Origin of the sequence: Lactobacillus kitasatonis DSM 16761 = JCM 1039, assembly GCF_000615285.1 — a bacterium.
GTDB classification, from domain to species: Bacteria; Bacillota; Bacilli; order Lactobacillales; family Lactobacillaceae; genus Lactobacillus; species Lactobacillus kitasatonis.
Map to the genome: position 1 here is coordinate 1 of NZ_BALU01000003.1, position 115,343 is coordinate 115,343.

The following is a 115,343-nucleotide window of genomic DNA, read 5'->3' on the forward strand; positions in this document are numbered from 1 at the left end:
AGAAATTATTTTTTGACGTTCTCGGGGTTACTTTATCCCAAATCGCATCGACAATGCCGATCCACATTGCACCAAGTACAACTGAGCCGCAAACGTCTGATGGGAAGTGAGCGTAAAGATAAACTCTTGAGATCATTACTAAAATTAGCCAAACAACTAGAAGTACGTCTAACCAAATTCTAGCAGTTCTGTTTTTGACTAATGCTGGAATCAAAATAAGCATTAACCAAAAGACGATGATTGACATTCCCAAAGTGTGACCGCTTGGGAAACTGAAGCCATCGTCGACTGCCATGTGGGCAGCAGGACGAGCACGTTGAACAACATGCTTAACGATCCAGCCAAACGCATCAGCAGTAATTAATGAAACTACGATACTGAGCGAGAGGGGACGTTGCTTTTTAATCCATAGAATAACTGCAATTAATAGCATCCAAACCAGATCAACTTTGGTATCGGCTAAGAACGTAATCTTAAGCATCAAGCCCTTTAATCCAGGGATAGTATGCACGATTTGTTCAAAGAAATTGTCGAATCCATTGATCCAGCTTGCATGCATCATGATTGAGATTGCCAAAATTAAAAAGATTGGCAAACCAATACAAATAGCTGTAATATTTTTCTTTCGCATATTTTCCTCGATGTAAAATAATTTTTAAACAACAGTACGAGTTTATCATATAAAATGTAGATAAAGAAAATTTAATTGTAAGAAAAATAAAAATGAAAGTTTAGAGGACTACTCAATGGAAGAAAATACTAAGAAAATGCTTGCAGGTGAGCCTTACCGTCCTGATACAGAAGAATTAGGTAAATTTTCAAGTTTAGCTCACCGTTTATCTCGTGATTACAACATGACTGCTGATGAAGAAAAACTTGAAAGAAGTGCCATTATTGATAAACTTTTCCCAGATCATGGTGAAAGTGTTTATTTGCAAGGACCTATTGAAGTCGATTATGGCCGTTTTACCAAATTAGGCGATAATTTCTATGCCAACTTTAATTTAACTATTCTTGATACCTGTCCAATCACTATTGGTAAAAACGTCATGTGTGGTCCTAACGTTACTTTAGCTACACCACTTCATCCTTTGCTTGCTGAACAACGCAATCCTAGAATGCAAGAAGATGGCAAAGTGGCTGATATCGAATACGGTGCTCCAATTACTATTGGCGATAATTGCTGGTTAGCAAGCAACGTTACTGTTTGTGCCGGTGTAAAAATTGGCAATAATTGTGTAATTGGTGCAGGAGCTGTAGTTACCAAGGATATTCCTGATAACTCATTAGCTGTTGGCGTACCTGCTAAAGTAATTAGAACTCTTTCAGAGAAGGATCATTTGAATAATTATCCTTATTAATAAGTAAAAATTTATATAATCTGTAACTCCAATGAAAAAAATAAATGCTAATATTAGGCTATGAAGAAGTAACATTTCTGGAGGGTTCTAAAACGAGACATTTTAATCTAAAAAGACTATTAACAAAAACAGCAATCTCGTTCACTGCTGTTTCTGCATTGCCAATTGCTGCAATTACGTCATCTAAGGATGCAAATGCGGCAGATGATCAAACTGAAATGCGTAGTTTTGTCAGAAGAACAATTGCCAATGACTATGCAAGAGGCACTACTGTAGTTGTCAAAAATGGACAACCACAACAAATTAGTTACGGTTATGGCTATTATGGTAAACGTCTTGGTGCCGGTAACAGCAAGGTAGTTTACCCAGTGTGCTCTTTGCAAAAAGTAATCACTGCAGCAATTATTACGCAATTGATTTATGCAGGAAAATTTACGCAAGATACTAAGATTTCAAACTGGTATCCTAACTTGAAGGGTGCATCAAACATTACTGTAGGTAATTTGATGACGCACACGTCAGGTCTAAAGGCTACTGATACTGAAGTCAACCGTGGTCGTATCTATTCTGAAAATGATGCGATCAACTGGGTCGTTAATAGACTGAATTCTACTAGCCAAAATAATCCAGGTAAATTTTCTTATAATAATACTAACTACATCTTGCTTGCGGGCATTATTCGCCAAGTAACAGGTAAGTCTTACAAGCAGAATGTCCAAGAACGTGTTATTAACCCATTAGGCTTAAAGAGAACATACTTCTTAGAAGATATTCCTTCAGGTATGACAGATGGTATTTCTTATACTTGGAATTACAAGAACTATCAATGGGCACAATATGTTAAAAAGCAACAAGCTTCCCAACTTGTTGGTGCCGGCAACTTGTTTTCAACTCCAATGGATTACTACAAGATTCAAGTTGGTTTGACTAACGGTAAGATTTTGGATCAAGCTGAGTACAACTACATGACTAACTTGGATACTAAACCTTCAAACGGTTATTCAGGTGGTATGTACATTAAAGGTAACCTTAAGTCAGCATATGGTAACTTGTACAACACTCACTTTGGTAATTGGGTTCAATTAACTAGAGATAATCAAAATGGTTTAATTATGTTCTTGAATCAAACTCAAAACGACGAAGCAAGAAATAAGAATATTGGTTACCAAATTTTGAACCACATTCAACCTGGTACTTTTAGTGCAAAGTAAAATATATTTTAGTCCTGCTACTAACTTATGATAAGCTAGTAGCAGGATTTTTACTTTGAGGGAGTGAGAAAATGAAAAATGGAGGAGTTTTAATTAGTCAAGACTTGTCATGTGCCGGGCAAGTATCATCTTCAGTTGCTTTGCCTATTCTTGGTGCTTGTGGCATGCGGCCAACGCTTTTGCCTACCGCAATTTTATCAACGCATACCGGATTTCAAGGCAATACTTGTCTTGATTTAGGTAGTGAGATGCCTAAAATTATTGTCCATTGGCAAAAAATAAATTTAAATTTTGATGCTTTATATTTAGGTTACTTAGGTAAAAATGCACTAGATTTTTGGATTGATAATATTGATCAAGTAAAACGCAATGATCAGGTGGTTTTAATTGATCCAGGAATGGCAGACCATGGCAAAATGTATCGTGGTTTGGATGAAGAATATGTAGAAAACATGCGTAAATTGATCTCTAAGGCTACGATTCTAACACCAAATATTACTGAAGCAGCGTTTTTATTAGGAAAAGATCTAACCGAAGTTTCATTAGAAAAAACACAAGAATTTGCCGAGGAATTAGTACAAAAATTCTTGATTCCTAATGTGGTGATTACTGGGATTTCAATTACCAAAGAAAAAATCGGTGAGGTTGGCGTGACTGAAGGTAAAACTTGGTCACTGATTCAAGAAAAATTGCCAGGTAGTTTCTTTGGTACCGGCGATATGTTTGCTAGCGCATTTTTAGCAGCGTTTTTGCATGGAAATGACTTAGAAAAGAGTTGTTCAATCGCAGCAGACTTTATTAGATTGGCAATAATGAATACAAAGCAAGACACATTATTTGGCCCTGACTATGCGGCCGGATTGCCTTGGCTATTACAAGAAATAAAAAAGTAGGTGTAAAAAGTGAGAAAAAATATTAATTCATTACAATCATTGATGTTTACCGGTTTATTTGCGGCGATTATTTATATTGGTATTTGGGTGTTACGTATTCCCGTACCAGCAATGGTTGGACGCCCGTTTATCCATTTCGGTAATACATTGACTGCCGTTGCTATTCTGTATCTAGGTTATCGTAATGGGATGATTGCCGGCATTATTGGTTTAGGCGGCTTCGATTTGCTTAATGGCTATGCGGCAACTTCATGGTTGACTATGTTAGAAGTGGTAGTTGTGGCTTCAGTGCTAACTGCTGTTTATAAAGGGATGAACTATAAAGATACTAAGAAGAATATCATTATTCTTGGTATCATTGCCGGTGTCACAAAAATTTTTACCACTTATTGTGTGTCGATCGTTGAAGCATTGATGGTAGGAACAAGTTTGCAAGTTGCATATATTGGAGCTTTCGTCAGTTTGCCAGCAACTGTCATTAACTCTATTTCTACCGCAATTTGTACTCCAATTTTGTATTTTGCTCTAAAAGATGCCATCAAGGCAATTATGAAAAAGACAAACTAATGAAACAATAGATTTTACACACGTATTGATGGGTGCTATATTAAATTTATTGATTAATAAAAAGGGTAGAAATTCATGAACGAAGATCTAAGAAAAAGAAATAAGCGAAATAATCTGATCATCTTAGTGGTCGGAATTGTCATTATCATCAGTATTATTGCCGGTTTTAGCATTCATAATCATCGTGTTGCTACACAAAATGCAGCTGAAAAATTTGCACGTACTCACTTTAACCCTAATGTAAAAATTGATGGGGTTAAGGTTGGCAAATTAACTGTTAAGAAGGCTACGGATAAGGTTAATAAGAATGCTAAAAACGTAGTTAGATTGAAAAACAATAAGTTAGTTTACAGCTACAGCACTACTGGTCAACCAATTGATGAACAAGAAACTAGTAGTTTGTTTAAGAAACAACAAACTAAGACGCCATCAAACAAGAGTTACAGCTATACAACTAAAGATTTAGCAACTGCTAAGAATAAGTTGAATAGTCTTAAAAAGCTAGTTGTTAATTACAAGATTAATGGCAAGACCTATAAGTTAAAGGCTAGCGAGCTTTTAAACGATGTTTCTTACCAAAATGGTAAATATCAGTTTGGTGATACTTCTAAGTTGACTGATAAGTTAAACCAAATTGATAAGGAAGTTTCAACTTTGCATAGAAGTTACAAGTTTACTGTTCCTACTGGTAATAAGGTAAAGGGTAAGACCATTACAGTTAAGAACAAGACTTGGGGCTGGGGCGTTTATGTTCAAAAGACACGTCGTCTTTTGTTAGATGCTATTGCTAAAGGTAAGACTAGCTTTGATGGTGCAGATGCTATTTATGGTTTGGGTTACAGTACTTATGCTCATGGTTACGGTTATTCAAATCATGAAATTGGTAATACCTATGCTGTAGTTTCATTAAAGAAACAAGAAGTATGGCTTGTCAGAAAAGGTAAGCTTAAGGTTCACTTGAGAGACGTCGTTACCGGTACTATGGAAGGTAGCAAGAGTGATCAAACTCCTCGTGGTGTTTGGTACATTCACTACAAGCAAAGAAATGCAACTTTACGTGGTAGCAATGATGATGGTTCAAGTTATGCTTCACCAGTTAACTACTGGATGCCATTTACTTTGAGTGGTTGTGGTTTCCACGATGCTAGTTGGAGAACTGACTGGAGCAAGACAGCTTACTTAAAGGGTGGTTCACACGGTTGTGTTAACGTTAAGCCAAGTGAAATTAGAAGCGTTTGGAACAACATTTCTAAAAACGAACCAGTAATTATTTATGAATAGATTTAACAAATGAAAGAAATAGGACTACCATAACAGTTGGCCGGATAAAAATCCTTCCTCCTGAAGTGATTATTACATAACCTATTTTCTTCATTATAAGTCTCGCTAAAGTCGCAGCAATGTTATGTACATTGCTGCGGCTTTTTTATAAATTAATGTTAATAACTATAAAAAGAATGTTATAGTAGGCAATGTAGGAAAAGAGGATTTTGAAAGATGATCGATATTTATAATGAAAAACTTGCAAAATATGCAGATGGTGAACGCCGTATTTTTACTGCAACTTTTTTGCGTCCTGATGATCGTAAGGGAATTTTTCAAAATTTAACTGTTAATAATGAAGATAATGTTGTAGTTAAGCAAATTGCTTTGCGTATGAACAAAGCCTTTAAGGAATTAAATCTTGGAAAAGGCGACGTCGTTCAATTTGAAGCAATCGTTAAGCAAAACAGTCGTGGCGAATATACTGTTGAGCGTCCTACTGGAGTAGAAAAGATTAGCTCTGGCGAAGACGAAGAAGATAGCGGCGTTCATACTGTTGGCGACGATTGGGATTGGTTTGAAAAGTAATTAAAGATAGAAGATTTTAAAAAAGAAAAATGTTGATATATGTGCTTTTAGCATTGATATATCAACATTTTTTTGTGTTAAAATAAAATGATTTAAGTAATAGGGAGGACAATTATGATCAAGAAACTTGCTGTATATCTTGGTGCATCTTCAAATGCCAAGTCACAATACAAGAAAAATGCCGTTCAGGTTGGCCAATGGATGGTAGATAACAACCTTGAACTAGTATATGGTGGTTCTGAAGTAGGATTGATGAAAGTTTTGTCGGATACAATCCTAAATAATGGCGGTAAAGTTTACGGTATAATTACTAATCAATTAAATGATCGCGGTGTAACTAACAACCATCTTACGGATTTGAAGATAGTTGATACGATGGATGAGCGCAAGCTTGAAATGATGAATGAAGCAGATAGTATGATGGCTATTCCTGGTGGGATTGGAACTTTGGAAGAAATCAGCCAAGCCATTTCCTGGATCACTTTAGGTGACAACCCCAAGCCTGTTGCTTTTTATAATTACGATGGCTTTTATGATAGTTTGCATGATCAAATTTTGCATATGCACCATGAGGGATTCTTAGAACAAAGATACGTTGACGCTATCTGCTTCAGCGAAAATCTTGATGAAATTTTAGATTTCATGAATTCATACAAGGCACCAGTTCGCCGTGATTTCTAAAGAAAAATTTTCTTTTCTAAATCCTTTCTTTTTGTATTGAAAGCGAATACAATATAGGCGGAAAAGAGGTATAGATTATGACAGAAAACATGATGAAGCACTTAATTATGGAAGACAAAGTTAGCAAGATTGTTGGACCAATTGTTTGCATCTATCTGTTGTGGCTAGCATTGATGGCAATGTTCAACTTTAAAGTAATGATGATTGCAATTGGTGTTCAATTTGTTGTTTTGCTAGCTTATATGCTAGTTGAGCCTTTGATTTTTAGAAAAGGAAGAGCGGAAAAATAAATTGGTATCTCTATTAAAGTGAAAGATCTACTAATCGTTTGACTAGTAGATCTTTTTTATTGTTATTTTTAATACTCTATACCCGATAAGCAATATAAGTGGCATACTAAAAATAATAAAACATATATAGTATACGAGAGGAATATTATGTTAAATATCGGTAGAGCATTGAGGAATGAAAGATTAGCTCAAAATAAAACACAACGAGAGTGGATAAAAGATGTACCTATTTCTGTATCTCGATATTCGGAGATAGAAAATAATACTATAAAAAATGGTAAAAAAGCTGATATAGATAGTGAAAAATTGATTTTACTTTTAGAAAGTAACAATGTAGATGTAAAAGAGTTTTTCTCTAATTTACAATACAAATCAACTTCAATTGAAAAATTATCTTTGGAGATATCGCAAGCTTTTAATAATGGAAATTATAAAAAAGCAAGTGAAGTAAAAAGAAAAATATTTGCAAGTTCAAATGCTCCATTAAGCTTAAAGTATAGAGCTATCTTAATTGTGTCAGAATTAAAGGATCATATGGCATCATTAGATCGAAAAACAATAGATGAAATCAGTAGCTATTTGTATAAATCAAGTGATTGGGTTAAAAATAAGGAGGCATTAATATTATTCGGAAACTCTATGCCAAGAATGAATTCGAATATCTTGAAGAGGCGAATGAAACAAATTATTAATGAATATTCAGCTATTAATAAATTTCCTGATAGAGTTCAGCGCCGAATCTCAACTATTTGTATAAATTACATATTTAACGCAATTTTTATCTATAAAATAGATGCATATGTTCAAGAATCTCTAGATTTAATAAAAAAACTACCAGCTAATGACGTTTATGGATTAAAGAAGTTGGTTGGACAGTATTATTTAGATTATCTAAAAAGTGATCAAAAACATATGACAGAATTAAAAGAATTACTTAGAAGATGTGGATATAATTCTTTAGCTAGCAGATTAGATTTCGATATAGCGAAGTAATTTTATGAATTAAAAAATGCCATGTAGAATACTTTTAGATTAGTTCATGAAAGGAGTAGTTGCGATGATTTTTGAAACATTACCAGTTCTACCTTTATGTATGTCTGAAAAAAATAAAAATAAATTTTTAAAGTTAACTTCGTTTATAGAATCTGAAAAATTAGAGCAGACTTTATTAATAATGTTAACTAAAGAAACGGATATAAATGAGTATGTTAAAGGACTAGCAGTATGAAATACGTTATAAAACAATATTCCAAACATATTCTAATTTTTGCGATCTTATCGCTATTACTTGCGATTATTACTGTATCAGACGCCTTAGTTTTGCAATTTATTATTAGTAATGTAAGAGATGCTAATAGAATTCCATACTATGTAATAGTATTATCAGTAATATTTTTTATATTAATTCAGGGTATCGTATATTATTTTCAACAGTTTAATTCTGAGTATTTAGCCAAAAAGGCCGTTAATTTGTATAGAGGGATTGTCTTTAAAAGAATTACTAATCAACGAATATCAGTATTTGATAAGCAAAATCCAAGCAACTATGTTTCATTAATGACTGCACAAATGGATAATCTGGATGAAAATTATTTTTATGCAATATTTTGGGCTTTCTATTTAGTAATTCAATTTATTGTTGCGTGTGTTGTTGCACTTGTTATAAATCCAACTATGGCAGCTATCGCAATCGTATTATGCATTCCTAATGTATTATTGCCGTTAATTTTTAGAAGGTCTCTTGAGAATACTAAGCTTAAGACAATTAAGCAAACAGATGCTTATGTCACTAAAATATCAGATTACTTATTTGGATTTGCAGACTGGAAAATTAATGGTGGTAGCAAGTTAATTAATAAGCAAGAAAGTACCGAAAATAATCAGCTTTTACAATCACAAAAGAGGGAATTAAAAGCACAAAATATTTCAACAGCATTTAATCACGCTTTTTCCAATGTTTTATATTTAGGTACATGGTTAATTGGAGCTTTTTTCATTTTAAATAAGCAAATGAGCATTGCTTCAGTTGTAGCATTTTCTCAACTAGTAATTAATATCTCATTTCCAATTTATAGTTGTGCAGATATGTTTTCACAGATAGTTGGTGGAAAAAAACTATTTGAGAAAATTGAAAAGCAAGTATCAGTAGAAGAATCAGAAGATAATATAATTAAATTAGGTACATTCGAAAAAATCAGTTTTAAGAATGTATCTTTAAAAAACGAGCAAAAAATAATTCTTAGTTCATTAAATCTTGATATCTTTGCAAATAAAAAATATTTAATAAAAGGACCAAGTGGCAGTGGCAAAACTACCTTTTTAAAGATTTTAACTAAGCAGATAATAAATTATGAAGGAAAAATCACATTTAATAAAATTGATTTTTTAAACATTGCTGATCAAAAATTATATTCTAAAATTGGATATTTACCTCAACAAGGACATATATTTGAAACAACTCTGGCAAATAATTTAACTTTATATCAAAATAGAACAAAAAATCAGTTGATTGAAGTTTTGAAATTTGTAGAACTAGAGAAGTGGGCAAATGAAGAATCTTTAAATAAGAATATTAATTCAGAATCTGTCTCAGGTGGAGAAGCTAAGAGAATTGAACTTGCACGGCTTCTTTTGCAAAAGAAAGAAATTATTATTTTAGATGAATTTTCATCTGGATTAGATAAAGAAACTTTAGAAAAGAGTGAAGATAAAATATTCTCGTTATCAAATAAAACAATACTTTATGTAACGCATGTATATAATTCGAATCTGATCAATAAAGCTGATGAAGTTATACAATTTTAAAACGATTATTTAATTAATACATAGGAACCTAATTTTGCTATTAACTTAGCAGGGAAGGTTCCTTTTTTTATTTTATTTTTGAAAAATCATATTTGCGATATTTAAGTGCAGCTTGTTTATCTTTGAAAGCAACACCGTTAATGGCTTTAGGATTAGTTCCATAGCTCATTAACAGGCAATCTTCTCCTTTGAACTTGCCTAATTTGTAAACCATATCAACAGTATCTAAGAATCCACGCTCCTTTAAAAAATTATTATCGGTTGTGATCATGACAGCATTACCAGCGTATTCTTTATTTTGCTTTTCAGAATTATGATCCAGTTTTAAATTATGATCAATTTTTTGATAGGTGACACTACCATTAAATGTGTGTGTAGTAATGACTAACTTAGTAGCTTTTTTACTGTAAGGATCGCCGCGATACCAGGTGCCACGGTACTGCTCTGGTATGGTTGTTAATTTGAAGCCTTTGTATTTTTTATGCAGGTCAATCTTTGGTGTGATATTTTGGGATTGCTTTTTAGAGGGATGCTTCTCTATTTTAGTACTCGTCTTGGACACTTGATGATGTGTAGGTGCACATCCTGATAAAAACAATCCGGTTAATAAAATAGTCGAAGTAAAAAATAGTTTTTTCATGATGAGATTATTCTAATTAGTTTAAATACGATTTTCAATGAAATTTCTTATCAGATCCTGTATAATTTGAAAAAATGTATTTACAGGGGATGATATGATGAACGAAAAACGAGAAGAGTATAATGCTATTTTATTTATTAGTATAATTTTGCTAGCAGTTGGCTTTGTTGCAGCCGTATATTTTCTATTTAAAAAGGAAAATAAATTAGCTTTAGAATATTTCCTGGCAGGTTTATTGGGGGTAGCAATTGAGGTTGTAATGGGCTTAATTTCCCATTGCTCGTTACTAACGAGTTTTGTCCCAAAAGGTAATGTCTTGTTCACCACATTAGGAGCATTTCTTGTATTTGGTTTCCTTGATCGCTTTAATTGGAAGTGGGTAGGGCTAGTCACACTTATTTTTAGTGTAATGCTTGTTCTTCTGCCATTAGTGCACTTGAAGAATATGACTGATACATTCTTCGTTATCCCGCAACTTCTTATGACATGTTAATTGATATGCTTATTGCTGATAAAATGAATCGGTGGGTTGCATTAACAATAGCCATAATAGGTGGCCTTATTTGGGGGATTGCTATTGATAGCACTAATTGGACTAATATATTAAAAAAGGCAGATATCATGCTATTTGCATGTATCTACCTTTTTTGTTGAAAATTATTTGTTACTTAGTACCTGGGCGTTGCTTTTTTTCAACTTTCTTACCCATAGTCATATTGTCGTTGTAGCCCCATACCCAAGTTACGATAAAGGCGACCACGATTGAAACAGCACTAGCGATTAAGAATGTGTAGAAACTGTTTAATTGAGTTGGGTGAGCTGGGTTGAAGAAACTTGAGAATCCGATCAAACCACCGGTGAAGCCGTACATAGTACCGTGCATTAAACCAGTAACAAGACCACCGAATGCTGAACCGATACAACCTGAAGCAAATACTTTCTTGTATCTTAAGTTAATACCGTAGATAGCTGGTTCAGTAACACCGCAGAATGCTGAAATAGCAGCAGCGATACCTAATTCCTTCATGTCAGCTTTCTTTGACTTAACGGCAACCGCCAATACAGCAGCACCTTGAGCAACCATAGTTGAACAAATAATAGCGTTTAATGAACTTGGGCCAGTTGAGGCAATGGGTAAGAACTTCGGTTTAGGTAAATTCTTCTTGTATCTGTTCATTGTGACGCAGGCACTTTACATGATCGCTCAGCTGGCAATGCTAGTTGATGGTATGTCACGTGAATTCCTGTCAGATACTGCTAAGAAGTACTTGCCTAATGGTTTAACTAAGAAGGATAAAAATGGTTTGCCAATTCATGGTTATTGGTTGACCACACTTCTTTGTTCCTTCATCATGTTCTCTTCAGCAACTTTGCCAAACATTAATTCAATCTTTAACCAGTTGTTGAACTTGAACGGTATTATCGACCCATTCACCACTTCATTCATTTTCTGGGCCTTCATCAAGATTCGTGAAGATGAAAAGAAGTATCATGCCGAATACGTTTATATCAAGAATAGACGTATGCTTTAATCATGGGGTGGTGGTGCTTCCTCTTGACCTTGGTTGCCGCATTTGGTTCAATCTTCCAAGTCGATGCACCTACAGGCTCAGCTGAATACTGCCAGACAATCTTCTTGAATGTCTTTGAATCATTTGTTTTGTTGGGCTTAGGTTTGATTTTGCCTTTGATTGCTAAATGGCAAAGAAATCACGCAAAAGCTTAATAAATAGAATTGAATAGAAATGAAAATGTGCTTTAATGGTTGTATTAAGGTACATTTTTTATTTATGTGAGGGACAGTTATGAAAAAGAAATTTTTGCTTAAAGCTATGGCAGCTGTACTGCTGATGACACCAGTAACTGGAAATTTAGTTGCAAGAAATGCAAATGTTGTTTTTGCCCAAACTAAGAGCTTAAAGGTGAAGAATATTAAGAAGCCGGTTAGAACCGTTTATCTTAAAATGAAACCTAAGAGCTTTTTGTATAAAACAATGAAACAGGCGATGAAAGCTTGGAACAATACTGGCGCTTTCACTTTTGAACAAGTTAAGCAACAGAGAGATGCCAATGTCGTTGTGACTGATCTTAAGAGAAAAGATATTCCAATGCCTGGGATCACATTTGTTAAAGACGATGCTTTGCATATTGGTCGTAAGGCCAGCAAATTGAATCCAGTGATTAATCTGAATCCTGCATTTTTGAATAAGACATATGTGAGAAAAATGCTGCAGAATAGTAATATTCCAGAAAATCAAACTGATCTTGCTTTAAATAGATGGACGTTGGCAATTTGTGAGCATGAATTAGGCCATGCAATGGGTCTTAAGCATTATAAAGGCAAGAGAGCTTCTGTAATGAGAGAAAATCCTGGCGTACCAATTCAACCGGTTGATGTGCAAAATGCGCGTCGTCTGTATCATCTTGGTCACTAGCTCATATTTTTGTATAATGGACTTATCTTGTAAAGAAAGCAGATTTGATAATGTTAAAAGATGAAAAGAAGTTTGATGAGTTAGGTCAAAAGTTGTTCATGAAGGGTGTTTTACAACACTTTGAACAAAAGCACGGTCCAATCAAAGGCAGAATGATGGTGACTGAAGGCAAGATTCCACCAGAAATGCTTGTTAAGCTGCAACCTGAATTGATGAAAAACCCTAAGTGGGTTGTCGTTGAGGGTAGCTTTGACTTTTGTAATTATACAATTGGTATGGTTGTTGGTCTTAATCCAATTAGACCAATATCTGAAGGCTGGTTAACACCCCAATTGAATCATCCAGGTGTTAAGCCAACGAAGAACTGGCAAGAATTCTTTATGGAAAAGGTTATGGAGAATATCGACGACAACGGCAAGATTGATTTGCCATTGTACAGTTGGATCTCTGATAAGAGTGATTTGACGTTGACTGATAAGGAACGAGAAAAATAATTGAGACGTGAAAAAGGCTTGGTTAGCGTGTGTGCTAATCAAGCTTTTTTGATTTTATTTCAAGACTAAACCTTCTAAATTACCTAATTCAATCTTAGCTGATCTTTTAACACTCAATGTCTTGCCGTAATCACGGTATTTTTAACGCATCTCTTTTAATTCTAAGGGATGCTCGAACCAGTACAACGTGGCAAGCCCAGTAGGTCCAGCCTGCGTAGTAGGCCCATTTAACACCCATGGTTTCATTAACCCAGGATGAAACACCACCTTCGGAGTCTTTAAAGGTGGCACCAAGTTCACCTACCATTAATGCATAAGGTATAAAGTAAAGCAGGAACATTAAGATCCAACTAAAGATTATCTTGGTACCATCGAAGTAGACATAACCATTAACAACGTAACCAAATCTTCAGACAGTGGAGAAGGCCATCATTGCCAATGTAATCCAAAGCATTTTCTTAGCTTGTTTCTTTTGTTGCTGTTCAATCATCATGATCATCTCCTTACATATGAGATGGCTAAATATAAATAAGTCAAAGCTAATTATATTATTATATCCGCTTTCATTATAATATTAATTATTGTAAAAATAACAATTTCTATTAATTAATGTGGAATATATAAATACTAGATCATACAAATAAAGCACCACTAGCTATACAAAAAATAACTAATAGTGCTTTTAAATCATATTTTGTTAGAATTATTTAACCTTTAAAATATCTTCCTTAGCATGGATCAAACATGTAATGAAAGCACAGTATGGAGTGGCAACACTATGCTTCAAGCCCTTGCGCCAAACGGCACCGTCAATATAGTCGATCTCAGTTGGACGATTGTTTTGAACCAAATCCTGATGCATTGAAGGATAGTGTGGCGTATCAAACAAACTTTCAACGTGTTCAATAACTTCTTTGCGATCCAAGTTGACGCCCTCGTATTGAGCAACATCCGCAAATTCTTGTACGATATTTCTAGTCAACTCGTCAGCTTCCTTAGTGTGACCAAATTGCTTGCAGTCAGCATCAAGCAAAGCACAAAGAGCATTAACCACGCCGTTAACACAAGCTTTACGCCAGATAGAGTACATGACGTTTTCACTGTAACTAGCATTCAAACCAGCATCAGTCAAAATCTTAACGATCTTTTGCGTCTCGTCTTTACCTTTTAGATCAAGGCATTGGATTTCGACGTTACCATTGTCATTGGCGAAAGTAATGTGGCCAGGAGCCGTCATCATTGATGCCCACATTGTGACACCCATAATGATGTGATCGCGAGTGACAAATCTCTCTAGCACATCTTCGTGACCTAAGCCATTAAGCAAGCAGAGCACATAAGTATCTTTGCTAATGATTGGCTTCAGACTGTTTAACATATTTTCTAACTGCATTGACTTGGTAAAGACGATTAACAAATCAACACTTTCGTGTTGCTCATCGATTTCTTTAGGACTGTAAATTGGCATCTTTTCTGCAATTTCTTCGTCCTTAACTCTAGCGACCACGCCATTTTCACGGATGGCGACAATGTTTCTGTCCCAAGTATCGATTAAAGTAACGTCATTTCCAGCTTTCTTTAAATGCCAGCCGAATTTTGAACCCATTGCGCCGGCTCCAGCAATTGCAATTTTCATAATTCTAAGCCTCCTGTATAATTAGTAATCGCTTTCAGCATAGGCTAAAACTGAAGATTTGGCAATTAAAATGAGTCAATAACGTTCTTTTTAAATATCAATATTTGACTTGTTCTCACATCATAAAAACCATAAAATGGCATATGAAAGCGCATTTATGGAGAGAAGGATCAAAATGAAGAACTATTTAAGTATTGATATCGGTGGAACTAATGTAAAATATGCTGAACTTGATAATGCCGGTCAAATTATTAAAAAAGAAAAGGTAAATACGATTCATGATAAAGAACAATTTTTATCTGAAATTGATAAGATTGTTGCAGAGTATGTAGATAAAGGTGTTAAGGGTATTGCCTTTTGTGCACCTGGTAAGATTGTTAAAACTGAGATTCACTTCGGTGGAGCATTGCCATTCTTGGACGGAATTGATTTTGCAAAAAGATATAAGAAATATAATTTGCCTGTAGCCGTAATTAACGATGGTAAGGCTAGCGTTTTAGCTGAAAACTGGTTCGGCAGTCTTAAAGATATGAAGAACTGTGCGTCAATCACTCTAGGAACTGGCCTTGGTGGCGGTATTATTGTTAATGGTAAAATATTAAACGGTGCACACTATCAAGCTGGTGAAGTAAGTTTTCTTAACTTGGATGTAAATGCTAAAGGTTTTGACGGCTTCTCTGGCTCACTTGGTTCAGCCGTAGGTATGATTAGTAAAATTAATAAAGCTTTAGGCAATAAAGATGAAACCGATGGCTTGGCTGCCTTTAAGGCAATCAACGATGGGGATGAAACTGCACTAAAGATTTTCAATGAATTCTGTCATATAGTAGCGGTCGTAATTCTAAACATGCAAGCAGTTGTAGATCTTGATGTGATTGCGATCGGTGGCGGCATTTCAGCTCAACCAATCGTGGTTAAAGGAATCAATGAAGCATATGATAAATTGCTTGATGATAATCCATTGGTCAAGAATACTTTCACTAGACCAGAAATTGTAGATACTAAGTTCAAGAACAACGCCAACCTTTATGGTGCTTTGTACAACTTATTAATTCATGTTAATGGTGAAAAATTATAATGGCTGAAAATAAACAGATAAAGCTGCATGAAATAGTAGTACCAACTAGTCCGTTACCAGTTTGGTACTTTATTTTTAATACAGATAATGGTGTGCCAAAATACGTTGCACCTCACTGGCATAGAGGAATCGAGCTAAGTTTTACTTTAAATGGTGCAATTACAGATTTCATCATTGCAGGTAAGCATTTTAGCACAAAAGCAGGGCAGATTTTAGTAGTAAATACACAGGTGATTCATAGTGTCAATTCAACGCTAAATAAGAATGGAAAAACACTATCAATTATTTTCCCATTTGATTATGTAGCCAATTTATATCCTGAAATAAACTATCAAGAAATTGATATTAATTATCCCGAAAAGCTAAATAATGATCAAAAATTGGCATATTCCAATTTGCAGGGCTTACTGACACAATTCTACTGGTTAGCCTCATCAACCCAGCCACTAAAGAATCTTAAAATGCAACAGATTGTTGATGAAGTACTTTTGCTACTACTTGAAAGATTCACCAAGGAGAAACCACCTGAAAGTGAGATGGGGCAACGCAAGGTCTACGTGATTAATCGATTGCAGTTTATCACGCAGTATGTAAATAACCACTATCAAGAAAAACTCACGCTTGATTCAATTGCTAAGAAATGCAACGTCTCCAAGGAATATCTGTCGCGCTTTTTCAAAAAGCAGATGGAAATCACGGTTGACACCTATATCAATAATGTTAGAGCGCAACGTGCTTATTTTGAACTGAAGAATACTAGTCATAATTTGACCCAGATTGCGATGAATAATGGCTTCTCTGGTGTTCGTACAATGAATCGAGCTTTTGATAAGCTTTATGGTAAAACTGCATCCCAAATTAAACGAAATTTCAAAAATTAGCACAAAAAGAGATCAATCAACGCCATTTTAAGGCTAAGATTGATCTTTTTTTATTATAAAATCGCAGTTATGATGTAAGCGTATTCATTTAGGAGGGCAAAAATTATGGTTGATCAAAAAGTTTTAGATGCAGTCAATGAAATGAGAACTAGTTGGAAGGCTAGCGATGATAAGCGTGATAGCGGCTTGCCACATGACATTCCAGAAGTGAAGAGAATTGATGATCTTCAATATGGTGAAGATCCTAAGTGGAACTTGCTTGACCTTTATCTACCTAAGAATGTAGAAGGAAAAATTCCAGTAATCATCAACATCCATGGTGGTGGCTGGGTTTACGGTACAAAAGAAACTTATCAATTTTATGGCTTAGGAATGGCTAAGCGCGGCTTTGCTTTTGTTAACCCTAACTACAAGCTTGGACCTGAAGTAAGCTTCCCTAAGGAGCTTGATCAAGTAAACGAATATATTTACTGGGTTGCTGATCATGCTGATGAGTATAACCTTGATAAGAACAATGTTTTCTTAATTGGGGACTCAGCTGGTGGCCAAATGGCAGAACAATATACCGCTATTTTAACTAACCCAGAATATCGTGAAAAATTTGGTTATAAGTTAACTGACTTAAAGTTCAGAGCTGTTGCCTTGAATAGTCCAGCCACCTTTATGTTAGACAAAGGCATGATAGCTGGTGGTACATTAGCTTACTTCAAGCCAGATGTAATGGATGAAAAGAATCGTGATTTGCTTAATGTTGAAAAATACATTACTGAAGATTTCTTACCAACCTTTATAAGTACCGCAAATCAAGACTTCATTCATGATTGTGCTGTTCGTTTAGACGGATTTTTAAGAGCAAAAGGAATCGAAGTAATTCAAAAGTCCTGGGGTGATGAAAAGCATCCAGAACCACATGTCTTCTTGATTAATCAAAAAGATGAGTTAGCTAAAGACGCTAATGATGAAGAGGCAGCATTCTTCAAGAAGCACATCAACAAATAGTCATTTTTCGATAGGAGGAAAGAAAAATGAAAAAAGCTAAAAGAACGCAAGATCATTTGATTTTCAAAATTTCATTACTATCAATATCCATCTTCTTGATGATGGCACCGGCAATTTCACCAGCTTTACCACTTATGTATCATGCCTTTCCAGGCGTGGATCAAGCTGGTGTTGAAACTTTAGCCACTATTCCTAATATTGGTATCGTAATCGGGTTGCTAATCAGTCCATTTCTGATTCGCTTCATTGGTGCAAAAGCTACGATTTTAACTGGTTTGGTTGTTACCTTGCTTAGTGGTACTTTTCCAATGTACGCTACTGCCTATACACCAATCTTAATTTCACGTTTCTTGATTGGTGCTGGTATCGGTTTGTTCAACTCATTAGCCGTAAGCTTGATTCCACAATTTTATGGCGATGATGAAGAAGAATTGGCTACGATGGTCGGTTACCAAAACGTAATGGGTGGCTTAGGTGCCGCAATTGCTTCATTTTTGATTAGTTACTTGATCACCATTTCCTGGCATGCAGCCTTTGCCATTTACTTCTTAGTAATTCCCGTATTAATTCTCTTCACCATCTTTGTGCCACTTCCTCGTGAAAAAGTAGATGAAAATAATCAAAAGAAGGCTAGACCAAAGCAAACAGTTAATAAGAAAGTAATCATGATTGCCATCTTTATGTTCTTCATCTTCTTATTCTGCATGCCAATGAGTTTTAAGATTCCAGCATTTGTAGTTGAAGAAAAATTAGGTACAGTTAGTGAACTTTCATTATTAACAGGTATTTTGAACCTGGTAAGTATTCCTGTTGGTGCTTCATTTGGTTTCTTCTTTAAGAGATTGCACGATAAAATTTTCCCGATTGGCTTTTTAATTGTAGCTATTGGCTTCTTAGTTATCGCAATGTCAGTCAACTTTGTCATGCTTACAATAGGAAGTTTAATTTTAAATATTGGTTTCGGTCTTTCAGTTCCATATATGTACAACTGGCTTGATTGGAGTGCACCAAAGAACTCAGTCAACTTGGCTACAACTATCGTGTTAGTTTTGGTAAACGTAGGGTGTGCTATCTCACCAATGGTTTTAAATGCAATTACTTCAAGTGCTAGGATGTGTTTGCTTGTTTCGGCCATCTTCTTTGGTTGCTTTACAATTTACGCATTTATTCACTATTTAAGAGTTCACAAGAATTAATAGTTAGAAGGCTGGATTATGGAATATACGCAAGAAATGAAAGACTTAATTACCCAGTTTAGAGCTGAATGGAAAAAGCACGATGACGAAAGAGATGAAGGCCTGCCAACTGAGATTCCAGAAGTGATCCGTCATAATGACATTAGCTATGGTCCTTACGGTAAATACAATTTGCTTGATTTGAATTTGCCAAAAAATTATTCAGGAAAATTGCCAGTAATCATTAATATTCACGGTGGTGGTTTCTTCTATGGCAGCAAAGAAACGTATCAATTCTACTGTATGTTTTTGGCTAAACAAGGTTTTGCCGTAGTAAACTTCAATTATCGTTTGGCACCTGACTATCAATTTCCAGCAAATGTTGAAGACATTGATCACGTATACAATTGGCTCTCTACTAATGCGGAAAAGTATAATTTGGATTTGAACAACGTCTTCTTAGTGGGTGACTCAGCTGGTGGTCAAATGGTAACGCAAATGAGTGCTATCTATACTAACCCTGAATATCGTCATATGTTTGGTTTGAGAAATCCCGACTTTACGATCAGAGCAGGGGCTACTAACTGTGGTGGCTTTATTACTGAGAATTATCATAAGATTCCTAAAGAGCAAAAGATCATGTATGCGGCAGGTTTATACTTTGCCACTCACCAAGACACGGCAACTGTTGATTTAACCAAGCTTGAAGATTACATTCCTAAACAAATGCTTCCATTATATGTAATGACTGCTAACAAGGATTTTGTCCGTGAGCAATCAATTATGTTAGATAAATTCTTGACAGAGCACAAGATTGCGCATGAATTCCATGAGTATGGGGATGCAGATCACGAGCGTCAACATGTTTTTCATATTAATCAGAAAGATGAATTAGCTAAAAAATGCAATCTTGATGAAATCAGATTTTTCAAGGAACATATGGCTTAAAATAATTTCCATAAAAACCATCCTAGACTAACTAAGATGGTTTTTGTATGCAATGAAATAGTTTATAATTATAGATGAAAAACTAATAATAGGAGGGACTTGTTATGAGAAAGAGATATTTGTTCCTAATGTCATTAGTTGCATTCTTTAGCATTTTCTTTGTAGGGATGCAAAGTCAAAATGTTTATGCAGATACTCAATATGGCATTGCTCGTAAATATACAACACCTAAGGCAACTCGGGGAACTTGGTACTATCGTGAAACTGACAAGTTCAGCAGTGATAAAAAGACCATTCATACTTTGAAAATTACTGCTCACACTGCTAATAAAGATAAGTTGTATGTACCTTCACAAAAATTCTTTAAGAAGAATGTATATAATGTTTCTTCAAAGAAGCGTAATGCTTTTATCAAGAAGGTTATGAAGAAGAATATTTATGCAGCTTATAACTTTAAGAAGGGCTTTAACGTTAATAATTGGGTTAACTTGGCTGGTGATGGTGTTTACTACATCCCTGTAACCAGAACTGTTAAAGGTAAAAAGGTGAAGGCTTTGAAGATTGCTACTGGTGCAGATCAACATGCCAGCGCCTATGCATTCAAGACCAAGGCTTTAGCTAAGGCTACTAAGTAATAGAAATCTTATTTTAATGAATATTTTAAAAAGACATAGTTAGAGTAATATCATCTAACTATGTCTTTTTGAGTACACGATAAGTGGTAAAATATCGTTGAATTGGAAAGTTGAGGATGAAATGAAAAAGATTGGGAAAATATCAGTAATTTTGTTAGCAGGTTTAGCTTTAGCTGGCTGCAGTCAAAAGCCTAAGCAAAAGACTTCATCTAAAGGCAGTGCGACTATCAAAGTAACTGAGAATAAGAAACAGCCTAAAAAGATGGGGCACTTATCAGATCAAGATCTAAGTCCGCAGAAAGCGGTAGCAGTTGTAGTTGCATATGCTGGTAATCGTTATTCTGGTAGTTGGAACAAGGCGTTGCTTGATGGTAAGCAAAACGGTATTGAAGTCGATTTAAAGAATCAGTCAAATTATTCATATATGAATGAGGGTAGCGGCGTAGCTTATATGGTATCGGCAGATGCTGGATATACTCTTAAGCAAGTGAATGGAGAGAATATTTATTATCTCTTTTCAAATGGTAAAAAATTAGGATCTGTGACCATGAAGCAAATGGTTGATTATTTGAATGAACGTGGCTCAGATAGTTTGGTAAATAGTTTAGCTCAAAATGCCAAGGTGAACGATGAGCGTTCGGATTCAAGCGATGATTCTTCAGATTCTGCTGGTAAAAAATCAAACTTACCAGGAGACGACGGATTGTTTAATGTGCCAACTGAATTTCAAGGTACTTGGTATACTTATAATGATGATAAAATGTCTATTATTAAAATAAGTCAAAACAAAATCAACGTTGATAATTACGTACAAGAATTGCATAAAGTAAAAGCTGGTTTTCTTGATAAATATACTTATGGTGATATGTCTGCATCATATCATGAAGCAACCAAAAATTGGGGAATGGCTGGTATGGGAAGTCAACGTGTTCATGGAATAAATTATATGAATGTCCGTGGTTGGATGCAGGAAGCAGGGGATGGAGACTTCTATGGTCTACATACTGAGAACGGTCAATCTGTTTTAGTACTTGCTCAAGGAGCCGGTCCATGGGTAAGTGGCGTTGCCTGGAAGACGCCACAACTTGCTCAACAATATAAGCATAAGAAATTTAAGGATTTGTATTACCAAGATGACCAATAATATGAAAAGGATACCGTTAATCTTAATGTTGGGGCCACAAGCTTCAGGTAAATCTAGTTTCATTAAGATGAACGATTTACAAAACTATACTATCTCAGCTGATGAGATAAGAATTCGTTTAAATGGAATTAATTTAAATAATGGGCATCCCCAAATCAACTTTGTGAATCAAACTGAGAAAATCGTGTGGCAAATTTTTAATCAAATACTGCAAACACGGTTACAAAATGGCCTACCAACTATTGTCGATAATACAAATTTAGGCGGGCATGGATTTAATCCAATTAATGATATCTTGAAAAGAGTACCGGATAATTATCAAGTGTATGTGATCGATTGTTTTAAACCACTACTGGATGCCAATGATCCACTAAGTGAGGAATCATTAACTCATGCTTTAAAAATTCTCGACCAACGCAATCGTGATCGAGAATATTCAGTGAATATGGATATTATTCAACGTTTTGTTGATTATTATGCTCACTTCGAAATACCAAATAAGGTAAAAGTGATTAGCTCTGCTGATCTGCAGAAAGTACAGGATTTGATTGATCTAATTCTAAATTTTAATAGGTAAAAAATCTAACTTAAATTAAAGAGTCAGCATACTATGGAATGCTATAGTGTGCTGGCTTTTTGTTATAATAAATATAAGAAATACGTTAACAAGGAAGATAAAATGAAAACATTAACTTTACAGTATACAATTAGTCAAAAAGGTTGGACGGATTTAAGACAGAACGGCAAGATCAGTATTGATGAGCAATCATATTTACTTAATGCGATTCGTACACAAGATCAATATTTCAAGAATATCTATCTTGAACAATATCTGTTGCAAAAGATTATTAAAGATACGTTGCCAGAAGCAAAGAAGCCAATTTTGGCTAAAAAGATACCGATCTCTTGTACACCATTTCCAGAGCATGTAACCGAAATGCCGGATGCCGGTGAGATTTTGTTGGAACTTGTAGTTCCAGAGAATGAGGTTGTATCAGTTGATTATCGTACTTGGCTTTATTTAGCTAGCGAAGTAAATAAGACAGTTGAAAAGTACAATAGCATGAAAGATATGAATACAATCTTGAAATTGCCTGAAAAGGAATTAAAGATTGATAAGATGATGCGAGTTCAATTGCTTGATGTGTTAAATCCAGCTAAGACAATGAACTTTATCCCTGAACTCAAGTTAGATCAAGTCAAAATGGCTTATCAGACGGCTGATGGTCAACTTGAAGAACTTGAGGATTATTAAGCAGAAGAAGGTTAAAACTATGAAGAGGAGAGGCTATTTAATTGGTGCAGTAGTTGCCGGTGCATTGCTTTTTAGTTTAAACACTAACGTTCAAGCTGCAACAGTACCAATTTCTGGTAATGCAAACCAGCTATGTCAGAAAGGGTAATCAGTACCGTTTCTATTTCAAGGCACCAACTAGATTAACTGTTACCACCAAGGCAAAGTATAAGATCCTTAATACTTCAAATTGGGAATGCATCCCTTATAAAGGTAAAAACAAGAATACCAAGGTCTTCTATTTGCGTTCTGGTCATTACAATTTGACTACTAAATCTGGTAAAAATGTAAAGATCAAGACTAGCGCTACACGAATTACCAAGATCAGAAATAAGCTGGAGACTTTCTCTCATAAAACTTATCCGTTAGAAACGCATTTTACCTCAGCTATCCCAATAAAAATAGGACAGACGGTTACTGGTATGACTGATATGTATCATACTGAAAAGCTGAATACGATGAATAGATATAAATTTACGCTGGATAAAGATCAAAAGGTAACGATGAATATGTCTGTTCAACCTGTGTATGAGAACAGTTGGTCTAATATTTTTAACAATAATGACATTCAAATTGTGCAGGACACAGATTATGGTTATGCGTTAAATCCATGGAAAACCAAAGGAACCTTAAAAAATGGAAAATATTCCTGGAATTTAGAGAAAGGGACTTATTATCTAGAAAAAGGTTCTGCTCGTGGTCGTTTCAGCTTTAAGTTGACTAGCGAAGATACGAATGCTATTCCGAGTACGCCTAAGTTGACTAAGGTTAGCTCAACTGAAGATAGAATCAAGGTTGATTATACTAAAGCTGATAATGCGATTGGTTATGGAATTTATGGTTCTTCTCTAAGACGGTATAGATCAAATGATCCTTTGCTTGATACCGCATCAATGATTGGACATAGTAATTTCACCCCTGACGGCAATTATCCTGATGTTTTAACTCAGACAATTTCAAAGAATAGACTGATTAACGGTGAAACTTACGATATTGCTGTTCGTGCGATGAATGATGAAGAAGGTAGAAGCTTTAGCCCAGTTTCAGCAAATCAAAAGTTTACTTACTATATTCCTTTGAAGGGAAGTCATGAGAAACCAAAGACACCAACGCTTAAAGTTAGTTATTATGACGACCATGGTTCTGATGAACCATATATCGACATTGAAAGGGACGTTAACCCAGAAACTGACAGCTATGAGATTCAATATAGTTTGAAAGGCAGCAATAAGTGGGCAACCTTCTTTAGTAAAGCTAGGAGTGGCGATATAGTAGACGATCCAACAAATAATTTTGGACAAGACTTTAAGAAGGGGCAAGTTTACGAAGTTCGTGTTCGTGCATTTCACAGTAATTTGATCAGTGACTGGTCCGAGGTTAAAACAGCACGCGTTGATGTTACGCCGAATAGGTAGGAGATAGTTAAAAACGTCTTTTGATTAGGTTGTTTTTCAAGCATGTTCTTTGCCTCCTTAAGTTTATGAGCTAAGAATAGCCGAAAAATGGAAGCTAAGAAAGATACTTCAGTTTTTTACGCTTACGAGCATTCCAGAGAGGGATGCTTTTTATTTTTTAGTAATCGTAATTACAGTAATTATAATTATCGTAAGTACGATTACTGTGATTTAAATTACTGAAAAAGAGGACTCCTCGTGATGATTGGAAAGAGTGTTAGCAAAAGATATATAATAATAAGATAAAGTAAAATAGGAGTATTTAAATTGAAGGCAGATAGTATTAACTTATTTGATTTTTTAGGAAATGGAAAAACTATTTTTAAAATTCCAGTCTTTCAACGGAATTATGAATGGGGCAAGCCCCAATGCGAACAACTTTTTAATGACTTGTTAACAGCAGAAAAGGAAGATCAAGATCATTTTATTGGTGCAGTAGTTTACGTTACTGACTCAGGTAAAAAAATGAGTCATATTTATCGAATTATTGATGGGCAACAAAGACTAATGAGTTTGACTCTATTGCTTAAGGCTATTTCTGATATTGATGCAGAAAATAAGGATGAAATTGAAGAACAGTACTTAACCAATAAATATTTGGATGCAAATAATCATCTTAAGTTGAAGCCCGTTGATCATGATGCTGATGCCTTCTTTGCTGTAATGAATGGTAAAGAATATAATAACCCATCTAAAGTAGTAGAAAATTATAATTATTTTAAAAAGAGAATAACTGATTCTGGAATTAATACTCCTCAGCTTTATGAAGCTATGAATCATTTTGCAATGGTATATATTGAATTAACAAATGATCCTGGGGATGAAAATCCACAAATTATTTTTGCAAGTCTTAATTCAACTGGCGTGGCTCTTTCAGCTTCTGATTTAGTAAGAAACTTTTTATTAATGAGCTTAAATTTAGAAAATCAAGCATATCTTTATAAGGAATATTGGATTAAAATAGAACAATTCTTTACTACAAATGCATTTACTGAATTTTTACGTCATTATTTAATCGTAAATTGCAATAATAAATTGAACACTTATTAGATAATGCAAAGAAGCTTAGGGCTGACCATAATTTTGATTTTACAATCGGCGGTCTGTATTTTATTAAATAGGAGTGAAGATTATTGAAAACACCATTAAAAAGTCCAGTTATTTTCCCAGTTAAATACGATATGGCTACAGCTAGCGAACTTAATAATCAAATCCGTAAAAAATATGATAATGATGCCAAGAAACAAGCACTCCTTATTGAATATCCAACAGTTTATATAATTAATAATACATCTGTTAAAAATAAGGATTATACAGTCTATGTTGGTGAAACTAATGATATTCAACGCCGGACTTTACAACATCTCGATTCAGATCCTAAAGAACGAGAAGATTTTTTTGATCTAAAAAACTCTAAGAATGTTCAAATGTATGTAATTGGACATGAGCATTTTAATAAATCAATGACATTAGATATTGAAAATAGATTAATGCAATATCTAAGTAGTGTGCCAGCGGTGAAACATTTAAATAATCGCCGACACAATGATCAAAATAAATATTACGATTCTGATGAATTTGATGATTTATTCAATAAGGTTTGGAAAAAGTTAGGAAAATATGATCATACGCTTTTCCCAGCACAAAGTATTTTGGAATCATCCGCTTTGTTTAAAGCGTCTCCTTTTAATAAATTGACAAATGAACAACTTGAAGCAAAAGCAGAGATAATTGAGAAAATAAATTTAGCTTTATATGAACAAAAAAATAAAGAGCAAGAAGACGGTCAATTAATCCTGGTAGAAGGGGATGCAGGTTCTGGTAAAACTGTATTAATGAGTAATATTTTTTATGATGTAGTTCATGAAAATCAACTAACATCTAAAGAAGAGAATACAAAGTCTGATAGTCAACGATTAACAGTTTCAATGCTGGTTAATCAAAAAGAACAGCTTAAAGTTTACGAAGAAATTTCTAAGAAGTTATTTGGTAAAGATGATAACGTCAATGTTGAAAAGCCAGTAACTTTCATAAAGAAAACAGATCCTAAGCAGAAAGTAGATATTGTTTTAGTAGATGAAGCACATTTATTACTAACTCAACGAAGTCAGTCTTATTCCAATGATAAGCGACATCCCGAAATTCAAGTTGGTACTAATATGCTGAAGGATATTTTGAAAAGAGCCAAAGTGGTAATGGCTGTTTTTGATCCTAAGCAATTTCTATCAACAAATACTATATGGACAAAGTCACAATTTGAACAATTAGAAGATAAAACTGGAAAAGAAAATATAATTCACTTGCATAACCAGATGAGAATAGATGCTTCTATGGCAACCATTACATGGATTCGCAATCTGATTGATAAAGGTATTGTTGGAAAAATTCCTAGGGATGAAAAATATCAAATAAAAATCTTTAGTGATCCCGCAAAAATGCAAAAGGCTATCGAAAGTAAGAATCAAGATCAAGAAAATGGGATTAGTCGTATGGTTGCAACTTTTGATTGGGAGTATTCTGGAGGTAAAAGAAAGCTTCCAATGGGGCAAGATTATTGGGAAGTTTCAGAAGATAATTGGAGAATGCCATGGAATTATGAAATAAATAGACGTGATTCATATGAAAAATCGCATCGAACTCAAGGTCATGTAAAATACAGCGATCAGTCATGGGCGGAAAAAGATTATACTATTAATGAAATTGGCTCAACATATACTGTCCAAGGTTTTGATCTAAATTACGTTGGAGTTGAACTGGGACCGTCTGTTAAGTATCGTAATGGTAAAATAGTTCATGATGCCTCTTTAAGCAAAAATACTAATGCCACTCAAAAAAGAGATTCAAATAAAAGTTACGCAGATGAATTATTAAAAAATGAGTTTAATGTATTACTAACTAGAGGAGTGCATGGTTTATATATACATGCAGTTGATCCAGTACTTCAAAGGGCTTTAGAAAATGCTGCAAAATAGAGAATAGATTTCCTTTCAAATATCCAACTTATTATATCTATACTAAAAATGATCCCAACTCAACGGCGAGGATCATTTTTCTGGCTCTTTGTCAAATGGTGTTGATAAAAGTCAATTAAAAATTAAATAATAGGAAAAGGCATTAGGCTGCTAAATAGTAGTCTGATGCTTTTTCTTTAATAATGGCATCCTTTTTTTCTAGCTTGATTCTGGTTACTAGATGATTGAAGTTAGCGTAACCGTAGGCAGTACGTTCAATCTGTTTAATCTTACGGTTGGTTCCTTCATGGCAACCGTTTGATTCATCGAACTTAGCAGCGTTGAGAATATCATGTAGATTACGTTTGAAAGTATTTAAAGTGGTGTGCATCATATTGCCAACATGATCTTTGCTTTGAATTAGGCTTCGTAGCTTCTTGGTATCTCTATCTTTTTGCAAGTTTACTCCGCGATCGTCTTGACGGCGTTATCGATTGTTCGCCATTCGGCTGTCGGACTGGTTTTCACTTGATCGTTTGGGGCGAGCATTCAACTACTGAAGTTGCAAAAGCTCTTAAGTCCTCACTTGAAGAAATTCGCGATACCGTCACTTTGGAAGACGTTCCAGGAACCACGATTAAGACCTGTGGTAACTATCGCGATCACTCACTCTTTACTGCAAAAGAATGGTGTCGTGATATCCTTGAAGAAGGCATCAGTGACGATCCATTTGAACGTCATGTCATCTAAGTCGGTTAATTATTAAGATTAAGCTAGGTTTTTGCACCTAGCTTTTTTTAATGCTTTCATTTTGTTATACTGAAAACGTATTCAATTTAGAAAGATGTGAATTTTTTATGTATAAACTAATTGCCTGTGATCTTGATGAAACTTTGATTGATGATGATGCGCATGTCTGTCAGCGTAATGTCGATGCGATTAAAGCAGCGACAAAGCTGGGCGTGAAGTTTGTCCCAGCAACTGGACGCGGCTATCGAGCAATTGAGAAGACGCTGGCAGAGATCGGTCTGAAGGATAAGGCAAATGAGTATGTGATTTCTTTTAACGGGGGATGCATTACTGAGAATAAGGATAATCAAATTATGAAGTTTCAAGGCTTGGACTTTGCTAAAGCCGACGAACTTTATCGTCTTGGTTTAAAATTCAATGTCTGCATCCACGTATATACCAAGGATATGGTTTATGTCTATAACGCAGATGAAGATGAAATCAGGTATCTGAAACTACGTCACGTTTACAAGATTATTGATGAACCAAATCTTGACTTCTTAAAGGGACAAGACATCGCCAAAGTTTTATACGGTAGTACTGATGTGCCATATTTAGAAAAGATAGCTATTGAAATTAGCAATAGTACCAATGATCTCGACGTGTCATATTCTTCCAACCGTTATCTTGAGTTCAACCATCAAGGCGTCAACAAGGGTGAAGGCTTGCTTTGGCTTGCTGATAAGCTTGGCATCAAGCCTGAAGAGACGATGGCCTTAGGCGATAACTTTAACGATCTTTCTATGATTAAAGCAGCCGGATTGGGTGTTGGCGTGGCTAATGTTAACCCTAAGATGAAAGACGACTGTGACTATATTACCAAAGCCAATAACAATCAAGGCGGCGTTGGTGAGGCAATTGAAAAATTTGTTTTAGAAAAGTGATGAGGTAAAGATAGATGAAATTTAACAAGAAAATCCTAATGATTTCTGCTGCAACTTTGATGTTGGTTAGTCCTGTAGCAAGTTTGGCTAATGCAAATACTATTTCTGCAGCAAGCGTAAAGAAGGTTTCATACGCAAAGCAGACCACTGTGACGGTTAAGAAAAAGACGCCACAATTGTTCATGGCAACTGGCGGCCGTGCTTTAACCACTGGTAAGTACTACAAGAAAGGTCAAAAGTTGACTGTTGATCAATTAGGCGGCATGAATATTTTAGCTAATAGTTCTCCAGATGCTTACCACATTAAGGGCACCGATTATTATGTTTGGGCTAAGGACGTTAAAGCAAAGCATGCCTTACAAGATATCGATTATACAAGTCGTGGTTTGACTACAGTGCGGACCAATAAGTCTAAGGCGCCACTTTACTCATTTGACGCTGAAAAGTCTACTCCAGCTGGCTATGCCTTTATGAAGGGGACTGATTTTAAAGTTAATGGTGCAATGTACTTGTACAATGCTAAAACTGACAAGAGCGAATTGTACTACCATTTGACTAATCATTATCACACCATGGCTAATTTGAAGACATCACCGGATTTCCCTAACAGATTTAATACGGAGCTAGTTGATACTGGGGATGCTTTTGTGAAGGCTAGCGATGTTAATTTCTTTTCTGGCAAGAAGTTGAAGCCAATTAACACAGCTGCTTCCGCAAAAGATGGTAGCAAGATTGCTATTTTAGAAAACCAGGAAGCTGACTTGAAGGATTTACTTGGCAAAGTAGATAGTGTCAAGAATTCAGTTAAATACAAGTTGTCTAGTTCTCTCAAGCGTGACAATTACGATCTAGCTGTGAGGGATGCACAAACTCAGGTTAACTCAAGAAAGTTAATGTCAACTGCTGAAGCACAATACTTGATCTGGAGCCTTAAGACTTATGAAAGTGAGCTTGATGGTGCCAAGGTGAAGGTTGGCACCATGAATAAGTTGACTTCAAATGAGAAGCTCGCAATTGGTTTGTTGGTGATTTCTGTTTATGGTAAAAACACTGACAAGGAAAGCTTATATGGCTATGCCAAGTTTAATAAGGGCAATGACAAGACCTTTACTTTAACTATTGAAGATATGCATAATCAGAATAAGGTTGTTTCAACCAAGACAATGAAAACTAGTGATTTTGCACAAAAGAGATAAGACGATAAAAAGAGGGATGTATCGATTTGATGCATCCCTTTTAGTTTGTTTATTTTGTTTTTATTTAATCGTTATTGCTTAATTCTTTAAGGCCTGGCAAACTCATCATAACAATGAAACTAATGATGTAGAGGCTGAAAGAAAGCCCATGACAACCGTTAAATTGTAGTGATCCATCAAGATACCGATGACAACAGATGAGAAACCACCGATTGCACGGCCAATGTTAACGATGATGTTGTTAGCTGAAGAACGAATCTCAGTTGGGTAGAGGCGACTGATTACTGCACCGTAACCACCAAACATCCCATTTGAGAAGAAGCCCATGACTGCACCGATGATGAGTAAAGTAGCCATGTTTTGTGCAAGTGATAAAACATAAACCATGACAGCTGAACCGATCAAGAAGATGGCGAAGGCTCTACGTGGACCGAAGTGGTCGAAGATGTTACCGAAGGTCATCATACCGATGCTCATGCCGACGATAGTTGAGATCATCCAAATACTTGAGCTAGATACGTTTAAGTTCAATTGCTTTTGCACGATGGTCGGTAACCAGTTCATTAAGCCGAAGTAACCAGCGATTTGGACGGTCATCATGACCATCAAGCCTAAGCTTTGAAAAGCAAGACGTGGGGTTGAAAACATTTTTTTAATGACATCACGTAATAATGAACCTTTTTCATCTTTTTTAGCTTGGAGGAATTGATCGCTTTCATGCAAATGTCTTCTGATAAAGACTGTTAAAATTACTGGGACAATTCCGACCAAGAATAGTGCGTGCCAGCCAGCTATTGGAATAATCCAAGCCGCAATTAATGCCGCAAAGATCGCACCGATTTGACCACCGACTGCCGCAATTGAGGTCATCTTACCAATTCTGTCGCTTTCAAAGTTTTCTGCGATTAAGGCAATGCCTACGCCATATTCACCACCGGCACCAATACCAGCGAGAAAACGTAAGGCGTAGATCTCATAGATGTTGTTGGCAAAAGCCATTAAACCGGTAGCTAGGGCGAAGATTAAAACCGTGTGTGAGAAAGTTTTAACCCGGCCAATCTTGTCGCCCAAGATGCCGAAACAAATACCACCAACTAACATTCCTAAGTTAGTGATTGAGGAGATCAACCCAGCGGCTCCACCAGAGAGGTGCAAATCCGCAATTATTGAACTCATTGCAAACGATAAAAAAAGCACATCCATGTTTTCAAGCGCAAAACCTGATGAAGTAGAGGCGATGACCCACTTCTGGTTTTTACTTAGTCCATGACTGTGTTGCGTAATATATTCCATATTTAATTCCTCCAAAACGAATGCTCTCTGTCATCCAATTATTTCTTCGTCTGTATATGATACGCTTTTTGAATAAAGAAACAAGGGCTGCTATGAAAAAAGATCATCCTATCGTGCTGAAAGAATGATCTGAAAACTTTGTTTTAAATTTAATATACTAGCAATCCAACGCCTAATGCGACTAGACACAAGACAAATTCGATTACCAGTAATTTCCAACACCACTTGAACCATTTGTTAAAGTCGATGTTAACCATCATCAAACTCATCAAGATTAATCCGGTTGGGGCAACCAAGGAAATAAAGCCAAGGCCCCAGTTGTAGGCATCAATTACACTAGCACGGTCGATTCCAACCACATTGGCAAGTGGTGCCATGATTGGCATGGAAAGTACGGCCAAACCAGATGATGATTGAATGAAGAATCCCAGAATGATGTAGACGATAAACAGGAACCAAATGAAGATTAATGGACTCATGCCAGAAATCTGTTGGCTGAAGAAGTGCATGATGGTGTCACTGGTGTGACTGTCGTCCATAACAATGGAAACGGCTCTCGCCAACCCGATTGTTAAAGCAACACCAAGCAAATCGCTAGCACCATCAACGAAGGCTTGCACAACTTTGTGCTCGGAAAGTCCTGAGAAGATAGCCATCAAGTAGCCGGCAGTTAAGAAGACTACCGAAATTTCGGTGAAGTACCAGCCTTTTTGTTGTACACCCCAGATCATGACGATAAAGGCAATGCCGAAGATGATCAATGATAATTTTTGTTGCCAAGTAAAGTTGGCTGGTTTGTTAAAGTCGGCATCGTTTAAGTACTTTTCACGATCTTCTTCGGATTGGTCGTAAACAACAGATTTAGTAGGATCTTTACGTACCTTTTCAGCGTAGCGAATGACATATACCATACCAACTACCGTACAGATGACCCACATGGTAATTCTGAGTGGTAAAGCTCTGGCGAAGTTAACACCGGCAGTGTTAGAAGCGATGATCGTTGAGAATGGGTTAATGGTTGAAATCATGGTCCCAATACTCGTTCCCAGGAAGATCGTTCCTAGAACTGTCATCGTATCATACCCGGCTAGCAGGAAGACTGGAATTAGGATTGGGTACATAGCCATCGTTTCTTCGGCAAGACCAAAGGTTGTACCACCAAGAGAAATTAGCCCCATCACAAGGATGATCAACAGAACTTGCTTACCTTTGATTTTCTTAGATAAAGCCTGCATCCCCGAGTTGATCGCGCCGTTTGCGTGAACGACACCAATACATCCACCTAGGATCAAAACGAAGGCGATGATGTCGACACTTTGAGCGATACCTTGTACCTGTGAGGTGAAGAACTGATTGATCGCCTGCCACAGGTTAGGCTTCTTTAAATTGATTCTCTCGTAAGAATTTGGAATAGCAACTGGCTTGTAGATTGTGCCATCCTTAAATTTCTTGACTGCAATGTTGACCTTGTACTTCTTTAAAGTGGCCTGAGTAGCAGGTTCTTTGTACCTTTTACCACTTGGTCTGGTAACTACGAAATCTTTATTGCTGGTATCATAAACAATCGTCGCATAGTTACCGGCAGGAATAACAAAAGTCAATAGTTGAACAAGCAAAAGCACAATTATGATGACGGTATAGGCCGTCGGAAATTGGTGCTTTTTCTTCTTTTTAGTAGCCATAATAAAACCTCCTTACTTGTATAACTGTTGATTTATAGTTTTATTATACAGTTAAGGAGGTATCTTTTGATAGCGATTTCATATAAATATAATAAAAAAGCCGAGCTTAACTCGACCTTCTTGTTATTCAGCGTGTTTACCGCGATTTCTGTGCCAGAACTTGCGTGGAATACAGATTGCGGCGATTACTATAATCACCAATGGAGTAACCACGAATTTCAAGATGTTGCTGTTACGTTCAGCTTGTACATTAGCATGATTTTTGGCAGTAGCAGGTTTGTTCTTCTTACTTGTTGCCTTTTTCTTATTAGGCTTACTGCTGGTAGCTGCCTTACTTGGACTAGCATTTTGCTTTTTGTTTAAATTAGAAGTAGCAGAATTTGGCATCTTGTGTTGGTGACGCCATTTGTCTGTTTTCTTGATTGCTAAATGGTTGTTGTGATTATCCTTTGTTACATTCTGTGAATGTTGTTGATTATGGATAGTGGTTGTGCTATTACTATCCTTTTTATTTGGCAAATAGTAGGCACAATCGATGTAGGTGACACCACTTGGATTGTTAGGATCAACTTCAAGGGCACGTCCACCATAAGGGGGATTGCCAGCTATCTCAAAGTCACCAATTCTCTCTGGTAATTGCCCCATGTTAAAGAATTGCCGCTCAGGGACACCGTTAACCACTTTTACCGTATCGGCATACATGACTTGTAAGGTTTGACCAGTATATTGATTTATGCAACGCCAATATAATGATTGGTAGGTTACATTTTGTTTATTTGTTTCAGATGTTTGTGGTTGATTAGTTTGATCATTTTCATCAGCTAAAGCTGGAGTAGTCGTTAAAAGCAGGGCAGCTGGTAACACTGCACACAGTTTGATGAGGAATTTTCTTTTGTTTAACATTTGTCTCACCTCTAAATAATAACGCTTACTTTCTACTTAATTTTAGCGATAACTTTCGATGAATACAAGTTAAGAATAAGCAAAGATTATAGTAAAATAACTAATGAAAGCGATTTTACAAAGGAGAGACAAATTATGAGTTTGACTGTAAATCTTTATTACAATGGCAAAAATGGTGATGCCAGAAAGTTCGCACAAGAAATGGAAGACAAGGGTATTGCAGGTCGTATTCGTGCCGAAGAAGGTAATGAAAAATATGATTACTTTATCCCAATGGACGATCCTGAGACGGTTTTATTAATCGATAGTTGGCGTGATCAAAAGGCGCTTGATGCTCACCATGCTTCACCTATGATGAAGGAATTGGCTGACTTGCGTGAAAAGTATGACTTGCATATGCGCGTTGAACGCTATATCTCAGATGACAGCGGCGTGCCTGCAAGTGATCAAAAGTTTATTCGTAAATAAAGATGATTAGAAAATATCAAAAGAGTGATTTAGATGCGTTGATGCAGATTTGGCTTGAGGGCAACCTTGATGCACACGATTTTATTGATCCAAGTTATTGGCATGATAACTATGAATTGGTGAAAAAAGAGTTGCCGAATGCTCAGCTGTATGTAGATGAAGAAGATGGCGAGATAGCTGGTTTTGTAGGGATGCAAGGTGACTATATTGCCGGTATCTTTGTTAAAAGAGATTATCGGGGCCGCGGTATTGGCGGAAAGCTGATTGACTTTTTGAAGCTAAAGCATGATAAATTGCAGCTGTCGGTGTATGAAAAGAATGAGGCGGCTATTAGTTTTTATCAAAACCGTGGTTTTAAGTTAGTGAAAAAAGAGATTGATCAAGAGACTGGTGCAGCCGACTGTTTAATGGAGTGGGATGCATAAAAGTAATGCCTAGAAATTTATAATAAGTATTTTTTCATAATGGACTAGCGGTATTAAGCTTAAAGTAATGAAAGTCAGGAAAAGCATGGTGTTGAGATGTCAGAAATTGCTTTAGCTTTGGAATGGGCTAAGGGTATCACTGCTCCAATTGTTGGTTCAACGAAGATCAAACACCTTGAATCAGCTGTGAATTCGATGGACGTAGAGCTCACACTAGATGAAGTAAACTATTTTGATGAATTGTATGTGTCACACCCAATTATCGGTGCAATTAATCAAAATCCACCTGAGGGCACAGTGGTTTTAGATAGGAAATAGAGTAAAGAAACTATTAAGTGTAAAATCTTAATAGTTTTTTATTTACTCTCACTAAAACACGAACAATAATATATAAAAATTATGATTAATTAATAAATTAGCCAGCAATTTTAGTAAAATACTGTAAAACTAAAAAAATATATGTTAAAATCTTACCGTTAACTAATTTGAGAGGGAAATAATCAACATGAATAACGACATCGAAAAAGTATTATTTGATCAAGATCAACTTAACAAGCGCATGGATGAAATGGCAGCTCGCCTTAACAAGAAATATGAAGGGCAAGAACCAATCGTCATTCCAGTTTTGAATGGCGCAATGATCTTTGCCAGTGATATGATCAAAAGATTAACTTTCGAATTAACAATTGACCCAATTAGAGCCTCCAGTTATGAAGGTACCAGCTCTACTGGTAAGGTTAAGATTACCCAAGACGTGAAGTCAGACGTTAAGAACCGCCCAGTAATCTTCATGGAAGATATCATTGACACAGGTAGAACTTTAAAGGCACTTAGCGACTTGATGAAGGAACGCGGTGCCAAGAGTGTTGAAGTTATTTCTATGTTAGATAAACCTGAGACACGTGTAGTTGACTTCTACCCAGATGATTATGGTTTCAAGGCTCCTAATGAATTCTTAGTAGGTTACGGCTTGGACTACAACGGTCTTTACCGCAACTTGCCATATGTTGGTATTCTTAAGCAAAGAGTTTACGCTTAGATTTAATATAGATAATGTAAAAAAAGACATAGCTTATCTCATTTAAATAGGTTATGTCTTTTTTAATATTCATAAATACAATTGATAAGATTTTGCATATTTAAAGTTACAGAAAAAACGTATAGTATTTGATTTTCACTTGTCACCGCTAATCGATATCTTATTTTATAAAAAAGGAACTTATCTATTAGCTATAAAATATACTGAGAATGAACTTTTATCGCTAACTGTATTCTTGTATAGCTTAATTTAAATAACGAAAAATGGCTTTATAATGCGCTTTTTGCTTTGACTAAATTAAAAAATTTAATATCAAATAGTTAAGGGAGTATAAATGTTATTAGTTATAAGGATTTAAATGGTTTGTTAGTAAATTGAATACGAGGCGTACAATATGAGAGAAAAAGATATTTTAGACGTAACTATTGCCGATCTTTTCCCTGAAGGTAGAGGCCTAGCAAAGTACGGTAATAAATTAGTATTTGTTAGGGATGCCTTACCTGGTGAAGAAGTTAAAGCTGAAGTTGAAGAAGTTCATTAAAATACGAAAAAGTACTGAAATTATCAAGTTTAGTCCTGATCGAGTTCATGATGACTATTCAAAGTGGGCTCACAAGGGTTATGCACGTTGGGCTAACTTACAATATGACAAGCAATTAGCTTTTAAGAAGGAAAGGATTCAAAGATTGTTAACCAAGGAAGGCTTGAATGGCATTGAAGTTGAAAACGCTATTGCTAGTCCATTTCAAAAGCATTATCGCAATGAAGTAGTTTTCCCAGTTCGTAAGGTCAATGGATAAATCGAAATCGGCTTCTATGAACCACGAACAACCAACTTTATTCCTTTGAACAATTTCGTCACAACTAATAGCGATATTGAAAAGGTATTGTTTGGTGTACGTGACACCTTGAGTGAACTTGATGTTTCCGTTTATGATCCTGATACTAATACAGGTTTTGTTAGAGATATCGATGTTCGTCGTTCAGAAACTAACGATGGGATGATCATTACCTTGGTTACCCATAACAAGGATGACGTGAAGTTGTTGGAACTTTCAGGCTTAATCACCGAGAAGTTCCACAATGTTAACGGCATTGTATTGAACTTTAAACCACACAAGACTAACGAAATTTTTGGCAAAGAAAATATCCCTGTTTGGGGCAATGACTTTATTGAAGATGAAATCAATGGCGTTAGCTTCAAGATCTTACCTAAGAGTTTCTTCCAACCAAACGGCGGGCAATTGAAGACTATTGTCGAAAAGCTCTAGAGGCTGCAGATTTGCAAGCAGATGACGACTTAATTGATGCCTACTGTGGTGTGGGCAGCTTTGGCTTGATTGCAGCCGATAAAGTAAAATCAGTCCGCGACGTTGATAGTGAAAGAACCACGATTGAAGATGCTAGATTTAACACCAGGAAGAATAAGGTAGAGAATGCTAATTTCTACATCGGCAATGCTGATCAAGTAATGAATCGTTTAGCTAAAAACAATGAAAATACTAGCGTCATTATTGCAATTGCTCCTAAGAAAGGCTTGTTAAAAGGCTTTATTGAAGCTAGCGTAAAGATGCAGCCAAGAGAGTTTATCTATCTCTCATTTAACCCAGACACTTTGGTACGTGATCTTAAGTACTTTAAGCAAAATGCTTATGAAACTAAGGCAATCACACCGATTGATGTTGCACCTCAAACACTAGATATGATGTGCATTTGCAGACTAGATAAGGAAAATTAATTTAAAATAAGAAGCCTAACATAATTAGGTAAAAATGTTATAATGACTGTGTTGGAGTTTATTTATAAGAAAAGAGATAAAAGCGAATGAACACAATAGCATTTAACCAACAATTATCAGACAAATTGAATGAAACTCTAAATCCTGATTTGTACTCAACACCAGGTAAAGGTGAAATTACTGTCGTCGCAAATGAAAAGAAAGATTTGCGTGAATACCGCATCATCACCAAAGACAACAAGGTTGTTGATTTAGTTGATGCTTATGACTCTGAGCACGATGCCGACTACCAAAAGTTAGTCGACTTCCTCAAGGACTACCGTTAATTAAGAATACAATTAAGCCCCAGAGCTATATCAGCTCTGGGCTTTTTTATTTGCTTGGCTTAATAATTTTCTAATAAATAAAACAAACATAATAGAGGTAGATATAATGAAAACACAACTAAGATTTAAAGTGGGCCAAGATTATTCTGAACAACAAAATGGTTTGCCAAAGGCATTCTTCAATAACCTAAAATATAGCTATATGAGTGTCAATACTCGTTATCTTTACATGATTTTTACTCTACGGATGACAGAGTAACAAAATAAGGGTTGGATGGATGATGATGGCAACATGTACATCATTTATTAAGATGAAGATTTGATGAAAGAAATGCACTGCAAATCTTGTACAGTAGATAAATTGAAAAACGAACTAGTTGAATTTGACTTGCTATCAATGGAGGACATTTTAACCATTTGTATCCCTTACATGTAAGCAATTCGTATAGCCATTAGGGTGAAAAAGGTACATAAAATTGTGCCTTTTTTGTTATTAAATTTTTTCAAAATTAGGCCGTAAAATTTAGATCATCATCAAAAGTTAATATATAATTAATATAGAGTAAAAGTTTAACATTAAAGTAATTGCATTAATAGGTGAAAATAATAAATGAAGAAAACTTTATTTGGTTTAATTTATATGTCTTCCTATAAGATTCAACTTAACATAGTAGATCTAAAGGATCTAACTGTCATTGAAAAACTGGATTCGCCTTCGTTTTTACAAGCTGATAGTAAAAGCCAGGTTTTTGAACAAGATATGGACAAAATCTGTGATGCAATTGAAGGCTTTAAAGATAAGCTAGCAGAATATCAGATTAAGGATTTCAAGTTTTACGGTAATGAACAATTAATTGATGAAATGTCTGCCAGTTTTATTGCAGATCAGATCAAGGTTAGAACTGGTTGGAAGATCGAATGGCTTAATGGTGGTCAAATCGTCTACGCCAAGGTTTTAAGCGGGATGAAGAGTCAAGCAGAAGTAAATGACGATGGCGAGGACCACGCCACTTATTTGCTTAGTCTTGGTTCTGCAATGATCAACCTTTCTTTGTTTAAAAACAATAAGTTCGAATCAAGCTGGAGCCTGGCTTTAGGTCCACGAGAGATCCAAGAGATCAATGAAATCACTAATGAAACGCCTAATGATCCGATCTATGTTATCAATGATTACTTAGGTGCGAAGATCGGTCACTTGGCTCGTCAGATCAAGGATAATTCGCGTGCCGCTGTAATTATCCAACACGCTGATGCCTTGAATAATACTTATTTGAAGAAAGAGAACTCAGCTAACCAAATTACGCACGAAGAATTTCAACACTTCTATGATCAACTGATCCAAATGTCGCTTAACGATATCATGCAAAACTATGACTTGGAACCAGCTGTAGCTGACCACGCTATTCCTAATGCCATTTCAATCAAGCAATTCCTTTCTCTTTTAAATATTGGCACGATTTACATTACAGACATGTCTGTTGTCACCGGCCTTTTGATGCTAGAGAAGAGAGGCAAAGATACTGATATCATGATGACTTCAGCTCAAAATATGGCTCGACGCTATTTGGTTGATTTACACCATGCTACTGCAGTGCGCAAGTTTGCTTTGCATATCTTTGACCGTCTGCGCAAGGTACATCTTTTGCCTAAATCTGACAGAGAATTATTGAGTTGGGCTGCCATAGTTGATGATATTGGTAGTTTTGTTAACCAAGCAAGACGCTATGAGCAATCAGCCGAATTCTTGGATGATAATGAATTAATCGGCTTGTCTGATCGTGAAAACGAAATTGTTAGTGAAATTTGTCGTTATCAGACTATGAACGAAGATGGTTCTGCACCTGACATTGGTGGCCATCATTACCGTCACCTAGATCCAGAAATTCAGTTAACGGTTGCCAAGCTTTCCGCTATTTTACGAATAGCTACTGCGTTAGATGCTTCACACAAGCAAAAGATTAAGCAAATCGTTATTTCGCTGAAGAAAAATAATGAATTAATCGTCAGAGCCAAAACAAATGCGGATATTACATTGGAACGCTGGTCCTTTAATAAACGCGTGAAATTATTTGAAGACGTATTTGGCATCAAAGTTGTTTTAAAACAAGAGGGTATGAATAGACAATGAGTAGTACATTTTTAGGAAATGAAAAAGAAGAAACAAAACCGTTTTTGAAACCGGAATATTTCAATAATCGTGAATTAAGTTGGATGGACTTTAACGATCGAGTACTAGAAGAAGCTCGTAATAAGGACAATCCATTGCTTGAAAGAATCAACTTTTTAGGTATCACCCAAAGCAATGTTGATGAATTCTTCATGGTTCGTGTCGCTTCTTTGCACAAGTTGATTGCGGCCGGTATCAAGACTACTGATTCATCTGGTATGACTCCAGAAAAACAACTTGACGCGATTAACAAAAAGGAACACAAAGCAGTAGAAAAGAGATACTCAACTTACTGGCGTTCACTTTTGCCTCAACTTGAAAAGAAGAACATCTTTATTAAAGAAGTTAAAGATCTGAACGCACAACAATACGAATTTGTAAGACGTTACTTTAGTGATGAATTGTATCCAGTCATTACTCCAATGGCTGACGACACTAACCGTCCATTCCCATTTATTGCTAACGATTCTTTGAATATCGCTGTTCGTTTAAAGGACAAAGAAGATGGCAAGCATCACTATGCTACACTTAGAGTTCCTAATAACTTTAAACGTTTAGTTAAGTTACCAAAAGCGGACAACAGTTTTGTCTTACTAGAAGATATCATCAAAGAATTTGTCAGCAGCTTTTTCGACGGCTACGAAGTAAAAGAAGCCGCGATTTTCCGTGTTACTCGTGACATGGACTTGGACATGGCTGAACGTGATACTTCAGACTTTTTACGTAGTGTTCAAAAACAATTGAAGGACCGTGAACATGGTAAAGCTGTTCGCCTTGAAATCGAAAAGTCAATGGGTGACAAATTGCGTTCACGCTTGTTTGACAAGTTAAACGTTAAAAAGAGCGAAATCTATGAAATTTCAGGTCCAATTGATTTAACTTTCCTTAAGAAGTTAGCTGGCGCCGTTAAGGGACATGAAAAATTGCGCTATGCTCCAATTAAGGGTTACGTTGATCCAGACTTGGCTTTTTCTAGTGATATTTTTGCCAATATTAGAGAAAGAGATTATCTTGTACAACACCCATATGATTCATTTGATGCTGTATTGAACTTCATCCGTAAAGCTGCACATGATGACAAAGTTTTAGCCATTAAGATGACTCTTTACCGTGTTTCTGGTAATTCACCAATCATTAAATATTTGGGTCAAGCTGCCCAAGCAGGTAAGCAAGTTACTGTTTTGGTTGAAGTTAAAGCACGTTTTGACGAAGAGAACAACGTTCATTGGGCAAAGACCTTGGAACAAATGGGTTGTCACGTTATTTACGGTTTGAAAGGACTTAAGACTCACACCAAGATTACTTTGGTAATTCGTCGTGACGAAGATGGTATTCGCAGATACATTCACTTAGGTACTGGTAACTACAATGATGTAACTGCTCACTTCTACACTGATATGGGCTTGTTTACTTCACGTCGTGATCTTGGTGTTGACGCAACTAACTTGTTTAACATGCTATCTGGTTATTCACGTCCACCATACTTTAGACGATTGAGAATTTCACCAAAGCATATTCGTGAATTCATCAACCAAAAGATCGATAACGAAATTGAAATTGCTAAAACCGGCCGTAAAGCTGAAGTTCATATGAAGATGAACTCACTCTCTGACCCTGAAATCATTGGTAAACTATACGAAGCTTCACATGCTGGAGTTAAAATTCACTTAATTGTGCGGGGAATTTGTTGTTTAAGAACCGATATTCCTGGAATTAGTGATAATATTGAAGTACATTCGATTGTGGGTAGATTACTCGAACATAGTCGAATCTATTACTTCTATAATGATGGTAATCAGGATGTTTACCTTTCAAGTGCTGACATGATGAAGCGTAACTTGAACAGAAGAGTTGAAACACTGTTCCCAATTTTGCAGCCAGATTTGAAAGAACGTGTGCTTAATATCTACAACATTATGTGGAACGACAACGTTAAACCCCGTGTACTTCATGATAATGTATATTCAATGGTTGATAGACGTGGTAAAAAGGCCCTTAACTCTCAAGAGTACTTCATTCATCAATCACAAGAAAAAGAACGCGAATTAAAGCAAAAAGAAGATGAAGATAGAGATCCTGATGTCTTTGAAGTAATACGTAGAGAAGACAATGATTTAACCCTTGATGAAAAGAAGGATACGGATGAGTAAGGACTTTTTACTCAAAAGATTTAATACCGATAAGCTTCGATTAAATGCCAGTAAAGATGAATTAATCGAAGCAGGTAAGAAGCAAGCTAAAAAGGTGCCTGTTAGTGAGTTGGGTACTTTTAAGCCGGTTGAGCGGGATGCAGTTAAGATGATCAAAACACAGGAAGATACAATGATTCCTGAGCTTTTGCCATTGCGTCATCAGCGGATGACTGCCAATGCTTTTAGCTTCTTGCGTGGGACAGCCGGTGTCATGGAATATGATTTACTTCATAGCACGCAAAGTAAAATTTGGGTGATGACTTGTGGGGATGCCCACTTGAACAACTTTGGCTTTTTTGCCTCACCTGAAAGACAGTTGCTATTTGGTTTAAACGACTTTGATGAAACTAGAGTAGGCAACTGGGAGAGCGATTTGAAGCGTCTTATGGTTAGCGCCAAATTGATTGGTGAGATTAACGGTTACAATCCTGATAATCTTTATAAGATCTTGAAGAGCACAGCTAAGGCTTATGAAGATGGAATTGCTGATGCAGCAGGACAAAAACTGCTTGATCGTTTTTACACTTCATACAGTATCAATGACTTTTTCAATACTGTCAGTGACGACAAGCAATTGGTTAAAATTTTAAAGAAAATTGCGGATAAGGCACCAAAGAATAATTCAGATAAGGTAGTTAAGAAATTTACTACTGAAGAAGATGGCAAACTTGTTTTCAAAGAAAATCCACCTCGTGCTAGATGCATTTCTAATCAAACTTATCAAGAATTGGTCAGTGCCATGGATGAATATCAAAAGAAACTCTCACCAGATGTTAAACTTCTTTTGAATAATTTTAAACTAACCGATATCATTCGTTATAGTGTAGGTGTTGGTAGCTTTGGCACACGTTGCTACCTAGTTTTATTTACAGGTAGAGATGGCAGCCACTTGGTTTTGCAAATAAAAGAAGCTATGCCATCCAAATATGACTTGTCTAATCTATCTGTTGCGGAAGCTAAAGAGCAAGGGTATGAAGAAGGTCGTCGTGTTATTACCGGACAAAGTATCTTGCAAACCTTCTATGATCCATTCTTGGGCTATACTGAAGCAGGTGGCCGCAGCTATTATGTACGTCAATTCAGAGATATGAAAGACTCGATTGATACGATGAAGCTGGATGAAGAAAGCTTTGAAGCTTACGTTACACTATGTGCCTTCATTTTGGCTCATGCTCATTGTCAAAGTCCAACTGCTTCAATGGTTTATGGCTACTTGCAAGAAAGTAAGCAATTTGACAAATATATGGCTGATTGGGCCGTTGCTTATAGTAAGCAAGTAGAGCAAGACTATGAAGCCTTTGTGAAGTATCTGCGCGGAGAATAAAGAATAGACTGAGGAGGAAGGAAAATGACTAATTTAGTAGTAATTGACTTGGGTTCCAACTCGGTCAGAATGCAAATTTCCCAAATAGATGATTATGGTGGTTATACCATCATAGGCTACTTTAGAGAATACGTTCGTTTGTCCGAAAAGATGGGCAAAGAAATGATTCTTAAAGAAGAGCCGATGAAGAGAACTATTCAAGCCTTGAAAGATTTTAAGGCTAGATATACCCAATATGATCATGTAGTCGTCAAAGCTGTAGCAACAGCTGCAGTTCGCGGAGCAAAGAATCAAGCCGAATTTTTGAAACGAGTAAAAGATGAGGTTGGTCTTGATCTGCAGGTGATCTCAGGTAGTACAGAAGCCTATCTGGATTATGTTGGCGTAGTTAATACTTTGCCAATTAGAAACGGCATCATCATGGATTGTGGCGGTGCTTCAACTGAATTAGTTTGGGTACAAAACGGTGCTTGCAAAGAACGTATTAGTATTCCAATCGGTTCAGTTGTTTTGTCACAAAACTACAATTTAGCAGATTCAATCTCAGCAAGTGATCTTTATCGTGCCATGAATGCAGCAGGACAAAAAATCTCAACGGTTCGTTGGCTCGGACAAGTACATAATCTTCCGTTGATTGCGCTTGGCGGAAGCAATCGGACGATCGCTAAGATTCATCGTCGTAAAGTTACCGACGATGTTGATGAATTGCCTGATATTCATGGGATGCATTTACCACCACATTACATCTTTAACTTAGTCAGCAAATTGATTGCTATGAATAAAGATGAACGAATGAAGATTCCTGGTTTGGCTAAGAACCGGGCAGATGTAATCATCGGTGGTTTGATTCCTATTAGTCTAGTATTGCGTAATTTGCAGATTAGTGAAGTTATCTTTTCTAATTGCGGTTTGCGTGATGGTATCTTGTTTGAATACTTACGTCAAAGTAGAAAAGAATAATTATTAAAATCCAAGACTCTTGTCTTGGATTTTTTGTATTAAGGACTATAAGTATAAAGTATGGATTCTCATTTACAATAGATATTGGTAATGAATAAAGCGTAATGGCAAATTATAGTTAATCGAGTAATAGAAATGACCAATTATATGCCTTACGGATACATTACTAAATTAAGTGATAAATTAACGCGTGAACATGTTCGTTATAATAACAGATATGGAACTGCTATTGCGGCAGACATTTACTACGTAAAAGATATAGATAAAAATGCAAAATACCCTGCTTTGATCGTTGGTGTATCTTATGGTGGTACTAAGGAACAAGGTCCATGTGTTTATGCCAATGAATTGGCACAGCGCGGCTTTGTCGTTTTGACTTTTGACCAAGTACATATGGGTGAATCAGGCGGCGAGCCAAGACGTGTTTCATCTCCAGACTTATTTGCTGAAAGCTTCAGTGCCGCAGTTGATTATCTTGGTGTAAAAGTGCCATTTGTCGATCGTGAAAAGATTGGTGTTATTGGTATTTGTGGTTCAGGTGGCTTCGCGCTTTCTGCAGCTAGTGTTGATACTCGTATCAAGGCAATTGCGACTGCTTCAATGTACGATATTACCGATATTCGCGGGATGCAAAACTTATCTAAGAAGCAAATTGACGAAATGAAGGATAAGCTTACTCGTCAACGTTGGGCTGATTTTGAAAATGGTCAACCCCAAATACATTCCATTCTTCCCAGAAACTCCATATCCAAGTGTAGATGCTTTACCTAAGACTGATCCAATTACTAATGAATGGCAAAGATTCTACGCTGTACCACGTGGCTTCCATTCAAATGCACGTGGCGGCTTTACTACTACTTCAGACTTATCAATGCTTCAATTTGATGCCTTGGCTCATATCGATGAGATTACACCTCATCCAATTCTTTTTGTTTGTGGCGACAAGGCCCACTCAATAGCCTTCTCAGAAAGAGCCTACAAGCTTGCTAATGAACCAAAGGAAAAGTACATTGCTAAAGATGCAGAACACATCGATTTGTATGATCAAGTAGACAAGATTCCATTTGATAAGTTTGAAAGTTTCTTTAAGGAAAATTTTAAGTAAGAGGAATTTTAAATGACTAAACCCTATATTATTGTGCACATGATGACTTCAATTGACGGTCGTATCGATTGTGAATGACCGCTCAACTTGATGGTAATAGCGAATATTATTCAACTTTATCAGCACTTGAGGCACCAACTAGAGTAAGTGGTCGTGTTACTGCAGAAACAGAAATGGCCGATGGTGACTTTAAAGCTGATGATGGTGAAAAATTAGGTAAAGTTGCTTTTAAGAAAAATGCGACTGCTGATTCATAAATATTGTTACTGACTCAAAGGGTAGAACTGCATGGGGCAGAGAAAATGGCTCAGACTTCTCACATTTAATTTTGACCAGTGAAGATGTATCTAAGGAATATATCGATTACTTGAATGGTCATAATATTTCTTGGATTGCTGCAGGTAAGGAACACGTTGACTTAAAGCGTGCCATGGAGGTCTTAGCTGATGAATTTGGGATTAAGTGCTTGGCTCTCGTTGGTGGCGGTAAGATCAATGGTAGTTTTTTAAAGGCTGGTCTGGTTGATGAAATTAATCTTTTAATCGGACCAGGTGTTGATGGTCGAATTGGTCAACCAGCTGTCTTTGATGGTTTGACTAGTGGAGCATCTACACCATTAACATTGAAGAGTGTGAAGAGCTATCCAGATGGTGCTGTTTGGTTGAGATATTTGACTAAATAATACTATATCTTTATTAATTCCGTCCTGAATAGGTAGTTATGCTATAATGTTAAGTAAGCGATTAACTGCTTTAATTATTAATTGAAAGTTAAATTGGTAAAGATTGAGAATTATATTTGGATCGTTTCAGAAATCAATGTTGATGAGCTAATTCCTAAGATCAATTGTTTCAAATATAAGAATGATGGTGCTTACTTATTTGACGATCGAATTAAAGAATTGACCGAAGAGTATGATTTTACGCAAGAATTCCAAAAAGGCGAATCTTTTACTAGGATTTTTGGTAATAAGGAAAATGATGAGATTAAGATTGTTTTGCAATTGTTGAGAAAGCAATTGAGTACTGAAAAAAGTACTAGTGAAGAATAGCCATAATAAGCATGATATCAATATGGTTGATGTCATACTTTTCTTTTTGTCAAAAATGGAGGTGCAGTATGGAGCAGGATAATCAATTTTTGAAATGGGCAACGGATTTGCAAAGTATTGCGCAAGCAGGTCTTGAATATGGTAAAGATATCTTTGATAAGGAAAGATATGAAAAAGTTAGAGAAATTGCTGGTGAGATGATGCAAGCACAGACCGGCTTACCTAAGGAGAGAATTGATACGCTTTTCTTGGGGGATGAAGGATATCAGACGCCTAAGATTGATACGCGTGCTGCAATTTTTAAAGATGACAAGATTCTGCTTGTAAGAGAAAAATCTACGCAAACTTGGTCACTACCTGGTGGGTGGAATGATTATGACTGCACGACTGCTGAAAATTGTGCTAAAGAAGCAAGAGAAGAAGCTGGTAGAATTGTTAAACCGGTGAAGGTAATTGCAATTCAAGATCGTAACCATCATAATAAGCCGATTCGAGCAACTAATATTACGAAGATCTTTTATCTGTGTAAGGAGATCAGCGGACAATTTGAACCTAATGATGAAACTGATGCATGTGAGTATTTTGCTTTAGATAAATTGCCTAGGTTGTCCTTAGGACGCACCACTAAGGAGCAAATTTCCATGTGCTTTGAGGCTAATAAGGATCCTAATTGGAAAACTCGCTTTGAATAAAAATGAAGATTTTTTCATTTAATTTATATCCTTTCTTGGCTTTTAATAGCCAATTTTTTCGTAAACTAAATACATCAAGTTAAGTAATCAAGGAAGGAATTAACTATTATGAAAAAATCTACTATGAAAAAATTCTCTTTAGCTGCAGTTGTATTAGGATTAACTGTTGGAGGCGCAGGGGTTTTAATTAATCAGGCTAACGCATCAACTGGGGCGCAGATACTCAAACAGGGCAAAATAATAACCAGAAAACATCTAGCATCAATCTTTCACAAACTGACGCAATTAATAAATTTAATGAGAAATTTAATGAGAAATTTGGTTCAGTTTCAATTGAAGAAATTAACTTGAGGCCCAAAATGGTAAATACATTTATGAAATTGAAGGCTTTGACTCACAAAATGAGTACAAGGCAAAGATTAATGCAAGTAGTGGCAACATTATTAAATCAAAGACTGAGGAGTTAGATGCTGATGACAAAAAGGAAGCATTAGATATAGGCAATCTTATTGATCGTGATCAAGCTATGCAAATTGCACAGCAGTCAGCTCAAGGCCAGCCGGTTAAGTGGACTTTAGAAAAGGATAATGGTAAGGCTATTTGGGAGATCGAGTTCGAAAATGGTAATAAGGAAACTGAAGTTGAAGTCGATGCAAGTAGTCAGAAGGTTTTGAAGAGTGAAACTGACGATCATGATAAAAATATGAAGCACGATAAAGATGATGATCATAATAGGGATGAAAAACATGACAAGGATGACTATGATAGAGACGATCAACATGATCATGATCACGACGATGATGACTAATTGATATATAATATTTGAAAGTCATTCGAATTTATTCTGATTGTTTTTTAAGCTGGAATCAATTTTACATAGTTTAGCTATTTCGTTATACTATGTAACGTTCAAAAATAAATATTAAACTCCCACCGGGGCGGGCCAAGTAATGGTTACTTTCATTAGGTCTTTGAAGAAAGTAATCGATACTTGGCTTTTTTTATTTTGGAGGTAAAACTTATGTCATAGATTTATTTGTTAATTGCCGGAATTTTTGAAGTAGTATGGTCAACGGCTATGAAACTTAGTAATGGCTTTTCAGTACTGCTTTACTCCGTCATTACGGTAATAGGGATTATCATATCTTTTGGTAGCTTAGTGTTAGCAACTAAAAGCTTACCATTGAGTTTGGCTTATCCGATTTGGACAGGAATCGGAGCTGTCGGTTCGGTTATTGTGGGTGTGATATTATTTCATGATCAGTTATCAGGATTAACCTGGGTATTTGGCGTTTTACTTGTTGTCAGTATCATCGGAATTAAAATGACTTCAGGTAACTAGAAACAAAAAAACGGTTGAAGATCAATGCTTCATAGCAAAGATCCTCAATCGTTTTTCTTTTATTCATAATTTTGTTGCTTTTGTAAATACTCTTTTTCTTTTTGTTTAACTAAGATTGTGTCAATTACATCTGACAGCCTTGTGTCGTTAAGTTTAGCTTTAGCTGCAATCTCTGCTTGATTATAGTATTCTGACAAAGTTTCTTGAATATTGCCACCCACAATACACTGTGGATTGGTCTTATGATCGATTTCAAAGAGCGGCTTGTTCCTTTCAACTGCTAGGTAAACATCAAGCAGGGAAATTTTATCAGTTGGCTTAGCCAGTTTAGGATCAGGCGTACCGTGCTTTGTTTCAATTAAACCAGCCTTACGCAGCTCACCCATCAATTTACGTACCATTACTGGGGAAGTTTCGATACTGCTAGCAATGTTTTCACTAGTTAAAGGAATCTTACCTTTATAAATATGAATAAAAGCTAGTAAATGAATTGCATCGCTAAAGCGCGTTGATATCTTCATGTGATTTCTCCTTTCTTCAGTTGTAATTATACAAATTACAAATAAATTATGCAAATATGTTGACTATCAATATAAACGGATCTATATTATTAACTGCCGATTGAAATATGTAATTTAAAAAGTAACAAGTACTAAGGAGAATACTATGAATAATAAAAAAAAGTGGTCAATAATTGGTTTAATTGTAATTATTGTAGCTGTTGTGATTGCTGCCTGGCCTAAAGGCAACAATTCCAAACAAACTACTAAAGGAACAACTATTACTATTGGTTCTAAAAACTTTAGTGAAAGTAAGATCGTTATGCAAATCTGGACTGATGCTTTGAAGAAAGATGGTTACAGTGTAAAGACTAAACCAAACATTTCTAGTTCAGTCGTTTACCAAGCAATCAAATCAAAACAAATTGATCTTTATCCAGAATACACTGGTACAATTGCTATGACTTATCTTAAAGGTAAGATCGTTGGTAAAAGTGCAGATGCCATTGCTAATATTGCTCGTAAAGGAATGAAGAAGCAAGGCTTAACTACTTTGAATTATGCACCTGGTAACGATGCTCAAGGTATTGCTATTAGAACTTCAGTTGCTAAGAAATACGGTATCAAGACTATTTCTGATTTGCAAAAGAAAGCTAACAAGATTCGCTTTGCTTCTCAAGGTGAATTCGACAAGCGTGAAGACGGTATTCCAGGTCTTACTAAAGTTTATGGTAAGTTTAACTTCAAGAGCCATAAGGTTTATGATCCAAGCTTAAAGTACCAAATTTTGGCTAAAGGTGAAGGCGACATTACTCCTGCTTCAACTACTGAAGGTCAATTAGCTACCGGTAAGTACTTTGCTTTAACAGATAATAAGCACTTCTGGCCTGCATATAACTTGGTTCCACTTGTCAGAAATCAAACTTTGAAGGATAATCCTGGTATTAAGAAGGTTCTTAACAAGATCGACCGCAAGTTAACTACTACCGAATTGCAAAAGCTCAATAAGAAGGTCGATGTTGATGGTCAAAGCTATCAATCAGTAGCCAAGGATTGGGTAGATAAAAATTACTAAAAAATAAGAGGTTTTCATGCTCGCGCAAATCATTCGTTACTTTCAAACTTCATCAGCCGAATATTGGGGCTATGTTGGTCAACACCTTTTTCTTAGTTTGACTTCATTGATCATAGCTATGCTTATCGCCTTTCCGTTGGGCTATTTAGGCTCACGCAATAATGCAGTAGCGGCTTTTTGCCAGACCTTTAGTCAATTACTTAGAATTATTCCAAGTTTGGCATTGCTCTTTATCTTAATCCCAATAATGGGAGCAGGGGTTATCCCAGCACTAATTGCTTTAGTGGTCCTTGCACTTCCACCTTTAGTTGTAAATACAATTTTAGGATTTAATGAAGTTTCACCTGTATTAAAAGAAGTGGGCTTATCTCTTGGAATGGATCAAAGGCAACTATTAAAACAGATTTCACTTCCTTTGGCTTTGCCATATATTTTAAATGGTGTGAAGTTAGCCTTAGTAGAAATTATTTCAAGTGCAACTTTAGCAACTTATATCGGAGCAGGCGGCCTTGGTACGTTGATTTTCACTGGTCTTGGTCTTTACAAGATGCAATATGTAGTAATTGGTGCTGTAAGCGTAGCTCTTTTATCACTTTTATCCATGTTCTTAATGGATTGGGTAATTAGAAAGGTTAGAGAAGATGACCAAAGCAATTATTAAATTTGAACATGTAGCTAAAAAATATGGCAAGAATGAAATAATTTCAGATTTGAACTTTGAAATTAATCAAGGCGAATTTGTAACTGTTTTGGGTTCTTCCGGCTCAGGTAAAACCACTACCTTAAAGATGATCAATGGTCTGGAAAAGCCAACTAAAGGCAAGATTACTATCAATGGAAATGATTTAAACGATACGAATTTAGTTGATTTGTGTAGACATATTGGTTATGTAGTTCAATCAATTGGACTTTTCCCTCATATGACTATCGCACAAAATATAGCAGTTACTCCTAATTTACTTAATTGGGATAAAGAAAAAATCAATAAGACTGTTGATGATATGCTTAATCAAGTTGGACTTGATCCTAAGGAATACAGTGGTCGATATCCGGCACAGCTTTCTGGTGGTCAACAGCAGAGAGTTGGCGTTGCTAGAGCCTTATCGACCAATCCACCAATTATGCTTTTTGATGAGCCATTTTCGGCTCTGGATGCAATTATCAGACAAGACGTGCAACAAGAAGTAAAAGAATTACATCAAAATTTGAGTGATAAGACTTTCTTTTTTGTAACGCATGACATTAACGAAGCCTTATTCTTAGGCGATCGTGTAATGATCATGAACAAAGGCAAGATCGAGCAATTCGATACTCCTGAGAAGCTCGTTGCTCAACCTGCAACTGATTATGTAGCTCAACTTTTAGGAACTGTTAGACAGAATAGAGCATTATGGGAGCAATTTAAATGATCAAATATTGGCAAGATAATTCAGCACGCATGATGCAGTTAACTATTGAACACGCACGAATGGTTTTAATCGCGTTATTTATTGCTTTTTTGGTGGCAATCGTTTTGATCGCGGTCTTTCTACGCAAAAAAAACTGGATGAATAGTTTGATCTATTTCTTTTCATTGCTTTATTCAGTTCCAAGTTATGCGTTTTTCGCCTTGCTTATTCCGATAACAGGGCTAGGTGAAACAACGGCGATCATTGTTTTAGCCTTTTATAACGAATATGTTTTATTGCGAACCCTTATTACTGGTATACGAGAAGTTGATCCTAACTATATTGAAGTAGCACGTGGAATGGGTATGACACAGGAAGAGATTTTCACTAAAGTGCAGCTTCCATTATCGATGCCAGCAATTTTCTCCGGTTTACAAGTTGCCTTAGCTTCAACAATGGCGATTGCGACGATTGCTTCAACCATTAGTGCTGGTGGTCTCGGAGACTTGATGTTCGAAGGACTTCAAACGGGTAGAGTAGTGCCAATCTTATGGGGAACCATTTTAACGGTAGCTTTAACTTTGGTGTGCATTGTGATTCTGAAATTGATTGAAAACCTAGTGATTAGCGATGGTTTAGAAAAGAGTTGATAAAAACGAAAGCAGCAGTAATTAAAGAAGCTGGTGGACCAGAAAAATTTATTTACGAAGATGTAGCAACTCCTGAAGTAAAAGAAGGCTGGTCATTAGTCAAAGTTAAATGCTTTGGTATTAATCACTCAGAGATCTTTACTAGAAAAGGTTTGTCACCAAGTGTTAAATTTCCTAGAATTTTGGGAATTGAATGCGTCGGTGTGATTAACAAGACCACAGATTCTGATAGATTGCCAGTTGGACAAAAAGTAGTTTCAATCATGGGCGAAATGGGCCGTGCTTTTGACGGCTCATACGCAGAATACGCCTTACTTCCTAATAAGCAGCTATATCCAATTGAGACTGACCTTGATTGGGCAACCTTAGCTGCATTGCCTGAAACTTATTACACTGCTTTTGGCTCAATGCTTAACTTGAAGATTGCTAAGGATGATAAAGTATTGGTTCGCGCTGGTACAAGTGGCGTCGGTGTTGCTTTTGTTAAACTTTTAAAAGCAAAATATCCAGACATTTATGTAGCCGGAAGTTCTCGCAGTTTGAAGAAAGAAAAGCAAATGCTGGATGTTGGTTATGATGAAGCCATTATTGATCAAGATGGCGAATTACAAACTGATAAAAAGTTTGATAAGATTCTTGAATTGATTGGACCTAAGACTATTAAGAATAGTTTTAAACACTTAATTGAAGGTGGCATTGTTTGTTCAACCGGCCAATTGGGCAATCAATGGTACTTAGACAAATTTGATCCAATTATAGACATTGCTGCTAATAGTTATTTGACAAGTTTCTATTCAGGCAATGTTAATGAGGAGAAGATCAACCATATGCTTGATTATGTTAAAAAGTATGATGCAGATGCAAAACCAGAGCGTGTCTTTGATTTAAAGCATGTAGCAGACGCTCATCGCTATTTAGAGAATTCAAAGAGTTTTGGCAAAGTAGTTGTAGTGGAGGATTAGATTATGAAGATAGCAGTAACAGGTGCAACTGGTCATTTAGGTAGTCGTGTTGTAGCACATTTACAAAAGAAGACTGATACTAAAGATATCGTTGCTTTAGTGCACAATAAAAATCATGCGACTGCTTTGATTAATGAAGGTCTCGAAACTAGAGAAATCGATTTTCAAAAGCGTGAAAGTCTAGAAAAAGCTTTTGTAGGAATTGATACGTTAGTCTATGTAGCAAGTAAAACTTATTCTGTTTTTGATCGAGTAGGTGAACTTGAAAATGTTCTTGCGGCAATGAAGAAAAATGAAATTAAAAATCTGGTCGCAATGAGCTTTATTGCCGATCAAGAAGATAATCCATTTGTCATCTCACCATTTTATGGTTATTTACCAAGACGTCTTGCCGGAACTGATCTTAATTATGCCATTGCCAAGAACAGTTTGTATGCTGATCCATTGGTACCATATTTACCAGAATTGATTGAAAGAAAAGGTTTGATTTACCCAGTCGGCAAACAAGCGATGAGCTTCATTACTTTAGAAGATTCTGCAGAAGCTATGGCTACCATGGCACTTAATGAAGATGTTTTAAAGAGTAGAAGAACTTACTTGTTAACTCAAAGTCGTTCTTACACAATGCCGGAATTAGGTAAAATTATGACCAAGGTGACAGGTCATGAAATTGGTTATCACCCAGTTAGCGTTGAAGAATTTGGCAAGATTTATGCAGCTGAAGGTGATGGTGCTGAACTTGCTTCAATGTACAAGGGTGGCGCAATGGGTTACTTGCATGGCCTTAGCGATGACTTTGCTCATTTAACCGGTCATGAACCAGAAGCTATGGAACACTTCTTGACTAGAAGTTATCACGAATAAAGATAGAAGACGCTTTGTTAATACAGAGCGTCTTTTTATTTATAGAAAATATCTATTGAACTTTTAAAACAAATTTATTTCTTTAATCATAGATTATAGCTATAATGAATGCGATTTAATTAATGCGGCTAAAGGAGAAACAAAATGAGTAAAGAAACTATTAAGGCTAAAGCAGACGGCCGTAATGGACAAATAGATTTTGATATTGACCTTGATGGCAATCATATTGATGACGTCAAAGTAACTAAGAGTGCAGAAACCCCTGCAATCTTTAACCAAGTTTTTGATAAATTAAAGAATAGCGTAATTGATAATCAAAGCTTCGATGTTGATGCTGTATCTGGCGCTTCATTAATGACACAAGCAATGCTCGATTCAGGTAAAAAAGCATTAGAAGATAAAGATATTGAATTAGCTAAGCCTGAGCCTAAGGAACACAGGGAAATTAATTTAAACGTAGACGTAGCAGTTATTGGTTCCGGTATGGCAGGTCTGATGGCAGCATGTCGTGCTTTATCAATGGGCAAACGCGTAGTTGTTTTAGAAAAGAATGGTTACTTGGGCGGTGCTACTATTTTAAATGGTTCTAACGTAGTTGGCACAGGTTCAAAAGTTTCAGCTAAACTCTTTGGCAAAACTGCTAAGGAAGATTCACCAGTTTTGTTAGTTAAAGATATTACTAGAGAATGTAAGGGTACCAATTACCCAATGCTGTCTAACTTATTGGCTAATAATATTGGTCGTGCAGTTGACTTTATTACAGAATTTGCCAATTTGAAATACCAAAAAGCCGAAACTCAAACAGTTGAACACTCAGTAAATAGACAGATTGAAATGCCTTCAGAAAGTTCATATGAATTAATTACTAAAGTAGCCAAGGCTTTTGAAGAAAAAGGCGGCAAGATTATTCTTGATGCTCGCGTTGAGAAGTTAAACAAGAATGACACAGGCGTTCTCACTTCATTAGTAGCCGAAGGTAAGAATCAAACTGTTAACGTAAAATTCAAGTCTTTAGTTTTAGCTGCTGGTGGTTTTGGTGCCAAAGACTATAAGGAACATACCACTGATATTCCATACTATGGTCCAATGACATCAACTGGTGACTACTTCAATTTTGCTAAGAATATGAATCTGGTTTCTCGCAACCTCAACTGGTACAAGATCTATCCTCATGGTTTAGAAGTTGAACCAGGAATTGCTAAATTGACCACTTATTCAACTAAAGAAGTGGGTGATATGGGTGCGATTTTCGTTATTAAAGCGGGTAAGCGAATTGTTGATGAATCTGCACCATATACGCATTTTAGGGATGCAATTGCAGAGCAAAAAGATAAAGTTGCCTATGTGGTAATGGATCAAAAGATGTGGGATCGCTTCTATGAATTGATGCTTAAGTACGGCTTCAATAAAGATGAAGTTCAAGGCTACTTTGACTTAGATGGTAAAAAGAGTCCTGTCTTAGTTAAGGGTGATTTGAAGACTGCCGCTGAAAAAGCTGGTATCGATTATGCTACATTGAAGGAATCGCTTGATAACTATGAACAAGATGTAAAGGCAAAATATGATCCAGAGTTTGGCCGTGATCCTAAATTCTTGCATGCTTATGAAGGCGATACTTACTACATCGTTGAACAAAAACTCAGCTTCTGTACAACCTTAGGCGGCTATGAAACTAATGACCAAATGCAGCTACTTGATACAGCAATGGCACCTGTAGCTAACTTCTATGCATCTGGTGAAATTATTGGTGGAGCAAATGGTCGTGATTCAATGCCAAGTATGATGAATTCCTGGTCATACGCTTCAGGCTTTGTCGCAGGTACTTCAGCGGCAGATAATGCCAACTACAATCATAGCAGCGATGAAAAACCAATTGATGTAACTTCTGGTGCATCAGAATAAAAGTAAAAGAAAGTGTCTGGGAAAAAACTAGTTCCGGCAGATCAAAAAAGAACGATGATTTTCATTTCGAATCTCATCGTTCTTTTTCTGTACTTTAATAGTCTTCCTTGATATTATTGAATCACCACAAAACAAAAATGAAAGAAGGCTTATTAATGTATTCAAAATTATATCACAGGTCAAACAGCTTTAACACTCAATTTAGATTTTACTATTCCTAATAATCATCTGCCTACTGTTATTAGCTGGTTCGTGGATTCTATTCCAGAAGAAGTACTGCTAGATAATACCGCTCAAACTGGACGCCCAGCTTATCACCCAGCCATGATGCTTAAAATTCTGCTTTTTGCTTATTCTAGAAAGGTATTTTCAGGTAGAAAAATTGAATTAATGCTGGAAGAAAATTTGCCCATGATGGTGCTGGCAGAGTATCAGAAGATCTCCTACCATACCATCAATAACTTTAGATCTAGCGATCATGCCAATCAGCTTATCAAGAAAAGCTCCTTTACTTCACTAACCTATTAGAGCAAGAGGGACTTATCAATGAAGGGGCTATCTTTATCGATGGTACCAAGATTGAAGCTGATGCCAACCGCTATACATTTGTCTGGCGCAAAGCTGTTGAAAAGTTTTTGGTATGCGCCCAACACATTTAAGTGGTAAAAATAAAGTAGAAACAGATGTTGGAATAGCCTTTATGATGATGAACTTAAGCAAATATTGGGCCAGAAGATGGTCGAAGGACCAATATGCATTATTGACAAATAAAAACAGAAAGAAAAAGACGGTCAAGCAACTCAAATTAAGAGTTAGCTTGATCGTCTTTTTACATCTAAGAGGTAGTTTTTTCCCAGACACTTTTGTTAGATAAGCCTGTCTTTGCTAACATAATTTTGGTAGCAATATTTTTGTACGAATTCATTAAAGCGATTAACTGCTGGTGGCAAGAAGTGATCGCTCTTTGTGATGATGTAAATTGGGTGCATGCCAATTTTATCTTTCAAGTGAAGCAATTTTACTTCATTTGGATTTAGTTGAGGTAAATTTGTAACGACTGCAACACCATAATTCCAATGAACAAAACCGATAATGGTATGATCTTCTACTGCTCCAATTAAAATCTTTGGTTTGATATTAGCCTTGTTAAACATTTGATCCAGTTGCGGACGCAAGCCGCTTTTTTCAGAATAGTAAATAAAAGGATATTGGACGAGCTCTTTTAAAGAGACGTCCTTTTGTTTAGCCAAAGGATTTTCAAAAGGCACAGCGGCTAAGATTTCTTGATCAACTAAGTGGAAGGTATTAATTTTATCCTTAATGTCCTGTCTTTGCGACATTGAAGCTAAAACAATATCGAGTTCATCGTTTAAAAGGGCATCAATTAGATGAGCGGCGTTCTTGAGCTTGATGAAGAAGGCTACTTGAATTTACTTAACACCATCATCGTGAATAGATTAGGGGATGCCGTTGATATTAAACTATTCCACAATGAAGACCGTGTTAAGGAATTAGTTGCCGAAGCACATAATTATAATGTAGTCGTAATTATGAGTAATCATGACTTTGAAAAAGTACTTGCTAAAGATGTGATTGAATTTCGTTTGAAGAAGATGGCAGCTTTAGGTGCTGATGTACCTAAGCTTGCATGTATGCCTCATAACGCAAAAGACGTTTTGACCTTATTAAGTGCAACTAATGAGGTAAATGAAGCAATTGATAATCCATTAATCACTATGGCAATGGGAGATATTGGCAAGGTAACTAGAATTGCAGGACAAGTATTTGGTTCTAGCTTATCATTCGGTGCAGTGGGAAAGACATCGGCCCCAGGTCAATTATCAATTGACGATTTAAGAAATGCAGAAAATTATTTAGAAATTAAGTAAGAAAAATAATTTTTGGATCTCGACGAAGTCGGGATCTTTTTTTATAGTTAATGTTTCTAAAGCAAGTTGTTACTAAATATTTTTAATAAAAACTAACTATCTAGCATCACACCAAATCAAAAAACGCCAATCTACAAAAACAAAAGTAAGTAAACGTCTAAATCTATTAAATGCAAATTCTTGATGACTTACAAAAAATAAGCTGTATTATATTTGAATTGAAATTTGACGAATATATTGTATTAATTTGAGGAGGATAGATTATGCGAATTTTTGTAGCTGGTGGTTCAGGTCGTGTCGCAACTGAATTAATTAAAGACTTAATTGCCGACGGTAATACCGTTGTAGCTGGCGCACGCATGAAGACCATATTATTAAGCTAAATAATGTAAAGCCGGTTCACATGGATCTCCATGCTAGTGTGGATGATCTTGCTAAATTGATGAAAGGCAGCGATGCCGTTTACTTTACTGCAGGTTCTCGTGGTAAAGATTTACTTCAGACAGATGCATTCGGCGCTGTAAAGACAATGCAAGCAGCAAAGAAGCTTGGCATTGAAAGATACATTATGCTTAGTTCGATCTTTGCTCTTCAACCAGACATGTGGCATATTGATGGCTTGGATCAAATCTTAGATTATACTATTGCCAAGTACTTTGCAGATAACTACTTAGTAAACCAAAGTGATCTTAAATATACCATTTTGCAACCAACTAACTTAACTGAGGAAAAGGGTACAGGTAAGATAAGTCTAGATGTAACTGGGGTAACTTCTAACCCAATTCCTGATGTAGCAAAGACATTGGCTGAAATCCTCAAGCATGATAATACTATTGGTAAGGTTATCATGATGAATTCTGGTGATACACCAATTGATGAAGCTTTAGCTAGTGTTAAGTAAAATAACTAAAAAGCATCCCTAAATTTGGGATGCTTTTTTTGTACAATAATTTTTTAGTTCATCATTTTATTCAAAGAGATCATTTCTAATAAAGTTTGAGCAGTAGAACTACCTTCATTACCAGCCTTTAAGCCAGCTCTTTGCAAAGCTTGTTCAATATCATCAGTTGTCAAAATTCCAAATGTGACAGGTATCTTGGCTTCCAAATTAATCTGCATAATTGCACTTGTAACATTTTGAATAATCATACTGTAGTGATCAGTTTCACCCCTGATCACAGCACCTAAAGTCATGATGCCATCATATTTATCACTAAGCATAATCTTTTTAGCGGTAAAGCCGATTTCAAAAGCACCAGGTACCCAATAAACATCAATATTCTTTTCGTTTACTCCAAATTGCTTAAGGGTAGCCAATGCACCGTCAACTAAATGATGGGTAACAATCTCATTAAACTTTGAGGCTACAATAGCAATCTTTACATCATTATTTTTAAAAATACCTTGGATAAATTTTCTGATGAAGAAAAGCAAAAACTAGCTGATATGCAAGAGCAATTTAAAGCTGCTCAAAAAGAAGAGCCTGCAAATTTAAGGGAGCATTTGCCAGCTTTCAATGATGGGGTAATGGCCATCATCATTACGATCATTGTGTTGGAAATACAGCCAGCTATCAACGAGGTTCATTATAAAGGCTTCTTGAGTGATATAGCTGTCCTTTCTTCATAGTTGCTGATTTTTGCTATGATCTGCATTTATCGTTTTTATATTATATTGTTAGACCAACAAAAACTGTAACAATTATGGATTTTATGCTATTAGCGGATTTATCTCTTTTTCCAGTGATGAACAAATGGATCATGGCTGAAACATCGACTTTTGCAGTAGTGAACTTTGGTGTTGTCTTTTTAATTGCAAAAGTAGTTGAAATTCTGACTCAATATTTTGGGGCAAAAGAGACGGTGAAGGATTCACAAATAATGCGAATTGTTATGAATAAATCATTTGTAATACGAAGCGTATTTGATCTAGTTATTAATATTATTTTGATAATCATGTCTCTTTATATTCCAAGAGTAGCAATGATTTTGTATCTGATTATTCCAGTGATTTCATTTATTTTCCCTAATCGAATTAGATTAACAAATAAAGATTAATATTCAAGACACTTTTTAAGAAGTGTCTTTTTGTTTTAGGTCGAATTATTAGTACTTTTAAGAAAAAGATGCTACAATTAAAGAAATCGGTTTAAAGGAGGCTTTATATGAAATATACCAAAACAAAAGAAATTTTAAATCAAGCAGTTGCTGATTTAACTCAACTTATCATGATTACTCGTCAACAGCATTGGTACATGAGAGGTTCAAACTTTTTGAAACTTCACCCATACCTCGACGATGTTATGGACGAGCTTGATGAACAAAGAGATTTAATTTCGGAAAGATTAATTACCATTGATGGGTCACCTTATTCAAGTTTATCTGAAGTATTGAAACATACTAAACTAGAAGACAAGCCTGGGGAATGGGGCATTTCGACTAAAGATAGATTCAAGACCATTATTGCTGGCTACCGCTATTTAGATAAGCTTTATGAAGAAGGAATTAAAGCTAGTGATGAAGAAGGAGACTACGGTAGCAACGATATTTTGACTAGCTGTCATACGGATATCGAAAAGAGAATCTGGATGATGCAAGCTGAGATTAATGAAGCTCCTGAAATCGATAAGTAACTAATGAAACTTTGTAGGTCGCTTTTTAGCGCTTACAAAGCTTTTTAGTTTATACTTAATGTAATTACTTATAAATATATAATTTAGGAGAAAACATGAAATTTAATTCTTTACAAGATACTTATACGTTGAACAACGGTGTTAAGATTCCAATCGTTGGTTTTGGTACTTGGCAAACACCAGATGGTGAAGTTGCTGAAAAATCTGTTTTGGCAGCTTTGAATGCTGGCTATCGTCATATCGATACTGCTAAGGCATATGGTAACGAAGATAGTGTTGGAGCAGCTATTCAAAAGAGTGGTATTAACCGTCATGAATTGTTTGTTACTACCAAGTTATGGAACTCAGATCATGGCTATGAAAAGACTAGGAAGGCCATCGATCAAAGTTTGCTTGATTTGAAGCTTGACTACCTGGACATGTATTTGATTCACTGGCCAAATCCAGCTAACATGCGCGACAACTGGGCTGAATTGAATGCTGAAAGTTGGAGAGCTATGGAAGAAGCTGTTCAAGCAGGTAAGATTCGTGCAATTGGTGTATCTAACTTTAGAAAGCGTCACCTTGATGCATTAATGGAAAATGCAGAAATCAAGCCTGTAGTAAACCAAATTTTCTTGAATCCAAGTGACTTACAACCTGAGGTTGTTGCTGAAAATAAGAAATACGATATGCTTAACGAAGCCTACAGTCCACTTGGTACAGGTGGGTTGTTAGGTAACGATGTAGTTAAAGAAGTTGCCGCAAATTATGGCAAGTCTCCAGCACAAGTTTTGATTCGTTGGTCATTACAACATGGTTTCTTACCACTTCCTAAGTCAGTTCATCCAGAATACATCAAGGCAAATGCAGAAGTATTTGATTTTGAAATTAGTCCTGAAGATATGGTTAAGCTTGATGGATTACATGGTGTAGCTGGTTTGGCTAATGATCCAGATAAAGTTAACTTCTAATAGATAAAATAATAAACGCTCGATTTCTGTCAAAATGCAGAAGTTGAGCGTTTTTTGTAGTTAAAGTCTCTTTTGTAAATAAATCATATCTACAAGTTGTTTTCCAGCTTCGAAGATTGGATGGTCGTAATTATCAACGAAAAAATTTCGTTTGCGACCACTGACTTTAAAACCAATTTTTTCATAAAAAGGCAAGGTGAGAGGACTATCGCCAGTGCCAACTTGAAGAATATCGAACTGACCACGATATTTTTGTTCAATGAATTCAACGAGTTTTTGTGCATAGCCTGATGTTGGAAGTCTGGATTAGTGGCTAAATTCTTTATTTCTAAAATTTTGTTACCTTCATCAGTGACAACACATTCTGAGATAGCTGTATCATCTTGAAACAAGACATACATCTTACCCCGGTCAAGGTATTTATCTACCATGCTTTCTTGCTCATCAGCCAGAAGGAGTAGAGAAAGATATTGTTTTTTGTTAGTTGTAATTTTTTTGATCTTCATAGCTACTAAGATACCACCATAATAAAAAATCTCATAATTATTAGACATTAATCTAGTAATTGTGAGATCTTTTGGTTTAAGCTTTTACAATTTTACCTGCAGCAATAGGTAAAGTAGTGTGAGCATCGTAACTCATTACATCGCCTTTAACAGAATCAGGCAACTTTAAATCGGCTGGCACACCGTGGACATAAACAACACGTTTATCTAATTGAAGGTCAGTTGAACCAAAGGCTTCTTTAAACTTAGCTTGAAGCTTATCTAAAGGAACATCAACTTCATATTCGTAGTGGCCATTTTCATCAGCAACTGGATAACCATCGTGAGGGATGTTCATGTCTTCTGGAGCACTATCTAATGGCACCATTGTTGTACCTGAAACTGGCTCTGTTTCTGGTAAGTCAATATAACCATCATGGTTAACATCTTGCGCCATGGTTGGAACTTGTGCATCCCTGCCATCAGGGAAACCATGGAAGTGTTCCCAGTGTTCGATGTTTTTAGGAGTATCGAACATCTCAACCTTGATATGAAGCTTATCGCCATTTTCGGTAAATTCGGCAGTTCCATGTGGCTAACTCCAATCTTGTCAGCATTTAAAGCAGTAATCTTAGCAATGTATTTAGTCATAATGATTCTTCCTTTCGTTTAGTTTTCTCACTTGTTGACTACAGTATAGGAGCGATAATTTAAATAAAAATTGATCTAAATCAAGAAAACCTAAAATGATAAAAAATATTCCCATAGCTTTAGCTATCGAAAAGCAATCTAAATAGGTATTTCACATTATGAGTTCTTTTAAGTAAGATTTATTTATAAATAAATCTTAGAAAGAGGATTTGAATGAAGAAAAAAGCATATTGGATAAGTGCGATTATCGTCATCATTTTGATAATCGCCGGTGTTTTTGCATTTAATAAGCATCAACAACAAGAAAATGATGTGCAGTCTATTAGAAAAACCAAAGTCACTAGTAAAAATATCCCTACATTCTTCTTCCATGGCTGGGGAAGCAGCTATCATGCTGAAGAAGATATGACAGCCGCCATTAAAAAAGCTGGTGTATCTAACACAATAGTTCGAGTAAACGTCAATAAAAATGGTCAAGCAAAGATAATTGGAAAAATTACTAAAAATGCGAAGAACCCACTTGTAGAAGTTAACTTTGCCGACAATAAGTTGACTAATGCTCATGGTTCATATACTAAGTACCAAGGCATATTATTCAATAGGTGCAAGATATGTCAAATGTAGTTAATGATTGATACGGTTACCACCAGATTAACGTTGTATCTCACTCAATGGGTAATCTAGAATTTGCTAACTACATTCGTCGTTACCACGCGCAAAAAGATTTTCCGGGTGTTGAACACTGGGTATCCATGGCTAGACATTATGATGGTATCGTCGGCATCAACGACGAACCTACTAAAACGAAGATTGATGCTAAAACGGGTAAGCCTAGCCGAATGGAACCGGAATATCGCGCACTATTAAGTCTTAGAAATATTTTTCCTCGTGAAACCAATGTGTTAAACATTTTTGGTAATCTAGAAAATGGCACAAATATGGTCGTGTCAAATCATATCAAGAATTAATGATTCGCGGTCGAGGCGGTCAACATAGTGCACTGCACAATAACAGCCAAGTTAACAAAGCATTGATTAGATTCATTTGGTAAAAAATGAAGATTATTAATAAAAGCATCCCTAGTAATGGGGATGCTTTTGTAGTGTATACTTAAAGAAAAAATAAGGGAGGCTTATATGTCACAAATCGTTATTCGTAAAATTGATGCAGCTCATAATAAAGATGCTAGAATTCCTAACCAACCATTTGAAATTTGGGGACGCATGATTCCTAGCATAGATCATGGAAAATGGAGCTATGAAGTTGAAAAAAATGAAAAGCCGACGCAAGATTGTTTTCCTGATGAACGATATAATGTCACAAAAGATGACGCAACATTTTTAGGTGCGTATGATGGTGATACTTGTGTAGGTCTTGCCGTTTTACGTAAAGATATGTTCAGATATCTCTATCTAGATGATTTGAAAGTAAATCGTGACTATCGTGGTCAAGGCGTAGGCGGCAAATTAATTGAGGCTTGCATGCATAAGGCGGAAAAGCTAGGGATGCAAGGTGTTTATACGATTGGCCAAGATACTAATGCCTCAGCTTGCTTGTTTTACTTAAAGCACAGTTTTGACATTGGCGGCTTTGATAATCGTAGCTACCGTGGCACGGCTCAAGAAGATTCTGCCAACATTTTCTTCTATAGGGATTTGAAAAATGATTAGTATAGAAGGTCTAAATGGTGTCTCTCAACTAAAAAAGCAGTGTGATCTAGGCAAGGTGCTTTTAGACACAATAAATAATCAAAAGTTTGATTTGAAAAATGGAGATATTTTGTGCATATCTTCTAAGATGTGTTCCATAGCTTATGGAAATATAATTGATCTTAACAATATTACTCCTTCCAAGTTAGCTAAAGAAATTCATGAAAAAATTCCTAGAAAAAGCCCAGAACTAATCCAAGTGATCTTAGATCAAACTGAAGATGCAACTGGGAACAGGATTATGATTGCTGACAACTATATTGGTGGTTGGCTTCCTACTGGTCTCTTTTTGACAAGCGCTGGGGTAGATAGACAAGAAGTAGATAAAGCAATTGTACTTCCTGAAAACTGTGATTTAGTTGCTAGAGAAATTGGAGAAAGACTTGGTAAAGCCTTAAAGGTCAAAATTGCCATCGTTATTACTGATAGTGATGGTAGAGTGGATAAAAAAGGTGCTAATCAAGTTGCCGTGGGATTATATGGAATAGATGGTTTAAGAAAAACGCAGCATGATGGTAAAAAATATATTGAAACACTGTGCGACATGCTAGCCAGTACAGCTGGCTTGGTAATGGGCCAACGTGGAGTGAATATTCCTGTGGTAAGAATTCGAGGAGTAGAATACGGATTTCATGAATCGGCTACGATTGAGGATGCAATAAATTAACGACGTAAATAATCTTTAACTTATATATTGATTTAACAAATGAAAGAAAGAGGACTACCATTATACATGGCTGGACAAACATCCTTCCTTGTGAAGTGATTGTATAACCTATTTTCTTCATTATAAATCTCGCTAAAGTCGCAGTAATGCTATGTTACTGCGACTTTTTTGTTAGTAATTATAAAAGAAGGTATAGTAAATAATATAAAAATCGTTCTTTGCAAGAGGAGATGAAAGTAATGACTAAATCAAACAATGATTTTGAAGATATAACTAGATTGCGCATGGATTTTTGCCGTGAGTTTGGAGTAACGATTAATGATGAAGAATATTTTATCGATAAAGTCCCAACTTGTGGCTACCGTGAAATTATTTATCAGTATCTTGACCATTTTATTGAAAACGATAGCGAGAAGGTTAGACTAAATACAACTTTTGAAGAAATATATGCTTTTTATCAACTAGATCAGAATTTAAAAAATGAAGCATTAATTGATCTACAGCTATTCGAGCAAACATTTAAAGCCGCACTAATAGATGTAATGGAATTGTACGTAGCGCAACTAAAAGCTAAAAAGTTCAATTTTTATCAAGAGTCTAGATTAAAACTCGAGGATCTTTTAAAAGAAAAATATGTTATGCAGACGGGAAGAGTAATCAGACGTGGTGAATTAAGAAGTAGAATTCGTCGAATTAAAGAAAATTATCTTGAACCGTTCGATGGATATAATTACTTGTACAGTAATGAAATTACCACATGGGTTCTAATAAAAGAAATGTCATTTGGCGTTGCTTGCAACCTTTTCTTTTTGTTGCACCATAAACAGCAAGCAATAATTTTAAAGCGAGTTTTTAAGAATGACTTGTCACTTGCTGATTTTCAAAAGGTCATCGAGTCCATGCGATATTTCAGGAATCGTGTCGCACACAATTATTCACTGCTGATAATAAAGAATAGTGATGATGAATTTTTATACAATACAGTGTACAAATCACTTTTACGTTTAAAAAATCAAGAACCGGCAAGACGTATGAAGAGCAATTTTAAAGATATTATCAATAAGTATTTGAAAGAATATCCTAAAGAAAAGAATTATTTGCCATCTTTAGATCAATTAAAATTGTCAGATTTACTAAAAGACGATGCCTATCAAAATGGCTGCGTCGATTGGAATGCACGAGGTTAATGCATCAATTATCAGTTGTTTGTGCTTAATTATTTTTTATAAAAAAGCATAAACATTAAGCCTACAAGAATTGCACTAAAAAACGTCAATTGATGAAGTAAACCGTAGAAGTGTAGTGACCCAAGAAAATTGGACACTTTATTGATATTAAGCTACTAAGGATTGATTCCGATATTGTATTTGAGTCAGTCCTTTTAGTTTTTCCTTTGTTCTTTCTGTATTGTAATAGTGAATGTATTTGATGATTGCTTGTTCAAGTTCATCAATATTAGCGTAAGTAGACTCTTTACCGTAGAACATTTCTCTTTTTAGAATGCCAAAGAACCCTTCCATTAGATCATCATCTGGAGAACAACCTTTACGAGACATGCTTTGTTCAATACCATGATTAATTAAAGCTTGTTGGTATTCCCTGTGTTGATATTGCCAACCACGATCACTATGGAAAATTAAACCATTAAGTGCTGGATTATCTTTGAAAGCATCATCTAGCATTGTCATAACCTGTTTTAAATTAGGGCTGCGTGAGATATTGAAAGCTAAGATATCACGTCCACAGCCATCAATAATTGGTGAGAGATACAATTTCTTACCTCTAAGATTAAATTCAGTGATATCTGTGTACCATAGCCGATTAGGTCTAATACTAAAAAATTGTCGTTTAACTAAATCTGGTTTGATTCTATCCCTTTCTTCGCCCTTGTAGCTGTAATATTTTCTTTTACTCTTAATTGAATAGCCAAATAGCTTAAACTTGCGCATTAAACGACTGACTGTTTTACGACTAACTTTAAGCCCTTCATTGTGTAAATGATCTGTAACCATACGGTAACCAGGAGCAACGTATCTGCTAGCAATTTCCGTGTAGATAGCTTTAATACGTTCAATCATATCATGATGCTTCAAGTCATCATAATCATCGAGTTTAAGGATGTCATAATAATTGCTTCTAGATAAGTATCGAATTCAATCGATTAACATACTTTTACTTGGTAATCCTAAGTCTAGTGATACAACATAAGCAGCTTCACCATTTAAAAGGGCACGTTTAATGGCCTCTTCCGTGAATTCTTTAGTATAGGAAGTATAGCCTTTATCTAGATTAGAAATATCATGCTTATTAATTAAGGCGACTAAATAACTAATTCCAGCTATATTAACATTATATTTTTTACTTAAGTAAGTAGTACCTTTTAATTTCCACTCTTCAAAAATGTGAAGTTTATCTTCTTTAGATAATTTAGCCATAGTAAACCCCCGAAATTCATGTCCGAATTTCGGGGGTCACTACAGATTCATATTTGGATCTTTCGGTTTACATATATTAATGGTTAGATATTAGTTTATTTTAAAAATTTACGAATCTTATTAATGCTTGCGAACAAATGCCCATACTCCAAGAAGAGAAGTTAAAATCAATCCAAAAATTGAGTAAATTACACTTGATTTATTACCTGTTTGTGGCAATTTTTCTTGTGAATCTGTAGTAGCGTCTACTTCGTCTTCAACTTTTGAACCGCTGGCAAGTTCATTAGATATGTTGTTTTTTACATTAATAGTTGGAGTAGGAGGATCTGTTGGATGAACTGGAGTAGTCGAGGTAGAAGGATCCGTTGGTGTAACCGGAGTAGTTGAAGTAGAAGGATCTGTTGGATCAACTGGAGTGGTTGGAGTAGAAGGATCCGTTGGGTCGACTGGAGTAGCTGGAAGAACTGGTACATCAGCTCTGTAGTAAATATCGACAACAGCATCCAAACTTTCAGAAGTTACCTCAACTGCATCAACGGAAGTAGGAAGGGCAGTGTAACCATCTAGTTCAGGAGCAGTGAAAGCTTCCCATATTCCAGTAGTCCAAGGACCATACTTTTTAGTATAACTACCAACAACACTAGTGTAAGTCCGCTCTAGAGTAACAGGTTGCTTAGTAGTTTGTACTTCACCACTAGGTAAGTGAACATTGATTGTCCTAGTGATAGTCTTTTCTTCTTTGCCACTAACAATAGCAGGATCATCAGTTCTGTAGTAAATATCGACAACAGCATCCAAGCTCTCAGAAGTTACTTCAACTGCATCAACAGAAATAGAAAGAGCAGTGTAACCAGCTAATTCAGGAACGGTGAAAGCTTCCCATAAACCCTTAGTCCAATCACTATAAGTTTTTTCGTCACTACCAGCAACGCTAGTGTAGGTCCGCTCTAGAGTAACAGGCTGCGTAGTAGTTTGTACTTCACCATTAGGCAAATGAACATTAATTGTTCTAGTGATGGTCTTTTCTTCCTTACCTTCAATAGGTTTAGTGTAAAAATATTCTTCTTTAATTAATAAAGCCTCGAAGTCATTATCACTTAAATCATAGTTATCCTTGTATTCCTCATCAAACACCTTTGAAAATTTCTCATAGTCAACATCATATTTTGTGTCGTCAGGAAGGGGTACAACTTCCAAACTTTGACGTTGTATAGGATGATGACCATCATATAGATAATCATCGTATGTTGGATCAGTAATATCATTATTCAAAAAATCAGAAATAGATACAGAAATTGCAGGAATAACAGGCGAGTTATATCCTTCCATTGGTGGAGCTTCAAGAGCTCAAACCCGAGCTTCTGCAATTGATTATTCTTGCTCTCATCTGAATTAAAATAAATTGAACCCAAAACTTGGTAAGGTAGAACCACTTCTTTACCATCAGGTTTAATGATAGTTACTTCACGAAAGATTGCATAGTAGTTAGCCTCTGAAGCTCCTGAAGATTCTTCCTTTCTTTCGTCGCTTTCTTTTGGTTGATATTGGGAACCACTAGATTGTGCTTGAATTTGATTTCGTGTCAAAGAAGCCTTGTCATGTGTATCAACTTTTGTGGTAGCGACACTTACTGGAGCACTTGCTTGTACTACTGTTTTATTCTTTAGTGTATCATCTTCATTTTGTTGCTTTGCAGTAGATACAGTTTCTGCAGTATTGGTATTCACAGCATCTTCATTTTCTGGAGTAATTACTTGAGTTTCTTCTGAATCTGAAGTTTCAGTTAAAGTACTATCCTCATTTTGTGCTTCAACAGTATTATTATTTACTAAGCTGACTGTTTCCTCAGTCACAGTTTCTGGCAAATCAGAGTTAGTTTCTTCTCCAACAGTTCTAGCAGTATTATCATCTGAAATCAATTCTATTGCCTTCGAAATGTTTTCAGTCTTCGAATCAAGTTGATCAGAAAATACAGTATTTGTACTATTAATAAACACTATTGTTGTGCCAACTAAAACGGAAACAACGCCAATAGTCAATTTACGGATTGACCATCTTTGTTTGTGATTAGTAGCAAATAACTTATTTCTATTTAATAACATGACATCCACCTCTTTTATCGTGATCTTTTATTCATTGCATAATAATTACTATCTGCTTACTTTAATCATACTGAATTTGTTTATGTTATGTCAAATAACATGCTTGCTGAACTTATTGCCTAATAGACAAATATTACGCAATCGAAACTGTCAAATTTTTTGTGTAAATAGATTTTTCTCGTAGATTGATTTTTTAATCAAAGTAGGCTTCTAAGGTATCCTGAACCTGACCAAAACCTTTGTGGATTCGATTGAAATAGCGTTCGTTGTAGCTCATTGCTTGAATGCCAATAAAAGTATCAAGCGATTGTTTTCGGAATTGTTCTAATAGTGCTTGGATTGATCGAAGTTCGTTCAATCCTTTATTTTGCTTGATATAATTCAAAACGTAAAAAAGTTATTAATGACTCTTTGATTATTTACTCTGGTATAGCTTTTAGCATTTTATTTATTGTCTTTGGCTTGAGTATGATTTTATGCACAACGACAATCACACATTTCAGTCACACCGCTTATGTGGTTATTGGTATTTGCTTGATCATTATTTCAATTTTTGTGTTTGTCCGTGGACGTAAAATTAGTAATAGCCTTAAAAAAGAAGGCGAGACCCACTTCCAAGCAATACAAGCTTATTGGATCGCAGCACTTGTTTTAATTAGTGGGATTGTTAGTTTATTTAGATAAAAAGAAAGTCAGAGCATTCAAAAACTGTTCTGACTTTTTCTTTGCAAAAATTAATAACCAGCAAGCCAAAAAATGATCTCTCAAAAAAATAATTAAATAATTTTTGTTTGCTAATATAAAACATGTTTTTCTTATCTTTTTAAATTTTTTCTCGACAGCGTTTATTTGCACTTGAAGATAAAAATAACGTCAATTCTTCATAAATATGAAAGCGGTATCAATGTTTTAATAACAGTATTTTAAGCCGTTGATTGCATACGAAAATAGTGCTAATTTAGTGCTGATCAGAAATGAAGAAGAACGAGAGGAAAACAAAATGACCAAAATTTATACAGATTACTTCCTTGATGAAGAAGACTTTGACAAAAATCATTTTCGCTACAAAAAGCTCAGCATCCCTGATGGCGTTGAAGCAAAACCTTTAGCGATCCCACCAGTTTTAAAACCAGATAAAGTATCAGGCAACGATGTTTGGTACACGATTGAATCAATCGAAAGCAAAGTTCAATTACTGCCAGGTAAAGCAACTAAGACCTGGGGTTACAATGCACCTATTCTTGGTAAAACAATGGTTTTAAAGAGAGGGCAACATGTTCACGTTAAACTAAAGAACAGTTTACCAGAACTTACTACTTATCACTGGCACGGCATGGAAGTCCCAGGTCCAAACACAGATGGTGGTTGCCACGCACCAGTATATCCAGGTGAAGAAAAAGAGATTGAATTCATTGTTAACCAACCAGCAGCTTTAACTTGGCTTCACGCTCATCCATGTCCATCAACTGCCGCTCAAGTTTGGATGGGCTTAGCAATGGGAGTGGTTGTTACAGATGACCAAGAAGCAAAGCTGCCAATTCCAAAGAACTATGGTGTTGATGAGTTCCCAGTAATTCTGCAAGATCGTACTTACCACAAAGATAATCAACTAGATTATCGTGCTGATTATGATGCAATGGGCATCTTGGGTGAAACTCCATTGATCAATGGTACGATTCGTCCTTATATTGATGTCACTACCCAAAAGGTAAGATTATTATTCTTAGGTGGATCAAATAGACGTGAATGGCGTTTGCACTTTGACGATGATATTGTAATGACGCAAATTGCTGGGGATGATTCCTTCTTACCACATCCAGTTAAAATGACTAAGATCATGGTTACGCCTGGTGAAAGACTTCAAGTGGTAGTTGACTTCTCAGGCTATCATGAAGGTGATGTCGTAAATCTTTATACTGATGACTTTAAACTCATTGAATTTAGAATTCATCATTTTGAAAAAGACGATTCTGTCATTCCTGACACTTTGTTTGAACCCAAATTACCAGAAGTCGATCCAGATTTGCCTGTTCGCAAAGTTACCATGGATGAACACAATATGATGAATAACAAGCAGTTTTCAATGCAAAGAATCGATATGAAGCAAAAGGTAGGGCAAGCTGAATACTGGGATGTAACTAACACTAATACTAAGGAACATGGTATGATTCACCCATTCCACATTCATGGCACCCACTTCACAGTTGTTTCAAGAAATGGACATGAACCATTTCCAAATGAATATGGTTATAAGGACACTATTCCAGTTCGTCCTGGTGAAACGGTTCGCTTAAGAGTCGAATTTCCACTTCTTGGTGTGTTCATGTATCACTGCCACATCATTGAACATGAAGATGCCGGCATGATGGCGCAAATTGAAATCTTTGATTCAGATCATCCTAAGAAATACCACTTAATGGATATGGAGACTTTGACTAAAGCCTTCGCAGAAGAAAAAGGCATTAAGCCAGAGGATGTTTGGATGCCAGGTATGGATACCGAAGGCTGTGGTATGGATGATGCAACAACGGGGGCTAGTCAAAAATGATGTGTGATAATATTTGGGTAAAATTGTTTTTCGTGATTTTATATGCCGCGATGGCATATTTCACTTTCACAGGCAATATGATGATGGGGATGTATTTGATGGCTGGAGGGATGCTATTATCAGCTCTCTTGTCGTTAGTTAGTTCACTTGCTAAATTTAAGAAATAAAAAGGTTGATAGTTAAAATAATAGAAAAGGCATAATTCTTAAAAATGTAAGAATTATGCCCTTTTCTATATAGCAATGGTAAAGAAATAATATAGCTTATTTCTTTACTTTGTTTATTATACAAAATAAAAGTAAGGAGTTGATATTATGACGATGGAAAAAGAAAAGATAAGTCAAGTAAACTTTAAAATGCCAGAGAAAGATAAGAAAGAAGTAACTGCTATATTTAAATATTATGGTTTGGACTTAAGCACAGGAATTAAAATGTATTTGAAAGAAGTTCAGCATACAAAGAGTATTCCTTTAACTTTAAAGCCAGTGACGGAATTAGATAGAGTTATAGTAGAGGCAGATCGTGGTGCCTTTGCAGGCGAGTTTGATTCACTTGAAGATTTTAATGAAGCTTTTGATAAGGAAATAAAGAATGAAAATTAAATACACTCCATCTTTTATTCGATCTGCTAAAAGATACAGTAAGAAAAATTATCCAATGGATGAAGTGAAGAAATGTGTTGCAGCAATTGTCAAGTATGATAAAAAGTTTCTTGTAGAGCATAAAGATCATTCTTTATCAAAAAAATGTTAGAGAATTACATATAGACAGGCAATATAACGATGATTGGTTAATGTATTACCGATTTAATAAAAAAACAAAGCAACTTGAACTTGTTTTACATAATAATTAATATTGTAATTCATATTTGATAAACAAATATCTTAAAATCATCAAAATCCATAAGTGAGCAGGGTAGATGATATAGAAGAAATATTTGGTAATCCAACTCTTTTTACCACGTTGACCATTATAAAGCCAAATAAATGGCAATACAGAGATCATCATCCATTCGCTATCAAAAGTTAATGCAGAGTATAAACCTGTTTTGGTTTGAATTCCTGTCATCACGGCTTTAATGAATAAGAGCAAACACCAAACGAAGATACCGATTGATTGAGACGTAGGCTTGTGATAGCCAAAGTAGAAGATGAGTAGAACCGCCCACAGGTAAATGCCGCCTTCAAAGATTAAACTAGCTGCTAGTAGGACGATCACTAGGATTAAGTAATAGATCTTGTGCTTATTTTCCCTGAATAAATCAAGCACCCACATTACTCCAAGGTACAGAGCTAATGTTTACCAAAATATTATTTCCTTCGAGAATAGAATAAATCGTCATTTTGTGGGTCACTGGATCAACATTATGAAAGGCCAAGTTGATAATTATTTCACCAGCCCAGGTAATCGCTGCAGCTTCAAGTATTCTAATCAGGTATCTCTTTCGACTTGATGTGTGAAAGAATCCCTCGACCTCGAAATGGTTCACGGCGTGCAAGAAATCGTCGGGCATTTATCAAACCGAGACCATATGACCATGATCGTCGTTACTCACCAAATGAATTTTGCTGAGAAAATTGCGGATGAAGTGCTTTTCCTTGAAGATGGCAGAATTTTTGAAGATACACCAGGAAAAGATTTCTTCAAGAATCCACAAACAGCCCGTGCGCGTGAGTTCTTAGATAGTATGGACTTCTAATGGAGGACGCAAATGAAAGGTAAGAATATTTTTAATTGGATCATTAGCGTTCTAGCCATCATTTTAGTCGTCGTTTCTGCTTATTTTGGCTTTACACAAAAAGGACTAAATAGTGGTACTTCAGCTAGTCGCTGGAGTAGTCAAAATGGTGTTTCTGAAATCAAACGTCGTGGTTATATCAGAGTGGCCGTTTTTGGCGACCTGCCACCATATGGTTGGGTTAATTCCGACGGTAAGCGTATAGGTTACGATGTCTACTTGGCTCGCCGTATGGCTAAAGACTTAGGCGTAAAAATCAGATTTGTCCAGGTTAACGCCAACAACCGTGTAGATACCTTGAATTCAAATAAAGCTGATATCGTTTTGGCTAACTTCACAGTTACACTAGAAAGAAAAGAAGTCGTTGACTACGCTAACCCATACATGAAAGTTTCAGTTGGGGTAATTTCACCAAAGAGTGCACAAATTAATTTGGTATATTCCCTTTTTTGTATGGTGTGCTAATCTAATCATAAGAATATTTTGAAAGGAAGACTTATGACTACGATTTATTTAATGCGCCATGGCCAGACTTACTTTAACTTATGGCATAAGATCCAGGGTGGGGTTGATTCGTCTTTGACTGAAAAAGGAATTAACCTAGCAAAAGAAATGGGCCGCTATTTTAATGAAAACAACATTCATTTTGATAAAGCTTATGCATCAACTGCCTTATAAACGTTTAAAGGGATTGAAGGAAGAATACGTCGGTTCATTTGAAACAGAAGATGAGCGTTTGAATCCACCTGTTCCTTATGGTGACTTCTTCGTGAAGTATGGTAGAGAAAGTATAGATCAGGTTCAAAAGAGAATGCTTGATACGATGACGAAGATTGGTAGAGAAAACAAAGAAAATGAAAACGTCCTAGTGGTTTCTCATGCAGGTGCAATCTTTAACTTTCTTGTCGCCGTTGGTATCGATATTGAAAAGGTCTTTTAAATTGGTTTTACCAATGCATCGGTTGCTAAGATTGAGTATAAAGATGATCAATTTAAACAGATTTCAATTATCAATAAAAAGGCCGATCAGTTTGAAGAAACTTAAATTTAATTAATAAAGAGATAAAGGGGATAGAAATATGTTATTGAGTATCTTTAGTGACGGAAATTGGCTTTTCCCACTTTTAGTTCTTTTAGCTTTATTAGGAACTGGAGAATATATAGCTAAAAAGAAAAATATGCCGAAGATCGACAAAATTATCAATATTACTGGCTATGTATTAATGATCGGTTTGCTGATTATCTATTGGATCTTGTATTTTGTTACACCCAAAGATGTATCACTATATAATGTTTTGTTAGTAACGATAATTTACATTTATATTGTCAGTGACAAAGTATTAGAGCATTTCAAAGATCGATTAAAGTCGAAATATGGAAAATTAAAAGTTACAATTTCAACTATTTATATCTTGCTTATTGTTGCACTAATTATAGTCGGTTCTCGCTTTTTTTAGTTGGATCGCATTTTTCTATGGTAAGTTAGATTATTGCAATAAATAAGAATAGACTTGCAAATTATTAGTCACATTTTTTTGTTCCCCGTGTATAATGAACTAAAAATATTATAGTAAAAAGATATCGAAATGAGGGATGGATTTTGAGAATCAACGTTTTACAACATACACCTAATGAAGGTCCAGGTTCAATTGAAAAATGGGCTAATGAACACAACGCCGAATTTTACGTATATCATCCAGCTACTTTTGGCAAGTTACCAACTGCAGATGAAACCGACATGTTGGTAATCTTGGGCGGACCAATGAGTCCTAACGACGACTTCCCATGGATCAAGCAAGAAAGAGAATTAATCAAGGAGTTAGCCAAAGAACACAAACCAATGTTCGGCGCTTGCTTTGGTGCACAACAAATTTCCATGGCCTTTGGCGGTGAAGTTTCAGATGCTAAATACAAGGAAGTAGGTTGGGCTCCTGTATATTTGAAGAATCATGAAATTCCAGGCATCCCTGACAAGTTGACTGCTTTGCACTGGCATCAACAAATGTTTTCAATTCCAGAAGGTGGCAAGTTGTTGTTCTCAAGTGACTTGCTTGAAAACCAAGGCTTTTTATTAGGCGACAACATCGTCGGTTTGCAATTCCACTTTGAACCAATGGAAGACAACTTACGTGAAATTGCCATTAATGATAGTTCATACCCATATGATAACAACGCTTTGAAGCAAAACACTAGTGAGATTATTGCACATGGTGTGCCAGCAGAAAACAGGGATGTAATGTTTGCAATTTTGGATTACATTACTAGATAGTACTTGAAGGAGATATTTTCTATAACTAAAATTGTAATTATTGCGAATAACAGGGAAAAACAGTATTCTCCAAATTGATGATGAAAATCCTGATATAGTTATTGCCATCGGTGGCGATGGAACCTTGATGTCAGCTTTTCATAAGTATTTTGATCAGATCGATCATATTGGTTTTGTTAGTATTCATACTGGTCAGCTAGGTTTTTATACTTGGCATGAATTAACAATTGAGGAAATCATCGAAACTTTGAGCCAAGATAAGATTCCATGGAGAAGAGACTGTCTTAACAGGTTTAAATGAAATTACTTTTAGAAGAAGTATTCAAAATATTAAGGCTGATGTTTTTCTCAACAAACAGCTATTTGAAAGGTTCAATGGTGATGGACTCTGTGTTTCAACTCCAACGGGCTCAACTGCTTATAACAAGTCATTAGGTGGAGCGATTGTTAGTCCGACTTTGAAAGCTATTCAAATGTCAGAAATGTCCTCAATTAATAACCGTGTATATCGGACAATTTCTTCTTCAATCGTAATTGGTGAAAGAGAATCATTGCCGTTGTGCCTGAGCCGGGCCTCGAAGACTATTATTTTATTGGTGCGGATGGTGTTGAATTTAAACATTCTACGCATATTAAAAAAATTAAGTACCAAGTTTCACCTAAAGCTGCTTATTTTGATAACTTTAGAAAACCTGCCTTTTGGCGCAGAGTTCATCAAGCATTTATTGGCCCAGACGATATCGATTAACCGTGGATCTTCTTACTGACAGTAGTAATCTTTAGTATGACAATGAAAGGATTTTTAATGGAAGAAATAGATCAATTCACTAAGTGGGCAACAAATTTGCAGAGTATCGCTCAAGCAGGTTTGCATTACGGTAAGGATGTTTTTGATCGTGAACGTTATGAACAGGTGCGTAAAATTGCCGGTGAGATGATGCAGGCCAAGACTGGCTTGCCAAAAGAACAGATTAAGACTTTGTTCTTAGGGGATGAAGGTTATCAGACTCCCAAGATTGAAACTAGAGCTGCGATTTTTAAGGATGATAAGATTCTTCTAGTCAGAGAAAGAATGGCTCAGGAATGGTCGCTTCCAGGTGGTTGGAATGATTACGATCAAACTACCGCACAAAATTGTGTTAAAGAAGCAAGAGAAGAATCAGGCAGAATTGTTAAGCCAGTTAAACTGATCGCTGTTCAAGATAGAAATCGTCATAATAAACCTGTTTTAGCAACTCATGTGACGAAGGTGTTGTATTTATGTAAGGAAATAAGTGGCGAGTTTGTGCCAAACGATGAAACTGATGCATGTGATTACTTTGCACTAGATAATTTGCCTAAGCTATCACTTGACCGAAATACGAAGGAACAAATCGAACTGTGTTTCAAGGCAAGCAAGGATCCTAATTGGGAGACGGTGTTTGAATAGAGATGAAATGACCCGAAGACGTCGATCTTCGGGCTATTTCTTTTGCATTTTATTTTTGCTATAATTTAGTAGATCAAAACATAAGTTCGGAATCATAAGAGGTGAATTAGATGTATCGTGCAAGGGTGATGGGATTTAACAAAAACAATATGCCAAATGATAATCCACAAAAAATGCCAAGTATAGAAGAGAGCTCTTAAGAAAAGCAATTAAGAGAAATGAAAACAAGAAAAGGGATTCTGATAAGTCGAGAGATTATGATCACCAATTTGGACGAACTAAAGTGGGCAATACAGAAGAAAGTTTTGGTGGTTGGTAATAAGTTCTCGTCTGGATTCTTGGACGAATTGAAGAAGTATTGTCAGGTGCAGGTGATGGATACTTATGAGGACGGGATGCAGCAAATTTTTAGAGATATGCACAAGGCAGACTATGTCTTTTTACTGATAGGCAGCGTCCCACATGCACTTACCGACTATACCAAAAGAACTGATGACTTAAACGAAAATAGTCAAAAGGTGCAGATCTTCGATACACCTGCCAAGTATGATGGCGTTATTCGTTTGCATTATTTGTTCGTGAATTCTAAATAATTTGACTTATAACGTGAATTTAGTCAAAGGTTCTTGTAAATTTATGTTATAAGTGAAAATTACTGTAAAAAGTCGCATAATTATAGTTTATAAAATAAATTTGGGTAAAATGTACTTAAGATTTGTTTTATAAAGGAAACAATTATGCAAAATGAAAACTTATTTAATAGACCTCAATATCTGAAAGAACTAATAGCTTTTAAAGATACAGAATTCATCAAAGTGATTTCATGTGTAAGAAGATCTGGCAAATCATACTTATTAAAACTTTATCGTAATTACTTATTGCAACATGATGTAACTGAAAAACAAATTATTTATCTATCTTTTGAAGATTACCCTATCTGGGTTGTAACCAATGATGACAAGGTTTATCTCAGAGCAGGTAAGGGCAAAGAAAGTAAATGATATCAATCTGGAATTAAGAAAGGCAGAAGCATTGAATTAGATGGTCAAACTTTTGACATTGACTATGTTCCGGTTGATGATCCAGCAGAGATTTCTGCAGTAACTGAAGCATATTTGAAGAAGTACCATGGTCAATATCCAATCGACATGATGATCTCAGATAAATGTGCTGATGCGACAGTTGAATTAAAACTCAAGTAAATGAAAAGACCGTACTTCTTATGAGCTACGGTCTTATTTTATCGTGTTCAAGGAAATAAGGTAGGCAGATATTATTGCATTGTTTTACAATATCAATTTTTATACTGCATATGCCATTCGTCTCGCAAAACTCCATATTTTACACTATCATAGTACTTTCCTTGAAAGTAACGAACCTTTCGAATTTGTGCCTCTTTCTTTAACCCTATTTTTTCAGCGAGATGCATCATTCGCTTATTTCCACTCCAAGTAGTCAAACCAATATGTTCTAATTCGGGATAACAGGTAAAAATCTCGTTTATCCACATTTTAAGAGCTTGAGTTCCTATTCCTCCATGCCAGAAATTTGAATTATAAATTACAATCCCTATCTCAAGCCATCTAGTTGATTTATCAATCCAATTTTTTGAAACTATCCCAATAGCTCTTTTTTCTACGCAGATACATTTACAAGAATCACTTAATAAATACTCTGCAATCGAACCGTGCTCAAAATTCGAAAACGTGGAATAGGGTTTGTAGTCATCAAAATATGGGGCATTCCACTTAGCCCATTCAGGATCCTTACTTGAAAAACCATCTTTCCAAATACTTTTTAAATAATATGAATTAAAAGGTTCTAAAGTTAATAATTTATTCTTCTGTATCATCTATTCTTTACCATATTTAAAAATATAAAAGAGTTGTGTTACTAACGTGATTAGCCAAATTGCTGTTAATGTGCCTGAAATAGCGAAAAGAATATATGAGAACTGTGGTGCCTCTTTTAACTGATGTGAGGCGAAAATCATTAATACAAGACCGCACCAAAAACTCAAGTTACTTAATATATCAAACGATTTAGCCTTGGAATTTGTTTCAATCTTTTTTATTTCGGGATCTTCTTCGATATTGGCATCAGTAGAATTTGTAATTGCATCCCTAAAATAAACATAAGTAGCAATTAACAAAATGATAATTCCCAATATGTTCCAGACAAGAGCTCCATATTCGTGAGCTTGTATCCGCAAATAGGCTACAAATATTAACGCTCCAAGCCCGAGTATTGAAATAATTGCTCCAAGAATATTTTTTATTCTGTTTTTCATTCAACCATCCCCATTTACTATTGTAAAAATATAAAATCATGATAGATTAATATTAAATAAAAAAATGATTAATGTAAATATAAATAAATTAAAAATGTGAGGAACATTTTATTAAGGGGGAGTAAATATGGAATTCAAAAAAATAACTAACGAAAATATCTGGGACGTTGTTAACCTTAAAGTTAAGGAAAATCAAAAAAGATATGTTGCGACTAATACGGTTAGTTTATTGGAATCTTATGCTACACAAAACGAAAATGAAAAAGTTGAAACTTTCGCTGTATACGAAAAAGATACATTAGTTGGATTTACGATGATTAACTTTAATGTATTTGATTGGGAAAGAGCACCAAAAGTAGCCCGTAATAATTATTGTCTATGGAGATTTATGATTGATCAAAGATACCAGGACAAAAGATTAGGCAAAAAGGCATTAAATGAAATTATTAAATACGTAAAAACAATGCCTCTAGGTAAGGGTGGAAAACTATATTTGTCCTACGTACCTGGGAATGACTATGCAGAAAAATTATATAAAGATGCTGGTTTTGTTCCTAACGGGGAAAAAGATGGAGAAGAAATTGTCTTGGTACTGGATTTAGAATAGAAAGAAGTAAAGTAAGTAATGGTTCGAGTTGAGCTAACACGATTTCGAATAAAAAAGGGTAAAGAAGAAAAAGCACAAGAATGGATGGATTTCTTAAACAGTCATCATGAAGATACCGTAGCCACAATGAAAAACGAAGAGATGTATGTCGAAAATGTCTTCAAAGAAGAAAATGCGGACGGCTATACATACTTTTATTGGTATTCAGTACAAGGTGAAAATGGGCAAGTAGTAGAAGAATCAGATAGTTATATTGATAAGAAGCATATTAAATATTGGGATGAGTGTATCGATAATACTTACCGCCCAGTGGATATGGCGTTAGAGGAGAATTTGATTGCTCCTGCGGTTCAAAAGATTATAGGGAAAGAAGGCTAAACATCATGAGGTCATTTACTCTATATAGTTTTAAAGTTAATAAACATTCAATCTCGTTAGTTTTACCTGAAACATGGCAAGCTCCTGCTTTATTTGAACAACTGAAAAAGAATCATAAACAGTTTTCAAAATATTTAAAATGGGCTAATAATATTGATACTGTTCAAAAAGAAGTAAATTCAATTAAAATCTTCCAGCAGAAAATGGTAGATGGTACTAATTTCAATTTAGTAATTTTGATTGATGGCAATCCAGCAGGAATGATTGATTTACATCATTTAACTCATGAGTCTGGTGAAGTAGGATATTGGCTTTCAAGTGATTATCAACACTTAGGAATTATGACTAAATGCGTTGAATTCTTAAGTGATTATTCATTCGTACAATTAAAATTAGAGTATTTACTTTTACGAACAGCACAGGACAACTTAGCCAGTCAAAATGTTGCCTTGCGAACCGGATTTAAGTATGAAAAAGATGATGAGTTAGGTATGAAAGTATTTAAAAAGAGTATTAAGTAATTGGAATGATTGAATTAAGAAGAGGTGTTTCTTTTTGGGTAAATTAATTATCATCAGAGGTAATTCTGGCAGTGGCAAAACTACATTAGCTAAGGAGATTCATAATCGATTGCCTCGAAATACCTTACTCATTCCGCAAGATACAGTTAGACGAGATATGCTTCGCGTCAAGGATGGGAAGAATACTCTCGGTCTGCCGTTATTTAAAGACCTACTTTTTTATGGTTATCATAATTGTGATTATGTAATCTTAGAAGGGATTTTAAACGCTGAATGGTATGAACCATTATTTAAGGAAGCTCAGCATCTTTTCGGTGATGCAATTTATGCATATTATTTTGATATTCCATTTGAAGAAACGATATTGCGTCATAAGCAACGTCATATAAGTTCCTTCGGAGAAAAACAAATGCGCTCTTGGTGGAAAGAAAAAGACTACATTGGTTTCATTCCGGAAACCAAATTTTCCAGTCGAACTAGTTTAATAGAAGAAATTAAAATTATTATGAAAGACATTAGAGAGTAGTGCTATGTTACAAATTATTGATCAGTTAAATCAACGATTACAGGCCGACCTACGACTGATTAATCATGAATCACTTAATAATACCTTTGTAGGTTATAGCCAATTGTTTCAGCAATCCATCTTCGTAAAACAATTTGTAAAAAAGCAGGCTTATTTTACCGAAAAAAACGTTACAAATCAGCTAAACGATAGAGTTCTGACAGGATTTCCACTAAACGATTCATTTATTTTGGTTCTTAAAGATTGGTCACCTAAAGATATAAAGCAGCCGATTAATTCGAAGTTGGTTTTTGAAATGGGAGTGGTATTAGGAGACTTTCATTTAAAAGTTCAACCATTTCCAGGAATCAAAGTTGTTAAGAATCAGTTTGATAATTATCTAGCCGAAATTAATACTTTTTGCGAATCTTCCTATAAGAAACGTTTGAAAGAATTAGTAAATAAGTTTTTACCTTATAAAAATGAAATCCAATCTGAATTATCTGCACATTCCAATTATGTTCTACATGGGGATGTGGGAATCAGAAATTACAAATATATATTTGGCAAGCTAATGCTGATTGATTTTGAAAAAGCTCGTCTTGGACCGGTTTATCAGGATTTTATTAAACTTTTCTATCAAGATTTCGCAATGGACGATAAATTGATTCAAGCGTTTTTAAAAGGATATTCAACTAAAAATAGTGATTATCAATTATCTGAGTTGACGAGACAATATTTAATCTTTACTACTGCCATTGGAATTTTTAACTATACTGAAAAGATTGAAGATATTGCATTCAGAAATATTGGAGAAAAAATGCTGGAAACGATTGAAAAAGAATAAATGGAAAAAGACTATATCAAAAACTTACGGCAAAGGGTAGGACATGAACCACTAATTTTAAATTTCGCCGGTGGAATTTTAGTTAATGAAAAAAATGAGATTTTACTTCAAAAAAGATCTGATTTTAATTCATGGGGACTTCCAGGCGGGGCAATGGAATTTGGTGAGTCTGCGGAAGAAGCATGTGTTCGCGAATTTTTGGAGGAAACAGGCTTAAAAGTAAAAGTTAAATCTTTGTTAGGAGTGTCGACTAACTTTATACAACATTATCCTAATGGGGATGTTGCACAAGCTGTAGTAATTGAATTCATCGTTGAGCTTGTTGAAAAAACGGATAAACAAGTTAGTTCAGAAACATTGGATTTAGGATATTTCTCTAAAGATAATTTGCCTTCTATTTTCAATAAACAACATTTGAATTTTATTAGGCAATATTATAACCGAGATTATCCATTTGTTGAGTGAGGAGTACATATGAAAGAACATCGATATATTTTACAAAAAGATAATGATTCTAAAGTCGTCATTGAAGCAAATTACGAAAATTTACCCTTTAAATTTCATCCTACACTGCTTTTTGCCTTTGTTCCTAAGGAAGATATCGATGATTTTCTGAGAGATAATCCACATAAAGTATTAGGTAGTTACGATACTATTTCTTTTCAACCTAATATCTATGAAATTGAAAGCGATGGTAAATATTTTACTTTATGTCAGGCACCACTTGGGGCATCGGCTGCTACACAGTTGTTAGATTGGTTAATTGCCTATGGCGTTAAAAAGGTTCTGGCCTTTGGCAATGCTGGAGCAATTACTGATCTACCCGAAAATGCGATGTTTATTCCAACTCAAGCTATTAGAGATGAAGGAACTTCCTTTCATTATTTAGAAGATAGTCTAAGAGTTGATCTAAATTCTCAGTTTTTAAGCAGAATAGAAGAACGACTTGACGAACTTGATCTAAAGTATGACAAAATAACGACTTGGACAACAGATGGTTTCTTTAGAGAAACACCTAAGAAGGTTGCACAATTTCGTCAATTAGGTGCCAGTACAGTAGAAATGGAATGTTCTGCATTAGCTGCATGTGCTCAATTTAGAAAAGTGGATTTTGCGCAAATCTTGTTTACTGCGGATACTTTAGCAAATGAAAAAGATTATGATCCACGGGACGGTGGTACAGATTCACATCGTCGAGGATTAGATATTTGTTTTGAAATATTGAAGAGATTATAGTGTAAAGTTCGAATAATGATATAGAATTCTATATTTAATGATGATAAGAGGTGGGTAATCTATGCGATTATTAGTGGTCAGACATGGTCAGAGTGAAGCTGATATATTGAAAGTATGTGAAGGACGAGCAGATTTTTCTTTGACAAAATTAGGACATGAACAGGCAGAAAGTACAGCAGAATATCTTTCTAAGAACTATGAGGTAGACAGAATTTATGCAAGTACCTTAAAACGAGCCATGCAAACTGCAGAACATATATCAAAGAAAACTAATCTTCAAGTTATTCCAGAAGATAAATTGCAGGAGTTTGATAATGGCTTAAGAGCAGGATTGGAATACAAATCGGCTTATGAAAAATACCCTAATATACCTACTGCAATGCATGAATCACACTATCAGCAAGAAAGTAAACTTGAATTTAGAATGAGAGCTGAGTATGTTCTCTCGAAAATCCTTAGTGAAAATGATCCTGCTTCAACAATAGTAATAGTTAGTCATGGTGGAATGATTATGAGGCTATATCAGGCTTTTCTTAAATTACCAGTAGGATCAAATGTTAAGTTGATTACCGGGGATGCAGGAATTCATGACTGGTCAATTGAAGATGGACAAAAGTTTATAAACTATTCTAATTTTTGCCCATTTATATCGAATTAAAGTAAACCACGACACGAGGGGGAGTATGTATGAACAAACAACCATTCATTTTAGACTATGACAAAAATCACCATGCAGTAATTGATCCTGATCATGATCAAGAACCATTTCATTTTCATTCACGCTTACTCTATGCATTCGTGCCAAAAGAAGAGATTAATTCGTTTTTAGGTAAGCATCTTCACCGCACCATGGGGATGTTTGATTCTGTATCTTTTACTCCGAAAGTTTATGAAGTCGAAATTGGCGGTGAGCTTTTCACCCTATGTCAAGCACCATTGGGAGCACCTGCAGCAACTCAACTTCTAGATTGGCTAATTAGTTATGGTGTTAAGGTAATTTTAGCTGTAGGGACTGCAGGCGCATTAGTAGATTTACCAGAAAATGCGATGTTTTTGCCTACGCGAGCTATCCGTGATGAGGGTACATCATTTCATTACATGGAGCCAGGTCAATTTATCAACTTAAACACTCAATTTATTAAAAAAGTAGAAGCACAACTTGATAAGCTAGATCTAGAGTATGATGAAATAACAACTTGGACGACAGATGGGTTCTTCAGAGAAACACCTAAAAAGGTTGCGTACTTTCGTCAACTGGGGGCCAGCGTTGTAGAAATGGAATGCGCTGGGATGGCTGCATGTGCTCAATTTAGAAAAGTTGATTTTGCTCAGCTTTTGTTTACTGCAGACTCGCTTGCTGACATGGATAATTATGATGAACGTGATTGGGGCAGTGAGTCGCACACCGTAGGATTAGAAATTGGGTCTAAAGTTTTGATTCACTTATAAATTTAAAAAGGGAAATCACCTATATGAAGACACAAATGTCGCAGGCAAGAAAGAAAATCCAAAAAGCGGTCATTAAACTGTTAAAAGATAACAATGGCCACCCTCTAAAGGTCAGCATAATTTATGGATGTCAGTAGTCGGAACATTAGGATGGTGGCTATTTTCTTTCGGAAGTGAATTTATTAGTAAAAACTGGCAAAGAATATTTCTTTTTATTTGCATTGCATTTTTAGTTTTTGTTGCTGGATTTTGTGCTTACATAAAATTAAATTCTTAAGAAGACTTTATGTATCGCTTCGTTTGATATGAATGAATATGCGTGAAAAAATAGAAGATTTTTTGATTATATATTCACTTCTATTTATTACTTGATGGATTTAAAAGCGATAAATTTTCAGACATTTTTTCGACCATTAGTATTAACTGTAGCTTACACTGTAGTAGGTTACTGTATAAGTTATGTTTCTGATCACGATAAAAAGAGCAAAAAATAGTAAGTGATAAATTTGTAAAGGTATAAGAAGCTGCCTAAGTTTTAATGAATTGAAATAATATTTTAAGTCGTCATGAAGACGGCTTTTTTAATTGATTTTAAAAAAATGGGGGTGATAATAAAAGTATAACTGTAAATTCACAAAGGATGATTTATATGAAGAAAAACAAACTTATCTTAGCTTCAGTTGCAGCTTTGATGGCTGTAAGTCCAGTGCTTTCATTAAGCTCACAGGCTCACACAGTTCAAGCTGCAGATACCAATGTTACAAATAAGATGATAATGCACACTGCTGTTGCTTATGATAAAGACGGTAACAGCACTGGCGTAAAATATAATGCATTTAGCTATGCTAGATTAGTAGCTAGTCCTGTAAAGATTGGCGATGGCATTTACTACAAAGTTGCCGATAAGGACCAATATTTAAAAGCTACCAATATTGACGGTGTAACTAGAAGAATTACTCATAATACTTACATCTACAGAACTTCTACTCGTCGGACTAGTTACCAAAACAAGTGGAAGTTATACAAGGGCCAAACAATCACTACTTACGGTGGTTCTTACAGATTCAAGAATGGTAAGCACTACTTCAGAGTAGGTGGGCCAGCTAAGCAATATGTTAAATCATACAACTTAGGTCCAGTTATCAAAGCTAATACAGTAATGGCACCAGGTAGTGATAATACATCATCAAATACCACTACCAACAAGCCAACTGACACCACAACAACCAATAATACTCAACCAGTAGGCAAGGATGAAACTACTGTAACAGTAACTGCTAAATCCGCATATCTTTATGTAGAAGTACCAGATAAAGATATGGTGCAGCCTTCTGGAAAGACAGCTAAAATGGGTGATAAATTTGTAGTTGATCGTCTAGAGCAAGGAACACGTGCTGGTACTGGTAGAGATGGTGATGATGATTGGGAATTAGCTATTTATCACATTAAAGGCACTAACTACTGGATTTATAATACCGATGTTAAAGCAGCTAAAAGTATTCCAGTACAAAATTATGCAAAAACAAAAAGCTCACGTATCATATTCACTCAACCAACAGACATTTACCATGCTGATGGCACTGTAATTAACTTTAATGGTGATCGTCCTCGGAAACAATCTGGACGTTTCAAGGTTGATAAATTACTTTATCTTTGGGTTCCAAGTGAAAACAAAGCAGAATTGTTCTATCATTTAGTTGGTAATTCTGTAGAAGGTAGCAAGAGTAGCCTTAACTTTACTGACGGTTATGTAAAAGCTAGTGATGTTAAATTTGACACTGATAGTGTTGCTTTAACACCATCAAACACAGATGCTGAAGCAGAAGCTGCCGCAAAGAAGTAAATATAATATAAAATCTCGAATAAGCGTGAAGAGTCTGACAATGTTCAGGCTCTTTTTGCTAGGGAAAGAAAAATGCCGATGACCTTCACAAAAAAAGATCATCGGTATTTTGATATCTATTATCTTTACATCATCTTATGCTTTTTCATTCGTTCTTCGAAGATACCGTTGATTAAGTCAGTCATTTCTTGCTTTTGACTTTCAGTTGGCTCGCCATCTTCAAATGCCTTGTATAAATCCACATGTTCACGAGCAATCAACTTGCAGGTGCTTTCAGTAGCATGCTTTCTAAAGATCTTTGGAATCTTCTTCAAATATTCTGGTTTTACTAAAGCGATAATTTGTTCGTTTGCTGTCATCTCGTATCCCTCCACACAAAATATAAGAGTTATTTTAAGCTTAAAGAATAAATCTTGCAATTTAAAATATTACTTCTTTCATTTAAAAGAGAAGAGTTTCTTCTTATTTTCTTTGTCTTTAAAATGTTTCTTAACCTTCGGAACCACTTCATTACCATAGATTTCAATAGCCTTCATAATATCTTCATGTGGCATAGAAGCGATTGGCAAATGCAAGTAGAAACGAGTTAAGCCCAATGTTTCCATCATCTTGATAATCTTATTTGCTACGGTCCCACTATCACCAACAAACATTACGCCATCATCGGCAATACCTTCAAGATATTGATTATAAGTCATACCAGTCCAATTTGGTCGTTCCTTACTGATCGTATCAACAAGCAATTTAGTTGGGTAGAAGTATTCTTTGATTGCTTTGTCTTTATCATCACTAAGCCAGCCCCATGAGTGAGCCGCAATTGGCATTTTGCTTAAATCTTGTCCTGTTCTTTCCGCAACTGCCTTGTAAAGCTTAATCAAAGGTGCGAAGTGTTCCATCTTACCGCCGATAATCGCATAAACGATTGGCAGGCCCATCTCAGCTGCACGAATCGTGGAAGCAGGACTACCACCTGTAGCTAGTGAGATTGGTAAAGGTTTTTCAGGGCGAGGGTAGATACCAATATGATCTACCTTAGGTGTGAACTTACCGCCAGGCCAATCTAAAATTTCATTTTTGTTCATGGCTAACAACATATCTAACTTTTCTTTGAATAAATCATCGTAATCATTTAGATCATAGCCAAATAAATCAAAAGCTTCAGTGAATGATCCACGTCCAGCCATGATTTCGATTCGACCAGGAGCAACTGCATCCATTGTGGCATATTGCTCATAAACTCTGATTGGATCAATCGTTGGCAAGTTGGTCGTTGCACTTGAAAGATGGATTTGCTTTGTTTTTGAAGTGGCCATTGCTAGAACTATCTCAGGTGCAGATACTGCGAAATCTTTTCTATGGTGTTCACCAATTGCATAAGCATCGATGCCTAATTTATCTGCTAAAACTATTTCATCAACTAAATCTCTAATTCTTTGGTCATGACTGATTGCCTTACCAGTCTTTTCAAGTGGGGTTGTTTCTCCAAAAGTTGAAATACCTAATTCTACATTCATGGTAGGTCACTCCTTTAAATTTTTTCTTTAAAAATATAACTAACTTATTTTTAGTAAGTAAATAATATCATGTGTTTTAAGAAAAGACAACTACAAGTAGAAGGCAAGAAGAACATTACTTCCTTTGAATTAATGCCATATTTGTTAAGTAACTGCGAAACCACTGATGATGTTAAGAAAATTTTAGCTGATGCAAGTATTTTAAACGTTAGTTTCTCAGAGAAATTACCTGCAGCTGACTAGCACTGGATCTTAAGCGATAAATCTGGCAAGAGCATCGTAGTTGAATCAACTAAGAATGTTTTGCACGTTTACGATAATCCAGTTCATGTTTTGACCAACAATCCTGAATTTCCAGACCAATTGATTAAGTTGAGCGACTATTCTGATGTTACTCCACATAATCCTAAGAATACTTTGATTCCTAATGTCGATCTTAACTTGTACAGCAGAGGCCTTGGTACTCATCATTTGCCTGGAGGTATGGATTCAAGTTCTCGTTTCGTAAAAGTAGCATTTACTTTATCACATGCTCCAAAAGGTAAGGACGAAGCAGAAAATGTAACTAACTTCTTCCATATTTTACATGCTGTTGAACAAGCTAAGGGCTTGGATGAAGTAGAAGACAATCGCTATGAATACACCATGTACACTGACTGCATGAACTTGGATAAAGGTATTTTGTACTTCACCAATTATGATAATAATCACATCAATGCAGTAGATATGCATAAAGCAGATTTGGATTCAGAAGATTTGATTTGCTTTGACTTGTTTAAGAAGTAAGATATTGAATATATGAATTAGTTAGAAAGAAAGAGAATTTGAAAATGAATTCTCTTTTTATTTTGTTTAAAGCATACCAAAATCACTCAAGCCAATAGGTATAACTTGAGGAGGAGGTTAATTCTAAAAAGTTAGTATAAATGGTATACACAAGAATTCCTCACTTAAGCAAAATATTATTTTAATTAGAAAATCATTTATAAAGCAAATACACAAGAAATAAATAAAAAATAACTTGGTAAAATTAATTACCAAGTTATTTTTATTCTAACCTGAATTACGCAAACCTGAAGCCACACCGTTGATGGTGATAGGAATGATACTGTGGTAAACACCTGAGATTTCATCTTCACGACCACGTTTAATCATTTCGATTTGGATGTAGTTCAAAATGTTAAAGTAAGGCATTCTGTAGTCCAAACTTTGCTTCAAAATAGGAGCTTCAGCTAAAAGTTCATCATGATTTTCAATTTGTAAGATGACTTTTTTAGTTAATTGCCATTCCTTGTAGATGATGTCAAAGACTTTCTTAGCTTCTTCATCATCGCAAAGGTTAGTGTATTCTCTAGCAATTTCCATGTTTGATTTGGATAAAACCATATCAACATTAGAAAGCAGAGAGTTAAAGAATGGCCAGCCTTTGTACATTTCTTGCAATTCCTTCAAGTTATTTGGATCAGCATCAATAAAGTGCTTAAAGGCTGAACCTACACCATACCACCCTGGGAACATGATTCTACTTTGTGACCAAGAGAATACCCAAGGGATAGCTCTCAAACCTGAGAAGTCAGTAAGTTTCTTTCTTGAGGCTGGACGAGAACCAATATTTAAGTTAGAAATTTCCTTGATAGGAGTAGCTTGGAAGAAGAAGTCAAGGAAAGCAGGATTTTCGAAAACAAGCTTGCGATAAATCTTGTTACTTTCATCAACGATTTTGTCCATTGATGAACGGAATTCTTGAATATGATCTTCGCTGACGATTTGCTTTGAAACCATGCGATCAATTGCAGCGGAAGCAAGCATTTCTAAGTTGTAGTATGCAGTGTCCTTGTTGCCGTACTTGTTTTGAATGATTTCACCTTGTTCAGTCATACGAATTCGATCGTTGATTGATTTAAATGGTTGAGCAGTAATGGCTTCGTATGAAGGACCGCCACCACGGCCAACAGTACCGCCACGACCATGCATGTAGGTGATCTTAACGCCCATCTTTTCACCGATTGCAGTTAAATCTTTTTGAGCTTTGTAAAGGTTCCAGCATGATGCAAGGTAACCACCGTCTTTGTTGGAGTCTGAGTAGCCAAGCATGATTTCTTGGTAGTTGTATTGGGATGCAAGCCACTTCTTAACGATAGGGAAGTTCAAGTATTCAGTGATAATATCACGTGCGTTAAGCAAGTCTTCTACGGTTTCAAATAATGGCACAACTTGAACACGAGATTTTTCACCATCTAAAAGATCGTATTCTTTCAACATAACTGCTTGTTCAAGCATGTCAGAAACACTTTCGGTATGAGAAATGATGTGTTGCTTAATAACATCTTCACCTAAGCGATCTTTTAATTGACGTGCAGTCTTGTAGATCTTTAATTCCTTTTGCAACAATTCAGACTTAGGCTTGTTGTTTGCATGCAAATTACGTGGATCATTTTCAAGTTCATTAAGCAAAAGTTTGATCTTTTCATCTTCACTTAAATCACTGTAATTGTCACAAATACCAGCACTCTTAAGAAGTTCTGCTACACAAGCTTCGTTGACACTAGAATCTTGACGCATATCGATAGTTGCCAAGTGGAAACCAAAGACATCAATTGCTTCTAAAATTTCAGTAAAGAAACTGTGAGTTACTGCTTGATCATGGTCTTCATCGAGTGAAGCCTTGATAGTTTCAAGATCAGCCTTGAATTCTTGAGGATTGTTGTAGACAGGAATATTGTCAAGATTTTCAAGATCACGTGGCTTGATAAAGATATTTTTGTCAATTATGCCTAAAAGTTGCTTTTCAGTATGAACTAAACGACTTTCGATGTAGTAGAAAGCACGACGATATGGTTCATTAGTTCTAAATGGTGAGTCATCGTTTGAAAGTTCAGAAAGCTTTTCAACTGCTGTAGAAGGTTCCATGTAAGAAGTTGAAAGGGAGATAGCTCTATATAACTTCTTTAATTCCTTCATGTAGTATTCAAAGATCACTTGACTTTGTAAAGTAGCACTTAATTCCAAGGTGTCAGCTGTTACGTATGGGTTTCCATCACGGTCGCCACCGATCCACATGCCCATAGTGATAGGAGTAGCATGATCAAGAGTTAAATCATGTTCCTTAGCAAGTTCTTTGTAACGAGCAGTGAACTTAGTAATTGCAGGAATCAAAGCTTTAGGATAGTAGGCTAAAACGTTAGTAATTTCGTTTGACACCTTTAATTTGTGTCCACGGATAATATCTGTTTGCATCAAAATTTCAATGCAGGCACGAAGTTGTTCGGTCCATTCTTTTTGGTTGATAGTACCGTTTTTAACAACGCGGTAGCTACGTAAAAGATGATGAATTTTATCAGTCAATTCAAGGACAGTTTTTCTTTGAATTTGAGTAGGGTGTGCTGTTAGAACAGGAACAACATTAACGTTTTCAAGGATTCTTTTAGCATCGCCCTTCTTAGCAACGAGATCGATAGTATCACTTAATTTTCCTAAGTAATCTTGATCGGTGTTGTTAAAAACGTTAACCTTGCTGGCTAATTCTACGTCTTCAGAGATGTTGATTAATAAAGGCAAAGTAGCAAAGTAACGAGCAACGACAATCATTTCACGATTGTTTAAAGCAGAAATTTTATCTTCTAGTTGCTTTTGATCTTTACTAGCTGAGGTGTTGATTAAGTCTTGAATCTTAGCAAAGGCTTCGTCACCAATTAATTGGCGGGTAGATTCGTTAAGTAAGTTAGTCAAGATTTTTACTTCTTCAGCTACAACAGCTTGATCGCTGCTGTTTTCTAATTTTGTAAAAGTCATAGGATCTTCCTTTCGTAATTTGGTTAAATCCACGATACCAAAAGTTAATAGAAAAATAAATGAAAAGGTAGTGCTATTTATACTAATTTATAAAAGAAATTCTATAATTAATTATGTTGAAAATAAAAAACTAGAGGAAGAGATTATGGCGTTACCAACAAAAATTGAAGTACGTGGTGCAAAAGTCCACAACTTAAAGAATATAGATGTCGATATTCCTTTGCACAAATTCGTCGCTATTTCAGGTTTATCCGGTTCAGGTAAATCTAGCTTAGCAATGGGTATTCTTTATGAAGAAGGCTCACGTCGCTATTTAGATGCTTTATCAACTTATATGCGTCGTCGAATCAAGCAGGGGACACAAGCAGATGTAACCAGTGTAAAACATATTCCATCTGCATTAGCACTCCGACAACGTCCTAGTGTTCCTAATGATCGAGCTACTGTCGGAACTACAACCGAAACTTTCAATGTTCTACGTTTAATCTTTTCAAGATTGGGTTCACCAGTTTGTCCTAATGGTCATAGAGTCCCAGCTAGTCTAGAAATCGCAGAAGCTGCATCTAAGTCAGGACAAGATATGATGCGTATCACCTGTCCCACTTGTGGTGTTAAATTCTACGCATTCAGTGCTGAAGATTTTGCCTTTAACTCTGATGGTGCCTGCAAAAATTGTGGTGGTACCGGTAAAGTTCGTCAACTTGATGAAGATAAATTAATTGCTGACGAAAATCTTTCCATTGAAGAGGGAGCAATAGCTTCATGGAGTCTACCAGGTAGAAACTTTATGCCAAATGTTGCTCAACACGCTGGTGTTAGAATCGATATTCCGTTTAAAGATTTAACTGATAAAGAAAAAGATTTCATCTTAAATGGTCCAGAGAAAAAATACAAGATGGACTTTCTATCTGGAACCGGTCGTGTCTTCCATGACTTCAATGCTCTTTATGAAAATGCCCACCAAGCAGTTTTGCGTTCTGCCAAAAGTAGTAAGAGTGAACGAGCACAAAAGAGAATTGCGGAATTCTTTACTTATTCAACTTGTCCAGTTTGTCACGGGACGCGCCTTCGTCCAAAACTTTTGAATCAACTCGTTAATAGTAAAAATATTGATGAAGTTCAACATATGCAATTAGGTGATTTACCTGAATGGAGCAAAGACGTTTTAGCTAAATTGCCAGACGATATGCATAAGATAGCCAGTTCTTTAATCAACGAATTCACAAACAACTTACAGCCATTACTTGATCTTGGTCTTGATTATTTAACCATGGCTAGAGCAGGTAACACATTATCCACCGGTGAATTGCAACGAATTCAATTGGCTAGAACTTTAAGAACTGAGACTACAGGTGTACTTTATGTTCTAGATGAGCCTTCAATTGGACTGCATCCCGCTAACGTTGATGGCTTAATTAAAGTATTGCATAGACTAGTCGACCAAGGCAATTCATTAGTCGTAGTTGACCACAACGTTGATATTATTAGTGCTGCTGATGAAATTATCGAAATAGGACCAGGATCTGGTGAACAAGGCGGTCAAATTCTAGATCAAGGTAGTCCAGCTGAGATTAAGAACGATCCACAATCATTGATTGCACCGTATTTGAACGGTAAATCACAATTAATGGCAAGAAAAATAAGTGATGCGGTTAATACCGAAAGAATCACTTTTGAAGTAGACAATTATTTTAACTTGCATGACGTCAAGGCCGGCATCCCTCTCAATCAAATTACCGCAGTTACTGGATTTTCTGGTGCTGGTAAAACTAGTTTAATTCTCGATTCACTTGTTCCAGCAATTCAGGATCAAAGCAAAAGTGAAAAGCTACCTAAACAAATCAAAGATTTTAATTCACCAATTCATAATGTGGTCAGTGTTGATGCTTCGCCAATAGGTAAAAGTACTCGTTCAACTGTTGCAACCTATACCTCAATCATGGACAATTTGCGCAAGCTTTTTGCGCGTCAACCACTGGCAAAAGAAAAGCATTACACACCAAGCTACTTCTCCTACAACAATAAAGAAGGAGCTTGCCCAACTTGTGGTGGTACAGGAATTGTTACTTTGGATATTCAGTTTTTGCCAGACATGCAACAGACTTGTCCAACCTGTCATGGTGAACGCTACAATCCTAAAATTCAACAAATTAAATGGCATGATATGTCAATCGTTGATATTTTAAACTTAGATATTAATGAAGCACTGCCTATCTTTAAGCGTGTACCAAAGATTGAACGTGAATTAGAATTACTCAAAGAAGTTGGATTAGATTATTTACACCTAGGTGAAAGCACACCAACTTTGTCAGGTGGGGAAGCACAAAGACTAAAGCTTGTGACTCACTTAAGTCATAAGCAAGATGACACTTTATTTGTCTTCGATGAACCAACTATTGGTCTTCATCCTTTGGATGTCAAAGTTTTAGTTCAAGTAATGCAAAAACTTTTAGACCAAGGTGCAACAATTATTACAATCACACACGACTTGAACTTAATCGTAAATGCGGATTACATGCTAGATCTTGGTCCACGTGGTGGTGAAAACGGTGGTCAAATCGTTGCAGAAGGCAGACCTACTGATTTAATCAAGAAGCTAGAAAGCTTGACAGTTAAGTACTTAGCTAACTACTGGAAACAATTTAAATAAAAAACTTCAAAAAAGTGTTGACATTCATGATAATCTAATTAAAATAATTATTAACAATTTAATCAATCTGAAAGCAAAAGAAAGAAGAGTAATTTAATTCTTGATTAAAAGCGAGTCTCGATAGGTGCAAGGAGATAAATCTAAGGTTAAATGAAAATCCCTTTCTAGTTCTGTTTCTTAATCAATAGTAAGAAGCAGTGGGAGCGCCCATTATAGTGTCAACGTATCGCCATATTTTTATGGCCGCACGTGAAAGGTATTGTTAGAAATAGCAATATGAATAAAGGGTGGTACCACGCTAGAGCGTCCCTCAGTCAAAGATAGTTTGGCTGAGGGACTTTTTTTGTGATCAGATGTATTTTTTTAGGAGGAGAAGACATGAAAGATCTCGAGTCTCAAAAGTTGACCTGGAAGCAATATTTGGTCGTTGCTTCACTATTATTCGGATTATTCTTTGGAGCAGGAAACCTAATTTTCCCACTTCATTTGGGCCAATTGGCTGGTTCTAACTGGGGAACAGCTGCTGTTGGTTTTCTAATCACTGGTGTATTATTGCCACTGCTTTCTGTATTAGCCGTTGCAATCACTCGTTCAGAAGGTGTTTATGATATTGGTAAACCGCTTGGTGCCGGATTTGCCGTAGTCTTTATGGTATTGATTCACGCAACAATCGGTCCTTTGTTTGGAACTCCAAGAACTGCAACTGTTTCATTTACAGTAGGTGTAGCACCATTCATTCCAAAGAATATGCAGACTCCAGCTTTACTAATCTTCTCTGCTTTGTTCTTTGTAGCCGCATTTGCTTTTTCATATCATGAAAACAACATCTTATCTAACGTTGGTAAAGTTTTGAACCCATTATTCTTGAGCCTGCTTTTCTTAGTATTCGTCGTTGCATTTTTAAACCCATTAGGTAATCCTCAAACTGCAGCTGTTACTGCCGCGTACAAGCACTCAGCTTTGGTTAATGGATTCCTTGAAGGCTACAACACTATGGATGCCTTAGCTGGTTTAGCCTTTGGGGTAACCGTAGTCACAGCCGTACGCGGAATGGGACAAAAGGACGAAAAAAGCGTATCAAAAGTTGTTGCCAAATCAGGTGTAGTCGCCGTAGCTGCCATCGGTTTAATCTACTTGTTACTCATCTTGATGGGTGTAATGTCACTTGGTAAGTTTAAAGTTTCTGACAACGGTGGTGTCGCATTTAACCAAATCGTTAATTACTATGGCGGTATGTTCGGTCAAGCATTGCTTGCTTTCTTGTTAACAGTTACTTGCTTGACTACAGCTGTAGGTTTAGTTGCTGCATTTGCCCAAGACTTCCATAAGCATTTTCCAAAGGTAAGTTACCACACTTGGCTTGCACTTAGCTGCTTAGCTTCATTCTTCACTGCTAACTTTGGTTTGGATCAAATCATCTCATGGTCAACTCCAATGCTTATGTTCTTGTACCCATTATCAATGGTATTGATCATCCTCTCAGTTTGTTCACCATTATTTAAAAAAGACGGTGTTGTTTACTTCTTCGTAATCTTGTTCACTGTTGTACCTGCATTAGGCGACATGGTAGTTGCTTTCCCAAGCGTAGTTAGCCAAAGCAACTTTGGTTTAACAGTAGCTTCATGGAGAAACGCTTTGCCACTTGCCAGCATGGGATTGTCATGGTTAGTTCCAGCTTTAGTTGGCGTAGTAATTGGCTTGGTGGTTCACTTTGCTAGAGGACAAAGAGTGGCTCAAGTTGAAGATGAATTAGAATAATTAATTTAATGATCCTTTTCTCTATAGGTAGTTGGAGAGAAGGATTTTTATTTTTGCTATAAAATATAAGTGAAATCAGGTGATTAAGATGCAAAATAGACCAGATCATCGTAGTAATGTTTTTATCAGCAAAAAGATGTCTTATTGTCTGCGGCATAATCCAGATAAATATGGATTAAAGTTGGACGAATTCACCTATGGGAATTTAATTACTACTGCACAATTATGCGGAATTCACCTAGTCGCAGTTAAGAGTGATAAAGAGGGGATGCAAGCTGAAGATTTATTACACGTTTGTCAGGTTAATGTTATTAAGAGAATCTACTTAATGCCTGAATATAGTAATCCCACAGGAAAAGTAATCAGTCCAACCAGACGTAAACAACTAGCAGATATTATTGAAAAACAAAGCTTAATTGCTATTGAAGATGACTATCTAAGTTTCCTCAGCCGAAAGAACCCAGCGCATCCTTTAAAAATGATGCAATTGGTACTATTGCTATATTTGTAGTATGTCCAAAGTAATTGCATCTGGTTTAAGAGTGGGATATTTAATTTATCCTGATAAATATAGTTCAGAAATTAGAAATGGCTTTTTTAATACTATGGTGAAAACTTCTAGTCTTGATACTGCAGTAGTGACGGAGGCTATTAATACACACACAGCTAAAGATATCATTAACTATAAGTTAGAATTAGCTCAAAAAGTTAATCATATTTTTGAGCGATACTTTCCAAATGCATCAAAAAACAAATTAACAGACTTCACTTTCTTCAACAAACTCATTAGCTGAATTTGATACCGGATTAAAGAGATTGAGAGAATATTTGTTAAAGAGTAATTTAATTAAGAATGAGGAATAACCAATTCATATCCAGCCAAGAAAGATTCATCAAACTGTTGCGGCAATTTATATTTCTGATTAAAAGTATCAATCATTGCATGAAAATTCTGATAATTACGCAAAGTAAAGTCATTTAAGTTTCCTTCAATTAATGACTTTGCTTTTTCATAAGCTGGCACATTTTTCCAACCTAAACACTTAAGAAGACGACGAGAATAAGTATCAACGACAAATTCTCCTTTACGTAACCCATACATCAATATAACATCCGCGGTTTCAGGTCCAATACCATGGATAGCCAAAATTTCCTGACGCAATTTATGTTTGTTTTGCTCTTGTGCTAGTTCCAAATTACAATCAAAGTTATCTTTAAAATATGTGGCTACATTCTTGATAGTTTGTGTTTTACGAGTATAAAATCCAGCAGAAGCAATCACTTTGCTCAGTTCTTCATTTGTCATATTTAGAATGTTTTGAGGCAAAAAGTCAGTAGCTTGATACAGAGAGTGTAGTGCTTTATCAATATTTCTCCAATTGGTATGTTGAATTAAAATAGTAGACCAAATAACTTCCCAATCACTGCGTCCAGGCCACCAACCAGTGGGATCCATGTGATCGTACATAGTATCGTAAAGTTGATTTAAGGTTATTTCTTTCATAATTATTACTCGTTTCCATATGAAAATTTATATATTTTTCTTAGCTATTCTAATTATAGTGTTTCTTAAGAATGGTAAAGATAGAGACACTGTGTCACTTTAGCGCATATATTGTGATATTATGATCAATGTCATAAAACAAAGTTCGGGTACTTTGTAGAATAACTTTTTATACATTGGGAGGTTTTATTATTGGAAATTGCCAAAACTAAATCATTTAGGCTAGCTGCCGCTATGACCTTAGCTTGTTCTATTGCTGGAATTTATTTAGCTAAACTGCCATATGCCAATATTATTGGAGCCTTGGTATTAGCACTTTTGTTAGGTATTCTTATGCAGTTTCTACCAGAGAAGACACGTAAAGAAGCATCAGGTGGCATGAGTTTTATCTCAAATAAGTTCCTAAGATTAGGAATTATTTTGCTCGGCTTCAGACTTGATTTAGAGAAATTGGCAGCAGCAGGTGTTAAAACCATTTTAGTTGCTGCACTTGCAGTTGCAGGTACTATTTCATTGACTTATTGGCTTAGCCGCAAATTCGGTGCAGAAGATGAACTAGCATTTTTATCAGCATGTGGATGTGGTGTCTGTGGCGCTGCCGCTGTAATGGGTGTTTCACCACAAATTACAGCAGCTAGTGAAGAAAGAAAAAGAGAAAACGAAGTTTTAGCTGTCGCAGTAGTCTGCGTAATGGGAACTGTTTTCACTTTATTAGAAATCGGACTTAAACCTGTCTTAGGCTTAACTGATTCACAATTTGGTATTGTTGCTGGTGGTTCTTTACACGAAATTGCCCATGCAGTTGCTTCAGGTGGGGCATTTGGTAACATCAGTTTAGACAGTGCATTAATCATGAAATTATCGCGTGTAATTCTTTTAGCACCTGTAGCATTGATTATCGGTTACTTATACCAACGTCGTTCAGCTAAAGTAAATACAAATGCTGTTGAAAATACCCAAAAGACTGGTAAATTACCAATTCCTTGGTTCTTAGGTGGCTTCATTTTAACTAGCGTTTTGGGTACTTACTTACCATTCTCAGCTAGTTTATTAGATGCATTAGTACAAGTAGCTTACATCTTCTTAGGTATGGCTATGGCTGCATTAGGCGTTTCTGTTAACTTCAAAGTTATCTTCAAACGTGGTGGCGCAGTATTCGGTGCAGCTGCAATTAGTTCAACTTGCTTATTAGTATTCATGATTATCATGAGTAAATTATTCTTTTAAAAACAACAAAAAAGAGATGACCCCCTGTAGTCATCTCTTTTTTTGACATCTAATATCTGAAATTTACTCTCAACTCAACTTTTTTTGTTAACGCAGATTGCATTAACACTCTCCAAAAAACACAGAAATTCATCACTTTCCAAGAAAGTATTGTACCAAATTAATTTGTGCTATAGAACAATTTTTTAATTGAAAATATTTGAGTCTGTGTCTACATTCCTCTCATTATCGTTGAAAAAGTTGACTAAATTATCAAAGTCAGGGTAGGGTTCTGGATAAACTTTCAAATAGTTTTTGATATTACGACAATATTCACGATTTTGTTCTTTTTGACTGCGACTATATATTTCTTCTAGACTCTTACGAGTCGCAGGGTAAAGATAGTTATTCTCTGCAAAACCAACAGCATTAGACTGTACATCATTAAAGATATATGATGTGCCACATTGATTAATTGTGTTAATCAAAGCATCGATTCGCTTAATTTCACGCTCTTTATTGTGACCCTTGGGCAATAGTAGTAAAGATACTCCTGTAATATCCATCTCATAAACCAACGCCACAAAAGAAAGCTGCTTTAACGATTCTTCTTACCAACATAATTAGCACCTCGATATACATTTTATTTTAAAATTCTTTACTTTAATTAAATTTCTTTCCGCTAGCTTTTACTATTGAAGATGTAGTATCGTATTTAAAGTTATAACAGATATTAAGGAGTTGTTCAGATGACACAATGGTCTAAATTATTTCCTCAGCGAATCTTTGATCGCGGTGAAATTTATTTTGAAAACCAAATGGTACAAAGCGTTCAATTAGCCAGCGATAAGGAACATTTTATAGCTCAAGTTCAGGGTGGAATAGGGCGATACTATAATGTTTCTGGTCGTCTTCGTCCGGATGGCCGAGCATCTGAATTAAAGTGCGATTGCCCTTGGGCTAAAAAAGGGCATCGCTGCAAACATCAGGTAGCCGTATTAATGGCTGCTGAAGAAAAACAGAAGAATGCTGATGAAAATACTGACAATAGCTCTAAAGTTGATTTTAAAAATTTAGTTTCCGATAAGGTTAAACAAGCCGTCATTCAGGCTAGTCCGGCTGTAGATCCATTTCAACTTATTGGTCAACGAACTTTTAGTCAAGAATCTTATGATCGCGCTTTGCAATTAAGAAATAGCTTGCAAGAAATTAATTTTCGTCGAGTAGACGATAAAATGCGTGCATATGAATATATCTGGAATTTTGAAAATGAGAATGGAAATTGGCAGAATTTATACATTAAATTTACGCGTTGGCAATTATTAACCATTGATTTTGAAAACAGAACGAATATTAAAGACGAAGATGCAATTACAATTTTTGCCTTGCTTAAATTCTTAGAGGAATATATCAAAGATGATCCTTTTGATGTAACTAATCAAGCAGCAAATCAATTACTAGATCTATATTCAGATAATGATAATCAGACTACAAGTGCAATTTTTTTAAGGGCGCAAATTGATAATTACGACAGAATGCCTCGATTGACCTTTAAGCTAGGCAAAGAAAAGCATCTGTATCAAATTAATGATTTAAACGGACTGATTGATGCAATTCACAAACAAACACCAGTAAACTTAGGGAAATTCTTTAATGAGCCAATTGCCCCCAATCAAATGACCCAAGATAGTAAAAAATGGCTTGATTTCATTGCGAAAATTATCGATGCACGAAATTTAAGTGTTTATTATGGTGGAAGCAGTCATTTTGACTCAATAGAAATTGAAAATTCAATTGCGGATGAGGTAAATGATCTAATTTATAATGGCACCAAACTTTATTCAGGTACTCATTTAGTAGGGTATACATCCGATCAGTTAGATCTAAATATCAATATTACTGATGATAAAGGTGGCGCTATTGTTTCAATTGAAGACTTTCCGGCCGGAACCATAATCGCTGGTAGAGATAATTATTATGGTTATTACAAGGGCGTGTGGATCAAATATACTGGCTTAACACCACATTATTTACAGAAATTAAAACTTCATCTAGGAGATGAACTGCGCTTTAGTAAAAAAAGTGTCTTACAATTTGCACGTAAAGTTTTGCCTGCACTTGAAAAAGCTGATCATATCTCTATTGAGGGAGCACAAGAATTAAAAAAGAAATTGCCACCCAAAGCTAGGTTTATTTTTAAGTTAGATTATCTATCGGGCAAAATACGATGCACGGCTATGGCATTATATGGAGATAATGCATATCAATTAAATCGTGATTATGCCGCAAATGATAAACGTGAAGCTAATTTTGAAGAATCCATTCAAAATAAGATCAAGTCATATTTCACTGATTTTGATAATGGTCAATACATTCTCCCTAATGAAGACGCAGATGCAGTCGCTGACTTCTTTGATAATGGTCTTAAAAAGTTAAAGGAACTTGGTGAAGTACAAATTACCGCTAACTTTAGATTATTATTAAGGGGAATCAAGATCAATTCTCAAATTGGTGTAAGTATTAATCTGACTAATGAATTACTCAATGTAGATTTAACTAGCCAAAAATTAAGCCTAGAGGATATTCAAAATGCGTTAAAGGCTTATCAAGAAAAGAAACGCTACTTTGTTTTACAAAATGGTATGTTGCAAAAAACAGAGCAGCCCACAATAGAGCAACTGGCTCAAACCATGCATGATTTGAATATCAAGTTTACAGATTTTATTCATGGCAAATTGCAAATACCTGCATATCGAGCTTTCTACTTTGCTAAACAAATAAAAAGTATGAATGCTCTGCATTTTTCGACTAATGATGCCTTTAACAGACTGATTAATGATTTATCTAATAATCAAACACAGAGGGATGCAATACCTCAAAGTCTGCAAAATACACTACGTCCATATCAAAAAGCTGGATTTAATTGGCTAAGTACAATCGTTAATTATGATTTTGGTGGCTTACTAGCAGATGAAATGGGTCTAGGTAAAACCTTGCAAATCATCACCCTATTTTGGGCTAGAAAAGAGCAAAAGAAAAGCAATTTACCTAGTCTGGTTATCGCTCCTGCATCTGTAATTTACAATTGGCAAGCAGAAATAAAGAAATTTGCTCCTGAATTATCTGTTGGCGTACTAGGTGGCACCAAGAAAGAACGTCATAATATGCTTCTGCATCAACATGATTATGACGTATTTATCACTTCATATCAGTCACTTAATCATGACCTAGAAGCTTATCATAATTTAGACTTTGACCTGCAAATCTTAGACGAAGCACAAAATATTAAGAATCATCAATCGATTACTGCACAATCAGTTAAGGTTATTAAGTCTCAACATAGACTAGCTCTAACAGGTACACCAATTGAAAATAAACTAAGTGAATTGTGGAGCATCTTTGATTACTTAATGCCTGGATTCTTAGGTTCCTATGTAGATTTTAGAAAGAAATTTGAAGTACCTATTGTTAAAAAGGAAGACAAGGATCTTGAAACTATATTAAGCGAAACCGTAGCTCCTTTCATATTGCGTCGTCTTAAAAAAGATGTATTGAAAGATCTGCCTGCTAAAGATGAAGAAGTAGTTTACGTCAAGATGAGCAAACCACAAACAGATTTGTATCAATTACAAATGCAGAAAATTATCGCTCAGTTAAATGGGCAAGATGACAATGATTTTAAAAAGTCGCGCTTCCAAATTTTGGCACAAATTACCAAATTAAGAGAAATATGCTGCGATCCGCACTTGCTATATAATAACTATCACGGTAAATCTAATAAATTAAGTTCAACTGTTGATTTAATAAAGAACAATATAGAAAATGGACATAAAATTTTATTGTTTTCACAGTTTACTTCTATGCTAGATATCTTGCATGAAAGACTAGCTAAATTGAAAATACCTATTTTTACGCTCACTGGAGCTACGCCAAAAGAAAAGAGACAAGAAGATATTCAGCAATTTAATTCATTAAAAACGCCAAGCGTCTTTCTTATCTCTCTTAAAGCTGGTGGTACAGGAATTAATCTAACTAGTGCTGATGTGGTTATTCACTATGATCCATGGTGGAATATCGCAGCGGAAAATCAGGCAACTGATCGTGCACACAGAATCGGACAAAAGAATTCCGTAAAGATTTATAAGATAGTCACGCAAGATACTATAGAGGAGAGAATTATTAAGTTGCAGCAAAAGAAGGCAGAGTTAGCTCAAGCAATATTAGGCAATAAAAACATGTCGAATACCACTATGAGTAGAAAAGATTTGCTTAGACTACTGAAATAAACGGATAGTTTATAGTTATATCTTTATTAAATTATATTTTTATTCTTGCGAACTATTGTTTGCATGAGTATAATAATTTATGTAACAAAAAGCCAACAAGTTAAACACTTGCTGGTTTTATATTTTGCTTATTAGTTTATTTAGCATGTTTCTTTTTGTACCAGTAATATAAACCAAACGGTACCATGTTTTCTTGGTGGTGTTCGATTCGGCTAATATTGCTTCTATGGCTCCAGTAGATTAAGACTACAAGCAATCCACTGATAATGCTTAAGGCAATGTCGTGGAAAAAGAACGAAGTGATAAAGATTAGGACCACTGAGATTAAGCTGGTTAATGAGACCATACTTGTGATAAACAAGACAGGGAAGAATATTGCTGCACAAATCAAGAAGAAATGTACATTGTATCCTAATAGAAAACCTGCTGAAGTTGCAACGGCCTTGCCTCCCTTGAATTTCAAGAATACAGGGAAAGCATGACCTAAGATTGCAGCTAAACCAAAAATAAGGCAAAGATAATGTGGACCTAAGTTAAAAATGACAGGAATCAATGTAGCTAGCGTTCCTTTAAAGAAGTCGACTAGAAATACAATGATACCTGCTACAGGACCTAAAACTCTAAATGTATTTGTAGTTCCGATATTTCCTGAACCGTATTTTCTAATATCTTTATGGAAAAAGGTTTTTCCAACTAATACACCTGTCGGAAACGATCCGAGCAAATATGCTAAAATAAACAACGATGCAAATTTTAATGCAAACATATTTAACAACTCCTATTAAATCTATCGCTATTTTAGCAAAGATTATCTTTTAAATATATGGTAGTTGCTGAATTTATGAACAAGTGGAGGAATTTTAGTGGCAAAAGCTAATACTTATGATGATTCTTCAATTCAAATCTTACATGGACTAGAAGCAGTCCGTAAAAGACCTGGTATGTATATTGGTTCAACTGATATACACGGTCTTAATCAACTAGTTTATGAAATTGTCGATAACTCAGTCGACGAAGCAATGGCTGGTTTTGGTAAAGAAATTGATGTAACGATCCATAAAGACAATAGTGTTACTGTAAAAGACTTTGGACGTGGCATGCCTACAGGGATGCACAAGTCTGGTAAGCCAACAATTGAAGTTATTTTAACTGTACTTCATGCAGGTGGTAAATTTACCGAACAGAACTATAAGACATCAGGTGGGCTTCACGGTGTAGGTTCATCAGTTACTAATGCTCTTTCAAGTTATATGAAAGTAAGAGTGGTTCGTGATGGCAAGGCCTATGAAGAAGAATTTAAAAATGGCGGTCATCCTGTTGGTACACTTAAATGCGTTGGTAAAACAAAAGATAAGACAGGTACAACTATTACTTTCAAACCTGATCAAACTATCTTTTCAACTACTAAGTATAAATACGAGACAATTCAAGAACGAATTCGTGAATCTGCATTTTTACTCAAGGGTGTTAAATTTGTTTTAACAGATGAACGTGAACCAGAACATCATGATGTTTTCCAATATGATGACGGGATTAAGTCATTTGTTTCCTACCTTAATGAAGGAAAAGGAACAATCAGTGACGTTTTCTATTTTGAAGGAAAACAAGATGGCATGGAAATTGAATTTGCTGGTCAATATAGTGACGGCTATTCAGAAAATTTAGTTTCATTTGTTAACAATGTACGTACTGGGGACGGTGGTACCCATGAATCTGGTGCGCGTAGTGGGTTTACTAGAGCTTTTAACGATTATGCTAAAAAGCAAGGTTTACTTGGCAAAAAGGATAAGAATATTGATGGATCCGACTATCGTGAAGGCTTAAGTGCGGTATTGTCAGTAAAGATTCCAGAAGAATTACTTGAATTTGAAGGACAGACTAAGGGTAAGCTAGGTACGCCCCAAGCACGTTCTGCGGTTGATTCACTTGTATATGAAAAGATGTCTTACTATCTCATGGAAAATGGTGAGTTAGCTCAGGAATTGGTTAAGAAGGCTCAACGAGCTAGGGATGCACGTGAAGCCGCTAAAAAAGCTAGAGATGAAAGCAGAAACGGCAAAAAGAGACGTAAGAAGGAAGTTCTTTCCGGTAAACTTACCCCTGCTCAATCACGTAATCCCAAGAAAAATGAGCTATTCCTAGTAGAAGGGGACTCTGCCGGTGGTTCAGCAAAACAAGGTAGAGATAGACGCTTCCAAGCTATTCTTCCTCTTCGTGGTAAGGTCTTGAATACTCAAAAGGCTAAATTGCAAGATATCTTCAAGAATGAAGAAATTAACACAATGATTTATACCATTGGTGCGGGGGTCGGAACAGAATTTAATGTAGATGACTCTAATTATGACAAAGTTATTATCATGACTGACGCCGATGATGATGGTGCTCACATTCAAATTTTGTTATTGACTTTCTTCTACCGCTACATGCGCCCGATGATCGAGAAGGGTAAAGTTTATATTGCTTTGCCACCTCTTTATCGTCTGCAAAAAGGTCGTGGCAAAAAGAGTAAGATCCAATATGCTTGGACTGACGAAGAACTAGCAGAAGACGAAAAGAAAATGGGTCGCGGATACTCCTTGCAAAGATTTAAGGGACTTGGTGAAATGAATGCCGAACAGCTTTGGCAAACAACCATGGATCCTGAATCTAGAATGTTGATTAGAGTAAAAATCGATGATGCTGCTTTAGCCGAAAGAAGAGTAACTACTTTAATGGGCGATAAAGTTGCTGCAAGAAGAAAATGGATCGAAGAAAATGTCAAATTCAGAATGGGCGAAGATGGCTCAATTCTAGAATCTGAAGATGAATAAAGAAGGTTTTTAATTTAATGGCCACAAAAGAACGAATTCGCGAAATGCCCCTTGAACAAGTTATGGGTGAGCGTTTCGGAAGATATTCTAAATATATTATTCAAGAGCGTGCATTGCCAGATATCCGCGATGGTTTAAAGCCAGTTCAACGTCGTATTTTATATGCAATGTATCAAGATGGTAATACCTACGATAAGCCATTTAAGAAGGCAGCTAAAGCCGTTGGTAATATCATGGGTAACTTCCACCCACACGGTGATAGTTCTATTTATGGTGCCTTAGTTCACTTGTCACAAGATTGGAAGATGCGTGAACCACTAGTAGAAATGCACGGTAACAATGGTTCAATGGATGGCGATGGACCAGCCGCAATGCGTTATACTGAATCTCGTTTAAGCAAAATTTCGAATATGCTTTTACAAGACATCGATAAAGACACTGTTAATATGGTGCTTAACTTCGATGACACTGAATACGAACCAACAGTCTTACCAGCACGTTTCCCTAATTTATTAGTTAACGGTTCAACTGGTATTTCTGCAGGATATGCCACTGAAATTCCGCCTCATAATTTAGGAGAAGTTATCGATGCAACAATCTATTTGTTAAAGCATCCTGATGCCTCTCTTGAGGAATTAATGAAGTATGTTAAGGGACCAGACTTTCCTACAGGCGCCATTGTTATGGGCACTAAGGGTATTAAAGAAGCCTATAAGACTGGCCGTGGTCGTATTCAAGTCCGTGCTAAAACAAGTATCCAAGACATCCGTGGACACCGTCAAGAAATTGTAGCAACCGAGATTCCATTTGATGTTAATAAGTCACTTCTTGTAAAGAAGATCGATGAAATTCGTTTGAATAAGGAAATTGATGGTATCGCAGAAGTTCGTGACGAAACTGACCGTCATGGTTTGTCAATTGTAATTGAACTTAAAAAAGATGCCGATGCTCAAAATATCCTAAATTACTTATTTAAGAATACTGACTTACAAGTATCTTATAACTTCAATATGGTCGCTATTGACCATATGACACCTGTTCAAGTAGGTCTAAAGCATATCTTGTCTTCTTACTTAGAACATGAAATTGATGTTGTTACTAAGCGTACCAAATTTGATTTAAATAAAGCTGAAGCCCGTTTAGAAATCATCCAAGGTTTAATTCATGCAATGGATATCTTGGATCAAGTAATTAAAACTATTCGTGCATCTAAGAATAAAGCCGATGCTAAGAAGAATCTGATTGCAAAGTACAAATTCACCGAAAAACAAGCCGAAGCTATCGTTTCATTACAACTTTATAGATTAACCAATACTGATATTAATGAATTAATCGCTGAACAAGATAAGTTAAATAAACTGGCTGAAAAATATCGTAAGCTTTTGTCTGATCGCAAGACTCTTGAAAAAGAAATTATCAAGGAACTTTCAGCAGTTAAGAAAGAATTCAGCAATTCTCGTCGTACTCAAATTTCTGAGGAAAGTGCCAAAGTTGAAATTGACGAAAAGGCATTAGTTGCTGATGAACAAGTACGAGTATTAATAAGTCGTGATGGTTATCTTAAACGTTCATCCATCAGATCATATCAATCAACTGATGATGCAGATAATGGTTTGCCTGATGGCGATAAGGTAGTTTATGAAAATACATTATCAACATTGTCTAATCTTTACTTATTCACCAATCGAGGCAATGTAATTTATCGTCCAGTTCATGAGTTGGTCGAAGCTAAGTGGAAAGAGACAGGTCAACACTTATCTCAAGAAATCGGCCTAGATAATGATGAAAAGATTATTTGTGTATTTGTTTTAGACAAGTTAAGTGCAAATATCAATTTCTTATTAGCTACAAATGATGGCTATATCAAGCAATTAGAACTTGCTAATTTACAACCAACAAGAACTTATAAATCTCGTGCTATGACAGCAATTAAATTAAAGAGCAAAGACAGTTTACTAGTTGGCGTTGACGTAGTTAAACCTGATGATCAAAAAGAAATTACATTATTTACTCATCGTGCTTATGCAATTAGATATGATATAAGTGAAATTCCTACATCAGGTGCTAAGGCCGTGGGTGTTAAGTCAGCCAACCTTAAGAAAGACGACTATATCGTAAATTACGTTTTAGTTGACAGTAAGTATATTGATTTAATGCATGTTGGATTAATTACTCAACGTGGTGCATTTAAGCAATTCAAACTAAAGCTAGTCAATAAGGTATCTAGAGCTAAACGAGGAGTTCTGGTATTGCGTGAACTAAAGACAAAGCCACACAGAATTGCTGCACTAGTACCATATGCTCAAGATCATGTATTGCATATTACTACAAGTAGTGATCGTCACGTTAAGATTCAAACCAATGAGTATCCTTTAGGTGATCGATACTCAAACGGTTCGTTTGTTATCGATACAACTACAGATGGAGTTCCAACAAGTATTGAATTAGGTCGACCAATTAGTAGCCAAAATTAGTTTTTAATTATTAATTAGTTCTAGCTTAGAGGCTTATAAATAGTGTTAAGACGTATGTTTTGACACTATTTATTTTTGGATAGATAATGAAGGTGTTATGGGACACGGCTTATTATGAAATAATATTTTGGGAAAGAAGATAATTATTATGCCTAAAACAGATACTATACTTTCGGCCAAATCCTTACGTTACTTTTTACAACTAATTGACACCATGAATTACACTCAAGCTGCTCAAATTCTTGGAATTACTCAACCTGCTTTAACTCAACAAGTTAAAAAACTAGAGCATGCTATTGGTGCTCCTTTGTTTGGACAAATGGGTAAGAAATTGTACTTAACTGAAGCAGGCAAGGAAATGGAATCTGCCGCAGTTGAATTATTGAGCACTATCAATGGTGTTGTTAGTGACATTCAAGAATATGCCCAAGCTGATAAGGGCAATATTTCTATTGGAGTTTTGGATACTCTGCAAGCTGATGTCTTTTACGAATTTCTACGCTTCTTCCACAGAAAATATCCAGAAGTTACTTTTTCAGTTGACTATTACGATAGAAAGGAGCTTTGGCGTAGACTCGACACTAACTTAATTGATCTAGCAATTATGTACTTGCCAGATAATACTAAGAAGGAAGAAATCAACTTACGTCATCAATACAATCATAATGATATTTCTTCCGATCGCTTGGTTGTTTTAACACACAAGACAATTGTAGAAGCAGGTGAAACTTATCCAGTATCACGTTTTCTTGATAGAAAATGGGTTGCATACCCAGATGACTTCTACCTGACACACTTAATGTATGAACTGTTTGGTAAAAAGAACAAGCCTGACATTTCCATGAAGATCGCTTCTACTGATGAAATAGTTCAAATGGCTGAAATGACAGATTACGATACATATGTTACTCAATCCTATTATGATGCCCACAAAGATGAAATTAATTTGACTCCTATCTACTTAGAAGGAGAGCATGACTTCCATATTTCTTATGTTTACCGTAAAGGTAAGTTAGAAATTCCAAGAATGGAAAATATGCTAAAAGAATTTGAAAACTTCTTGGATAAACGGCTAGATTCTAGTAGACTATTAAGAGAAGTAAATCAAAAATAAGTTAGAAAAAGAGGCAATTAATTTAATGGAAAAAGAATTAGTTTTCGGACACCAAAATCCAGATACTGATGCTATCGGTACTGCTATTGCATTTTCATACTTGCAAAACAGATTAGGTTACAACACCGAAGCTGTTGCTTTAGGTGAACCTAACGATGAAACTGCTTATGCTCTTAAGAAGTTCGGTTTCAAAGCTCCACGCGTAATTAAAGAAGCTGCACCAGAAGTTAAGGCAGTTATGTTAGTTGATCACAACGAACCACAACAAAGTGTTTCAGACATCGACAAAGTTAAGGTTACTCACGTAGTAGATCACCACAGAATTATGAACTTTAATACTGCAGATCCTTTGTACTACCGTGCAGAACCTAAGGGTTGTACATCAACTATCGTATGGAAGATGTTTAACGAAAACAATGTTGAAATTCCTGAAAAACTTGCTGGCTTGATGCTTTCAGCTATCATTTCAGATACTTTGCTTCTTAAATCACCAACTACTACTGATGAAGATAAGGAAGCTGTAGAAGCTTTAGCTAAGATTGCTGGTGTTGACTACAAGGAATACGGTTTAGCAATGCTTAAGGCTGGTACTAATATCGATGATAAGTCAGAAGAAGAATTAATCGATTTAGATGCTAAGAGTTTTGAATTAAACGGTCACAATGTACGTGTAGCACAAATCAACGTTGTTGATTTATCAGATGCTTTGAAGCGTAAAGATGCTTTCTTGAAAGCTATGGAAGCTTCATCAAAGGACAACAACTATGATATGTTTATGCTTTTGGTCACTAACATTCTTGATTCTGACTCAGAAGCTTTAGTTGTAGGTAGTGACGAGACTAAGGCCTTATTTGAAAAAGCATTTGATAAGAAACTTGAAGATTCAGAAGTTAAATTGCCAGGTGTTGTATCACGTAAGAAGCAAGTTGTTCCACCACTTACTGATGCTTTCAACGCTTAATTTAAAGTGGACAAATAAGAGACAGTTGATATAACTGCCTCTTATTTTTTATCATTATATGAAAAATCTTTTTAATCACTAGTTGCAATTAGTACTATTTTAATCCTGCTAAGTTTGATTCTATTTAATTCAAGTAGGAATAAGTTATCGACAGCTTTATTTGCGACTTTTCTTACCGTTTGGTATCATTTTTTCATGCGTTTGATTATTGGAAATGTAATAGGTCCAACTTTATTACACGTCGATTCAAGCAACAAATGGTTTCGCCAAACTGAATTAGAGAATAAGCTTTATAAAGTGTTACAAGTTAAAGATTGGAAAAAGTTTCTGCCAACTTATGATTCAAGCCTATTCGATTTAAAAATTCATGATCTGGACAGCATTATAAACAATATGTGCCAGGTAGAACTCATTCATGAATTGGTGTTCATATTGAGCTTAATGCCAATTGCATTTTCACTGTATTTCGGTGATTTATACATATTTGTAATCACATCTATTATTGCAATGATGTTAGAGAACTTTGCTTCATAATCGTACAACGTTATAATAGAGAACGTTTGGTAAAACTAAATGTTAAACTCAAACGTAGACACATACGTTAAATTATATTATTAGGAAAGAGAATGAATATGGATTACCCACAATTAAACTTAGATAAGGTAGAGGGACCAAAAGCTACTATCAAAACTAATCATGGTGACATCAAGATTCAATTGTTCCCAGAACAAGCACCAATGACTGTGGAAAATTTTGTTAGATTAGCTCAAAAAGGCTACTATGATAAAACAATTTTCCATCGAGTTATCAGCGATTTTATGATTCAAGGTGGAGACCCTAAAGGCAATGGTACTGGTGGAACGAGTATCTGGAACCATCTTTTTGAAGATGAATTTTCTAGAGGGTTGTTTAATTTACGTGGTGCTTTATCAATGGCCAACTCTGGTCCAAACACTAACGGAAGTCAATTCTTCATTGTTCAAAATAAGAACATGCCTAAGCGCTACATTAAACAAATGGAACCAGCTGGATATCCTAAAGAAATTATTCATGCATATAAGCAGGGTGGTACACCATGGTTAGATGGTCGTCACACAGTCTTTGGTCAAGTTATAGATGGCATGGATGTAGTAGATGAAATTGCCAAGGTCAAGAAAGATAAAATGGACAAACCATTAGAAGATGTTGTAATCAATACAATTGATATTGATGGTTCAATTTTTGAAGACTAAAAAAATAAGAGTTATTGCTAAAATAGGTAATAACTCTTATTTTATTTCAATTCATTTCCTTTAAAAGGACAATTATAGATTTACACACACGTTCTGCTTTGACAGCTGGTAATTTTCTTAATTCATTATTTACTTTTTGAATGAAAACAGGCGTATTATTAACTGGACCTTCTGGTTTTATCTTTTTAACTCGATAAGCATTATTAATGATATCAGGTGTAGTAGTATTCAAAGCTCTTGCAATTGAATCAAGCTTTTGAATACTAATGTTTTGATCCTTAGTCCTTTCTAAACGTGAAATAAAATTTACTGAAAGATCACTAAGTTCAGCTAGATCTTCCTGCGTAAGTTTTTGTTCACGTCTTCTGCGAGAAATTTCTTCTCCTAAATTAATATTCACAAAGCATTCGATCCTTTCAAACTACTTATATTCTTATGTGTATAGCTTATAAAATATTAGGGTGAAAATGAATAAACTATTTTAATATTATTAACTTGTATTATATTAAATATCAATATTTGCTTATTTATTTAGTGAATAAAGCTCGTAACCTCAACCTTTTAGGCTATTCTACCGCAAATAACACCTTGTATTAAATATTTAGCCTTGTAAATTTTCAAGAGAAATTAAAAAATAATAAGAATAAAAATCGATCAATCAAATGTAACTACAGTAATTAATAAAGCCTATAATAAAATATGACTATATTTTGGAGGATTGAAGATACTAATGAGTTTACGAAAAAATCTACGAGATATTTTTAACAGTGCTAAGCCTTCAGAATCAAGGCAATTAGCTTGTGCTTTAACATTCTGCGGTGGCTTTATTGATGCTTATACATATATCCAAAGGGGACACACATTATCTGCTGGACAAACAGGGAACGTAATATTTTTCAGTTCAGCATTGGCTGACCATAATATTCCAGGAATGATCAATCGTGCAAGTACATTTATAGCTTTTTCACTAGGATTACTTCTTGTAGGACTTTTTCATAAATACGTTAAGAGTCAATATTGGAGAGTATTTTGTTTGTTCCCAATATTAGTAATTTGTGCCGTCGTTGGATTTTTACCTAAAAGCGTACCAAATTACTATATAGTTCCAGCAATTGCTTTTGGATTAGCTGTTCAAAATGCATCTTTCAGCAAAATTGAGGGCATGGGATACAATAATGTATTTACAACAGGTAATTTGAAGAAATCTGTAGTTGCGTGGAGTGCATTTTTCTTTGGCGCAGATAAGAGTCAGCATACAGCAGCCGTTAATTATATGATGTTAACAATTTCATTTGCAGTTGGAGCAATCGTTTCAGCATTACTGCAAAAGATTTGGGTATTAAAAACTATTTGGTTTGCAGTTGTATTTTTAGCAGCAATTAATTTTGTATATCTGTTAGCTTTGAAGACAAACAATAAATTTAATTTCAAAAATGAATAAGTTTTATGGATCATCTGTAATTTTTGCAGATGATTTTTTATATCAAATTTACGAGAAGGATGGCAGAGAGTACAGTAAAATGCTCCAAGATATATCTGCGTATAATTGATATTATGTAAAGTTATATATCAAAAAATATCAAATAGCCGAAGTGTCTCTAAAAACAGCCCTTAAGTTTTAGAATCTATATTTTACTAATTAAACTTAAACTTTTTTATCTCGTTTAGTTTATTTGAAAAATTATCTTTGTAAATTAACCGATCAATTTCTATTTTTTAATTTACTTCAGCTACTTCAGTAATTCCTTTTCTTGTTAGTTGCCGTTTGCTTTCTATTTAGCATTCATTCTCTTTACTCAAAAATCAGATGCTGAAATCGCAATTCTACGGTTAAGTTCATTTATTTTGATCAATAATTAATCAACTAAGGCAGCTCATTTTGAATTCATATTTTTATAGAATTGCCACCAGAGATTATATATATTCAAATTTGTCCGGATAGCTCTATTAATCGGAAACATAATTTATGTATTGATCAATTTGCTGAATAAATAAAACAACACTAGCCATGGTTTGTGAATAAACATAATTAGCAAATTATTTATTAGTAGATTTTTTTATTTGTAGCAAATCTATCGGTTTTAGTAATATCTATTGAATGAACTAATTTAAACGACATATATGTGATATATAGCTGTTATGGCTGCCATAAATACAGAATTATTGGAGCAATTACTAATTGATAGCTAGAATTAGTCAAAATTAATGATCAATAGGAGTTTTACCGTTAATTTGCTAAATATTTCAAGTCTCCTTACTAAATCACTATTGATTTACTCAGTCATATTGACTTAACTTAAGATTTTATATATTTTTATTCTTGCTTTATATAAAATAATAATTTTAATGCTAGCTAGATGAACCTCTTTCGAAAATCACTGATTTAGCTGCATTTTAAACAAATTCTATAAATTGATATTTGGTTAATTTTATTTATTAAGTTTAATTATCAGATTCAATGCAGTTTAAGTAGAAACTTCGAAACATCTTTTCCTTTTGGCTTTTTGAATAGCTTTTGT

120 protein-coding genes, 19 pseudogenes and 1 other annotated feature are annotated in these 115,343 nt (G+C 35.5%); of the genes and pseudogenes, 111 read left to right on the forward strand and 28 right to left on the reverse strand.

Features of this window, described 5'->3' with window-relative positions; genetic code table 11:
- The coding region (locus tag JCM1039_RS02330) for a phosphatase PAP2 family protein (protein WP_025014496.1) at positions 1–631 on the reverse strand (631 nt) is incomplete at its 3' end.
- Between the two features lie 115 nt (positions 632–746).
- Here JCM1039_RS02330 and JCM1039_RS02335 point away from each other — a divergent pair.
- The 11 genes from JCM1039_RS02335 (at position 747) to JCM1039_RS02385 (ending at position 9,659) form a co-directional block, all read left to right on the forward strand.
- Positions 747–1,361: a sugar O-acetyltransferase gene (locus JCM1039_RS02335; protein ID WP_025014497.1), complete on the forward strand. Its 615-nt coding sequence runs from the start codon at positions 747–749 to the stop codon at positions 1,359–1,361.
- A gap of 44 nt (positions 1,362–1,405) precedes the next feature.
- Positions 1,406–2,572 (forward strand): serine hydrolase domain-containing protein, encoded by a 1,167-nt coding sequence (locus JCM1039_RS10340; protein ID WP_051523203.1) that lies wholly within the window; start codon positions 1,406–1,408, stop codon positions 2,570–2,572.
- Between the two features lie 71 nt (positions 2,573–2,643).
- A complete protein-coding gene (locus JCM1039_RS02345) occupies positions 2,644–3,465 on the forward strand; it encodes a PfkB family carbohydrate kinase (RefSeq protein ID WP_025014498.1) in 822 nt (273 codons plus the stop codon).
- Positions 3,466–3,474: 9 nt separating this feature from the next.
- Positions 3,475–4,032 carry an ECF transporter S component gene (locus JCM1039_RS02350; protein WP_025014499.1) on the forward strand — a complete coding sequence of 186 codons (558 nt, stop codon included), beginning with the start codon at positions 3,475–3,477 and terminating at the stop codon, positions 4,030–4,032.
- 75 nt (positions 4,033–4,107) lie between these two features.
- Positions 4,108–5,313, forward strand: a complete 1,206-nt coding sequence (locus JCM1039_RS02355) for a L,D-transpeptidase family protein (RefSeq protein WP_025014500.1) — start codon at positions 4,108–4,110, stop codon at positions 5,311–5,313.
- 216 nt (positions 5,314–5,529) lie between these two features.
- A complete protein-coding gene (locus JCM1039_RS02360; RefSeq protein ID WP_025014501.1) occupies positions 5,530–5,883 on the forward strand; it encodes a hypothetical protein in 354 nt (117 codons plus the stop codon).
- Positions 5,884–5,997: 114 nt separating this feature from the next.
- The gene (locus tag JCM1039_RS02365) at positions 5,998–6,564 is read left to right on the forward strand and encodes an LOG family protein (protein WP_025014502.1); all 567 of its coding nucleotides are present in this window, start codon (positions 5,998–6,000) and stop codon (positions 6,562–6,564) included.
- 77 nt (positions 6,565–6,641) lie between these two features.
- On the forward strand, positions 6,642–6,854 hold the full coding sequence (locus tag JCM1039_RS02370) for a hypothetical protein (protein WP_025014503.1): 213 nt from the start codon (positions 6,642–6,644) through the stop codon (positions 6,852–6,854).
- 147 nt (positions 6,855–7,001) lie between these two features.
- Positions 7,002–7,847, forward strand: coding sequence for a helix-turn-helix domain-containing protein (locus tag JCM1039_RS10345; RefSeq protein WP_025014504.1), 846 nt, complete (start codon positions 7,002–7,004; stop codon positions 7,845–7,847).
- 64 nt (positions 7,848–7,911) lie between these two features.
- Positions 7,912–8,082 carry a hypothetical protein gene (locus tag JCM1039_RS12130; RefSeq protein WP_155831087.1) on the forward strand — a complete coding sequence of 57 codons (171 nt, stop codon included), beginning with the start codon at positions 7,912–7,914 and terminating at the stop codon, positions 8,080–8,082.
- Positions 8,079–9,659, forward strand: a complete 1,581-nt coding sequence (locus JCM1039_RS02385; protein WP_025014505.1) for an ATP-binding cassette domain-containing protein — start codon at positions 8,079–8,081, stop codon at positions 9,657–9,659. The genes JCM1039_RS12130 and JCM1039_RS02385 overlap by 4 nt, the downstream gene beginning before the upstream one ends.
- 67 nt (positions 9,660–9,726) lie before the next feature.
- Here JCM1039_RS02385 and JCM1039_RS02390 read toward each other — a convergent pair whose 3' ends face one another.
- A complete protein-coding gene (locus tag JCM1039_RS02390) occupies positions 9,727–10,299 on the reverse strand; it encodes a hypothetical protein (protein ID WP_025014506.1) in 573 nt (190 codons plus the stop codon).
- Positions 10,300–10,393: 94 nt separating this feature from the next.
- Here JCM1039_RS02390 and JCM1039_RS02395 point away from each other — a divergent pair, with 94 nt between their 5' ends.
- The gene (locus tag JCM1039_RS02395) at positions 10,394–10,792 is read left to right on the forward strand and encodes a hypothetical protein (protein WP_155831089.1); all 399 of its coding nucleotides are present in this window, start codon (positions 10,394–10,396) and stop codon (positions 10,790–10,792) included.
- Between the two features lie 171 nt (positions 10,793–10,963).
- Here the strand turns inward: JCM1039_RS02395 and JCM1039_RS02405 are convergent.
- A pseudogene (locus tag JCM1039_RS02405) lies at positions 10,964–11,431 on the reverse strand (PTS sugar transporter subunit IIC); the annotation flags it as partial.
- On the opposite strand from JCM1039_RS02405, the pseudogene JCM1039_RS10350 reads away from it, so the two are divergent.
- The 3 genes and pseudogenes from JCM1039_RS10350 to JCM1039_RS02425 all read left to right on the forward strand — a co-directional run.
- A pseudogene (locus JCM1039_RS10350) lies at positions 11,424–12,025 on the forward strand (amino acid permease); the annotation flags it as partial. The pseudogenes JCM1039_RS02405 and JCM1039_RS10350 overlap by 8 nt on opposite strands.
- A gap of 79 nt (positions 12,026–12,104) precedes the next feature.
- Positions 12,105–12,734, forward strand: coding sequence for a zinc metalloprotease (locus JCM1039_RS02420; RefSeq protein WP_025014510.1), 630 nt, complete (start codon positions 12,105–12,107; stop codon positions 12,732–12,734).
- A 50-nt stretch (positions 12,735–12,784) separates the two neighbouring features.
- Positions 12,785–13,228, forward strand: a complete 444-nt coding sequence (locus tag JCM1039_RS02425) for a hypothetical protein (protein ID WP_025014511.1) — start codon at positions 12,785–12,787, stop codon at positions 13,226–13,228.
- Positions 13,229–13,403: 175 nt separating this feature from the next.
- Here the strand turns inward: JCM1039_RS02425 and JCM1039_RS11865 are convergent.
- Positions 13,404–13,718: pseudogene (locus JCM1039_RS11865) on the reverse strand (amino acid permease); the annotation flags it as partial.
- 213 nt (positions 13,719–13,931) lie between these two features.
- Positions 13,932–14,864: a 2-dehydropantoate 2-reductase gene (locus JCM1039_RS02440; RefSeq protein ID WP_025014513.1), complete on the reverse strand. Its 933-nt coding sequence runs from the start codon at positions 14,862–14,864 to the stop codon at positions 13,932–13,934.
- Between the two features lie 175 nt (positions 14,865–15,039).
- Between JCM1039_RS02440 and JCM1039_RS02445 the strand changes: the two genes are divergently transcribed.
- From JCM1039_RS02445 to JCM1039_RS02500, 13 genes are all read left to right on the forward strand, one after another.
- Positions 15,040–15,942, forward strand: a complete 903-nt coding sequence (locus JCM1039_RS02445) for an ROK family protein (RefSeq protein ID WP_025014514.1) — start codon at positions 15,040–15,042, stop codon at positions 15,940–15,942.
- Complete coding sequence (locus JCM1039_RS02450; RefSeq protein WP_025014515.1) at positions 15,942–16,823, forward strand: AraC family transcriptional regulator; 882 nt, start codon at positions 15,942–15,944, stop codon at positions 16,821–16,823. The genes JCM1039_RS02445 and JCM1039_RS02450 overlap by 1 nt, the downstream gene beginning before the upstream one ends.
- A 105-nt stretch (positions 16,824–16,928) precedes the next feature.
- On the forward strand, positions 16,929–17,822 hold the full coding sequence (locus JCM1039_RS02455) for an alpha/beta hydrolase (RefSeq protein WP_025014516.1): 894 nt from the start codon (positions 16,929–16,931) through the stop codon (positions 17,820–17,822).
- A gap of 26 nt (positions 17,823–17,848) precedes the next feature.
- Entirely contained in the window at positions 17,849–19,018 is a 1,170-nt protein-coding gene (locus JCM1039_RS02460; protein ID WP_025014517.1) for an MFS transporter, read from the forward strand.
- An 18-nt stretch (positions 19,019–19,036) separates the two neighbouring features.
- Positions 19,037–19,945 (forward strand): alpha/beta hydrolase, encoded by a 909-nt coding sequence (locus JCM1039_RS02465; RefSeq protein WP_025014518.1) that lies wholly within the window; start codon positions 19,037–19,039, stop codon positions 19,943–19,945.
- 104 nt (positions 19,946–20,049) lie between these two features.
- Positions 20,050–20,580, forward strand: a complete 531-nt coding sequence (locus tag JCM1039_RS02470) for a hypothetical protein (RefSeq protein WP_025014519.1) — start codon at positions 20,050–20,052, stop codon at positions 20,578–20,580.
- Between the two features lie 121 nt (positions 20,581–20,701).
- On the forward strand, positions 20,702–21,724 hold the full coding sequence (locus JCM1039_RS02475) for a hypothetical protein (RefSeq protein ID WP_236692601.1): 1,023 nt from the start codon (positions 20,702–20,704) through the stop codon (positions 21,722–21,724).
- A 25-nt stretch (positions 21,725–21,749) separates the two neighbouring features.
- A complete protein-coding gene (locus JCM1039_RS02480) occupies positions 21,750–22,301 on the forward strand; it encodes an AAA family ATPase (protein ID WP_236692602.1) in 552 nt (183 codons plus the stop codon).
- 102 nt (positions 22,302–22,403) lie between these two features.
- Entirely contained in the window at positions 22,404–22,979 is a 576-nt protein-coding gene (locus tag JCM1039_RS02485; protein WP_236692603.1) for a hypothetical protein, read from the forward strand.
- 19 nt (positions 22,980–22,998) lie between these two features.
- Positions 22,999–23,127 carry a hypothetical protein gene (locus JCM1039_RS12820; RefSeq protein ID WP_269082127.1) on the forward strand — a complete coding sequence of 43 codons (129 nt, stop codon included), beginning with the start codon at positions 22,999–23,001 and terminating at the stop codon, positions 23,125–23,127.
- Positions 23,099–24,433, forward strand: coding sequence for a fibronectin type III domain-containing protein (locus tag JCM1039_RS10355; protein ID WP_236692604.1), 1,335 nt, complete (start codon positions 23,099–23,101; stop codon positions 24,431–24,433). Before JCM1039_RS12820 ends, JCM1039_RS10355 begins: the two co-directional genes overlap by 29 nt.
- Before the next feature lie 306 nt (positions 24,434–24,739).
- On the forward strand, positions 24,740–25,522 hold the full coding sequence (locus JCM1039_RS10360; RefSeq protein ID WP_236692605.1) for a DUF262 domain-containing protein: 783 nt from the start codon (positions 24,740–24,742) through the stop codon (positions 25,520–25,522).
- Positions 25,523–25,653: 131 nt separating this feature from the next.
- Positions 25,654–27,444 carry a DUF2075 domain-containing protein gene (locus tag JCM1039_RS02500; RefSeq protein WP_051523206.1) on the forward strand — a complete coding sequence of 597 codons (1,791 nt, stop codon included), beginning with the start codon at positions 25,654–25,656 and terminating at the stop codon, positions 27,442–27,444.
- A gap of 142 nt (positions 27,445–27,586) precedes the next feature.
- Here the strand turns inward: JCM1039_RS02500 and JCM1039_RS10365 are convergent.
- A pseudogene (locus JCM1039_RS10365) lies at positions 27,587–27,877 on the reverse strand (transposase); the annotation flags it as partial.
- On the opposite strand from JCM1039_RS10365, the pseudogene JCM1039_RS10370 reads away from it, so the two are divergent.
- The 3 genes and pseudogenes from JCM1039_RS10370 to JCM1039_RS02520 all read left to right on the forward strand — a co-directional run.
- A pseudogene (locus JCM1039_RS10370) lies at positions 27,871–28,173 on the forward strand (S-ribosylhomocysteine lyase); the annotation flags it as partial. The pseudogenes JCM1039_RS10365 and JCM1039_RS10370 overlap by 7 nt on opposite strands.
- A gap of 107 nt (positions 28,174–28,280) precedes the next feature.
- Positions 28,281–29,096 (forward strand): Cof-type HAD-IIB family hydrolase, encoded by an 816-nt coding sequence (locus tag JCM1039_RS02515; RefSeq protein WP_025014526.1) that lies wholly within the window; start codon positions 28,281–28,283, stop codon positions 29,094–29,096.
- A 14-nt stretch (positions 29,097–29,110) separates the two neighbouring features.
- Positions 29,111–30,292 (forward strand): hypothetical protein, encoded by a 1,182-nt coding sequence (locus JCM1039_RS02520; protein WP_025014527.1) that lies wholly within the window; start codon positions 29,111–29,113, stop codon positions 30,290–30,292.
- A gap of 64 nt (positions 30,293–30,356) precedes the next feature.
- On the opposite strand, the pseudogene JCM1039_RS10375 reads toward JCM1039_RS02520, so the two are convergent.
- The 3 genes and pseudogenes from JCM1039_RS10375 to JCM1039_RS02535 form a co-directional block, all read right to left on the reverse strand.
- A pseudogene (locus JCM1039_RS10375) lies at positions 30,357–31,585 on the reverse strand (MFS transporter).
- A gap of 149 nt (positions 31,586–31,734) precedes the next feature.
- Positions 31,735–33,267 (reverse strand): YfcC family protein, encoded by a 1,533-nt coding sequence (locus JCM1039_RS02530; RefSeq protein WP_025014528.1) that lies wholly within the window; start codon positions 33,265–33,267, stop codon positions 31,735–31,737.
- 123 nt (positions 33,268–33,390) lie between these two features.
- The gene (locus JCM1039_RS02535; protein WP_025014529.1) at positions 33,391–34,170 is read right to left on the reverse strand and encodes a hypothetical protein; all 780 of its coding nucleotides are present in this window, start codon (positions 34,168–34,170) and stop codon (positions 33,391–33,393) included.
- A gap of 135 nt (positions 34,171–34,305) precedes the next feature.
- Between JCM1039_RS02535 and JCM1039_RS02540 the strand changes: the two genes are divergently transcribed.
- The 22 genes and pseudogenes from JCM1039_RS02540 (at position 34,306) to JCM1039_RS10405 (ending at position 48,999) form a co-directional block, all read left to right on the forward strand.
- Positions 34,306–34,638, forward strand: coding sequence for a putative quinol monooxygenase (locus JCM1039_RS02540; RefSeq protein ID WP_025014530.1), 333 nt, complete (start codon positions 34,306–34,308; stop codon positions 34,636–34,638).
- Positions 34,639–34,640: 2 nt separating this feature from the next.
- Complete coding sequence (locus JCM1039_RS02545) at positions 34,641–35,063, forward strand: N-acetyltransferase (protein WP_025014531.1); 423 nt, start codon at positions 34,641–34,643, stop codon at positions 35,061–35,063.
- 81 nt (positions 35,064–35,144) lie between these two features.
- Positions 35,145–35,381: pseudogene (locus JCM1039_RS02550) on the forward strand (aldo/keto reductase); the annotation flags it as partial.
- A 187-nt stretch (positions 35,382–35,568) separates the two neighbouring features.
- Positions 35,569–36,102, forward strand: a complete 534-nt coding sequence (hpt, locus tag JCM1039_RS02555; protein ID WP_025014533.1) for a hypoxanthine phosphoribosyltransferase — start codon at positions 35,569–35,571, stop codon at positions 36,100–36,102.
- A 394-nt stretch (positions 36,103–36,496) separates the two neighbouring features.
- Positions 36,497–36,643: a TRAM domain-containing protein gene (locus tag JCM1039_RS11870; RefSeq protein WP_081775134.1), complete on the forward strand. Its 147-nt coding sequence runs from the start codon at positions 36,497–36,499 to the stop codon at positions 36,641–36,643.
- The gene (locus tag JCM1039_RS11650) at positions 36,606–36,902 is read left to right on the forward strand and encodes a hypothetical protein (RefSeq protein ID WP_155831091.1); all 297 of its coding nucleotides are present in this window, start codon (positions 36,606–36,608) and stop codon (positions 36,900–36,902) included. Before JCM1039_RS11870 ends, JCM1039_RS11650 begins: the two co-directional genes overlap by 38 nt.
- Before the next feature lie 45 nt (positions 36,903–36,947).
- Positions 36,948–37,373: a class I SAM-dependent RNA methyltransferase family protein gene (locus tag JCM1039_RS11655; RefSeq protein WP_155831094.1), complete on the forward strand. Its 426-nt coding sequence runs from the start codon at positions 36,948–36,950 to the stop codon at positions 37,371–37,373.
- Positions 37,374–37,384: 11 nt separating this feature from the next.
- Positions 37,385–37,840, forward strand: coding sequence for a methyltransferase domain-containing protein (locus JCM1039_RS11875; protein ID WP_236692606.1), 456 nt, complete (start codon positions 37,385–37,387; stop codon positions 37,838–37,840).
- 86 nt (positions 37,841–37,926) lie between these two features.
- On the forward strand, positions 37,927–38,166 hold the full coding sequence (locus tag JCM1039_RS02580; protein ID WP_025014537.1) for a hypothetical protein: 240 nt from the start codon (positions 37,927–37,929) through the stop codon (positions 38,164–38,166).
- Between the two features lie 610 nt (positions 38,167–38,776).
- Complete coding sequence (locus JCM1039_RS02590) at positions 38,777–40,294, forward strand: hypothetical protein (protein ID WP_025014538.1); 1,518 nt, start codon at positions 38,777–38,779, stop codon at positions 40,292–40,294.
- On the forward strand, positions 40,291–42,483 hold the full coding sequence (locus JCM1039_RS02595) for an RNA degradosome polyphosphate kinase (protein WP_025014539.1): 2,193 nt from the start codon (positions 40,291–40,293) through the stop codon (positions 42,481–42,483). Before JCM1039_RS02590 ends, JCM1039_RS02595 begins: the two co-directional genes overlap by 4 nt.
- Positions 42,476–43,849: a DUF2252 domain-containing protein gene (locus JCM1039_RS02600; protein ID WP_025014540.1), complete on the forward strand. Its 1,374-nt coding sequence runs from the start codon at positions 42,476–42,478 to the stop codon at positions 43,847–43,849. Before JCM1039_RS02595 ends, JCM1039_RS02600 begins: the two co-directional genes overlap by 8 nt.
- A gap of 24 nt (positions 43,850–43,873) precedes the next feature.
- Positions 43,874–44,809, forward strand: a complete 936-nt coding sequence (locus JCM1039_RS02605; RefSeq protein ID WP_025014541.1) for a Ppx/GppA family phosphatase — start codon at positions 43,874–43,876, stop codon at positions 44,807–44,809.
- 147 nt (positions 44,810–44,956) lie between these two features.
- Positions 44,957–45,580, forward strand: a complete 624-nt coding sequence (locus tag JCM1039_RS10390) for an alpha/beta hydrolase (RefSeq protein ID WP_244438031.1) — start codon at positions 44,957–44,959, stop codon at positions 45,578–45,580.
- On the forward strand, positions 45,513–45,914 hold the full coding sequence (locus JCM1039_RS12505; protein ID WP_236692608.1) for an alpha/beta hydrolase: 402 nt from the start codon (positions 45,513–45,515) through the stop codon (positions 45,912–45,914). The genes JCM1039_RS10390 and JCM1039_RS12505 overlap by 68 nt, the downstream gene beginning before the upstream one ends.
- A 74-nt stretch (positions 45,915–45,988) precedes the next feature.
- Positions 45,989–46,171, forward strand: a complete 183-nt coding sequence (locus tag JCM1039_RS12510) for a hypothetical protein (protein ID WP_236692609.1) — start codon at positions 45,989–45,991, stop codon at positions 46,169–46,171.
- 2 nt (positions 46,172–46,173) lie between these two features.
- Positions 46,174–46,596 (forward strand): dihydrofolate reductase family protein, encoded by a 423-nt coding sequence (locus tag JCM1039_RS12515; protein WP_338034662.1) that lies wholly within the window; start codon positions 46,174–46,176, stop codon positions 46,594–46,596.
- A 93-nt stretch (positions 46,597–46,689) separates the two neighbouring features.
- The gene (locus tag JCM1039_RS02620; protein ID WP_236692611.1) at positions 46,690–46,965 is read left to right on the forward strand and encodes a hypothetical protein; all 276 of its coding nucleotides are present in this window, start codon (positions 46,690–46,692) and stop codon (positions 46,963–46,965) included.
- A gap of 68 nt (positions 46,966–47,033) precedes the next feature.
- Positions 47,034–47,657, forward strand: coding sequence for an NUDIX hydrolase N-terminal domain-containing protein (locus JCM1039_RS02625; protein WP_025014543.1), 624 nt, complete (start codon positions 47,034–47,036; stop codon positions 47,655–47,657).
- Positions 47,658–47,765: 108 nt separating this feature from the next.
- Complete coding sequence (locus tag JCM1039_RS12520) at positions 47,766–48,008, forward strand: hypothetical protein (protein ID WP_236692612.1); 243 nt, start codon at positions 47,766–47,768, stop codon at positions 48,006–48,008.
- A gap of 175 nt (positions 48,009–48,183) precedes the next feature.
- Positions 48,184–48,465 carry a PepSY domain-containing protein gene (locus JCM1039_RS12530; protein ID WP_236692613.1) on the forward strand — a complete coding sequence of 94 codons (282 nt, stop codon included), beginning with the start codon at positions 48,184–48,186 and terminating at the stop codon, positions 48,463–48,465.
- 222 nt (positions 48,466–48,687) lie between these two features.
- Positions 48,688–48,999, forward strand: a complete 312-nt coding sequence (locus tag JCM1039_RS10405) for a DMT family transporter (protein WP_373852432.1) — start codon at positions 48,688–48,690, stop codon at positions 48,997–48,999.
- A 59-nt stretch (positions 49,000–49,058) separates the two neighbouring features.
- Here JCM1039_RS10405 and JCM1039_RS02640 read toward each other — a convergent pair whose 3' ends face one another.
- Complete coding sequence (locus JCM1039_RS02640; protein ID WP_025014544.1) at positions 49,059–49,520, reverse strand: Rrf2 family transcriptional regulator; 462 nt, start codon at positions 49,518–49,520, stop codon at positions 49,059–49,061.
- Between the two features lie 145 nt (positions 49,521–49,665).
- On the opposite strand from JCM1039_RS02640, the gene JCM1039_RS02645 reads away from it, so the two are divergent.
- The 8 genes and pseudogenes from JCM1039_RS02645 to JCM1039_RS11885 all read left to right on the forward strand — a co-directional run.
- Positions 49,666–50,574 (forward strand): glycine betaine ABC transporter substrate-binding protein, encoded by a 909-nt coding sequence (locus JCM1039_RS02645; protein ID WP_025014545.1) that lies wholly within the window; start codon positions 49,666–49,668, stop codon positions 50,572–50,574.
- A gap of 16 nt (positions 50,575–50,590) precedes the next feature.
- A complete protein-coding gene (locus tag JCM1039_RS02650; protein WP_025014546.1) occupies positions 50,591–51,235 on the forward strand; it encodes an ABC transporter permease in 645 nt (214 codons plus the stop codon).
- Positions 51,216–51,983 (forward strand): ABC transporter ATP-binding protein, encoded by a 768-nt coding sequence (locus JCM1039_RS02655; protein ID WP_025014547.1) that lies wholly within the window; start codon positions 51,216–51,218, stop codon positions 51,981–51,983. Before JCM1039_RS02650 ends, JCM1039_RS02655 begins: the two co-directional genes overlap by 20 nt.
- Positions 51,980–52,612, forward strand: a complete 633-nt coding sequence (locus tag JCM1039_RS02660) for an ABC transporter permease (protein WP_025014548.1) — start codon at positions 51,980–51,982, stop codon at positions 52,610–52,612. The genes JCM1039_RS02655 and JCM1039_RS02660 overlap by 4 nt, the downstream gene beginning before the upstream one ends.
- Positions 52,609–53,574 carry a zinc-binding dehydrogenase gene (locus JCM1039_RS02665; RefSeq protein ID WP_025014549.1) on the forward strand — a complete coding sequence of 322 codons (966 nt, stop codon included), beginning with the start codon at positions 52,609–52,611 and terminating at the stop codon, positions 53,572–53,574. The genes JCM1039_RS02660 and JCM1039_RS02665 overlap by 4 nt, the downstream gene beginning before the upstream one ends.
- A 3-nt stretch (positions 53,575–53,577) precedes the next feature.
- Positions 53,578–54,438 (forward strand): NAD(P)H-binding protein, encoded by an 861-nt coding sequence (locus JCM1039_RS11880; RefSeq protein ID WP_025014550.1) that lies wholly within the window; start codon positions 53,578–53,580, stop codon positions 54,436–54,438.
- A gap of 144 nt (positions 54,439–54,582) precedes the next feature.
- Entirely contained in the window at positions 54,583–56,340 is a 1,758-nt protein-coding gene (locus JCM1039_RS02675; protein ID WP_025014551.1) for an FAD-dependent oxidoreductase, read from the forward strand.
- A 159-nt stretch (positions 56,341–56,499) separates the two neighbouring features.
- Positions 56,500–56,975: pseudogene (locus tag JCM1039_RS11885) on the forward strand (transposase); the annotation flags it as partial.
- 231 nt (positions 56,976–57,206) lie between these two features.
- Here the strand turns inward: JCM1039_RS11885 and JCM1039_RS02690 are convergent.
- Positions 57,207–57,770, reverse strand: coding sequence for a LysR substrate-binding domain-containing protein (locus JCM1039_RS02690; RefSeq protein WP_081775135.1), 564 nt, complete (start codon positions 57,768–57,770; stop codon positions 57,207–57,209).
- Here JCM1039_RS02690 and aroD point away from each other — a divergent pair.
- Positions 57,735–58,229 (forward strand): annotated as a pseudogene (aroD, locus tag JCM1039_RS10415) (type I 3-dehydroquinate dehydratase); the annotation flags it as partial. The gene JCM1039_RS02690 and the pseudogene aroD sit on opposite strands and share 36 nt — an antisense overlap.
- A gap of 263 nt (positions 58,230–58,492) precedes the next feature.
- Positions 58,493–59,130 (forward strand): annotated as a pseudogene (locus JCM1039_RS10420) (NAD(P)H-binding protein).
- Between the two features lie 53 nt (positions 59,131–59,183).
- On the opposite strand, the gene ribH reads toward JCM1039_RS10420, so the two are convergent.
- Positions 59,184–59,663: a 6,7-dimethyl-8-ribityllumazine synthase gene (gene ribH / locus JCM1039_RS02705; RefSeq protein WP_025014555.1), complete on the reverse strand. Its 480-nt coding sequence runs from the start codon at positions 59,661–59,663 to the stop codon at positions 59,184–59,186.
- Between the two features lie 12 nt (positions 59,664–59,675).
- Between ribH and JCM1039_RS10425 the strand changes: the two are divergent.
- The 3 genes and pseudogenes from JCM1039_RS10425 (at position 59,676) to JCM1039_RS02720 (ending at position 61,814) form a co-directional block, all read left to right on the forward strand.
- Positions 59,676–60,286 (forward strand): annotated as a pseudogene (locus JCM1039_RS10425) (TMEM175 family protein).
- Positions 60,287–60,393: 107 nt separating this feature from the next.
- Positions 60,394–60,861 (forward strand): Dps family protein, encoded by a 468-nt coding sequence (locus JCM1039_RS02715; RefSeq protein WP_025014556.1) that lies wholly within the window; start codon positions 60,394–60,396, stop codon positions 60,859–60,861.
- A gap of 95 nt (positions 60,862–60,956) precedes the next feature.
- Positions 60,957–61,814: an aldo/keto reductase gene (locus JCM1039_RS02720; protein WP_025014557.1), complete on the forward strand. Its 858-nt coding sequence runs from the start codon at positions 60,957–60,959 to the stop codon at positions 61,812–61,814.
- Between the two features lie 89 nt (positions 61,815–61,903).
- Here the strand turns inward: JCM1039_RS02720 and JCM1039_RS10430 are convergent, their stop codons facing one another.
- Together JCM1039_RS10430 and JCM1039_RS10435 are read right to left on the reverse strand one after the other, a co-directional pair.
- Positions 61,904–62,320, reverse strand: a complete 417-nt coding sequence (locus tag JCM1039_RS10430) for an N-acetyltransferase (protein ID WP_244438032.1) — start codon at positions 62,318–62,320, stop codon at positions 61,904–61,906.
- A 76-nt stretch (positions 62,321–62,396) separates the two neighbouring features.
- Positions 62,397–62,950: pseudogene (locus JCM1039_RS10435) on the reverse strand (hypothetical protein).
- A gap of 213 nt (positions 62,951–63,163) precedes the next feature.
- Between JCM1039_RS10435 and JCM1039_RS12825 the strand changes: the two are divergent.
- The 6 genes from JCM1039_RS12825 (at position 63,164) to JCM1039_RS11890 (ending at position 66,513) form a co-directional block, all read left to right on the forward strand.
- Entirely contained in the window at positions 63,164–63,574 is a 411-nt protein-coding gene (locus tag JCM1039_RS12825) for an alpha/beta hydrolase (protein WP_269082128.1), read from the forward strand.
- Positions 63,575–63,621: 47 nt separating this feature from the next.
- Complete coding sequence (locus tag JCM1039_RS12830) at positions 63,622–63,918, forward strand: alpha/beta hydrolase (RefSeq protein WP_269082129.1); 297 nt, start codon at positions 63,622–63,624, stop codon at positions 63,916–63,918.
- Positions 63,918–64,001, forward strand: a complete 84-nt coding sequence (locus JCM1039_RS12835) for a hypothetical protein (protein WP_269082130.1) — start codon at positions 63,918–63,920, stop codon at positions 63,999–64,001. The genes JCM1039_RS12830 and JCM1039_RS12835 overlap by 1 nt, the downstream gene beginning before the upstream one ends.
- Positions 64,002–64,086: 85 nt before the next feature.
- A complete protein-coding gene (locus JCM1039_RS02740) occupies positions 64,087–64,620 on the forward strand; it encodes a GNAT family N-acetyltransferase (RefSeq protein ID WP_034532898.1) in 534 nt (177 codons plus the stop codon).
- Entirely contained in the window at positions 64,613–65,326 is a 714-nt protein-coding gene (locus JCM1039_RS02745) for a coenzyme F420-0:L-glutamate ligase (RefSeq protein WP_025014559.1), read from the forward strand. The genes JCM1039_RS02740 and JCM1039_RS02745 overlap by 8 nt, the downstream gene beginning before the upstream one ends.
- A 239-nt stretch (positions 65,327–65,565) precedes the next feature.
- Entirely contained in the window at positions 65,566–66,513 is a 948-nt protein-coding gene (locus JCM1039_RS11890; RefSeq protein WP_081775137.1) for an Abi family protein, read from the forward strand.
- Between the two features lie 147 nt (positions 66,514–66,660).
- Here JCM1039_RS11890 and JCM1039_RS02760 read toward each other — a convergent pair.
- The 4 genes and pseudogenes from JCM1039_RS02760 to JCM1039_RS11895 form a co-directional block, all read right to left on the reverse strand.
- Positions 66,661–67,761, reverse strand: a pseudogene (locus JCM1039_RS02760) (IS3 family transposase).
- Positions 67,762–67,881: 120 nt separating this feature from the next.
- On the reverse strand, positions 67,882–69,090 hold the full coding sequence (locus JCM1039_RS02770; protein ID WP_025014562.1) for a mucin-binding protein: 1,209 nt from the start codon (positions 69,088–69,090) through the stop codon (positions 67,882–67,884).
- A complete protein-coding gene (locus JCM1039_RS02775) occupies positions 69,030–69,863 on the reverse strand; it encodes a YSIRK-type signal peptide-containing protein (RefSeq protein ID WP_025014563.1) in 834 nt (277 codons plus the stop codon). The genes JCM1039_RS02770 and JCM1039_RS02775 overlap by 61 nt, the downstream gene beginning before the upstream one ends.
- Before the next feature lie 193 nt (positions 69,864–70,056).
- A pseudogene (locus tag JCM1039_RS11895) lies at positions 70,057–70,176 on the reverse strand (IS256 family transposase); the annotation flags it as partial.
- Positions 70,177–70,863: 687 nt separating this feature from the next.
- Here JCM1039_RS11895 and JCM1039_RS02785 point away from each other — a divergent pair.
- The 4 genes from JCM1039_RS02785 (at position 70,864) to JCM1039_RS12535 (ending at position 73,164) form a co-directional block, all read left to right on the forward strand.
- Positions 70,864–72,411, forward strand: coding sequence for a multicopper oxidase family protein (locus JCM1039_RS02785; RefSeq protein ID WP_025014565.1), 1,548 nt, complete (start codon positions 70,864–70,866; stop codon positions 72,409–72,411).
- On the forward strand, positions 72,408–72,578 hold the full coding sequence (locus JCM1039_RS12365) for a hypothetical protein (RefSeq protein WP_167330317.1): 171 nt from the start codon (positions 72,408–72,410) through the stop codon (positions 72,576–72,578). Before JCM1039_RS02785 ends, JCM1039_RS12365 begins: the two co-directional genes overlap by 4 nt.
- Before the next feature lie 153 nt (positions 72,579–72,731).
- The gene (locus tag JCM1039_RS02795) at positions 72,732–73,013 is read left to right on the forward strand and encodes a type II toxin-antitoxin system RelB/DinJ family antitoxin (protein WP_244438033.1); all 282 of its coding nucleotides are present in this window, start codon (positions 72,732–72,734) and stop codon (positions 73,011–73,013) included.
- On the forward strand, positions 73,003–73,164 hold the full coding sequence (locus JCM1039_RS12535; protein WP_236692615.1) for a type II toxin-antitoxin system RelE/ParE family toxin: 162 nt from the start codon (positions 73,003–73,005) through the stop codon (positions 73,162–73,164). Before JCM1039_RS02795 ends, JCM1039_RS12535 begins: the two co-directional genes overlap by 11 nt.
- Positions 73,165–73,260: 96 nt before the next feature.
- On the opposite strand, the gene JCM1039_RS10455 is transcribed toward JCM1039_RS12535, so the two are convergent.
- Entirely contained in the window at positions 73,261–73,680 is a 420-nt protein-coding gene (locus JCM1039_RS10455; protein ID WP_162148739.1) for a TraX family protein, read from the reverse strand.
- A 187-nt stretch (positions 73,681–73,867) separates the two neighbouring features.
- On the opposite strand from JCM1039_RS10455, the pseudogene JCM1039_RS11905 reads away from it, so the two are divergent.
- The 11 genes and pseudogenes from JCM1039_RS11905 to JCM1039_RS12420 form a co-directional block, all read left to right on the forward strand.
- Positions 73,868–74,110 (forward strand): annotated as a pseudogene (locus JCM1039_RS11905) (amino acid ABC transporter ATP-binding protein); the annotation flags it as partial.
- Positions 74,111–74,122: 12 nt separating this feature from the next.
- Positions 74,123–74,596: pseudogene (locus JCM1039_RS10465) on the forward strand (transporter substrate-binding domain-containing protein); the annotation flags it as partial.
- Positions 74,597–74,665: 69 nt separating this feature from the next.
- A pseudogene (locus tag JCM1039_RS10470) lies at positions 74,666–75,089 on the forward strand (histidine phosphatase family protein).
- Between the two features lie 139 nt (positions 75,090–75,228).
- Positions 75,229–75,606, forward strand: a complete 378-nt coding sequence (locus tag JCM1039_RS02825; RefSeq protein ID WP_025014568.1) for a hypothetical protein — start codon at positions 75,229–75,231, stop codon at positions 75,604–75,606.
- Positions 75,607–75,749: 143 nt separating this feature from the next.
- Positions 75,750–76,418: a type 1 glutamine amidotransferase gene (locus JCM1039_RS02830; RefSeq protein WP_025014569.1), complete on the forward strand. Its 669-nt coding sequence runs from the start codon at positions 75,750–75,752 to the stop codon at positions 76,416–76,418.
- Between the two features lie 40 nt (positions 76,419–76,458).
- Positions 76,459–76,719: an NAD(+)/NADH kinase gene (locus JCM1039_RS12135; RefSeq protein WP_236692616.1), complete on the forward strand. Its 261-nt coding sequence runs from the start codon at positions 76,459–76,461 to the stop codon at positions 76,717–76,719.
- A gap of 28 nt (positions 76,720–76,747) precedes the next feature.
- Positions 76,748–76,927: pseudogene (locus JCM1039_RS12960) on the forward strand (NAD kinase); the annotation flags it as partial.
- Positions 76,928–76,977: 50 nt separating this feature from the next.
- Complete coding sequence (locus tag JCM1039_RS12540) at positions 76,978–77,166, forward strand: diacylglycerol kinase catalytic domain-containing protein (RefSeq protein WP_025014570.1); 189 nt, start codon at positions 76,978–76,980, stop codon at positions 77,164–77,166.
- A 57-nt stretch (positions 77,167–77,223) separates the two neighbouring features.
- Positions 77,224–77,847, forward strand: a complete 624-nt coding sequence (locus JCM1039_RS02845) for an NUDIX hydrolase N-terminal domain-containing protein (protein ID WP_025014571.1) — start codon at positions 77,224–77,226, stop codon at positions 77,845–77,847.
- Between the two features lie 218 nt (positions 77,848–78,065).
- Complete coding sequence (locus JCM1039_RS02855) at positions 78,066–78,440, forward strand: hypothetical protein (protein ID WP_025014572.1); 375 nt, start codon at positions 78,066–78,068, stop codon at positions 78,438–78,440.
- 144 nt (positions 78,441–78,584) lie between these two features.
- Entirely contained in the window at positions 78,585–78,848 is a 264-nt protein-coding gene (locus JCM1039_RS12420; RefSeq protein ID WP_025014573.1) for an AAA family ATPase, read from the forward strand.
- Between the two features lie 293 nt (positions 78,849–79,141).
- Here JCM1039_RS12420 and JCM1039_RS02865 read toward each other — a convergent pair whose 3' ends face one another.
- Both JCM1039_RS02865 and JCM1039_RS10480 read right to left on the reverse strand, forming a co-directional pair.
- A complete protein-coding gene (locus JCM1039_RS02865) occupies positions 79,142–79,699 on the reverse strand; it encodes a GNAT family N-acetyltransferase (protein WP_025014574.1) in 558 nt (185 codons plus the stop codon).
- Positions 79,700–80,137, reverse strand: coding sequence for a hypothetical protein (locus JCM1039_RS10480; protein WP_155831097.1), 438 nt, complete (start codon positions 80,135–80,137; stop codon positions 79,700–79,702).
- Between the two features lie 127 nt (positions 80,138–80,264).
- Here JCM1039_RS10480 and JCM1039_RS02875 point away from each other — a divergent pair, with 127 nt between their 5' ends.
- From JCM1039_RS02875 to JCM1039_RS02925, 10 genes are all read left to right on the forward strand, one after another.
- A complete protein-coding gene (locus tag JCM1039_RS02875; RefSeq protein WP_025014575.1) occupies positions 80,265–80,744 on the forward strand; it encodes a GNAT family N-acetyltransferase in 480 nt (159 codons plus the stop codon).
- An 18-nt stretch (positions 80,745–80,762) separates the two neighbouring features.
- A complete protein-coding gene (locus JCM1039_RS02880; protein ID WP_025014576.1) occupies positions 80,763–81,122 on the forward strand; it encodes a DUF6176 family protein in 360 nt (119 codons plus the stop codon).
- A 5-nt stretch (positions 81,123–81,127) separates the two neighbouring features.
- Positions 81,128–81,643 (forward strand): GNAT family N-acetyltransferase, encoded by a 516-nt coding sequence (locus tag JCM1039_RS02885; RefSeq protein ID WP_025014577.1) that lies wholly within the window; start codon positions 81,128–81,130, stop codon positions 81,641–81,643.
- Between the two features lie 34 nt (positions 81,644–81,677).
- The gene (locus tag JCM1039_RS10485; protein ID WP_034532906.1) at positions 81,678–82,169 is read left to right on the forward strand and encodes a kinase; all 492 of its coding nucleotides are present in this window, start codon (positions 81,678–81,680) and stop codon (positions 82,167–82,169) included.
- Positions 82,170–82,173: 4 nt separating this feature from the next.
- Positions 82,174–82,995 carry a protein kinase family protein gene (locus JCM1039_RS02895; RefSeq protein ID WP_025014578.1) on the forward strand — a complete coding sequence of 274 codons (822 nt, stop codon included), beginning with the start codon at positions 82,174–82,176 and terminating at the stop codon, positions 82,993–82,995.
- Entirely contained in the window at positions 82,996–83,460 is a 465-nt protein-coding gene (locus JCM1039_RS02900) for an NUDIX hydrolase (RefSeq protein ID WP_025014579.1), read from the forward strand.
- Between the two features lie 9 nt (positions 83,461–83,469).
- A complete protein-coding gene (locus JCM1039_RS02905; protein ID WP_025014580.1) occupies positions 83,470–84,231 on the forward strand; it encodes a nucleoside phosphorylase in 762 nt (253 codons plus the stop codon).
- A gap of 61 nt (positions 84,232–84,292) precedes the next feature.
- A complete protein-coding gene (locus JCM1039_RS02910) occupies positions 84,293–84,889 on the forward strand; it encodes a histidine phosphatase family protein (protein ID WP_025014581.1) in 597 nt (198 codons plus the stop codon).
- 29 nt (positions 84,890–84,918) lie between these two features.
- A complete protein-coding gene (locus JCM1039_RS02915) occupies positions 84,919–85,680 on the forward strand; it encodes a nucleoside phosphorylase (protein WP_025014582.1) in 762 nt (253 codons plus the stop codon).
- A gap of 649 nt (positions 85,681–86,329) precedes the next feature.
- Positions 86,330–87,523 carry an SLAP domain-containing protein gene (locus tag JCM1039_RS02925; RefSeq protein ID WP_025014583.1) on the forward strand — a complete coding sequence of 398 codons (1,194 nt, stop codon included), beginning with the start codon at positions 86,330–86,332 and terminating at the stop codon, positions 87,521–87,523.
- A gap of 125 nt (positions 87,524–87,648) precedes the next feature.
- On the opposite strand, the gene JCM1039_RS02930 is transcribed toward JCM1039_RS02925, so the two are convergent.
- On the reverse strand, positions 87,649–87,882 hold the full coding sequence (locus JCM1039_RS02930) for a hypothetical protein (protein ID WP_025014584.1): 234 nt from the start codon (positions 87,880–87,882) through the stop codon (positions 87,649–87,651).
- Between the two features lie 78 nt (positions 87,883–87,960).
- Entirely contained in the window at positions 87,961–89,037 is a 1,077-nt protein-coding gene (locus tag JCM1039_RS02935; RefSeq protein WP_025014585.1) for an LLM class flavin-dependent oxidoreductase, read from the reverse strand.
- A 99-nt stretch (positions 89,038–89,136) separates the two neighbouring features.
- Between JCM1039_RS02935 and JCM1039_RS10490 the strand changes: the two are divergent.
- A pseudogene (locus JCM1039_RS10490) lies at positions 89,137–89,823 on the forward strand (linear amide C-N hydrolase); the annotation flags it as partial.
- 267 nt (positions 89,824–90,090) lie between these two features.
- Here JCM1039_RS10490 and ppc read toward each other — a convergent pair.
- On the reverse strand, positions 90,091–92,829 hold the full coding sequence (gene ppc / locus JCM1039_RS02945) for a phosphoenolpyruvate carboxylase (protein WP_025014586.1): 2,739 nt from the start codon (positions 92,827–92,829) through the stop codon (positions 90,091–90,093).
- 145 nt (positions 92,830–92,974) lie between these two features.
- On the opposite strand from ppc, the gene JCM1039_RS02950 reads away from it, so the two are divergent.
- The 4 genes from JCM1039_RS02950 to JCM1039_RS11665 all read left to right on the forward strand — a co-directional run bounded on the left by JCM1039_RS02950 (position 92,975) and on the right by JCM1039_RS11665 (position 98,031).
- Positions 92,975–95,479: an excinuclease ABC subunit UvrA gene (locus JCM1039_RS02950; RefSeq protein WP_025014587.1), complete on the forward strand. Its 2,505-nt coding sequence runs from the start codon at positions 92,975–92,977 to the stop codon at positions 95,477–95,479.
- Between the two features lie 67 nt (positions 95,480–95,546).
- Positions 95,547–95,793, forward strand: a binding site (T-box leader).
- A 64-nt stretch (positions 95,794–95,857) separates the two neighbouring features.
- On the forward strand, positions 95,858–97,237 hold the full coding sequence (gene brnQ, locus JCM1039_RS02955; RefSeq protein WP_025014588.1) for a branched-chain amino acid transport system II carrier protein: 1,380 nt from the start codon (positions 95,858–95,860) through the stop codon (positions 97,235–97,237).
- 88 nt (positions 97,238–97,325) lie between these two features.
- Positions 97,326–97,748: an aminotransferase class I/II-fold pyridoxal phosphate-dependent enzyme gene (locus tag JCM1039_RS12430; protein WP_025014589.1), complete on the forward strand. Its 423-nt coding sequence runs from the start codon at positions 97,326–97,328 to the stop codon at positions 97,746–97,748.
- 1 nt (position 97,749) lies between these two features.
- The gene (locus JCM1039_RS11665) at positions 97,750–98,031 is read left to right on the forward strand and encodes a hypothetical protein (RefSeq protein ID WP_025014590.1); all 282 of its coding nucleotides are present in this window, start codon (positions 97,750–97,752) and stop codon (positions 98,029–98,031) included.
- A 53-nt stretch (positions 98,032–98,084) separates the two neighbouring features.
- Here the strand turns inward: JCM1039_RS11665 and JCM1039_RS02970 are convergent, their stop codons facing one another.
- Entirely contained in the window at positions 98,085–98,741 is a 657-nt protein-coding gene (locus tag JCM1039_RS02970; RefSeq protein WP_025014591.1) for an endonuclease III domain-containing protein, read from the reverse strand.
- 234 nt (positions 98,742–98,975) lie between these two features.
- Here JCM1039_RS02970 and JCM1039_RS02975 point away from each other — a divergent pair, with 234 nt between their 5' ends.
- On the forward strand, positions 98,976–99,968 hold the full coding sequence (locus JCM1039_RS02975) for a putative sulfate exporter family transporter (protein WP_155831103.1): 993 nt from the start codon (positions 98,976–98,978) through the stop codon (positions 99,966–99,968).
- 185 nt (positions 99,969–100,153) lie between these two features.
- Here the strand turns inward: JCM1039_RS02975 and JCM1039_RS12545 are convergent, their stop codons facing one another.
- Entirely contained in the window at positions 100,154–100,483 is a 330-nt protein-coding gene (locus tag JCM1039_RS12545) for a hypothetical protein (RefSeq protein WP_244438034.1), read from the reverse strand.
- A 213-nt stretch (positions 100,484–100,696) separates the two neighbouring features.
- On the opposite strand from JCM1039_RS12545, the gene JCM1039_RS02990 reads away from it, so the two are divergent.
- A complete protein-coding gene (locus JCM1039_RS02990; protein ID WP_025014593.1) occupies positions 100,697–104,233 on the forward strand; it encodes an SNF2-related protein in 3,537 nt (1,178 codons plus the stop codon).
- A 136-nt stretch (positions 104,234–104,369) separates the two neighbouring features.
- On the opposite strand, the gene plsY is transcribed toward JCM1039_RS02990, so the two are convergent.
- Entirely contained in the window at positions 104,370–104,999 is a 630-nt protein-coding gene (plsY, locus tag JCM1039_RS02995) for a glycerol-3-phosphate 1-O-acyltransferase PlsY (RefSeq protein ID WP_025014594.1), read from the reverse strand.
- A 97-nt stretch (positions 105,000–105,096) separates the two neighbouring features.
- On the opposite strand from plsY, the gene parE reads away from it, so the two are divergent.
- The 6 genes from parE to JCM1039_RS03025 all read left to right on the forward strand — a co-directional run bounded on the left by parE (position 105,097) and on the right by JCM1039_RS03025 (position 112,824).
- Complete coding sequence (gene parE / locus JCM1039_RS03000; RefSeq protein WP_025014595.1) at positions 105,097–107,043, forward strand: DNA topoisomerase IV subunit B; 1,947 nt, start codon at positions 105,097–105,099, stop codon at positions 107,041–107,043.
- 17 nt (positions 107,044–107,060) lie between these two features.
- Entirely contained in the window at positions 107,061–109,517 is a 2,457-nt protein-coding gene (parC, locus tag JCM1039_RS03005; protein ID WP_025014596.1) for a DNA topoisomerase IV subunit A, read from the forward strand.
- Between the two features lie 148 nt (positions 109,518–109,665).
- Positions 109,666–110,631 (forward strand): LysR family transcriptional regulator, encoded by a 966-nt coding sequence (locus JCM1039_RS03010; RefSeq protein ID WP_025014597.1) that lies wholly within the window; start codon positions 109,666–109,668, stop codon positions 110,629–110,631.
- A 25-nt stretch (positions 110,632–110,656) separates the two neighbouring features.
- Positions 110,657–111,592, forward strand: coding sequence for a manganese-dependent inorganic pyrophosphatase (locus tag JCM1039_RS03015; protein ID WP_025014598.1), 936 nt, complete (start codon positions 110,657–110,659; stop codon positions 111,590–111,592).
- Between the two features lie 195 nt (positions 111,593–111,787).
- Positions 111,788–112,126, forward strand: coding sequence for a glycosyl-4,4'-diaponeurosporenoate acyltransferase CrtO family protein (locus JCM1039_RS12550; protein ID WP_236692618.1), 339 nt, complete (start codon positions 111,788–111,790; stop codon positions 112,124–112,126).
- Positions 112,127–112,224: 98 nt separating this feature from the next.
- Positions 112,225–112,824: a peptidylprolyl isomerase gene (locus JCM1039_RS03025; RefSeq protein WP_025014599.1), complete on the forward strand. Its 600-nt coding sequence runs from the start codon at positions 112,225–112,227 to the stop codon at positions 112,822–112,824.
- Between the two features lie 46 nt (positions 112,825–112,870).
- Here JCM1039_RS03025 and JCM1039_RS03030 read toward each other — a convergent pair whose 3' ends face one another.
- Positions 112,871–113,224, reverse strand: a complete 354-nt coding sequence (locus JCM1039_RS03030; protein WP_025014600.1) for a helix-turn-helix domain-containing protein — start codon at positions 113,222–113,224, stop codon at positions 112,871–112,873.
- 330 nt (positions 113,225–113,554) lie between these two features.
- Between JCM1039_RS03030 and JCM1039_RS03035 the strand changes: the two genes are divergently transcribed.
- Complete coding sequence (locus tag JCM1039_RS03035; RefSeq protein ID WP_025014601.1) at positions 113,555–114,265, forward strand: YoaK family protein; 711 nt, start codon at positions 113,555–113,557, stop codon at positions 114,263–114,265.
- Positions 114,266–115,343 lie beyond the last annotated feature (1,078 nt).

Excerpts from the sequence above, each read along its gene's own strand:
- JCM1039_RS02335 (WP_025014497.1), top strand. The coding sequence starts at position 747 with ATGGAAGAAAATACTAAGAAAATGCTTGCAGGTGAGCCTTACCGTCCT.
- JCM1039_RS10340 (WP_051523203.1), top strand. The coding sequence starts at position 1,406 with ATGCTAATATTAGGCTATGAAGAAGTAACATTTCTGGAGGGTTCTAAA.
- JCM1039_RS02345 (WP_025014498.1), top strand. The coding sequence starts at position 2,644 with ATGAAAAATGGAGGAGTTTTAATTAGTCAAGACTTGTCATGTGCCGGG.
- JCM1039_RS02355 (WP_025014500.1), top strand. The coding sequence starts at position 4,108 with ATGAACGAAGATCTAAGAAAAAGAAATAAGCGAAATAATCTGATCATC.
- JCM1039_RS02360 (WP_025014501.1), top strand. The coding sequence starts at position 5,530 with ATGATCGATATTTATAATGAAAAACTTGCAAAATATGCAGATGGTGAA.
- JCM1039_RS02365 (WP_025014502.1), top strand. The coding sequence starts at position 5,998 with ATGATCAAGAAACTTGCTGTATATCTTGGTGCATCTTCAAATGCCAAG.
- JCM1039_RS02370 (WP_025014503.1), top strand. The coding sequence starts at position 6,642 with ATGACAGAAAACATGATGAAGCACTTAATTATGGAAGACAAAGTTAGC.
- JCM1039_RS10345 (WP_025014504.1), top strand. The coding sequence starts at position 7,002 with ATGTTAAATATCGGTAGAGCATTGAGGAATGAAAGATTAGCTCAAAAT.
- JCM1039_RS12130 (WP_155831087.1), top strand. The coding sequence starts at position 7,912 with ATGATTTTTGAAACATTACCAGTTCTACCTTTATGTATGTCTGAAAAA.
- JCM1039_RS02385 (WP_025014505.1), top strand. The coding sequence starts at position 8,079 with ATGAAATACGTTATAAAACAATATTCCAAACATATTCTAATTTTTGCG.
- JCM1039_RS02390 (WP_025014506.1), bottom strand. The coding sequence starts at position 10,299 with ATGAAAAAACTATTTTTTACTTCGACTATTTTATTAACCGGATTGTTT.
- JCM1039_RS02395 (WP_155831089.1), top strand. The coding sequence starts at position 10,394 with ATGATGAACGAAAAACGAGAAGAGTATAATGCTATTTTATTTATTAGT.
- JCM1039_RS02420 (WP_025014510.1), top strand. The coding sequence starts at position 12,105 with ATGAAAAAGAAATTTTTGCTTAAAGCTATGGCAGCTGTACTGCTGATG.
- JCM1039_RS02425 (WP_025014511.1), top strand. The coding sequence starts at position 12,785 with ATGTTAAAAGATGAAAAGAAGTTTGATGAGTTAGGTCAAAAGTTGTTC.
- JCM1039_RS02440 (WP_025014513.1), bottom strand. The coding sequence starts at position 14,864 with ATGAAAATTGCAATTGCTGGAGCCGGCGCAATGGGTTCAAAATTCGGC.
- JCM1039_RS02445 (WP_025014514.1), top strand. The coding sequence starts at position 15,040 with ATGAAGAACTATTTAAGTATTGATATCGGTGGAACTAATGTAAAATAT.
- JCM1039_RS02450 (WP_025014515.1), top strand. The coding sequence starts at position 15,942 with ATGGCTGAAAATAAACAGATAAAGCTGCATGAAATAGTAGTACCAACT.
- JCM1039_RS02455 (WP_025014516.1), top strand. The coding sequence starts at position 16,929 with ATGGTTGATCAAAAAGTTTTAGATGCAGTCAATGAAATGAGAACTAGT.
- JCM1039_RS02460 (WP_025014517.1), top strand. The coding sequence starts at position 17,849 with ATGAAAAAAGCTAAAAGAACGCAAGATCATTTGATTTTCAAAATTTCA.
- JCM1039_RS02465 (WP_025014518.1), top strand. The coding sequence starts at position 19,037 with ATGGAATATACGCAAGAAATGAAAGACTTAATTACCCAGTTTAGAGCT.
- JCM1039_RS02470 (WP_025014519.1), top strand. The coding sequence starts at position 20,050 with ATGAGAAAGAGATATTTGTTCCTAATGTCATTAGTTGCATTCTTTAGC.
- JCM1039_RS02475 (WP_236692601.1), top strand. The coding sequence starts at position 20,702 with ATGAAAAAGATTGGGAAAATATCAGTAATTTTGTTAGCAGGTTTAGCT.
- JCM1039_RS02480 (WP_236692602.1), top strand. The coding sequence starts at position 21,750 with ATGTTGGGGCCACAAGCTTCAGGTAAATCTAGTTTCATTAAGATGAAC.
- JCM1039_RS02485 (WP_236692603.1), top strand. The coding sequence starts at position 22,404 with ATGAAAACATTAACTTTACAGTATACAATTAGTCAAAAAGGTTGGACG.
- JCM1039_RS12820 (WP_269082127.1), top strand. The coding sequence starts at position 22,999 with ATGAAGAGGAGAGGCTATTTAATTGGTGCAGTAGTTGCCGGTGCATTG.
- JCM1039_RS10355 (WP_236692604.1), top strand. The coding sequence starts at position 23,099 with ATGCAAACCAGCTATGTCAGAAAGGGTAATCAGTACCGTTTCTATTTC.
- JCM1039_RS02500 (WP_051523206.1), top strand. The coding sequence starts at position 25,654 with ATGGCTACAGCTAGCGAACTTAATAATCAAATCCGTAAAAAATATGAT.
- JCM1039_RS02515 (WP_025014526.1), top strand. The coding sequence starts at position 28,281 with ATGTATAAACTAATTGCCTGTGATCTTGATGAAACTTTGATTGATGAT.
- JCM1039_RS02520 (WP_025014527.1), top strand. The coding sequence starts at position 29,111 with ATGAAATTTAACAAGAAAATCCTAATGATTTCTGCTGCAACTTTGATG.
- JCM1039_RS02530 (WP_025014528.1), bottom strand. The coding sequence starts at position 33,267 with ATGGCTACTAAAAAGAAGAAAAAGCACCAATTTCCGACGGCCTATACC.
- JCM1039_RS02535 (WP_025014529.1), bottom strand. The coding sequence starts at position 34,170 with ATGTTAAACAAAAGAAAATTCCTCATCAAACTGTGTGCAGTGTTACCA.
- JCM1039_RS02540 (WP_025014530.1), top strand. The coding sequence starts at position 34,306 with ATGAGTTTGACTGTAAATCTTTATTACAATGGCAAAAATGGTGATGCC.
- JCM1039_RS02545 (WP_025014531.1), top strand. The coding sequence starts at position 34,641 with ATGATTAGAAAATATCAAAAGAGTGATTTAGATGCGTTGATGCAGATT.
- hpt (WP_025014533.1), top strand. The coding sequence starts at position 35,569 with ATGAATAACGACATCGAAAAAGTATTATTTGATCAAGATCAACTTAAC.
- JCM1039_RS11870 (WP_081775134.1), top strand. The coding sequence starts at position 36,497 with ATGAGAGAAAAAGATATTTTAGACGTAACTATTGCCGATCTTTTCCCT.
- JCM1039_RS02580 (WP_025014537.1), top strand. The coding sequence starts at position 37,927 with ATGAACACAATAGCATTTAACCAACAATTATCAGACAAATTGAATGAA.
- JCM1039_RS02590 (WP_025014538.1), top strand. The coding sequence starts at position 38,777 with ATGAAGAAAACTTTATTTGGTTTAATTTATATGTCTTCCTATAAGATT.
- JCM1039_RS02595 (WP_025014539.1), top strand. The coding sequence starts at position 40,291 with ATGAGTAGTACATTTTTAGGAAATGAAAAAGAAGAAACAAAACCGTTT.
- JCM1039_RS02600 (WP_025014540.1), top strand. The coding sequence starts at position 42,476 with ATGAGTAAGGACTTTTTACTCAAAAGATTTAATACCGATAAGCTTCGA.
- JCM1039_RS02605 (WP_025014541.1), top strand. The coding sequence starts at position 43,874 with ATGACTAATTTAGTAGTAATTGACTTGGGTTCCAACTCGGTCAGAATG.
- JCM1039_RS10390 (WP_244438031.1), top strand. The coding sequence starts at position 44,957 with ATGCCTTACGGATACATTACTAAATTAAGTGATAAATTAACGCGTGAA.
- JCM1039_RS12505 (WP_236692608.1), top strand. The coding sequence starts at position 45,513 with ATGGTCAACCCCAAATACATTCCATTCTTCCCAGAAACTCCATATCCA.
- JCM1039_RS12510 (WP_236692609.1), top strand. The coding sequence starts at position 45,989 with ATGACCGCTCAACTTGATGGTAATAGCGAATATTATTCAACTTTATCA.
- JCM1039_RS02625 (WP_025014543.1), top strand. The coding sequence starts at position 47,034 with ATGGAGCAGGATAATCAATTTTTGAAATGGGCAACGGATTTGCAAAGT.
- JCM1039_RS12520 (WP_236692612.1), top strand. The coding sequence starts at position 47,766 with ATGAAAAAATCTACTATGAAAAAATTCTCTTTAGCTGCAGTTGTATTA.
- JCM1039_RS12530 (WP_236692613.1), top strand. The coding sequence starts at position 48,184 with ATGCAAATTGCACAGCAGTCAGCTCAAGGCCAGCCGGTTAAGTGGACT.
- JCM1039_RS02640 (WP_025014544.1), bottom strand. The coding sequence starts at position 49,520 with ATGAAGATATCAACGCGCTTTAGCGATGCAATTCATTTACTAGCTTTT.
- JCM1039_RS02645 (WP_025014545.1), top strand. The coding sequence starts at position 49,666 with ATGAATAATAAAAAAAAGTGGTCAATAATTGGTTTAATTGTAATTATT.
- JCM1039_RS02650 (WP_025014546.1), top strand. The coding sequence starts at position 50,591 with ATGCTCGCGCAAATCATTCGTTACTTTCAAACTTCATCAGCCGAATAT.
- JCM1039_RS02655 (WP_025014547.1), top strand. The coding sequence starts at position 51,216 with ATGACCAAAGCAATTATTAAATTTGAACATGTAGCTAAAAAATATGGC.
- JCM1039_RS02660 (WP_025014548.1), top strand. The coding sequence starts at position 51,980 with ATGATCAAATATTGGCAAGATAATTCAGCACGCATGATGCAGTTAACT.
- JCM1039_RS11880 (WP_025014550.1), top strand. The coding sequence starts at position 53,578 with ATGAAGATAGCAGTAACAGGTGCAACTGGTCATTTAGGTAGTCGTGTT.
- JCM1039_RS02675 (WP_025014551.1), top strand. The coding sequence starts at position 54,583 with ATGAGTAAAGAAACTATTAAGGCTAAAGCAGACGGCCGTAATGGACAA.
- JCM1039_RS02715 (WP_025014556.1), top strand. The coding sequence starts at position 60,394 with ATGAAATATACCAAAACAAAAGAAATTTTAAATCAAGCAGTTGCTGAT.
- JCM1039_RS02720 (WP_025014557.1), top strand. The coding sequence starts at position 60,957 with ATGAAATTTAATTCTTTACAAGATACTTATACGTTGAACAACGGTGTT.
- JCM1039_RS10430 (WP_244438032.1), bottom strand. The coding sequence starts at position 62,320 with ATGAAGATCAAAAAAATTACAACTAACAAAAAACAATATCTTTCTCTA.
- JCM1039_RS12825 (WP_269082128.1), top strand. The coding sequence starts at position 63,164 with ATGAAGAAAAAAGCATATTGGATAAGTGCGATTATCGTCATCATTTTG.
- JCM1039_RS12830 (WP_269082129.1), top strand. The coding sequence starts at position 63,622 with ATGGGTAATCTAGAATTTGCTAACTACATTCGTCGTTACCACGCGCAA.
- JCM1039_RS12835 (WP_269082130.1), top strand. The coding sequence starts at position 63,918 with ATGATTCGCGGTCGAGGCGGTCAACATAGTGCACTGCACAATAACAGC.
- JCM1039_RS02740 (WP_034532898.1), top strand. The coding sequence starts at position 64,087 with ATGTCACAAATCGTTATTCGTAAAATTGATGCAGCTCATAATAAAGAT.
- JCM1039_RS02745 (WP_025014559.1), top strand. The coding sequence starts at position 64,613 with ATGATTAGTATAGAAGGTCTAAATGGTGTCTCTCAACTAAAAAAGCAG.
- JCM1039_RS11890 (WP_081775137.1), top strand. The coding sequence starts at position 65,566 with ATGACTAAATCAAACAATGATTTTGAAGATATAACTAGATTGCGCATG.
- JCM1039_RS02770 (WP_025014562.1), bottom strand. The coding sequence starts at position 69,090 with ATGGAAGGATATAACTCGCCTGTTATTCCTGCAATTTCTGTATCTATT.
- JCM1039_RS02775 (WP_025014563.1), bottom strand. The coding sequence starts at position 69,863 with ATGTTATTAAATAGAAATAAGTTATTTGCTACTAATCACAAACAAAGA.
- JCM1039_RS02785 (WP_025014565.1), top strand. The coding sequence starts at position 70,864 with ATGACCAAAATTTATACAGATTACTTCCTTGATGAAGAAGACTTTGAC.
- JCM1039_RS12365 (WP_167330317.1), top strand. The coding sequence starts at position 72,408 with ATGATGTGTGATAATATTTGGGTAAAATTGTTTTTCGTGATTTTATAT.
- JCM1039_RS02795 (WP_244438033.1), top strand. The coding sequence starts at position 72,732 with ATGGAAAAAGAAAAGATAAGTCAAGTAAACTTTAAAATGCCAGAGAAA.
- JCM1039_RS12535 (WP_236692615.1), top strand. The coding sequence starts at position 73,003 with ATGAAAATTAAATACACTCCATCTTTTATTCGATCTGCTAAAAGATAC.
- JCM1039_RS02825 (WP_025014568.1), top strand. The coding sequence starts at position 75,229 with ATGTTATTGAGTATCTTTAGTGACGGAAATTGGCTTTTCCCACTTTTA.
- JCM1039_RS02845 (WP_025014571.1), top strand. The coding sequence starts at position 77,224 with ATGGAAGAAATAGATCAATTCACTAAGTGGGCAACAAATTTGCAGAGT.
- JCM1039_RS02855 (WP_025014572.1), top strand. The coding sequence starts at position 78,066 with ATGAAAACAAGAAAAGGGATTCTGATAAGTCGAGAGATTATGATCACC.
- JCM1039_RS12420 (WP_025014573.1), top strand. The coding sequence starts at position 78,585 with ATGCAAAATGAAAACTTATTTAATAGACCTCAATATCTGAAAGAACTA.
- JCM1039_RS02865 (WP_025014574.1), bottom strand. The coding sequence starts at position 79,699 with ATGATACAGAAGAATAAATTATTAACTTTAGAACCTTTTAATTCATAT.
- JCM1039_RS10480 (WP_155831097.1), bottom strand. The coding sequence starts at position 80,137 with ATGAAAAACAGAATAAAAAATATTCTTGGAGCAATTATTTCAATACTC.
- JCM1039_RS02875 (WP_025014575.1), top strand. The coding sequence starts at position 80,265 with ATGGAATTCAAAAAAATAACTAACGAAAATATCTGGGACGTTGTTAAC.
- JCM1039_RS02880 (WP_025014576.1), top strand. The coding sequence starts at position 80,763 with ATGGTTCGAGTTGAGCTAACACGATTTCGAATAAAAAAGGGTAAAGAA.
- JCM1039_RS02885 (WP_025014577.1), top strand. The coding sequence starts at position 81,128 with ATGAGGTCATTTACTCTATATAGTTTTAAAGTTAATAAACATTCAATC.
- JCM1039_RS02895 (WP_025014578.1), top strand. The coding sequence starts at position 82,174 with ATGTTACAAATTATTGATCAGTTAAATCAACGATTACAGGCCGACCTA.
- JCM1039_RS02900 (WP_025014579.1), top strand. The coding sequence starts at position 82,996 with ATGGAAAAAGACTATATCAAAAACTTACGGCAAAGGGTAGGACATGAA.
- JCM1039_RS02905 (WP_025014580.1), top strand. The coding sequence starts at position 83,470 with ATGAAAGAACATCGATATATTTTACAAAAAGATAATGATTCTAAAGTC.
- JCM1039_RS02910 (WP_025014581.1), top strand. The coding sequence starts at position 84,293 with ATGCGATTATTAGTGGTCAGACATGGTCAGAGTGAAGCTGATATATTG.
- JCM1039_RS02915 (WP_025014582.1), top strand. The coding sequence starts at position 84,919 with ATGAACAAACAACCATTCATTTTAGACTATGACAAAAATCACCATGCA.
- JCM1039_RS02925 (WP_025014583.1), top strand. The coding sequence starts at position 86,330 with ATGAAGAAAAACAAACTTATCTTAGCTTCAGTTGCAGCTTTGATGGCT.
- JCM1039_RS02930 (WP_025014584.1), bottom strand. The coding sequence starts at position 87,882 with ATGACAGCAAACGAACAAATTATCGCTTTAGTAAAACCAGAATATTTG.
- JCM1039_RS02935 (WP_025014585.1), bottom strand. The coding sequence starts at position 89,037 with ATGAATGTAGAATTAGGTATTTCAACTTTTGGAGAAACAACCCCACTT.
- ppc (WP_025014586.1), bottom strand. The coding sequence starts at position 92,829 with ATGACTTTTACAAAATTAGAAAACAGCAGCGATCAAGCTGTTGTAGCT.
- JCM1039_RS02950 (WP_025014587.1), top strand. The coding sequence starts at position 92,975 with ATGGCGTTACCAACAAAAATTGAAGTACGTGGTGCAAAAGTCCACAAC.
- brnQ (WP_025014588.1), top strand. The coding sequence starts at position 95,858 with ATGAAAGATCTCGAGTCTCAAAAGTTGACCTGGAAGCAATATTTGGTC.
- JCM1039_RS12430 (WP_025014589.1), top strand. The coding sequence starts at position 97,326 with ATGCAAAATAGACCAGATCATCGTAGTAATGTTTTTATCAGCAAAAAG.
- JCM1039_RS11665 (WP_025014590.1), top strand. The coding sequence starts at position 97,750 with ATGTCCAAAGTAATTGCATCTGGTTTAAGAGTGGGATATTTAATTTAT.
- JCM1039_RS02970 (WP_025014591.1), bottom strand. The coding sequence starts at position 98,741 with ATGAAAGAAATAACCTTAAATCAACTTTACGATACTATGTACGATCAC.
- JCM1039_RS02975 (WP_155831103.1), top strand. The coding sequence starts at position 98,976 with ATGACCTTAGCTTGTTCTATTGCTGGAATTTATTTAGCTAAACTGCCA.
- JCM1039_RS02990 (WP_025014593.1), top strand. The coding sequence starts at position 100,697 with ATGACACAATGGTCTAAATTATTTCCTCAGCGAATCTTTGATCGCGGT.
- plsY (WP_025014594.1), bottom strand. The coding sequence starts at position 104,999 with ATGTTTGCATTAAAATTTGCATCGTTGTTTATTTTAGCATATTTGCTC.
- parC (WP_025014596.1), top strand. The coding sequence starts at position 107,061 with ATGGCCACAAAAGAACGAATTCGCGAAATGCCCCTTGAACAAGTTATG.
- JCM1039_RS03010 (WP_025014597.1), top strand. The coding sequence starts at position 109,666 with ATGCCTAAAACAGATACTATACTTTCGGCCAAATCCTTACGTTACTTT.
- JCM1039_RS03015 (WP_025014598.1), top strand. The coding sequence starts at position 110,657 with ATGGAAAAAGAATTAGTTTTCGGACACCAAAATCCAGATACTGATGCT.
- JCM1039_RS12550 (WP_236692618.1), top strand. The coding sequence starts at position 111,788 with ATGCGTTTGATTATTGGAAATGTAATAGGTCCAACTTTATTACACGTC.
- JCM1039_RS03025 (WP_025014599.1), top strand. The coding sequence starts at position 112,225 with ATGGATTACCCACAATTAAACTTAGATAAGGTAGAGGGACCAAAAGCT.
- JCM1039_RS03035 (WP_025014601.1), top strand. The coding sequence starts at position 113,555 with ATGAGTTTACGAAAAAATCTACGAGATATTTTTAACAGTGCTAAGCCT.